General features: G+C 60.1%; 102 protein-coding genes and 3 pseudogenes (2 of these 105 cut by a window edge). 51 read left to right on the top strand and 54 right to left on the bottom strand.

The window, feature by feature from the left end:
* The 3 genes in view from AB7933_RS11880 to AB7933_RS11890 are tightly spaced (at most 1 nt apart) and all read right to left on the bottom strand, a layout consistent with a single transcriptional unit that may run on beyond the window.
* On the bottom strand, window positions 1-178 hold the 5' end (the start) of the coding sequence (locus AB7933_RS11880; protein WP_024074431.1) for a glycosyltransferase family 2 protein. It extends 734 nt beyond the left edge of the window; only the first 178 of its 912 coding nucleotides appear in the window; the start codon lies at window positions 176-178; the stop codon falls past the left edge of the window.
* A 1-nt stretch (window position 179) separates the two neighbouring features.
* Window positions 180-1,640: a mannose-1-phosphate guanylyltransferase/mannose-6-phosphate isomerase gene (locus AB7933_RS11885; RefSeq protein ID WP_024074432.1), complete on the bottom strand. Its 1,461-nt coding sequence runs from the start codon at window positions 1,638-1,640 to the stop codon at window positions 180-182.
* The gene (locus tag AB7933_RS11890; protein ID WP_024074433.1) at window positions 1,640-3,079 is read right to left on the bottom strand and encodes an undecaprenyl-phosphate glucose phosphotransferase; all 1,440 of its coding nucleotides are present in this window, start codon (window positions 3,077-3,079) and stop codon (window positions 1,640-1,642) included. The genes AB7933_RS11885 and AB7933_RS11890 overlap by 1 nt, the downstream gene beginning before the upstream one ends.
* A gap of 663 nt (window positions 3,080-3,742) precedes the next feature.
* Here AB7933_RS11890 and AB7933_RS11895 point away from each other — a divergent pair.
* Complete coding sequence (locus tag AB7933_RS11895) at window positions 3,743-4,372, top strand: LysE family translocator (protein WP_024074434.1); 630 nt, start codon at window positions 3,743-3,745, stop codon at window positions 4,370-4,372.
* A 93-nt stretch (window positions 4,373-4,465) separates the two neighbouring features.
* On the opposite strand, the gene inhA is transcribed toward AB7933_RS11895, so the two are convergent.
* Entirely contained in the window at window positions 4,466-5,146 is a 681-nt protein-coding gene (gene inhA, locus AB7933_RS11900; RefSeq protein ID WP_024074435.1) for an isonitrile hydratase, read from the bottom strand.
* Between the two features lie 90 nt (window positions 5,147-5,236).
* On the opposite strand from inhA, the gene AB7933_RS11905 reads away from it, so the two are divergent.
* Window positions 5,237-6,205, top strand: coding sequence for a GlxA family transcriptional regulator (locus AB7933_RS11905; protein ID WP_041160887.1), 969 nt, complete (start codon window positions 5,237-5,239; stop codon window positions 6,203-6,205).
* Here the strand turns inward: AB7933_RS11905 and AB7933_RS11910 are convergent.
* From AB7933_RS11910 to AB7933_RS11920, 3 genes and pseudogenes are all read right to left on the bottom strand, one after another.
* Window positions 6,202-6,333 (bottom strand): annotated as a pseudogene (locus tag AB7933_RS11910) (alpha/beta hydrolase); the annotation flags it as partial. The gene AB7933_RS11905 and the pseudogene AB7933_RS11910 sit on opposite strands and share 4 nt — an antisense overlap.
* 372 nt (window positions 6,334-6,705) lie before the next feature.
* Complete coding sequence (locus tag AB7933_RS11915) at window positions 6,706-8,532, bottom strand: glycoside hydrolase family 15 protein (RefSeq protein ID WP_024074438.1); 1,827 nt, start codon at window positions 8,530-8,532, stop codon at window positions 6,706-6,708.
* Window positions 8,525-9,325, bottom strand: coding sequence for a glucose 1-dehydrogenase (locus AB7933_RS11920; RefSeq protein ID WP_024074439.1), 801 nt, complete (start codon window positions 9,323-9,325; stop codon window positions 8,525-8,527). Before AB7933_RS11920 ends, AB7933_RS11915 begins: the two co-directional genes overlap by 8 nt.
* Before the next feature lie 157 nt (window positions 9,326-9,482).
* Here AB7933_RS11920 and AB7933_RS11925 point away from each other — a divergent pair, with 157 nt between their 5' ends.
* The 5 genes from AB7933_RS11925 to AB7933_RS11945 all read left to right on the top strand — a co-directional run bounded on the left by AB7933_RS11925 (window position 9,483) and on the right by AB7933_RS11945 (window position 15,614).
* A complete protein-coding gene (locus AB7933_RS11925) occupies window positions 9,483-10,232 on the top strand; it encodes an AraC family transcriptional regulator (protein WP_024074440.1) in 750 nt (249 codons plus the stop codon).
* Window positions 10,233-10,339: 107 nt separating this feature from the next.
* Entirely contained in the window at window positions 10,340-11,791 is a 1,452-nt protein-coding gene (locus tag AB7933_RS11930) for an efflux transporter outer membrane subunit (protein ID WP_024074441.1), read from the top strand.
* Window positions 11,788-12,915 carry an HlyD family secretion protein gene (locus AB7933_RS11935; protein ID WP_024074442.1) on the top strand — a complete coding sequence of 376 codons (1,128 nt, stop codon included), beginning with the start codon at window positions 11,788-11,790 and terminating at the stop codon, window positions 12,913-12,915. Before AB7933_RS11930 ends, AB7933_RS11935 begins: the two co-directional genes overlap by 4 nt.
* The gene (locus AB7933_RS11940) at window positions 12,905-14,425 is read left to right on the top strand and encodes an MDR family MFS transporter (protein ID WP_024074443.1); all 1,521 of its coding nucleotides are present in this window, start codon (window positions 12,905-12,907) and stop codon (window positions 14,423-14,425) included. Before AB7933_RS11935 ends, AB7933_RS11940 begins: the two co-directional genes overlap by 11 nt.
* Before the next feature lie 154 nt (window positions 14,426-14,579).
* Window positions 14,580-15,614: an alpha/beta hydrolase family protein gene (locus AB7933_RS11945; RefSeq protein WP_051448915.1), complete on the top strand. Its 1,035-nt coding sequence runs from the start codon at window positions 14,580-14,582 to the stop codon at window positions 15,612-15,614.
* Between the two features lie 63 nt (window positions 15,615-15,677).
* Here the strand turns inward: AB7933_RS11945 and AB7933_RS11950 are convergent, their stop codons facing one another.
* A complete protein-coding gene (locus AB7933_RS11950; protein ID WP_024074445.1) occupies window positions 15,678-16,211 on the bottom strand; it encodes an NADPH-dependent FMN reductase in 534 nt (177 codons plus the stop codon).
* A 259-nt stretch (window positions 16,212-16,470) separates the two neighbouring features.
* Complete coding sequence (locus AB7933_RS11955; RefSeq protein WP_024074446.1) at window positions 16,471-17,433, bottom strand: GlxA family transcriptional regulator; 963 nt, start codon at window positions 17,431-17,433, stop codon at window positions 16,471-16,473.
* Window positions 17,434-17,528: 95 nt separating this feature from the next.
* On the opposite strand from AB7933_RS11955, the gene AB7933_RS11960 reads away from it, so the two are divergent.
* The 4 genes from AB7933_RS11960 (at window position 17,529) to AB7933_RS11975 (ending at window position 21,098) form a co-directional block, all read left to right on the top strand.
* Window positions 17,529-17,966: a tautomerase family protein gene (locus AB7933_RS11960; RefSeq protein WP_024074447.1), complete on the top strand. Its 438-nt coding sequence runs from the start codon at window positions 17,529-17,531 to the stop codon at window positions 17,964-17,966.
* A gap of 1,055 nt (window positions 17,967-19,021) precedes the next feature.
* Window positions 19,022-19,582: a hypothetical protein gene (locus AB7933_RS11965; RefSeq protein ID WP_051448876.1), complete on the top strand. Its 561-nt coding sequence runs from the start codon at window positions 19,022-19,024 to the stop codon at window positions 19,580-19,582.
* Between the two features lie 603 nt (window positions 19,583-20,185).
* Window positions 20,186-20,548: a hypothetical protein gene (locus AB7933_RS11970; RefSeq protein ID WP_024074450.1), complete on the top strand. Its 363-nt coding sequence runs from the start codon at window positions 20,186-20,188 to the stop codon at window positions 20,546-20,548.
* Between the two features lies 1 nt (window position 20,549).
* A complete protein-coding gene (locus tag AB7933_RS11975; protein ID WP_024074451.1) occupies window positions 20,550-21,098 on the top strand; it encodes a hypothetical protein in 549 nt (182 codons plus the stop codon).
* A 32-nt stretch (window positions 21,099-21,130) separates the two neighbouring features.
* Here AB7933_RS11975 and AB7933_RS11980 read toward each other — a convergent pair whose 3' ends face one another.
* On the bottom strand, window positions 21,131-22,282 hold the full coding sequence (locus AB7933_RS11980; RefSeq protein ID WP_024074452.1) for an MFS transporter: 1,152 nt from the start codon (window positions 22,280-22,282) through the stop codon (window positions 21,131-21,133).
* Between the two features lie 360 nt (window positions 22,283-22,642).
* Here AB7933_RS11980 and AB7933_RS11985 point away from each other — a divergent pair, with 360 nt between their 5' ends.
* The 5 genes from AB7933_RS11985 (at window position 22,643) to AB7933_RS12005 (ending at window position 29,727) form a co-directional block, all read left to right on the top strand.
* A complete protein-coding gene (locus AB7933_RS11985) occupies window positions 22,643-23,635 on the top strand; it encodes a DeoR family transcriptional regulator (protein WP_024074453.1) in 993 nt (330 codons plus the stop codon).
* Window positions 23,636-23,929: 294 nt separating this feature from the next.
* Complete coding sequence (gene tssI, locus AB7933_RS11990) at window positions 23,930-25,948, top strand: type VI secretion system tip protein TssI/VgrG (protein WP_024074454.1); 2,019 nt, start codon at window positions 23,930-23,932, stop codon at window positions 25,946-25,948.
* A complete protein-coding gene (locus tag AB7933_RS11995; RefSeq protein ID WP_024074455.1) occupies window positions 25,948-26,784 on the top strand; it encodes a DUF4123 domain-containing protein in 837 nt (278 codons plus the stop codon). Before tssI ends, AB7933_RS11995 begins: the two co-directional genes overlap by 1 nt.
* On the top strand, window positions 26,777-27,556 hold the full coding sequence (locus AB7933_RS12000; RefSeq protein ID WP_024074456.1) for a hypothetical protein: 780 nt from the start codon (window positions 26,777-26,779) through the stop codon (window positions 27,554-27,556). The genes AB7933_RS11995 and AB7933_RS12000 overlap by 8 nt, the downstream gene beginning before the upstream one ends.
* A 14-nt stretch (window positions 27,557-27,570) precedes the next feature.
* Complete coding sequence (locus AB7933_RS12005) at window positions 27,571-29,727, top strand: lipase family protein (protein ID WP_024074457.1); 2,157 nt, start codon at window positions 27,571-27,573, stop codon at window positions 29,725-29,727.
* 8 nt (window positions 29,728-29,735) lie between these two features.
* Here AB7933_RS12005 and codA read toward each other — a convergent pair whose 3' ends face one another.
* The 6 genes from codA to AB7933_RS12035 all read right to left on the bottom strand — a co-directional run bounded on the left by codA (window position 29,736) and on the right by AB7933_RS12035 (window position 36,049).
* The gene (codA, locus tag AB7933_RS12010) at window positions 29,736-30,971 is read right to left on the bottom strand and encodes a cytosine deaminase (RefSeq protein WP_024074458.1); all 1,236 of its coding nucleotides are present in this window, start codon (window positions 30,969-30,971) and stop codon (window positions 29,736-29,738) included.
* 26 nt (window positions 30,972-30,997) lie between these two features.
* Window positions 30,998-32,203 carry a PucR family transcriptional regulator gene (locus tag AB7933_RS12015; protein WP_024074459.1) on the bottom strand — a complete coding sequence of 402 codons (1,206 nt, stop codon included), beginning with the start codon at window positions 32,201-32,203 and terminating at the stop codon, window positions 30,998-31,000.
* Window positions 32,200-33,468: a cytosine permease gene (gene codB, locus AB7933_RS12020; protein WP_024074460.1), complete on the bottom strand. Its 1,269-nt coding sequence runs from the start codon at window positions 33,466-33,468 to the stop codon at window positions 32,200-32,202. The genes AB7933_RS12015 and codB overlap by 4 nt, the downstream gene beginning before the upstream one ends.
* Before the next feature lie 192 nt (window positions 33,469-33,660).
* Entirely contained in the window at window positions 33,661-34,284 is a 624-nt protein-coding gene (locus tag AB7933_RS12025; protein WP_024074461.1) for an NUDIX hydrolase, read from the bottom strand.
* 206 nt (window positions 34,285-34,490) lie between these two features.
* The gene (queD, locus tag AB7933_RS12030) at window positions 34,491-34,847 is read right to left on the bottom strand and encodes a 6-carboxytetrahydropterin synthase QueD (RefSeq protein ID WP_024074462.1); all 357 of its coding nucleotides are present in this window, start codon (window positions 34,845-34,847) and stop codon (window positions 34,491-34,493) included.
* Between the two features lie 122 nt (window positions 34,848-34,969).
* A complete protein-coding gene (locus tag AB7933_RS12035; protein ID WP_024074463.1) occupies window positions 34,970-36,049 on the bottom strand; it encodes a hypothetical protein in 1,080 nt (359 codons plus the stop codon).
* Window positions 36,050-36,259: 210 nt separating this feature from the next.
* Between AB7933_RS12035 and AB7933_RS12040 the strand changes: the two genes are divergently transcribed.
* Genes AB7933_RS12040 through AB7933_RS12055 form a run of 4 tightly spaced genes read left to right on the top strand, consistent with a single transcriptional unit; the run spans window position 36,260 to window position 38,857 of the window.
* Window positions 36,260-36,562, top strand: a complete 303-nt coding sequence (locus tag AB7933_RS12040; protein WP_024074464.1) for a PepSY domain-containing protein — start codon at window positions 36,260-36,262, stop codon at window positions 36,560-36,562.
* On the top strand, window positions 36,562-36,873 hold the full coding sequence (locus tag AB7933_RS12045; protein ID WP_024074465.1) for a PepSY domain-containing protein: 312 nt from the start codon (window positions 36,562-36,564) through the stop codon (window positions 36,871-36,873). Before AB7933_RS12040 ends, AB7933_RS12045 begins: the two co-directional genes overlap by 1 nt.
* On the top strand, window positions 36,873-37,541 hold the full coding sequence (locus AB7933_RS12050) for a response regulator transcription factor (RefSeq protein WP_024074466.1): 669 nt from the start codon (window positions 36,873-36,875) through the stop codon (window positions 37,539-37,541). Before AB7933_RS12045 ends, AB7933_RS12050 begins: the two co-directional genes overlap by 1 nt.
* Window positions 37,538-38,857, top strand: coding sequence for a sensor histidine kinase (locus tag AB7933_RS12055; protein ID WP_024074467.1), 1,320 nt, complete (start codon window positions 37,538-37,540; stop codon window positions 38,855-38,857). The genes AB7933_RS12050 and AB7933_RS12055 overlap by 4 nt, the downstream gene beginning before the upstream one ends.
* Before the next feature lie 362 nt (window positions 38,858-39,219).
* Here AB7933_RS12055 and AB7933_RS12060 read toward each other — a convergent pair whose 3' ends face one another.
* Window positions 39,220-39,975: a methyl-accepting chemotaxis protein gene (locus tag AB7933_RS12060; RefSeq protein ID WP_370531116.1), complete on the bottom strand. Its 756-nt coding sequence runs from the start codon at window positions 39,973-39,975 to the stop codon at window positions 39,220-39,222.
* A 102-nt stretch (window positions 39,976-40,077) separates the two neighbouring features.
* Window positions 40,078-41,367: pseudogene (locus AB7933_RS12065) on the bottom strand (HAMP domain-containing protein); the annotation flags it as partial.
* 240 nt (window positions 41,368-41,607) lie between these two features.
* Between AB7933_RS12065 and AB7933_RS12070 the strand changes: the two are divergent.
* The 3 genes and pseudogenes from AB7933_RS12070 (at window position 41,608) to AB7933_RS12080 (ending at window position 44,769) form a co-directional block, all read left to right on the top strand.
* Window positions 41,608-42,927, top strand: a complete 1,320-nt coding sequence (locus AB7933_RS12070; RefSeq protein ID WP_162163605.1) for a Na+/H+ antiporter family protein — start codon at window positions 41,608-41,610, stop codon at window positions 42,925-42,927.
* 162 nt (window positions 42,928-43,089) lie between these two features.
* Window positions 43,090-43,911, top strand: a pseudogene (locus AB7933_RS12075) (cache domain-containing protein); the annotation flags it as partial.
* A gap of 102 nt (window positions 43,912-44,013) precedes the next feature.
* A complete protein-coding gene (locus tag AB7933_RS12080; protein ID WP_370531117.1) occupies window positions 44,014-44,769 on the top strand; it encodes a methyl-accepting chemotaxis protein in 756 nt (251 codons plus the stop codon).
* A 4-nt stretch (window positions 44,770-44,773) separates the two neighbouring features.
* On the opposite strand, the gene yegQ is transcribed toward AB7933_RS12080, so the two are convergent.
* Window positions 44,774-46,096, bottom strand: a complete 1,323-nt coding sequence (yegQ, locus tag AB7933_RS12085; protein WP_024074471.1) for a tRNA 5-hydroxyuridine modification protein YegQ — start codon at window positions 46,094-46,096, stop codon at window positions 44,774-44,776.
* Between the two features lie 160 nt (window positions 46,097-46,256).
* On the opposite strand from yegQ, the gene AB7933_RS12090 reads away from it, so the two are divergent.
* Window positions 46,257-47,324 carry an AI-2E family transporter gene (locus AB7933_RS12090; RefSeq protein WP_024074472.1) on the top strand — a complete coding sequence of 356 codons (1,068 nt, stop codon included), beginning with the start codon at window positions 46,257-46,259 and terminating at the stop codon, window positions 47,322-47,324.
* A 3-nt stretch (window positions 47,325-47,327) separates the two neighbouring features.
* Here the strand turns inward: AB7933_RS12090 and AB7933_RS12095 are convergent, their stop codons facing one another.
* The 3 genes from AB7933_RS12095 to AB7933_RS12105 all read right to left on the bottom strand — a co-directional run bounded on the left by AB7933_RS12095 (window position 47,328) and on the right by AB7933_RS12105 (window position 48,404).
* Window positions 47,328-47,510, bottom strand: a complete 183-nt coding sequence (locus AB7933_RS12095) for a hypothetical protein (RefSeq protein ID WP_024074473.1) — start codon at window positions 47,508-47,510, stop codon at window positions 47,328-47,330.
* A gap of 91 nt (window positions 47,511-47,601) precedes the next feature.
* A complete protein-coding gene (locus AB7933_RS12100; protein ID WP_024074474.1) occupies window positions 47,602-47,796 on the bottom strand; it encodes a hypothetical protein in 195 nt (64 codons plus the stop codon).
* Between the two features lie 233 nt (window positions 47,797-48,029).
* Window positions 48,030-48,404, bottom strand: coding sequence for a hypothetical protein (locus AB7933_RS12105; protein ID WP_041160888.1), 375 nt, complete (start codon window positions 48,402-48,404; stop codon window positions 48,030-48,032).
* Window positions 48,405-48,560: 156 nt separating this feature from the next.
* Between AB7933_RS12105 and AB7933_RS12110 the strand changes: the two genes are divergently transcribed.
* Entirely contained in the window at window positions 48,561-49,379 is an 819-nt protein-coding gene (locus AB7933_RS12110) for a shikimate 5-dehydrogenase (protein WP_024074476.1), read from the top strand.
* Between the two features lie 120 nt (window positions 49,380-49,499).
* Here AB7933_RS12110 and AB7933_RS12115 read toward each other — a convergent pair whose 3' ends face one another.
* Window positions 49,500-50,150, bottom strand: a complete 651-nt coding sequence (locus tag AB7933_RS12115; protein ID WP_024074477.1) for a YceH family protein — start codon at window positions 50,148-50,150, stop codon at window positions 49,500-49,502.
* Window positions 50,151-50,355: 205 nt separating this feature from the next.
* Here AB7933_RS12115 and AB7933_RS12120 point away from each other — a divergent pair, with 205 nt between their 5' ends.
* Window positions 50,356-50,865, top strand: a complete 510-nt coding sequence (locus AB7933_RS12120; protein WP_024074478.1) for a DUF1993 domain-containing protein — start codon at window positions 50,356-50,358, stop codon at window positions 50,863-50,865.
* A gap of 120 nt (window positions 50,866-50,985) precedes the next feature.
* On the top strand, window positions 50,986-52,011 hold the full coding sequence (locus AB7933_RS12125; RefSeq protein ID WP_024074122.1) for an IS110 family transposase: 1,026 nt from the start codon (window positions 50,986-50,988) through the stop codon (window positions 52,009-52,011).
* A 274-nt stretch (window positions 52,012-52,285) separates the two neighbouring features.
* Here AB7933_RS12125 and sstT read toward each other — a convergent pair whose 3' ends face one another.
* Window positions 52,286-53,506, bottom strand: a complete 1,221-nt coding sequence (sstT, locus tag AB7933_RS12130; protein ID WP_024074479.1) for a serine/threonine transporter SstT — start codon at window positions 53,504-53,506, stop codon at window positions 52,286-52,288.
* A 239-nt stretch (window positions 53,507-53,745) separates the two neighbouring features.
* On the opposite strand from sstT, the gene AB7933_RS12135 reads away from it, so the two are divergent.
* The gene (locus AB7933_RS12135; RefSeq protein WP_024074480.1) at window positions 53,746-54,903 is read left to right on the top strand and encodes an MFS transporter; all 1,158 of its coding nucleotides are present in this window, start codon (window positions 53,746-53,748) and stop codon (window positions 54,901-54,903) included.
* Window positions 54,904-54,907: 4 nt separating this feature from the next.
* On the opposite strand, the gene nhaR is transcribed toward AB7933_RS12135, so the two are convergent.
* Window positions 54,908-55,810 carry a transcriptional activator NhaR gene (gene nhaR, locus AB7933_RS12140; RefSeq protein WP_024074481.1) on the bottom strand — a complete coding sequence of 301 codons (903 nt, stop codon included), beginning with the start codon at window positions 55,808-55,810 and terminating at the stop codon, window positions 54,908-54,910.
* A 134-nt stretch (window positions 55,811-55,944) separates the two neighbouring features.
* Between nhaR and AB7933_RS12145 the strand changes: the two genes are divergently transcribed.
* The 4 genes from AB7933_RS12145 to mnmH all read left to right on the top strand — a co-directional run bounded on the left by AB7933_RS12145 (window position 55,945) and on the right by mnmH (window position 59,207).
* A complete protein-coding gene (locus AB7933_RS12145) occupies window positions 55,945-56,196 on the top strand; it encodes a hypothetical protein (protein ID WP_024074482.1) in 252 nt (83 codons plus the stop codon).
* Window positions 56,197-56,225: 29 nt separating this feature from the next.
* Entirely contained in the window at window positions 56,226-56,975 is a 750-nt protein-coding gene (locus AB7933_RS12150; RefSeq protein WP_024074483.1) for a TerC family protein, read from the top strand.
* Window positions 56,976-57,069: 94 nt separating this feature from the next.
* On the top strand, window positions 57,070-58,104 hold the full coding sequence (gene selD, locus AB7933_RS12155; RefSeq protein ID WP_024074484.1) for a selenide, water dikinase SelD: 1,035 nt from the start codon (window positions 57,070-57,072) through the stop codon (window positions 58,102-58,104).
* Window positions 58,104-59,207, top strand: coding sequence for a tRNA 2-selenouridine(34) synthase MnmH (gene mnmH, locus AB7933_RS12160; RefSeq protein WP_024074485.1), 1,104 nt, complete (start codon window positions 58,104-58,106; stop codon window positions 59,205-59,207). Before selD ends, mnmH begins: the two co-directional genes overlap by 1 nt.
* A 64-nt stretch (window positions 59,208-59,271) precedes the next feature.
* Here the strand turns inward: mnmH and AB7933_RS12165 are convergent, their stop codons facing one another.
* Together AB7933_RS12165 and AB7933_RS12170 are read right to left on the bottom strand one after the other, a co-directional pair.
* Window positions 59,272-60,327: a permease gene (locus AB7933_RS12165; RefSeq protein ID WP_024074486.1), complete on the bottom strand. Its 1,056-nt coding sequence runs from the start codon at window positions 60,325-60,327 to the stop codon at window positions 59,272-59,274.
* 103 nt (window positions 60,328-60,430) lie between these two features.
* Window positions 60,431-61,132 (bottom strand): hypothetical protein, encoded by a 702-nt coding sequence (locus AB7933_RS12170; RefSeq protein ID WP_024074487.1) that lies wholly within the window; start codon window positions 61,130-61,132, stop codon window positions 60,431-60,433.
* Between the two features lie 254 nt (window positions 61,133-61,386).
* On the opposite strand from AB7933_RS12170, the gene AB7933_RS12175 reads away from it, so the two are divergent.
* The 3 genes from AB7933_RS12175 to hemB all read left to right on the top strand — a co-directional run bounded on the left by AB7933_RS12175 (window position 61,387) and on the right by hemB (window position 64,021).
* Window positions 61,387-62,085: a glutathione S-transferase N-terminal domain-containing protein gene (locus AB7933_RS12175; RefSeq protein WP_024074488.1), complete on the top strand. Its 699-nt coding sequence runs from the start codon at window positions 61,387-61,389 to the stop codon at window positions 62,083-62,085.
* A gap of 2 nt (window positions 62,086-62,087) precedes the next feature.
* Window positions 62,088-62,930, top strand: coding sequence for a PhzF family phenazine biosynthesis protein (locus tag AB7933_RS12180; protein ID WP_024074489.1), 843 nt, complete (start codon window positions 62,088-62,090; stop codon window positions 62,928-62,930).
* 116 nt (window positions 62,931-63,046) lie between these two features.
* Window positions 63,047-64,021 (top strand): porphobilinogen synthase, encoded by a 975-nt coding sequence (hemB, locus tag AB7933_RS12185; protein ID WP_024074490.1) that lies wholly within the window; start codon window positions 63,047-63,049, stop codon window positions 64,019-64,021.
* A gap of 199 nt (window positions 64,022-64,220) precedes the next feature.
* Here the strand turns inward: hemB and AB7933_RS12190 are convergent, their stop codons facing one another.
* The 8 genes from AB7933_RS12190 to AB7933_RS12225 form a co-directional block, all read right to left on the bottom strand.
* Complete coding sequence (locus AB7933_RS12190) at window positions 64,221-64,580, bottom strand: hypothetical protein (RefSeq protein ID WP_024074491.1); 360 nt, start codon at window positions 64,578-64,580, stop codon at window positions 64,221-64,223.
* A gap of 293 nt (window positions 64,581-64,873) precedes the next feature.
* Complete coding sequence (locus tag AB7933_RS12195; RefSeq protein WP_024074492.1) at window positions 64,874-65,182, bottom strand: contact-dependent growth inhibition system immunity protein; 309 nt, start codon at window positions 65,180-65,182, stop codon at window positions 64,874-64,876.
* Between the two features lie 221 nt (window positions 65,183-65,403).
* A complete protein-coding gene (locus tag AB7933_RS12200; RefSeq protein ID WP_024074493.1) occupies window positions 65,404-65,817 on the bottom strand; it encodes a hypothetical protein in 414 nt (137 codons plus the stop codon).
* A gap of 46 nt (window positions 65,818-65,863) precedes the next feature.
* Complete coding sequence (locus AB7933_RS12205) at window positions 65,864-66,244, bottom strand: hypothetical protein (RefSeq protein WP_024074494.1); 381 nt, start codon at window positions 66,242-66,244, stop codon at window positions 65,864-65,866.
* Between the two features lie 142 nt (window positions 66,245-66,386).
* The gene (locus AB7933_RS12210) at window positions 66,387-66,734 is read right to left on the bottom strand and encodes a hypothetical protein (RefSeq protein ID WP_041160889.1); all 348 of its coding nucleotides are present in this window, start codon (window positions 66,732-66,734) and stop codon (window positions 66,387-66,389) included.
* 490 nt (window positions 66,735-67,224) lie between these two features.
* Complete coding sequence (locus tag AB7933_RS12215) at window positions 67,225-67,623, bottom strand: hypothetical protein (protein ID WP_227496858.1); 399 nt, start codon at window positions 67,621-67,623, stop codon at window positions 67,225-67,227.
* A gap of 25 nt (window positions 67,624-67,648) precedes the next feature.
* Window positions 67,649-72,445 (bottom strand): RHS repeat-associated core domain-containing protein, encoded by a 4,797-nt coding sequence (locus AB7933_RS12220; RefSeq protein WP_375156345.1) that lies wholly within the window; start codon window positions 72,443-72,445, stop codon window positions 67,649-67,651.
* A 226-nt stretch (window positions 72,446-72,671) separates the two neighbouring features.
* Complete coding sequence (locus tag AB7933_RS12225; protein WP_024074498.1) at window positions 72,672-73,286, bottom strand: LysE family translocator; 615 nt, start codon at window positions 73,284-73,286, stop codon at window positions 72,672-72,674.
* A gap of 144 nt (window positions 73,287-73,430) precedes the next feature.
* On the opposite strand from AB7933_RS12225, the gene AB7933_RS12230 reads away from it, so the two are divergent.
* Window positions 73,431-74,516: a DUF1615 domain-containing protein gene (locus AB7933_RS12230; RefSeq protein WP_024074499.1), complete on the top strand. Its 1,086-nt coding sequence runs from the start codon at window positions 73,431-73,433 to the stop codon at window positions 74,514-74,516.
* 130 nt (window positions 74,517-74,646) lie between these two features.
* Here AB7933_RS12230 and AB7933_RS12235 read toward each other — a convergent pair whose 3' ends face one another.
* Window positions 74,647-75,513: a DUF4349 domain-containing protein gene (locus tag AB7933_RS12235; RefSeq protein ID WP_024074500.1), complete on the bottom strand. Its 867-nt coding sequence runs from the start codon at window positions 75,511-75,513 to the stop codon at window positions 74,647-74,649.
* Between the two features lie 157 nt (window positions 75,514-75,670).
* Here AB7933_RS12235 and AB7933_RS12240 point away from each other — a divergent pair, with 157 nt between their 5' ends.
* Window positions 75,671-76,093 (top strand): PaaI family thioesterase, encoded by a 423-nt coding sequence (locus tag AB7933_RS12240; RefSeq protein ID WP_024074501.1) that lies wholly within the window; start codon window positions 75,671-75,673, stop codon window positions 76,091-76,093.
* Window positions 76,094-76,275: 182 nt separating this feature from the next.
* Here the strand turns inward: AB7933_RS12240 and AB7933_RS12245 are convergent, their stop codons facing one another.
* Genes AB7933_RS12245 through AB7933_RS12255 form a run of 3 tightly spaced genes read right to left on the bottom strand, consistent with a single transcriptional unit; the run spans window position 76,276 to window position 78,858 of the window.
* Window positions 76,276-77,457, bottom strand: a complete 1,182-nt coding sequence (locus AB7933_RS12245) for an acetyl-CoA C-acetyltransferase (protein ID WP_024074502.1) — start codon at window positions 77,455-77,457, stop codon at window positions 76,276-76,278.
* 11 nt (window positions 77,458-77,468) lie between these two features.
* A complete protein-coding gene (locus AB7933_RS12250) occupies window positions 77,469-78,128 on the bottom strand; it encodes a CoA transferase subunit B (protein WP_024074503.1) in 660 nt (219 codons plus the stop codon).
* A gap of 31 nt (window positions 78,129-78,159) precedes the next feature.
* Window positions 78,160-78,858, bottom strand: coding sequence for a CoA transferase subunit A (locus AB7933_RS12255; RefSeq protein WP_010566044.1), 699 nt, complete (start codon window positions 78,856-78,858; stop codon window positions 78,160-78,162).
* 132 nt (window positions 78,859-78,990) lie between these two features.
* On the opposite strand from AB7933_RS12255, the gene AB7933_RS12260 reads away from it, so the two are divergent.
* Window positions 78,991-79,890, top strand: a complete 900-nt coding sequence (locus AB7933_RS12260; protein ID WP_024074504.1) for a LysR family transcriptional regulator — start codon at window positions 78,991-78,993, stop codon at window positions 79,888-79,890.
* Window positions 79,891-79,990: 100 nt separating this feature from the next.
* On the opposite strand, the gene AB7933_RS12265 is transcribed toward AB7933_RS12260, so the two are convergent.
* The 6 genes from AB7933_RS12265 to AB7933_RS12290 all read right to left on the bottom strand — a co-directional run bounded on the left by AB7933_RS12265 (window position 79,991) and on the right by AB7933_RS12290 (window position 87,827).
* A complete protein-coding gene (locus AB7933_RS12265) occupies window positions 79,991-80,320 on the bottom strand; it encodes a hypothetical protein (protein WP_024074505.1) in 330 nt (109 codons plus the stop codon).
* A 559-nt stretch (window positions 80,321-80,879) separates the two neighbouring features.
* Window positions 80,880-81,728 carry an NAD-dependent protein deacetylase gene (locus AB7933_RS12270; protein WP_024074506.1) on the bottom strand — a complete coding sequence of 283 codons (849 nt, stop codon included), beginning with the start codon at window positions 81,726-81,728 and terminating at the stop codon, window positions 80,880-80,882.
* Between the two features lie 8 nt (window positions 81,729-81,736).
* Window positions 81,737-82,177, bottom strand: a complete 441-nt coding sequence (locus tag AB7933_RS12275; RefSeq protein ID WP_024074507.1) for a CBS domain-containing protein — start codon at window positions 82,175-82,177, stop codon at window positions 81,737-81,739.
* Between the two features lie 129 nt (window positions 82,178-82,306).
* Window positions 82,307-84,256, bottom strand: coding sequence for a DNA topoisomerase III (locus AB7933_RS12280; protein ID WP_024074508.1), 1,950 nt, complete (start codon window positions 84,254-84,256; stop codon window positions 82,307-82,309).
* A gap of 162 nt (window positions 84,257-84,418) precedes the next feature.
* Entirely contained in the window at window positions 84,419-86,041 is a 1,623-nt protein-coding gene (locus AB7933_RS12285) for an MFS transporter (protein ID WP_024074509.1), read from the bottom strand.
* Between the two features lie 115 nt (window positions 86,042-86,156).
* Window positions 86,157-87,827, bottom strand: a complete 1,671-nt coding sequence (locus AB7933_RS12290; RefSeq protein WP_024074510.1) for a GMC family oxidoreductase — start codon at window positions 87,825-87,827, stop codon at window positions 86,157-86,159.
* Window positions 87,828-88,014: 187 nt separating this feature from the next.
* Here AB7933_RS12290 and AB7933_RS12295 point away from each other — a divergent pair, with 187 nt between their 5' ends.
* Window positions 88,015-88,908 carry a LysR family transcriptional regulator gene (locus tag AB7933_RS12295; protein ID WP_024074511.1) on the top strand — a complete coding sequence of 298 codons (894 nt, stop codon included), beginning with the start codon at window positions 88,015-88,017 and terminating at the stop codon, window positions 88,906-88,908.
* A 491-nt stretch (window positions 88,909-89,399) separates the two neighbouring features.
* Here the strand turns inward: AB7933_RS12295 and AB7933_RS12300 are convergent, their stop codons facing one another.
* From AB7933_RS12300 to AB7933_RS12310, 3 genes are read right to left on the bottom strand one after another with little or no spacing between them, the layout of a single operon-like run.
* Complete coding sequence (locus AB7933_RS12300; protein WP_024074512.1) at window positions 89,400-90,497, bottom strand: DNA alkylation repair protein; 1,098 nt, start codon at window positions 90,495-90,497, stop codon at window positions 89,400-89,402.
* Window positions 90,498-90,515: 18 nt separating this feature from the next.
* Window positions 90,516-91,862 carry a glutamine synthetase family protein gene (locus tag AB7933_RS12305; RefSeq protein ID WP_024074513.1) on the bottom strand — a complete coding sequence of 449 codons (1,347 nt, stop codon included), beginning with the start codon at window positions 91,860-91,862 and terminating at the stop codon, window positions 90,516-90,518.
* 11 nt (window positions 91,863-91,873) lie between these two features.
* Window positions 91,874-92,431 carry a helix-turn-helix domain-containing protein gene (locus tag AB7933_RS12310; protein WP_041160891.1) on the bottom strand — a complete coding sequence of 186 codons (558 nt, stop codon included), beginning with the start codon at window positions 92,429-92,431 and terminating at the stop codon, window positions 91,874-91,876.
* 188 nt (window positions 92,432-92,619) lie between these two features.
* On the opposite strand from AB7933_RS12310, the gene AB7933_RS12315 reads away from it, so the two are divergent.
* The gene (locus tag AB7933_RS12315; RefSeq protein ID WP_024074515.1) at window positions 92,620-92,928 is read left to right on the top strand and encodes an RcnB family protein; all 309 of its coding nucleotides are present in this window, start codon (window positions 92,620-92,622) and stop codon (window positions 92,926-92,928) included.
* An 87-nt stretch (window positions 92,929-93,015) separates the two neighbouring features.
* Window positions 93,016-94,209, top strand: coding sequence for an MFS transporter (locus tag AB7933_RS12320; protein ID WP_024074516.1), 1,194 nt, complete (start codon window positions 93,016-93,018; stop codon window positions 94,207-94,209).
* Here the strand turns inward: AB7933_RS12320 and AB7933_RS12325 are convergent.
* The 5 genes from AB7933_RS12325 to AB7933_RS12345 form a co-directional block, all read right to left on the bottom strand.
* On the bottom strand, window positions 94,172-94,444 hold the full coding sequence (locus AB7933_RS12325; protein WP_024074517.1) for a DUF1652 domain-containing protein: 273 nt from the start codon (window positions 94,442-94,444) through the stop codon (window positions 94,172-94,174). The two genes, AB7933_RS12320 and AB7933_RS12325, sit on opposite strands and share 38 nt — an antisense overlap.
* A gap of 131 nt (window positions 94,445-94,575) precedes the next feature.
* Entirely contained in the window at window positions 94,576-96,072 is a 1,497-nt protein-coding gene (locus AB7933_RS12330) for a PAS domain S-box protein (RefSeq protein ID WP_024074518.1), read from the bottom strand.
* A gap of 302 nt (window positions 96,073-96,374) precedes the next feature.
* Window positions 96,375-97,544, bottom strand: a complete 1,170-nt coding sequence (locus AB7933_RS12335; RefSeq protein WP_172831351.1) for a hypothetical protein — start codon at window positions 97,542-97,544, stop codon at window positions 96,375-96,377.
* 14 nt (window positions 97,545-97,558) lie between these two features.
* Window positions 97,559-98,446, bottom strand: a complete 888-nt coding sequence (locus AB7933_RS12340; protein WP_024074520.1) for a nitrilase family protein — start codon at window positions 98,444-98,446, stop codon at window positions 97,559-97,561.
* Between the two features lie 115 nt (window positions 98,447-98,561).
* Window positions 98,562-100,511, bottom strand: coding sequence for a flavin monoamine oxidase family protein (locus AB7933_RS12345; protein ID WP_024074521.1), 1,950 nt, complete (start codon window positions 100,509-100,511; stop codon window positions 98,562-98,564).
* Between the two features lie 425 nt (window positions 100,512-100,936).
* Between AB7933_RS12345 and AB7933_RS12350 the strand changes: the two genes are divergently transcribed.
* The 7 genes from AB7933_RS12350 to AB7933_RS12380 all read left to right on the top strand — a co-directional run bounded on the left by AB7933_RS12350 (window position 100,937) and on the right by AB7933_RS12380 (window position 109,137).
* Window positions 100,937-101,188 carry a hypothetical protein gene (locus tag AB7933_RS12350; protein ID WP_024074522.1) on the top strand — a complete coding sequence of 84 codons (252 nt, stop codon included), beginning with the start codon at window positions 100,937-100,939 and terminating at the stop codon, window positions 101,186-101,188.
* Window positions 101,189-101,572: 384 nt separating this feature from the next.
* Window positions 101,573-101,917: an FKBP-type peptidyl-prolyl cis-trans isomerase gene (locus AB7933_RS12355; protein ID WP_024074523.1), complete on the top strand. Its 345-nt coding sequence runs from the start codon at window positions 101,573-101,575 to the stop codon at window positions 101,915-101,917.
* 6 nt (window positions 101,918-101,923) lie between these two features.
* Window positions 101,924-102,529 (top strand): GNAT family N-acetyltransferase, encoded by a 606-nt coding sequence (locus AB7933_RS12360; RefSeq protein WP_024074524.1) that lies wholly within the window; start codon window positions 101,924-101,926, stop codon window positions 102,527-102,529.
* Between the two features lie 781 nt (window positions 102,530-103,310).
* Window positions 103,311-104,027 (top strand): MgtC/SapB family protein, encoded by a 717-nt coding sequence (locus tag AB7933_RS12365; RefSeq protein ID WP_024074525.1) that lies wholly within the window; start codon window positions 103,311-103,313, stop codon window positions 104,025-104,027.
* Window positions 104,028-104,331: 304 nt separating this feature from the next.
* Entirely contained in the window at window positions 104,332-104,958 is a 627-nt protein-coding gene (locus AB7933_RS12370; RefSeq protein ID WP_024074526.1) for a response regulator transcription factor, read from the top strand.
* A gap of 1 nt (window position 104,959) precedes the next feature.
* Window positions 104,960-108,577: a transporter substrate-binding domain-containing protein gene (locus tag AB7933_RS12375; RefSeq protein ID WP_024074527.1), complete on the top strand. Its 3,618-nt coding sequence runs from the start codon at window positions 104,960-104,962 to the stop codon at window positions 108,575-108,577.
* A 137-nt stretch (window positions 108,578-108,714) separates the two neighbouring features.
* Window positions 108,715-109,137, top strand: a complete 423-nt coding sequence (locus AB7933_RS12380) for a hypothetical protein (RefSeq protein ID WP_024074528.1) — start codon at window positions 108,715-108,717, stop codon at window positions 109,135-109,137.
* Here the strand turns inward: AB7933_RS12380 and dkgB are convergent.
* A complete protein-coding gene (dkgB, locus tag AB7933_RS12385; protein WP_024074529.1) occupies window positions 109,134-109,952 on the bottom strand; it encodes a 2,5-didehydrogluconate reductase DkgB in 819 nt (272 codons plus the stop codon). The genes AB7933_RS12380 and dkgB overlap by 4 nt on opposite strands.
* A gap of 256 nt (window positions 109,953-110,208) precedes the next feature.
* On the opposite strand from dkgB, the gene AB7933_RS12390 reads away from it, so the two are divergent.
* The 3 genes from AB7933_RS12390 to AB7933_RS12400 all read left to right on the top strand — a co-directional run.
* Window positions 110,209-110,847 (top strand): TetR family transcriptional regulator C-terminal domain-containing protein, encoded by a 639-nt coding sequence (locus tag AB7933_RS12390; RefSeq protein WP_024074530.1) that lies wholly within the window; start codon window positions 110,209-110,211, stop codon window positions 110,845-110,847.
* Window positions 110,848-110,993: 146 nt separating this feature from the next.
* On the top strand, window positions 110,994-111,785 hold the full coding sequence (locus AB7933_RS12395) for an enoyl-CoA hydratase/isomerase family protein (protein WP_024074531.1): 792 nt from the start codon (window positions 110,994-110,996) through the stop codon (window positions 111,783-111,785).
* Window positions 111,786-111,808: 23 nt separating this feature from the next.
* Window positions 111,809-112,785: the 5' portion of an acyl-CoA dehydrogenase family protein gene (locus AB7933_RS12400; RefSeq protein WP_024074532.1), read on the top strand. The gene runs 184 nt beyond the window's last position; only the first 977 of its 1,161 coding nucleotides appear in the window; the start codon lies at window positions 111,809-111,811; the stop codon falls past the right edge of the window.

Raw genomic sequence — 112,785 nt, forward strand, 5'->3', positions numbered from 1 at the left:
CGTCGATCACCTCGACCCGCGCGCCAAACGCCTGAAAGCGCGCCGCGGTGTCATCGCTGGAGGCACTGTCCACCACCAGCATCTCGTCCGGTTGCAGGGTTTGCATCGTCAGGGCGGGCAACAGGCGCGCCAAATGACTGGAGGCGTTGCGGGTCGGGATGATCAATGCGGTGCGCATATCATTTGTTCACGTCGAGGGGCGCGCGCCCGTAGATGTCATCGAAGCGCACGATATCGTCCTCCCCCAGGTACTCGCCGCTCTGCACCTCGATCATCACCAGGTCGATGATGCCCGGGTTGCTCAAACGGTGTTTGTGCCCGGCCGGGATGTAGGTCGACTCGTTGGCGTTGATCAAGAACTCGCGCTCGCCATTGGTGATCTGTGCCGCGCCGCTGACCACCACCCAGTGCTCGCTGCGGTGGTGGTGCATCTGCAACGACAACGATGCCAGGGGCTTGACCACGATGCGCTTGATCTTGAAGCGGGGGCTTTCCTCCAGAACGGTATAGGTGCCCCACGGCCGCGTCACGGTACGGTGCAAGCTGTACGCCGGGTGGTTCTGGCGCTTGAGTTCGGCGACGATGTAGCGCACATCCTGGCTGCGATGGGCGTCTGCGATCAGCAGCGCGTCGGGGGTGTCGACGATGATCAGGTCGCGCACGCCCACCGCGCCCAATACACGCTTGGGCGAGTCGATGTAGCAGTTGTGCACGTCGTGCAGGATCGCTTCGCCATTGACCTGGTTGCCCTGGGCGTCATTGGGGGTGAGTTGGCGCAGGGCTTCCCAGGAGCCGATGTCGCTCCAGCCGATGTCGCAAGGCACCACGGCCACGTGCTGGGATTTCTCCATCAGTGCCACGTCGATGGAAATGTCCGGTGCGCTGCCGAAGGCATCGGCGTCCAGCTCTCGCTGGCGCGAGGTTTTATTCTGCAGGCTTTGGCTATGCGCCAGCGCAGCGCTGGCCGCTTCCAGGACGTCGGGAGCATAGGTCGTCAGTTCGTTGATCAGGGTGCTGGCCTTGAAGCAGAACATCCCGGCGTTCCACAGGTGCTTGCCACCGTCGAGGTAGGCCTGGGCCGTGGCCAGGTCGGGTTTCTCGACAAAGCGTTTGACGCGATACCCGGCACTCAAGGCCTCGCCTTGCTCGATGTAGCCAAAGCCCGTCTCGGGGCGATCGGGCTGGATACCGAAGGTCACCAGGTAGCCGGCTTCAGCCAGCTCGCGGGCCTGGCTCACGGCGGCGGCGAACGCGGTTTCATTGAGGATCAAGTGGTCGGCGGGCATGACCAGCAACGGCGCGTCGTCGCCGAAATGCTCCTGTACATGCAGTGCCGCCACGGCAATCGCGGCGGCCGTGTTGCGACCGAACGGCTCCAGCAACAGGTCCAGGGGCAGGTGCGCCTTGTTCACCAGCCGGTAGTCATCGAGGGTGCGAAACAGCAGATCGCGGTTGGTGACCGTGAGTACGCTCTGCACGCCGGGCAGGCGGCTGGCGCGCTGGAAGGTTTTCTGCAACAGGCTCTGGCCATCGCGCATGCGCATGAAGGGTTTGGGCATGTTCTGCCGCGACACCGGCCACAGCCGCGTGCCCGAACCACCGGAAATGATGCAGGGAATTAATCCGTCGAGGGGATTCATCAATAGACTTCCTTGGTGGAAAGGACGGCCGGGACCGTCATGAAGACGATGTACAAGTCAAACCACACCGACCACTTGGAGATGTACTCCAGGTCGTACTCGACACGTTTCTGGATCTTGAACAGCGTGTCGGTCTCACCGCGGTAGCCGTTGATCTGCGCCCAGCCGGTGATTCCAGGCTTGACCCGGTGCCGCGAGCTGTATTCGCTCACCGCCACTTCGAAGGGAATACCGGCGGCCTTGGTGGCCGTGGCGTGGGGGCGCGGGCCAACGATCGACATGTTGCCCAGCAGTACGTTGAACAACTGCGGCAGCTCGTCGATGCTGGTCTTGCGGATAATGCGTCCGACCCGGGTGATACGTGGGTCGTGACGGGTGGTCTGGCGTTCGGCGGTGAAGTCGCTCTGGTCGGTGTACATCGAGCGGAACTTGAATACGCGGATTTCGTTGTCGTTGTAGCCAAATCGATTCTGGCGAAACAGCACCGGGCCCCTGGAGTCGAGCTTGATCGCAATCGCGGTTGCCAGCATCAACGGTGACAGCACCACCAGCGCCAGGCTTGCCAACAGGCAGTCTTCCAGGCGCTTGATCACCGGCGACCAACCGCGCAGTGGCAACTGCGAGGTGTTGAACATCAGGATGCCACCCACTTCGCTGATGCGGCTGTGGCCATAGCGCAAGGCGGCCATGTCGGGCACTAGCATCACGTTCACCGACATCTGGCGCAGGCGATTGACCAGCCCATGGATACGCTGTTCGGCCGCCCAGGGCAGGCAAATCATGACCTGGTTGACCTGCTCGGCGCGGATCAGCTTTTCCAGCTCGCGGGTGTTGCCCAGCAAGGGCAGGTTGCTCAACGATTTGGGAATGCGCTCGGTACGGTCATCGATAAAGCCGATCAGGCCCGAGCGGATATCGCCGTTGCGTTGCAGGTGATCGGCGACGTGCACGGCGGTATCGGTGAAACCCAGGATCACCGTGCGTTGCAGGTACATGCCGTGGCGCATCAGCTGGCGGTACAGGCGCAGCATGAGCAGGCGCTCAAGGCAGAACAGCCCCAGGCTGGTGATGTACCAATACACCAGGTTGCGCGGGGTCAGTTGCGGGAAAAACTGCAGGATCTGGTACATGAACAGCAGGATGCAAAACGCTGCCGACCAGGCCTTTATCTTGGTGCGCAAGCGCAGTCGATTGCTGAACAGTTCCTCGGAATAAATACCGAGAGCCTGGAACAGAATAATGGTCAGGATCGCGAAAAACAGCAGCAGGCCGAGAAAGTGGGAGCGCAGTTCAGGGGCCATCGGGTCGATGAAAAATACCAGCACCAACGGCGGCAGGATAGCCGTCAGGCCATGGATCGATTTGACGAAAACAACAAAAAATTCAACAAAACCCGCACGTGTTAAAAACAAGCTGTCGACGGACGACGTCTCTGGCATAAAACATCCCTCATTGCACTCCAGACTTCTCTGTTCGGTTCTTTATTCAATAAGGCGGCGGGCCACTTTATTGAGGGAACGTCGAACGACGGCAACTCTGGATAAAACGCAACCGCCCATTCATATGAGTGGAATGTGCGGGGTGGTGACTAAAGGAGTGGTCCCTTTGTGTGCTATGTCAACGAATTGACGATGTTGCGGAAGTGTTGTGATAGACGCTTTAGGCGATATTCTTTTGGCATTTTATTGACGATCCTTGTCCAGGCACTCGGTCATGGCGTGTGTTTTTGAGTGTAGGAACAAATGTGAGATTTTTCCTGTTTAACGCGAGAACCTTTTCCAAAGAGAGGTAGGAAAAGGGGACAAGTTTGGGTTGATCAGGAGCACAAAGTGCCCAACCGCCGGGCTTTCGTTGGTTCGGAAGTTGTCTGCGGAACTTACGCTTAAATGATGCGGTTCATCCAGGAAGTTGTCCTGGGAAGCGGTGCCCACTGTTTGATAATAGTGTTTGGCGAACAGGTGAGTGCCCGGCAGTGTGAGCGTCCGAACGTTATTCATGCTGTAGTCGATGACCCGTACGTGCGGGATTGTATCCAGCACAATTTTTTGTTTGCGTCAGGTTCGCTGCTTAATCTACGGGCTTTCCCGGTGGATGGGCCGAGCATGATAGATCTCGCAACCTTGGCGGTTTTTTCCGGTGCTGTTGTGCTGTTGCTGTTATCGCCGGGGCCGAACATGGCGTTCGTCATCAGCCACGGCATGACCCATGGCTGGCGCGGTGGCGCGGCCTCGGCCCTGGGCATCGGCGTAGCGGACCTGCTGCTGACGGCATTGACGGCCATGGGCGTGACGGCCTTGGTCGCGAGTTGGCCACCGTCATTCGACTTGATTCGCTATGCCGGCGTGATTTACCTGCTGTGGCTGGTATCCAAGACCTTGCAGGCAAAGCCCCGTGGGGCAGCTACCCAGGTCGAACGCGTGCGGTTGGGCCGTGTATGCGTACAGGCCATGCTCAACAGTTTGCTCAACCCCAAGGCGCTGTTGTTTTTCGTGGTGTTCCTGCCGCAGTTCGTGCGCCCCGAAGCAGGCCCGATCGCGACGCAACTGTGGGTGCTGGGCGGCGTGCTGACCTTCATCGCCGCCGTGTTTCACCTGGTGCTGGGGGTGTTTGGCGGTGCGGCCAGCCGGTTTTTCAGCGGCCGCCCCGGCACCGCCACCCTGCAGAAGTGGGGCCTGGCCACGGTGCTGACGGTGTTGGCCGTGCGCCTGGCGCTGATGGCCCGACCGACGTGATGGCTTTTTGAAAAAAGCACGCTCCCCCTGCTCATCGCTGCTGGCGATCAACCGAGGCCCCTACACAACCCCCATTGGTCGCGAGCCGCGTTGTCAACCCAATCGCGCTGCCGCCCGCGCCACAATCTCAGCGCGGGTCTTGCGCGATTCGGCCGTACGCTTGTTGGCTTCTTCCAGCACAGCGGTGGGCGCCGTGTCTGGGCGGCCGGCATTGAACGGTGGCGCCGGGGCGTATTCGATCTGCAACTGCACCAATTGTGCCGCCGCTTCGCTGTACAACTCCGCTGCCAGGGTCAGGGCGAAGTCGATGCCGGCGGTGATGCCGCCGCCGGTGAACAGGTTGCCATCGCGCACCACGCGCTCCTGTACCGGGATCGCGCCAAGAGGGGCGAGCAGGTCGTGGTAGGCCCAGTGCGTCGTCGCCTTGCGCCCGCGCAACAGGCCCGCCGCGCCGAGCACCAGCGAACCGGTGCACACCGACGTCACGTAGCGCGCGGTCCGGGCCTGGGCCTTGAGGAAGTCCAGGGTTTGCGGATCTTCCATCAACGGGCCCACACCGGAACCGCCGGGCACGCAGAGCACATCCAGGTTCGGGCAGTCGGCGTAGGTCATGGTCGGGGTAAAGACCAGCCCGGTGCTGGACGTGACCGGAGCCAGGTCTTTCCAGACCAGGTGCAACTGCACATCCGGCAACGAGCCCAATACGTCGTACGGGCCGGTAAGGTCCAGTTGCTGGATGCCGGGGAACAACACAAAGCCGATCTGCAAAGTCATGAATGACGCTCCGATAAAGGGGTGGACGGCTTCACTCTAGAGGCCTAGGCTTTGGCGCATACGCCATTGAGCCCACGAATCACGCCAATCATGCCCAGACTTGTTCACGTACTCGCCTTCGACAATGCACAAGTGCTCGATGTCACCGGGCCGCTGCAAGTGTTCGCCTCGGCCAATGACCTGGCGCGCCAGCGCGGTTTGCCGCTGCCCTATGCCGTCACGGTGATCGCCGATCAGGCACAACCGGTGATGACCTCCGCTGGCCTGGCGCTGGTGGCCGAGCCGTTGCCTGCGGTTGACCAGCCTTGCGACACCCTGCTGATCGCCGGCGGCTGGGGCGTGTACGGCGCCGCCGAAGACCCGGCGCTGGTGGATTGGGTGCGGGAAAAATCCCGGCATACCCGGCGCATGGCTTCGGTGTGTACCGGTGCGTTTCTGCTGGCCGCCAGCGGTTTGCTCGACGGCTGCCGCGTGGCCACCCACTGGACGCGTTGTGACGAGCTGGCGCGCAAGTTCCCCGCGCTTCAGGTAGAGGCCAACCCGATCTTTATCCAGCAAGGCACGCTGTGGACCTCGGCCGGCGTGACGGCCGGTATCGACCTGTGCCTGGCGCTGGTGGAAGAAGACCTGGGCCGCGCCGTCGCCCTGGAAGTGGCGCGGCATTTGGTGGTGTTTCTCAAGCGCCCCGGCGGCCAATCGCAATTCAGCGTGACTTTGTCGTTGCAAAAGGGCGACAGCCGCTTTGCCGAATTGCACGCCTGGATCGCCGAGAACCTGACTCTCGACCTGACCCTCGCGACCCTGGCCGCCCAAGCCGGCATGAGTGAGCGCAGTTTCGTGCGCCACTACCGTGCCGAAACCGGGCAAACCCCGGCGCGTGCCGTCGAGTTGATCCGTGTTGAGACTGCCCGCCGGCAACTGGCGGACAGTACGGCATCGATCAAGCGCATCGCCGTGCAGTGCGGCTTTGGCTGTGAAGAGACGCTGCGCCGCAGCTTCCTTCGGGCCTTGGCGGTGACGCCACAGGCCTATCGCGAACGTTTTTCGCCAGTGGCCTAGGCAAGCAATTCCAACAGCGCTTCAAGGGTCGCGTGTGGCGCTTCCTGGGGGATATTGTGGCCCACACCGGCCAGCACCTGCCGGCGATAGACACCGCTGAAGTGCGCCACGTCGTCGTCCTTCAGGGGGATCGCCAGCCCATCCATGAGTTCCAGCAGCTCCTGCCGGTATCTACACAACTTTTCAGCCCCTGACACATCTTCCTGTGGCGAGCGGGCTCGTCCCGCGTTGGGCTGCGTAGCAGCCCCAAAACCAGGCACCGCGGTGTGTCAGTTAAAAACACATCGCCTGTAATGGGGCCGCTTCGCGCCCCAACGCGGGACGAGCCCGCTCGCCACAACAGCCTCATCTGCCGGGCATTCAGCGTTGAGCCAGCGTTGTTTAGAACCCTATGGAGTGATAGGGGAAGCCGTGCAGCAGGGGGACCGGCTCACTGTCAGTGGGGCCGTGGGCGACAAGCGCCACTCCTGCGCCAACACCCCCAGCACACACAGGCGACCTCAGGGCTGCCACACCGTCTTCTCTCCACTCAACTTGCGATCCAGGAATGTCGCCGCGCTGATCAACGCCAAGTGGCTCAACGCCTGGGGGGTGTTGCCCAAATGCCGTGCCTGGCTGTCGAACTCTTCGGCGTACAACCCCAGCGGGTTGGCATAACGCAGCAACTGTTCGAATTCCAGGTGGGCCTTTTCCACCTGGCCGGCGCGGGCCAGGCATTCGACGTACCAGAACGAGCAGGCGGCAAATGCGCCTTCGGTGCCTTGCAGGCCGTCGATCTGGCTGTCGTCGTTGCGATAGCGGTACACCATGCCGTCGCGTACCAGGCTGTCCTGGATCGCTTCCAGCGTCGACAGCCAACGCGGATCGGTGGCGGCAACAAAGCGCACCAGCGGCATCAGCAGCATCGAACCGTCCAGCGCGGTGCTGCCGATATGCTGCACAAAATGCCCGCGCTCTTCGTTCCAGAAGTTGCTCCAGATGTCGGCGTAGATCGCCTGGCGTGTCTCGTCCCAGCGCGCGAACGGGGCCGGCAGGGAACGCTTGGAGGCCAGGCGGATCGCGCGGTCCAGGGCTACCCAGCACATCAGCCGCGAATGCAGGAAGTGATGCTGCTCGCCGCGCATTTCCCAAATGCCCACGTCTTTCTGGTTCCAGACTTCACAGACCTGATCGGCCACTTCCACCGTGTGTTTCCAGCCTTCGTGGGAGATGGCTTCGCCGTATTTGTTGACCAGGTACACCGCGTCCATCAACTCGCCGTAGATGTCCAACTGCACCTGGTCGAAGGCTTCATTGCCGATGCGCACCGGGGTCGCGCCGCCATGGCCGCTGAAGTGATCAAGGGTGGCCTCGGGCAGCTCCTGGCGGCCGTCGATGCCGTAGAGGATATTGATTTTGGTCGGTTGGCCACAGCAGTCGCTGACCCGGCCTTTGAGCCAGCGCATGTAGGCGTTCGCTTCATCGATGAAACCCAGGCGCATAAAGGCGTAGACCGTGAACGAGGCGTCGCGGATCCACGTGTAGCGGTAGTCCCAGTTACGCTCGCCGCCGCGGGTTTCCGGCAGGCCGAAGGTGGTGGCGGCGATGATTGCGCCGTGTTTGCGCGAGGTCAGGAGCTTGAGTGCCAGCGCCGAGCGGTTGACCATTTCGCGCCAGCGTCCGCGGTAATTCGATTGGGCGATCCAGCCGCGCCAGAAGCTCAGGGTACGTTGCAGGTACAGGTCGGTGCAGGCGTTGGTGACCCGGGGGTCGTCCTCGCCACCGAGGATGAATTCGGCGCTTTCTTCCTGGCCGAGGGTAAACGTCGCCACGGCGGCCTGGTTATCCAGTTGCAGCGCATGGCTGCCCGCCAGGCGCAGCCCAGGCTGGCCATCAGCGGTGAACAGCACGGCGTTTTCATCGGCGCTGGCGTGAGTTAGCGCCCGCGCATAGTCATGGCGCACAGCGCAGCGCAGATGAATCGTTGCCGTTCCGCTGACCACTCGCACCCGGCGAATCAACAGGGGCAGGTCGTCGACGGCTTCACTGACACACAGCAGGTCGGTCACTTCCACTACCGCCTCGTCGCTGAGCCAGCGGGTTTGCAGCACGTTGGTATCGGGCAGGTAGATCTGCTCGCGGCGGGCCTCGGGCAGGTTCGGGGTGAGTTGAAAAATGCCGGCCTCGGGGGTGTCGAGCAGCGAGCAGAAAATCGATGGGCTGTCGAATTCAGGCCAACAGAAAAAGTCGATGCTGCCCTTGTCGTTCACCAGGGCGGCGCTGCGCATGTCGCCGATAATGCCGTGGGCATCGATGGCGCTTTGGGGCTCTTTGTTCAAATCAACCATTGCCACGAAACTCCGGATAAAGGCTCATCCCGCCATCAATGAAAAGGGTACTGCCCACCACATAGTCCGAGGCGTCGCTGGCCAGCCAGACCACCGCATTGGCCACGTCTTCCACGTCGCCCACACGCCCATACGGAATCAACTTGAGCAGCTCTTTTTCCGCCGCGCCCTCAGTGGCCGCCTGGTTGATCGCCGTGCGAATCGCTCCTGGGGCAATGCCGTTGATGCGGATGCGTTGCTCGCTGACTTCCTGGGCGAGGGTGCGCATCAGCATCTCCACGCCGCCCTTGGACGCGGCGTAGTTCACATGCCCGGCCCAGGGGATCAACTGGTGCACCGAACTCATGTGGATGATCTTGCCCGCCGCTCGCGACACACCATCACGCACGCCCTGGCGCTGGAAAATTCGCACGGCGGCGCGGGCGCAGAGGAACTGGCCGGTGAGGTTGACGCCGATCACCGTGTTCCAGTCGTCGAGGCTCATGTCGACCAGGTTCGCGTCTTTTTGCAGGCCGGAATTGGCCACCAGAATGTCCAGGTGGCCAAAGGCTTCGAGGCTCTTCGCGAACAGGCGTTCCACGTCGGCCTCCTTGGACACATCGCCACCGATGGCAATCGCCCGGCCGCCGTCGGCATTGATCTGTGCGGCGAGGGCCTCGGCGGGTGCCGCCTGGGCGTTGTAGTTGAGCACCACGGCCGCACCGGCAGCGGCCAGGGCCTTGGCTGCACCGGCACCGATGCCGGAGCTGGCGCCGGTGACCAGGGCCACTTGTTGCTGCAATGAAATCTGCATCGACCATCCACCGTATTGTCAGAGTCCTTTCAGCTGACTGGCGGCGCGGCGCGGAAGTTCACCGGATGTCTTGAGCGCGACGACAGCTGTCTCTTTCAATCGTTTTCGCCAGCGTGCTTTTCGCTAGACTCAGGGCCTGTTGACGCGAGACCCGCCCATGACTGCCCAATCGTCTCCCAGGCCGTGGCTTGAAGCCTATGCCGACAATTACCACAACGATGAGGTGGTGCACGCCCATTGCCATGCCGAAGCCCAACTGATTCATGGCGTCTCCGGGGTCATGCTGGTCAGCACCGCGCAAGGCAGCTGGCTGGTGCCTTCCGGGCACGCGCTGTGGGTGCCGGCGGGGACGGCCCATGAGATTCGCATGGCCGGTGACGTGCATATGCGCACACTGTTCCTGGCGCCGGATGCCGAGCCCGAATTGGGCCGAGTGTGCCAGGTGATTGAAGTGTCGGCGCTGCTGCGCGAACTGATCGTCGCCGCCACCTTGATCGCCGGGCAGAACAGCCCGCGCATGCAGGCGATGATCGAGCTGATCCGCATGGAGCTGCTCACGGCGCCCGTGGTCGCGATGCATGTGCCGGTGCCCGCCGAAGCGCGGTTGGCGCGGTTGTGCACGCACTTTATCCGCAACCCTTCCGATGACAGCAGCCTGCAAGCCTGGGCCGACATCCTGAACATGAGTACACGGACCTTGAGCCGGATTTTCCAGCGCGAACTGGGCATGAGCTTTGGCGAATGGCGCAAGCGCGCGCGGCTGGCCCTGAGCCTGAAATTGCTGGCCCAGGGCGTCTCCATTCTGGAGGTGGCGCTGGAGCATGGCTATCAAAGCCCGAGCGCCTTCAGTGCGATGTTTCGGCGAGCGATGGGCTACCCGCCGAGTCATTTCCGCCCGGGGGCCTGATTCGCTCATCCCGGTGTCTGTCCGGCGACGACACATGGCCTGGGCGCGCGCGAAACCCGTGGGGCGACTGCCTATGCTGCAAGGCCCTTTCTTGAACGAGCCTTGTGATGCCCAGCTCTGTGATTGTCGCCTTACACCGCACACCGCTCGCGGTTGTGTTGAGTGCGTTGGTCGCGTGCGGCCACGTGCCGTCGACCCAGGTCACCGCGCAGCCCGCGCCACGCTTGTCGGTGGAAACCAGTGACGCGCTGCCCGACCATTGGTGGCAGTTGTACCGCGACCCGCAATTGGATGCCCTGGTGGAAAAGGCACTGCGTGAGAACAAAGACCTGGAGGCAGCCGGTGCCCATGTCGATGCATTGCTCGCGCAGTTGCAGCAATTTGAAGGTGAACGCCGTGCCTCGACGACGTTGTCCTATGGCCTGGACTATGGGCGCAGTCGTGATGACCAGACCCTGGCCAAGGCCTCTGGCCAGTCAGCGGATGGACAGTGGAGCCATACCCCGCAATTTTCCCTGAGCTACACCCTGGACCTGTGGGGCGCGGTGCGCTATCGCATTGCCGCCGCCCGCGCCGATGCCCAGGTGGCACGGGCGATGGAAGATGAGTGGCGCGTGACCGTGGCGGCGCAGACCGCCAGGGCCTATGCCCAGGCGTGTGTCTACACGCAACAGGCGCAGGTGCAACGCCATTCGGTGCAATTGCTGGAGCAGAGCGTCGACATCACCCAGCGCTTGCGCCACGCCGGTGCCGCCACCGAACTGGACGTCGCGCGCCTCCAGGGCTTGCTGGAGGAAACCCGCGCGCCCTTGCCCATGTTCACTGCCCGGCGCCAGAGCGCGTTGTATGAACTGGCCGCGCTCAGCGGCCAAACCCCGGAAAAGGTGATCGCCTTGCGCTGTGCCCAGGCGCCGCAATTGCAGGCACCGTTGCCAGTGGGCGAGGGCTGGGCGCTGGTGCAACGGCGCGCCGATATCCGTCGCGCCGAAGCGCGGTTGCGTTCAGCCACAGCGTCCACGGGCGTTGCCCGCGCGCAGCTTTATCCGCGTATCACCTTTGGCGCCATGTTGGGCTCTTCGGCTGCCAGCCTGGGTAAGCTGGGCAATGCTGATGCTGTGGTGTACGGCATTGGGCCCTTGCTGTCCTGGCAGTTTCCCGACCGGCAGATCGCCCATGCGCGTATCAGCCAACGCCAGGCCGAGACCCACCAGGCCCTCGCGCAATTCGATGCCACGGTGCTGGGCGCGCTCAAGCAAGTCGAGCAAGCCTTGGCCCTGTACCAGGGCGAACAGCAGCGTCGCCAGGCCGTTGCCGACGCTCTCGATAACAGCCGTCGCGCCTTCGACCTGGCCCGGCGTGGCTTCCAGGCCGGTGGGCTGGATGCCCTGCAACTGCTCGACAGCGAACGCAACCGGGTCAGCCTCGAGGCGCGCCTGGCCCAGGTCGACCTGCAATTGATCAACCGTCAGATCGATGTGTTCCAGGCCCTGGGTGGCGGCTGGCAGCGTGACGATCCAGCGTCTTCCCTCACTGTTAATACCCTTGGAGCTCGCCCATGAACCAGGCAATTGAAGTCCTTCCTCCTACGTTGATGCAGCGTCATCGCCGGGCACTGGTCAGCGCTGTTTCAGTCGCTGCTTTGCTGGGCGTCGTAGGGGCTGGCGCCTGGTGGTGGAACCTGGGCCGGTACTTGGAGGAAACCGATGATGCCTATGTGCGCGCCGACTGGGTGGCAGTCAGCCCGCGGGTGGCCGGTTATGTCAGCGAGGTGCTGGTCGACGACAACCAGGCGGTCAAGGCCGGAGATGTGCTGGTGCGTATCGATGCACGGGATTACACCGAGCGCCTGCACAGTGCCGAGGCGCAGTTGCAGCAAGCACATGCGGCGGTCACCGCGCAGCAGGCACGCCTGGACACCTTGGACGCACAATTGAGCGAACAACAGCAACGCATCGTTCAAGCACGTGCAGCCCTCGACAGCGGTGAGGCTGAAGCGCGACGGGCGCATTTGGACTACCAGCGCTATCGCAACTTGGTGGCACAACAGGTGGCCAGCGCGCAGCACCTGGAAACCGTGAGCGCCAGCCAGGCCCAAGCCCTGGCGGCGCTGGCCCAGGCGCGTGCCCAGGTCGCGCGCCAGCAGGCGCAGGCGCAGGTTATCCAGGCGCGTCGACAGCAAGCCCAGGCCCAGTTGCTCGAGCGCCAGGCGCATATTGGCGAAGCCCAGGCCCGCCTGGCCCTGGCCCGCAATGCCTTGGCCGATACCGCCATCCGTGCGCCCTTTGATGGCGTGGTCGGGCAACGCAAGGTGCGGCGCCAGCAATACGCAACGCCGGGTCTGCCGCTGTTGGCCGTGGTACCGGTGACCCAGGCTTATGTGATCGCCAATTTCAAGGAGACCCAGTTGCAGCACATGGCACCGGGGCAGGCGGTGGAGATTGCGGTGGACAGCTTCAGTGGCCAGCACTGGCAGGGTGAAGTCCACAGCATCGCCCCCGGTTCCGGCGCCGTGTTTGCGCTGTTGCCGCCAGACAACGCCACGGGCAATTTCACCAAGATCGTCCAGCGTTTTCCGGTGAGGATCCGCCTGGTGCAGCGGGGCGGCGCGAGCCCGCCGATCCTGCCGGGCATGTCGGTGATCGCCACGGTCGATACCCGTGGGGAGCGTGCCCATGGAGGCTGAGGCGCATTCGTCCCAGGTCTCGCTGCGTGCCTGGGTGGCCGTGATCGGCGGGCTGTTTGGTTGTTTCATGGCCGGCATGAACGTGCATGTCACCAGCGCCGCGCTGCCGGAAATCGAAGGCGCCCTGGGGGCGACGTTCGAGGAAGGCTCGTGGATTTCCACCGCGTACCTGGTGGCGGAAATCATCATGATCCCCCTCACGGCCTGGCTGGTGCAGGTGTTCTCGCTGCGCCGCGTGATGCTGGTGGGCTCGGGCCTGTTCCTGGTGGCGTCGGTCGCCTGTTCGCTGGCGCCAAACCTGCAAACCATGATCGTGATCCGCGTGGTGCAGGGCGCGGCCGGGGCGGTGCTGATTCCGTTGTCGTTCCAACTGATCATCACCGAGTTGCCGGCCAGCAAGGTGCCGCTGGGCATGGCGCTGTTCAGCTTGGCCAATAGCGTGGCCCAGGCGGCCGGTCCTTCCATGGGCGGGTGGCTGACGGACATGTATTCCTGGCGCTGGATTTTCTACCTTCAACTCTTCCCCGGTATCGCGTTGCTGGCGGCGGTGGCCTGGTCCATCGATCGTCAGCCCATGCAACTGAAGCTGTTGCGCCAGGGCGATTGGTGGGGAATCGCCTGCATGGTGCTGGGCCTCGGTGCGCTGCAAATCGTGCTGGAGGAGGGGGGGCGCAAAGATTGGTTCGGCTCGCCGTTCATCGTGTGGATGACGTTGTTGGCGGTGGTGGGGTTGATCGGCTTTGTTGCCCGTCAGTTAGGAGGGCGGCACGGGTTTATCAACTTGCGGTTGCTGGGGCATTACAACTTCGGGGTGGCCAGTGTGGCGATGTTCATTTTCGGCGCCAGCACCTTCGGCCTGGTGTTCCTGGTGCCCAATTACCTGTCGCAACTGCAGGGCTACAACGCGCGGGAAATCGGGGTAAGCCTGATTCTCTACGGGCTGGTGCAACTGGTGATGGCGCCGTTCTTGCCACGGCTGATGAAGTGGCTGAGCGCCAAGCTGCTGGTCGCTTCGGGCTTCGCCATCATGGCGTTGGGCTGCTGGATGGGCGCCCATCTATCGACCGACAGTGCCAGCAATGTGATCGTGCCGTCGATCGTCGTGCGCGGCATCGGCCAGCCGCTGATCATGGTGGCCTTGTCAGTACTCGCCGTGCAGGGGTTGGCGAAGGCGGAGGCGGGCTCGGCGTCGGCGGTGTTTTCGATGCTGCGCAACCTGGGTGGTGCCGTCGGCACGGCGCTGCTGGCGCAACTGGTGGTGGTGCGTGAGCGGGTGCATGCGGCACGCATCAATGAGTCAGTCACGGTGTTCGACCCGGCCTTGCAGCAACGCTTGCCCGGTGAGGGTGTGTTGCAGGCGCAATTACCGGACCAGCAATGGGCCTTGCAGATATTGGATCAGGGCATTCATCACCAGGCGTTCCTGATGGCCTACAGCGATGCGTTCTACCTGGCATGTGTGGCCTTGACGCTGTGTGCCGTGGCGGCGTTAATGTTGCGGCGCGGTTGAATCTCGACCCCAGTGAAGGCCCTCAAGAAAGTGATGCTTTTCGATCTTAAAAATCAATAGGTTGCGCGTTATTTAATGCATGCACTGCTTAAGGGAGTGGCACTGCGATTCGAGCCTGTTAGCCGAAACGCTTGAAAGGAAAAAAGTAGTGACGATGCACAAAGTAATCTGGATGAAGCGTTACCGCGCAAGGTTGATTTTTGTCATCTGTCTCATCGTGGCTATCGCTTTGGTGGTTCTCGCGCGGCTTGACACTTATGGTCTGGATCGCAGGGCCAGCGAACCTTTTGCATTCGACGCAAATGGACTGCGCCTGGCCGGCACGCTCTGGCTTCCTGACCACGCAGCGACAGCGGCAGTCGTTCTGGTTCACGGAGATGGCCCCCAGGATCGCACGTCGCAGCAAGGTTACGATCCCCTCATCAATGCGCTTCTCGATGCAGGTATCGCGGTTGCTTCGTGGGATAAACCAGGCATTGGGGCGTCGCAGGGGAATTGGCTCAGCCAGTCCATGGCTGATCGCTACGTGAACGCGCGCAGCGCGTTGTCCGCCTTGCGCAGTAAGCTGCAAGGAATCCCTGTCGGTGCGCTTGGGTTTTCTCAAGCCGGCTGGGTACTGCCCCGATTTGCGTCGGGTGAGGCGGACTTTCTTGTGCTTGTCGGAGGTGCGGTATCCTGGCAACGGCAAGGTGATTATTACACTCGGACGCGGTTGCAACGCACAGGGATGTCCGAGCGTGACATTGACACAACGATGGCTGAGATGGCCGCCGCCGATGACCGCTTGTTTGCCTCTTCGCAGGTGCCGTCGGCTGCTCTTCTGGACGGTATAAGCCCAGAGCGCTGGGCTTTTGTACGGCGAAATGTGCACGAAGATGCGACCAGCGCCTTGAAAAAACTCGATATACCGCTCCTTGCGTTGTGGGGGGCGGACGATCTGAATGTCGATCCCGAAGCCAACCCAGCCCTCTATCGAAAGACAGTTGGGGGCAACCATCCAGCCAACCGGATTGAAGTCATACCGGATGCAACTCATGGGCTACTGAGGGCGGCGTCTTACAACACCCAACTCACCAGCGAATGGTCCTGGTTCACCACGATGAGGTTCCTGATGGAAAGTCGTCATGCCTACGCACCAGGCGCCCTTGAAACGATAAACGAGTGGGTTCATGCAAGATCCGGCCAGTAGATGCGCTGGCTGCTAGCAGTTCGACTGCATGCGGCCAACCACTCGGCAAGCGATGCAGGAGCATCAAGGGTTTTGATTGTCGAGGTGCCGTTTAAACGCGTCGAGCGCAGTAACAATCAGAGGGCCTATCACCGGGTCGGTGGTGATGCCCTCGGCGCTCAACTCGCTGGACAGGAGGTTAACCGACATCGACGCCTCCTCGATGACGCGGGCGGACATCGTATCCAGGACCAGCCGCAATGCGGCTTGCGCATGACTGGCTCTGGGTGAAGCGTTGAAAAGCGCGACAGGCTTGCCTGGGAACTCTTCACTGCTCACGAGCCAATCGAGCATGTTTTTGAATGCGCCGGGAATACCTCGAGCGTACTCGGGGCATGAAAACAACAGCCCATCCGCTTGCCCGATAATTGAGCGTAACTCGATGATTGTCTCGGGGGGATCCTCGAGCAGATCCGGGTTGAAGTGAGGCAATTTACCGATACCGTCGTACTGTGCGACCGATACCCCTTCGGGGCATAGACGCTCCGCTGCTTGTAGCAAAATTGAGTTGGAGGAGGCCTGACGCAGACTTCCCGAGACAGCAAGCAAACGCACCATTTCAGCACCGTTCGTGGTTCATCAATCGGTGAAGTTTCGCACGAGCCGAACCACATGCACCATTGCGGCATAGCCATGCGGCAATGGACATCTTCTTCCCGCTTGCGGCTACGAACGAATGTGTTTACAGGATGAAAATCTATTCGTTGGATTCAGGGAGAGGGTTGGTCGGATGTATAGGTGCACCCGTCATCGCACCGAGCGCATAAGCAGGGACAGCAAAGCCCGCTTGGCTGACGCTGGCGTGCAAGTCTGCGGGCTACTGGCGCAGTTGTTTTGGGGAGGCGTTCAACAGGCGGCGCATAAGTCGCCGTAGGGCCGTGGCATCCTGGTATCCCACCTGTTCGGCGATAGATTCAACGGAATATCTGCTGGTTTCCAGCAGCACACGGGCCCGGTTGAGTTGCACACGCTGGATCAAATATTGGGTTGAAAGGCCGGTAGCTTTTCGAAGGTGTCGGGACAGCGTTCGCTCAGACATGCCGGCGTACGCTGCAAGGCTCGGGACACTGGGCGGATGGGGCAGGCATGTTTCGATGTAGGCGGTGAGGTTAGCGACCAGTGTATTGCCCTGGGCCATGATTGCTGGGTTGATGAAGGGGGTCTGTAGCTGTCGGCCGGCGAGCAGAAGCGCTTTGCCCACATAGTCGGCGAGCTCCGGCGACAAGCGTCTACGCAGCAGGTGCAGCATCAGGTCAGTTTGCGCGAAGGCCGCGCCTGCGGTCGTCAAGGGTGGGTCGCAGAGCACCATGACGTTGGGGTCGACAATGCAGTCAGACGCGATGCTCGACAGCCAAGGGGCGAGCCACCAGGAGGTCGTTACCTGTCGACCATCGAGTAATCCTGCGGCATGCAGGAGAAAGACCGCCGAGCACGACGCTGCAATCTCCCTGCCTTTATCCGCATGAGCCTTCAGCGCCGGCAGTATCTGACGCACCCAGTCTTCCTCAAGACGCTGCAGCAGCGTGTCGAAGTCGCTGATGCCAAGGCCTGGAATGACCCAGCAGGAGTTGTCCTCGACGTCTGTTGTCAGTTCGTCAACCAACAGGTGCATGCCGTGCCCTAGCGCAACCAGCCCCGACTGCGGCCCACAAACTCGCCAGCGTGGCACGGCAAGGCCGTGCCGTTGCGCAAGTGTTGCGGCGGTGCCGAGGATGTCCAGGGTCGCTGCGACGCTTGAAGCGAACGCCCCAGGAAAGATGAGAATAGTGAAATCGTACATTGTCCGATTGTGCCCGAAAACAGACGAATCGGTCACTTATGCGCTGAAGAGATAACTGGCCCAATGGCGTTTCCAGTTAACAATGAGGTTTCGCCATGCCAAACATTCTGATCAAAGTGCCTACCGGAGCTTTCAATCAACCACAGCGCCAACAGCTGCTTCGAAGCGTGAGCGATGTGGCAATGGTTAACGAGCATATGGGCGATGCCCCTCAACAGCGTGCGTTGTGCTGGGTGCTCATCGAGGAAGTTCAGGCTGATGAATGGCTGTGTGGGGGCGTTGCTCCTCATGCCCGGTTTGTCCCATGCATGGTCGTCGTCAAGGTACCTGCCGGCGTTCTGGATGCGCCGATGCGCCAGCGCTACGTGCGTGAACTGCATGGCGCACTACAATCGAGCCAGGCAGTGGGGGATCAGCGCCAGTTGCTGAGCTCAATACAGATCCAGGAGGTTGTTGACGGAACCTGGGGGGCGAATGGTGATATTTGGCATTTGGCCGACTTCACCCGTGCAGCCGGATACGGGCATCTATAGGCCCTCCAGACAGCTTACATCTGAACCTCCATGTCTTCTTCCGTGCCCCTGTCTTCAGTTGAAATGTCGTCACCGTCACCGGCGGCGTCAGCCCCGAGGCATCCGAAAGTGCCTCACTTCGAGGCTGGAAAACATCTACGGAGGCGGGGGCGATTCACTGGGCGAGCCACGTACTTTCTTCGTACGGGCCAGTGTCGGGTTCTGACTCTGGGAGGAAGGAGAAAAGTCGCAGCACCACGCTGTGTTTTTTTTCGCGTATCGATCCGATCTCCTACCGATCAGTCGGCGATTTGATGCCGACTGGAGGAACTGAATCAGACATGTCCGCCACACAGAGGTTGCCTGCATTCCCTTATTGGAAGCCGGTGAACCCTGTAATACAGCCGGACTGGAGATTCAAAAAAATGGCGGTATCAGCCCTCGATAAATCCGTGTCTCATTCGCCCCCTAATTCGTCGTCCTCCAAAGCCGAGACCAAGGTCAAGGACACTGTCACCTCCCAGGGTGATGGGCAAAAAGGCGCACGTATCGCATTCAACCCGGGCGGCGACAAACCTGGCAAATTGTTTGCCAACAAAGAGCTTGCCCAGCACCGAGAAAGTGGGAGCGGGGCGCAGGGTGAAAGTCGACAGACACCGGCGTCTGGGACCCTCAGCCAAATCACGCAAAAAATGAAGGGCTGGTGCGGTGGGCAGCGACCGCCCAAGCCGGTCCCGTGCAAGCCCGACCCTTGCTACAGCAAACCACCGAAGCCGCCCAAGCCGGTCCCCTGCAAGCCCGACCCTTGCTACAGCAAGCCGCCGGAGCGACCTACGCCGTGCAAGCCTGACCCTTGCTACGGCAAACCACCGAAGCCGCCCAAGCCGGTCCCCTGCAAGCCCGATCCTTGCTACAGCAAGCCACCAGAGCGACCTACGCCCTGCAAGCCTGACCCTTGCTACAGCAAGCCACCAGAGCGGCCTACGCCGTGCAAGCCCGACCCTTGCTACAGCAAGCCGCCGGTGCGCCCCACGCCCTGCAAGCCTGATCCTTGCTACGGCCACAAGCCCGACCCTGTGTACTCACAGAAGAGCAACGACGATCTGGCACGCCAGCTGTTGAACAACTTCGATGCCTTCAAGGATCCGAAAACGCCGTGGTTCGTCACCACGCAGGGTCTTTCGGACATGGCCAACAAGCCGTTGACCGGTAACCCCGCCCAGGATCAGAACATCCGCCTGGCGCGTGAGCTGTTAAGGCGCCCGGAAGTGGTGAACGCATTGGATCGACACAGCTCCACCGGCGCGCTGGATGGCCTGATCGACCGGCAAAAAATTCAGATGACCCTCAGCAGCCAAAGTCCTTTGAAATACCAGGATGACTCGCGGTTGGCGCAAGAGATGCTCGAGCATTTCGAGGGATTGAAGGACCCGGCCAACCCGGGCTTCATCAGCATCGACAAGTTGCACGGGCTCGCCTCGTGGCCGACGAGCGATCCGGTTCATGGACGCCTGGCCTGGATTGCGCAGGAAGTCCTCAAGCGCTCCGAGGTGAAGGAAAACATGGACGGTGGGGATTACTGGGGCAAGGACGGCTGGATTCACTGGGACACATTGCGCCAGATGTCCCGCGGATAAACGTGCACCGCAGAGTAATTCATTGAGCGGGAGAATCGCCACGAACCCCTCGTGGCGCATTCCCTTGGGGGGCCCTATGACTTCGACTTCGTTCAACGCTGGTCAGTCTGGATACCGACAGTCTGCCAGCGATCAAACCCATGCGGAGGCTCAAGAGCCCACTTGCGACAAAGCCCCCGCGCAAATACTCCATGCTTATGAGACCCAGCGCATGAAGGACTTTGCCGGTCAGCGCAGGTTCCAGGCGCCAGTGGCTGACGATTTTGCCCGAGGCATGCTTGCGCCCGGCCAGGAACTTGGAAGGGACGCTCAACCCCTGGCGTCGCTTCGTGGTGTCATGGTCTCGGTGATGATTGGGCTGAGGTCCATGTGCAGTGGGCAAAAGGCCGAAAACAACCGCGCGGCGCCTCCTCACGACCGCGACTGATCGGCCATCGTGGTGCGTGCGTTTACATGCTGTCATCGCTATTCGCTCGTCCCCCGGAACTATTGCGATCGCCCAGCCACACATCGGTGGCTTGACTGGTATCCATCCGCGGATCTCGGCCACCTTGGCAGTGGGCGCCAGACAAGCTCGGATCTGGAAAAAGTTGGAGATAATGCATGAAAATTGATGGTGCAATACCTCTCGGGCGGCCAGCGGCCATGGGAGGGGCAGAGGTGCAACCGGTTTTGCCGGCGCCCGTTGTTCACACGCCGTGCGAGGAACCCAGTCTCGCACCGGATGCGCGGCCACGGCGTCCGGTGCTGTTGCGTGGGGCCTTGTCGGCGTTGCGCTACCAGGCATTACAAAATCCACCGGCTGCGCGCGCGAATACGGTCCCACCCGGTCCTCACTCCACCGATAGCCAGTTGGCGGGCGAGCTGGAGAAAAACTTTGGTGAATTGCACTCGTTTTTCAAGGAAGGGCGCCTGACGCAGTCGTCCTTGCATCGCATCGCTGCTGAAGCGTTGAGGGGAGAGTAATGTGCGGGACCGCATGATCCTGATGGTCAGGGAAATTCTCAAGCGTCCGCCTCTTAACGACGCAATCATCGATTGCGAGGGGTACATCACTCGCGACAGCTTGAGGGTGGCTGCTGCAACGCTGCTGGGCAACAGTACGCCAGGGGCCTTCAGCCAGGATCCTTTCCAGGGGCAGGGCAATGCCCTGGTTGTCGAGGCCCTGCAAGGTCATTTCACACAATTGAAAGACCCGACCAAGGATCGCAAGTTTTTTTTTGAAGCGCTTGAGTACGTGGAAATTGCGCTGCTCAAAACCGTGATGAATGACCCCGATGCCATTGATTCACTGGGCCTGCCCATACTGGAGCCTTGCACTGGCCTGCCCAGGAAGAAGTACAGCGAACATTGCGTGTACATGGCGAAAAATATTATCGAGCGCCCGGGGTTACTGCGTTCGCTGGAGCGTGCCAACCACACGCGCCTGTTTGGTTGGCCCCGGTATGAGGGTTGGCTCAGCAATAAGAGTCTTGAACGCTGGCTTGAACAGTACAAGGCGCATAAGGCCAGGTAGCCCTCGATCCGGGCTTATTGCCTCGAGTGGCCTTATACCTTGAGGATCTTGCCACTGATGGCCACACCCGCCAGCAGCAGCGCGATCAACACAAAGGCGGTGCTCAGGCTACTGCCGTGGGCGATAAAGCCGATCATCGCCGGGCCTGCGAGTATGCCGGCATAGCCGAGGGTGGTGATGGCTGGCACGGCGATATGTTCAGGCATGACGGTCTGCTTGCCGACCGCGGTATACAGCACCGGCACGATATTCGAGCAGCCGGCGCCCACCAGGGCGTACCCCAGCAGGGCGGTTTCCCACGCAGGGAGCAGGGTGGCCAGTAACATGCCCGTGGTGGCCAGCGCACCACCGATCATGATGACGCGGGTGGCGCCCAGACGCCGCACGATCGCATCACCGGTCAGGCGTCCGGCCGTCATGGTCAAGGCAAAGGCCGCATAACCCAGGCCGGCATAGGCTTCGTCCAGGCCGCGTTCGGCGCTGAGGAACACCGCGCTCCAGTCGAGCACGGCCCCTTCGGCCAGAAACACGATAAAGCACAGGCAGCCGATAAACAGCACGACGCCGTGCGGCACCGCAAAGGCCGGCCCCGAGCTTTCACTGCCATAGGGCAAGAAGTGTGGCCCGGCCTTGAGCAGTGCTGCCGCCATGATGACGATCACTACCAGGGTCGCCTGCAAGGGCGACAAGCCCAGCCCCAGCATCCCTGCAACGCCCGCAGCGCCGACGATGCCTCCCAGGCTGAACAAACCATGGAAGCCCGACATCATGGTTTTGCCGCTGGCGCGCTCAACGATCACCGCTTGCAGGTTGACCGTGGAATCCACCGTGCCCAGGCCTGCGCCAAACAGGAACAGCCCGGCGATCAACAAGGGGATCGAACTGACGGTGGCCAGCATCGGCAGGGCCAGGCAGATCAGGATCGTCCCGGCGGTCAGTACGCGTCGGCAACCGTAGCGCGAGGCCAGCGCGCCCGCCACGGGCATGGCAATGATCGAACCCACCCCCAGGCACAGCAGCAACAGGCCAAGCGTGCCTTCATTCAACTGCGCGCGCGCCTTGGCATACGGTACCAACGGCGCCCAGGCGGCGATGCCGAAGCCAGCGATAAAAAAAGCGATACGGGTCGACATTTGTTCCAGCCGACCGGGAACCACGGGCGCTGGGGTGGGGATGGCAGTCATGAAAAATCCTTGGTCTTGCGTTCAATGAACGATGTCCGGCGCGACATCCTTGCATATCAAGCCGTATCGAGCGAGTCAGGGTTCCCCTGGTTTCAGGTTTGCTGCCCAGGCGGTGAATTCTTTTTTTACAAACACGGAACGCTGTGGACCTGATTTGCCACACAGAGCCTGTCGAGTTTGTAGGAGGTGGCCTGGAAGATGTGTAATTCCTGTGAGAATGGATGAACCCCAGCTTTCTTGTGGTGGATGACCACCTTCCAGCCCACCTCCCACAGCTCGACCATTCTGTAATACGCTGCTGCCCCGGTGAGTAGGCAACTGGATGGACGAGCTGATGAAAGTTCTCAGGCAGGCGGCAGCATGACCCTGTTCTACGATGCACGCGGCAATATCTATGGGGTAGTCAACCCCGCCTTTTTGCGCAGCCGGGGTGTGGGTGTGCCCGATAGCGCCGCCCTCGCGGCGAGTAACCGGGAGGCATGGACGGCATCGGCCATCGCTTCCGAATGCGGTTGGGGTTCATTGCCGCGTCCGGCCGACGCCAAGGCCCATCGCTGTGATGGGCTGCTGGTCGGGCCGTTTCAGGCTGAGCCGCCGTTCGATCTGTTGATCGTCAATACCGATGGCTCCCTCGCCGAGCGCAGTGGCAACGGCTTGACCATCTTTGCGCAGGCGTTGACCGACCAGGGGTTGATGACCCAGGGCTGTGAACTGCGGGTGCATCACGACAAATCGGATGCCGCGTCGCCGGTGGCTACGTCGGTCGAGCCCGCACGGTATGGGCAGGTCGATGGGTTCTGGCTGGCCTTGGGGCAGCCTGAGTTCGGGCCCTTGGCCGTGGGGGCGGTGGGCGTCGAGCCCGTGCGGGTGGAGGCGCATGGGTTCAGCCGGGTGGACACGTTGGTGGCAATCAATCCGCACTGGGCCTGCAGTCAGTTTGTGCGGGTCGGCAACCCTCATTGCGTCACACTGGTCGACCAGGTTTCGGCATTGCCGGACAACCCTTCGATGCACCAGCCCGCATTGTTCCTCGCCCTGCAAGCCGTTGCCTTCGCACCACCTGTCGGTAGCGGCCAACCCTGTGCCGCCGGCATTAACCTGCAATGGGCGGCGCGTGATCACGGCAACCGGGTGTTGGCGCGAGTCTTCGAACGGGGCGAGGGACCTACGGCGTCGTCGGGCACCAGCGCCAGCGCTGTGGCATGCGCGGCGTGGCGGGCCGGTTGGGTTGAGGGCGGTGAAGTGGCCGTGGTCATGCCGGGCGGCACGGCGCCAGTGCGTTTGCAAACGCAGGCCGAACGCTTGCTCGGCGTCAGCCTGTTTGGGACGGCGCGACCACTCCCCGCAGCGTAGGCGAACCGTTGTCGGCTTTAATTGATGTGGGCTAGTTCTTTAGCGGTTAGTTATTTAGATGTAAGCCTGTGTCGTACTTTTCTTATTGTTGATCACTGGTTGAGTGGCTGTATTTAATATTTAGCAAAAGACACTTCCATCCTCATCGTACGAATATTCTGTTTTATTTCTGACCGGCCGAATTTCCGACGGAGACGCTAAGCTTTCGGGCGTTCAGGCGCTTTTTCTCTGCAACTCGATCGATGTTGCGAGAGAGAGTATTTCAGTCAGAAAGTGGATGGCGGGTAACAACGGATGGTTAATGCGTTTGTTTCGTCACGTTTCAAATTAATAGTTCCAGGCATAAATACAGACTTTCAAGTACTGGCTTTCAACGGCAGCGAGGCCGTCGATCAGCCGTACTTCATTGAGGTGCAACTCGTCAGCGAAAACCCTTCCCTTGACCTGGAGCGTTTGCTTCACCAACTTGCCTATCTGGACTTCGGCGAGGCCGATCAAGGCCTGCATGGGCAGGTCTACGCCATTGGCCGGGCTGATCCGGGTGTTCGGCTCACCCGCTACCACCTCACCCTGGCACCGCGCCTGGCCAGCCTGGCCTACCGGCGCGACCAACGCATCTTCCAGCAGCGCAGTGTGCCGCAGATCATCATGGCCGTCCTCGAGCACCATGGCATCCTGGCCGACGCCTATGCCTTTGAGCTCGGCCCGGTGGTCTATCCGCCGCGCACATTCTGCGTGCAATACGCGGAAACCGACCTGCACTTCATCCAGCGCCTATGTGAAGAAGAGGGGATTCACTACCATTTCCGCCACAGCGTGAACAACCACCTGCTGGTATTCGGGGATGACCAGACGGTGTTTCGACGCTTACCACAGCAGCGTTACTGCGCCTCGCCTGATCCGACGACCGAGGCGCGGGGCGTCCAGCGTTTCGACAGACGCCTGGAAACCCGCAGCCGGCAAACGGTGCGCCGCGATCATGACTTCGAACACCCAGCGTTGCGCCTGCAGGACCAGGCCGGCACGGTGTCTGCGCAACCTCTGGAAGACTATGACTACCCCGCTGGTTTCACTGGCCATGCGCGGGGTGTGCAATTGGCGCGTCGAGGCCTGGAGCGCCATCAGAGCGACCGTCATCGGGCATCGGGCCAGAGCGATCAACCCGTATTGCGCAGCGGTCATTTCCTCGACCTGCGTGACCATCCGGACCCGGTCTGCAATGACTTGTGGTTGCTCACCTCGGTGCGTCACGAAGGTTATCAACCGCAAGTACTTGAAGAGGCGGTATTTGCGCCAGGGGCCTTCCAGGGCTATCGCAACCGCTTCACCGCGACGCCCTGGCGCGCGGTGTATCGTCCGCCCCTCAAACATGCCAAGCCAACCATCAAGGGCAGCCAGACCGCTACGGTGACCGGGCCTGCGGGGGAGGAGGTGCATTGCGATGCCTATGGCCGGGTCAAGGTGCGCTTTCATTGGGATCGCCTGGACCCGACGGATGATAAAAGCAGCGCCTGGGTGCGCGTGGCCACCGGTTGGGCCGGTGCCGGGTTTGGCGCCATGATGATTCCCCGGGTCGGCATGGAGGTGCTGGTGACCTTTCTTGAAGGCGACCCCGACCAGCCGCTGATCAACGGCTGCCTGCCCAATGCGCTACGCCTGCCGGCCTATTCGTTACCGCAGCACAAGACCCGTAGTGTGCTGCGTACCTGCAGTTCCCCGGGAGGCGCAGGCGGCAACGAGCTGCATCTGGAAGACCGGTGCGGCGAGGAGCTTATTTACCTGCGCGCCCAACGTGACCTGGAACAACAGGTCGGCCATGACAGCCGGCTGGAGGTGGCCGGGGAGCGACGCGAGATCATCCACGGGTTAAGTACGGTCCGCCTGGATAACGAGGAGCATCGTCACATCACCGGTGATCGCAAGGTGGTGTTGCAGGCGAACGACCACCTTGACGTACAGGGCGAGAGCCGGACCTATGTGAAGCAGACCCTGGTGGTCGAAGCCGGACAACAGGTGCATATCAAGGCCGGTGCCAACCTGGTGATCGATGCGGGCGCACAACTGAGCCTCAAGGCTGGCGGAGAGCACCTGGTGCTGCAGGCAGGAGGGATTTTCAGCAGTCGGCCCATCAGCCTTGGCGGCTCACCGTCCGAAACCCGTGCTGCGAATGCCTCGCCTGTTACCGGCAGCCTGAAAGTCGCCGCCGTGCAAGGCGTCATCATGGACCTGGCGCGGCAACTGGGCGCGGACTTCTGCCCCCTGTGCGAACGCTGCCGTGAAGGCCAATGCGACATGACCGGGAGGGCGGCTTGATGCCGATGCTTCCCAACCGCTGGATGGCCCGACAACAACAGGCAGGACGCCGGATATGCCTGATGCTCGATGGTTACAGCGCGGCCCGCCAGCCCATGTTGGCGGCCCGCGACCTGTCGCACTATCGCTGTCTCTACAGCGAGACCGTCGCGGCAGAACTGGCGAACACGGGGCCCGTACTCCTGCTGCTGGGGCCGATGAGCGAGCCCGCATTGGTCGACCTGTTGCAACACCCCGAAGCCAACTGGGGGTGGCTGGGCAGCCTGCCTGACGACGATTTGACCGGTGTGACAGCGCATTGGCGCGAGCGGCTGATGGTCGGGCCCAAAGGGGAGCAGGCGCTCTACCGTCTTCACGATAATCGCACCCTGGCCCGTGCCCTGGCCTACCTGCCCACAGCGCTGTGGCCGGAATTCCTCGGGCCACTGATCAGCGTGTGCTACTGGCACGAAGGAGGTTGGCGCCATGGCGAAAACCCTGCCCCCGGCCACTATCCGGTGCCTGTGCCGGCGCCATGGCTGAACACCCCGAACCCTCAGGCCGACGCCATCCTGCACGCCAATATCCTGCGATACCTGCTGGCCGAACACAGTGAAGACCTTGCCGCACTGGTCGAGTTTCAAGACCCCAGGGCGTGGCTGAGCCAAGTGCTGGAGCAGGCTCGCGCCTGGCAATGGCACGCGCCGGAGCAGCTGGAATTCCTGGTGGTTCGACGGCTGAAGGAGGCGACTCGCAACCGTGTGATCTGTTGGCAGCCGCGAGCGGGTGAGGCGCCAGGGGAGCATTTTGAACGGCTGGTGGAGCAATGGCGTGGGGAGGAGCGCAACCATGAGTAGATGGATAGGCGGTGCGTTGTTAGTTGTTGCCCTGGTGTGGCTCCCTGGGTGTACGGGGAAGAGAGGTGAGCATTTTACGCTGGAGGTGGATATGCCGGCGGAGTTCAAAGTCAAAACGGCGGCCAACTACCATCCCGCCCCTGGTGAGACTTGCACGTTGCCGCAGCGCCGGGGCAGGCGTCCTGAGCGCAAGGTGTTTTTTACTGAATACAAACCCGTGGCCAGTCGGGTGAGTTATGAGCTGCCGCTGACTGAAACAGTAGACGGCTGCCCGCTGGTCGTGAGTAGTGTGGTGTTTGATTTTTATGCGAAGTGGGGCAAGCGGGATACGGATGTTGGGGGGGATATTGCAGGTATCTCCATTCGAGATCGCCGGGAAGTTGACGTGCCTATGAAGCTTGACGCGGATGTTCTGGAGTTGTCGAGGCAATGCCAGTGGCACTTCCGGACTGTGGGGCCTCACCATGCGATCAGGAAAATTCTGTTATGCAATGCTCTGGATGCGGTGGGCCGGCCACAAAAAAAATCAGCTGCTGCTGTTGCGCAACGAGATCAGTTATCAGGCAAGACACTTAGGCTCGTATTGACTGTTACTGACGAAGAGTTACCTGCTTTTGATGATAGATGGATAAGTGTTCCTGGAGGGTGGAGGCGTTGCAAAGGTAAGAGTGTCGAAGATTTGTCTGCCTATTGCAGCGGCAATACAACGGACTTTAAACCTATAAAAATGCCGGATGGGCGCATCTGTGACGTCTATCCAACGTGCATGTAACAAGGAGAGTATTGATGAAGCTGGACGCATGGAAGCAACCTTTTTTCAATGACAAGATGCTGGCTTGCTCAATGCGAGGACATTGGGTGAGTTTTTGTCTGGTAGATGAAGCGGGTAGTGGGAAGGCATACGGCGGCCTTTCATTCACGGCCTACGACAGTACAGGGTGCCAATACGAAGGCAGATTGGACGGTGAGGGATTCGCAAAACTGCAGGACTTCTACTGTGGTCCGGTGATTCTCCTGTTAGATGAACGATATTCTGGAACAGAAGAACCCTACGCTCGGCTGAGCAAGCGCCTGACCTATAAGCTGCCTATCACTGAACTTCAAACTCGGGCCGAGCAATCACACTTTTCCAACGCTGATGGTCGGCGCATTGATGGCAATCCAGCGCGGCAACAAGCGGATAGGTTTTATCAGGTTGAAGTGAGTGACTTGGTTCGTCATATCGCTCATTTACCGGCGGTGGTGCCTACGGCCTGCCGCCCACAGCCCCACGCGCTGAAAATGATGGCTGATCTGGGATTTGGTCCGCCTCAGCCGACGCTGTCGGGTATCGTACTGTTCCCCAATCAACATAGTGTATTGGAGGTTCGGCCATTGCGGGCCTTGCGTCCGCTGCTTTCCATCGATGACCGGTTTTGTGCCTTGAACCTTTACCAGTTGGCGCTGATGTCTGCGCTGAGTTATTGCGATTTTGGTCAACACCCTGCTGAACGGCCAGTTGATCAAGTCAAGTTCCCGTTCGATCCCTCTGTTGGAAATCTATTTGCCGACAAGTTGTCTGGGTACCGAGAAGCCTGGCGAATTGATCCCGAACAGGCACAGCGTTTTTATCCTGTTTATGAGGATGTGCCTTACTCCAAGCGCTTCGAGATCTTGCCCTTTGATCCTGAGTTGTATCCACAAAACCGTCCGGAACTGAAGGACGATCAGGAACACCCGGCACGCATGCACTTTTTTGATGATGAGGCGTTTGGTACTGACACCCAGGCTTTTATCACGCATCACGATGAGGTGATCTTGATCGCTGTGCGAGGTACCTACAGTCATACCGATGTATTACGTGACGCCAACGCCCATCAGGTTGTTTTCGCCGACGGTGTAGGCAAGGTGCACGAGGGGTTTTATCTGGCTTACCGGGCAATGCGTGATTTTGTATTGCGCTATCTCGACCAGTTTTACGAAGGACAACGAATCGTTATATGTGGTCACAGCCTGGGCGGCGCTATCGCGTTGCTGCTTTCGGAAGGACTACGCCGTGTGCCGGAGGTCAACTACGATGTCCTCCTCTACACCTACGGCGCCCCCCGCGCCGCCGATTCCAAATTCACCGACGGTGCCTCAGCCCTGGTCCACCACCGGATCGTCAACCATAACGATCCCGTCCCCAGTGTTCCCGCGCCCTGGATGAACACTACCGCCAAACTCTGGATCCCCGGCGCCGTGACGTTATTCAGTGCCCCTACGCCCGGGGGCCTGTTGTTCGCCGCTGGCCTGGTGCGGGTTGGTGGCAATCCCTACCAACATCATGGCGAACAGCAGCACTTCATGCCGATCACATTGGAGGATGGCACGCAGGCGTCGGTGTTGTGGAAACCCGGTTGTGAGTCCATCCAGGAGGCCGCCTGCAATCGTGCGTTGCAACTGCACGGCGATATGCCCGACCGCGACAACTTGCTCAAACAGCTGTTCCAGGCCGACCAGCATTTCATGACCGCCAGCTACATCCCCGCCGCCTGGGCCACGTTGCGCCGCTGGCAGCACACCCTGGAGAGCCAGGGGCCTTTGGTCACACCGAGGGAATACGCGTTGCTCGACCATGCGCTGGAGACCATGCGCCAACAATTGCGCGACAAGAACCGCGAGCTTGAGCAGCGGCGTCCGCCGAACCAGCGTGGCCAGGCCCATGAGCACAATCAGGCTCTCAATGCCGAAATCGACCGCTTGAACACCAGCCGCGAGCGGCTGCACAGCCTGCGCTGGCGCCGTCTCGAGGTCCGTGACGTGTATGGCAGTCATAGTCACTCCGCCAGCCTGCAACCGAGTCTCAAGCGTTGGTTCAGCCACCGGGAAAACCGTGAGCGTTCGCCGGTAGCGAGTGTCCCGTCCCCCGTTCATGGTGACCGGGGGAGGGTGCACTCGCTGGATATCGACTCGATCGTTTAGCCCACTCTTTACAGGAACTCGACCTGCGCCGGCCGCCGCTTCATCAACACCTTGCCATGGCGGATCGAATACAGCGGCAGGCCCTGGCTGCGAATCACCTCATAATCGCTGTCGGCTGATAGGATCAACAGGTTGGCCGGCCGCCCAGGCTCCAGGCCGTAGCGCTCGCCCAGGGCCATGGCTTTGGCGCTGTTGTCGGTGACCAGGTCCAGGGCGCTTTGCAGGTTACGGTAGCCGAGCATATGGCAAATGTGCAGGCCGGCTTCCAGCACGCGCAGGATGTTGCCGTTGCCCAACGGGTACCAGGGATCGACGATGGAGTCCTGGCCGAAGCACACGTTCATGCCGGCTTCGAGCAGTTCGTTGACGCGGGTGACGCCGCGGCGTTTCGGAAAACTGTCGAAGCGGCCTTGCAGGTGAATGCTTTCGGTGGGGCAGGAGACGAAGCTGATCCCGGAATGCCCCAGCAGGCGAAACAGTTTGGCGCAGTAGGCGTTGTCATAGGAACCCATGGCCGTGGTGTGGCTGGCAGTGACGCGGGCACCCATGTCACGGCTGCGGGCTTCCTCGGCGAGGACTTCAAGGAAGCGCGAGTGTGGGTCGTCGGTTTCGTCGCAGTGCACGTCCACCAGGCAGCCGGTACGTTCGGCCAGGTCCATGAGGAACTTCACCGAACTCACCCCTTGGTCACGGGTGTATTCGAAGTGCGGGATGCCACCGATCACGTCGGCGCCCAGGCGAATGGCTTCTTCCATCAGTTCGCGACCATTGCGGTAGGACTCGATGCCCTCCTGGGGAAAGGCGACGATTTGCAGGTCGATCAGGTGCGTGCTTTCTTCGCGCACTTGCAGCATGGCCTTGAGCGCCGTGAGGTCCGGGTCGGTGACGTCGACATGGGTGCGAACATGCTGGATGCCATGGGCGGCGAGGGCCTGGATGGTTTTCTTGGCGCGCGTGCGGGTGTCTTCCTCGGTGATGGTGGCCTTGCGCTCGCCCCAGCACTCGATGCCTTCGAACAGGGTGCCGCTCATGTTCCAGCGCGGCTCTCCGGCAGTCAGGGTGGCGTCGAGGTGAATATGCGGTTCGACGAACGGTGGCGTCACCAGGTTACCGGCAGCGTCCAGGTCGTCGGGCCCTGCAGTTGGCGACCCCGTTTGCGCAGTGATACTGGCGATCCGGCCATGTTCCAGGTGCAGATCATGCAGGCCTTCACGGTGGCGCAGGCGGGCGTTGATGATGTGCATGGGCAAGTTCCTCTTGGCTAAAACAATCAGGCAGACAGCCGCCAGATCATCAGGGCGATACCGATGTCCAGGCGGTCGTATGAATTATCCAGCGTCAGCCCGCACAGGGCTTCGATGCGCTGGACACGGTGCGTCAGGGTATTACGGTGAACGGCCAGGCGCTGGGCGGCGGCCACAAGGTTACCATTCTCATGAAACCAGGCTTCCAGGGTCGGCATCAGGCTTGGGCCATGATGCCGGTCATGGCGCAGTAACGGGCCCAGGCGCTCATTGAGAAACTGATCGAGCAGCGCGCGATCACGAACACCGCTGAGCAGTTTCAGCACGCCCAGTTCGTCGTACACGCACAGCCCGGCGCGCTCGCTGAAGCGTCGCGCGGCGGTCAACGCCTGGCGTGCTTCCTCCTGTGCCAGGGCCAGGCGCGCAGGCGGGTGGGCGGCGGCGCTCAGGCCGATAAACACTTTCAGGGGCGCCAGGCGCAGGTTCAATGGCTTCAACCAACTGGCCAACTGCTCGCGGTTGGCCAAGGCGGCAACGGCATCCGCGGCCGGCAGCAACAACGTCCATTGCCCGGCCCTCCCGAGGACGGGTATCGACGCCGAATACTGACGCAAGCGCCGAGTAATGCTTTCGTGTTGCCGAGCCAACTGCGCTTCCATGTGCCCGGCATCGCCCTGGGTAAACAACGCGTCGCTGCCCTCCAGCTGTAATTGCACCACTTGCCAATGCCCTGCCAGCGACAGGCCCAGTTGGGCGGCGCGGTGCAGCAGGAGGTCCAGGGATTGAAAGTCGCCGGCCAGCAAGCGTTCCAGCACATCGTGCCGCGAACGCCCCAGTTGTTCGGACTGGATCAGCGCCGAGCCGATCGCCTGGGTCACCAACACCATTTTCAACGAGTAGGGCTGCTCGATCAGGGGCAGGCCAGCGGCTTCGGCGGCGTCCAGCAAGCGCTGGGGGATCACCTGAATATAGGCGGGGCCGGTCAGGATCACCAACCCGGCCACTTGGCGCTGACAGGCTTCGTCCAGCAGTTGCAGGAGGTTGGCCTCATCCCGGGGGTGGTTGATACCGGTGACGAACACCAGTTCACCGCCGAGCACCCATTCGGCGATCCCAGTGTTTTCGGCCACATACGGCCAGCGCACCACGTTATCCAGGCCGGCCGAGCCGGCGCGCAGGCGCATGGACTCCAGGCCCGGCAGGGCCAGCACATCGGCAAGGGTCAGGCTCATGCCTGGGCGTCAGCCAATGGCGTGCGCACACGCAGGACGGCGGTGAGCACCACGTAGGTCAGCGACGCCGCCACAATCCCCACCAGCGGCGCGACCCAGGGTGAGTTGAATGCCAGCAACGTACCCACGGCGTACGCCACCAGGCCCGGCCAGTTGAACGCGGGCAGGCGCGCCTCTGCCAGGCGCGGGTACTGGCCGCGATAGCGATAGAAGAAGTCCGCCATGATCACGCCGCCGATGGGCGGGATCACCGTGCCCAGCAGGATCAGGTAAGGCACCAGCAGGTCGTACATGCCCAGCAGGGCGAGCAGGGTGCCGATCACCGCCCCGGCGAGGGTCACGGTCTTGCGACGTCGGGTGCGCAGCAGGTTGCAACCGGCGACGGCGAAGTTATAGATGGTGTTGTCCTGGGTGCTCCAGATGTTGAGCAACAGCATGGCCATCGCCGCCATGGCAAAACCTTGCAGCAGCAAGACTTCCACCACATCCGGTTGCTGATAGACGATGGCCCCATAGGCGCCGATCAATACCATCAGGCCATTGCCGACAAAGAAGCCGATCAGGCTGGCCAGTACCGCGACCTTGGCCGAGCGGGAAAACCGTGTCCAGTTGGTGGCCTGGGTCGCGCCGCTGACAAAGGTGCCGAACACCAGGGTGATCGCCGTGGACAAGTCCAGCGTACCGCTCGGCACCACCGCCAGCAGGCCGTCCAGCCCGCCGACCTTGACGGTCGCCACCCACATCGACAGAAACAGCAGAATGCCCATGGCCGGCACCGCGATGTACGACAGAATCTCCAACCCTCGATAGCCCACATAGGCCGTGGCGCAGAACACCAGGCCAAACAGCACCATCAGCGCCAGCACACTGCCCTGGCTCAGCTCGAAGTATTTGCCCAGCACCACGGCGGCCGTGGCGGTGCCCCAGGCATACCAGCCGATCTGGGTGAAACCGAGGATCAAGTCACTGAGCTTGCTGCCCACTTCGCCAAAACAGAAGCGTCCCATCAGCACTGAATTCAGCCCACTCTTGAAGGCGATGTAACCCAGGCCGGCGGCGTAGATGCCCAACAGCAGGTTACCCAAGGCCACGACGCCGAGCATGTCGATGAAACTGAAGGCCACCCCCAGCTTGCCGCCGGCAAACATGGTTGCGGTAAAAAACGTGAAACCCAGCAGCACCATGGCGGTCGACGCCAGCCCCTTGCGCGCATGCATGGGGACTTCGCTGAGGGGGTAATCGTTGCCTGGATCTTGCTGCGTCATGTGCCTTGCTCCCTGAATGAGTGACGCAGGCCTATTGCACCGCGCGTGCCACATTCGCCGCAGTGAAGGACGCACGGCGGGCGTTGTGCAGTGTGCACAGTATTTATAGCCAATCAGGGGGGCGCGCGCGGGCAGGAGTGTTCTGTGTGCCCAATCGGGCACGAAAGCGGTGCAGCGGTGATACAAATTGGATCAGTCGAACAGGGTCTGGGTGGTCTCGCCGCGATGAAAGGCAAACGCCGCTTCCAGATCACTTTCAATGGTGCGGCCACGGGACAGTGGCGGCAGGTTGTCCAGGGCGAAAAAACCCACCTCGGTGGTTTCAAAACCCGCCGCGGGTGCCAGTTGGTCGACCCGCTCACACAGGAAATACAGCTTGTAGAAGTCCCGCACATCCGGCCGGTACAACCCCTTGGCCTTGTGCGTCACGCTGTACAGCGCGCGTGCGGTCACGGTCAGCCCGGCTTCCTCGCGAATTTCCTTGATGATGTTTTCTGCCGCCGACAAGCCGATATCGGCGTAGCCCCCTGGCAGGGCCCAGCAACCGTCGGTCAACTCGCGCACCAGCAGGATCTTGTCACCCTCGATCACCGCGCCGCGCACATCGATCATCGGCGTGGAATAGCGCTGGGCAAAATCGCTCACCAACCCGGTGATGCGCTCCAGCGGCACATTGCCCAGTTGCGCGAGCATGCTATGGGCAATTTCGGCAATTTCTTCCAGACGCTCGCGCTCGAAATCGTCGGTGCAAAAATGCAGCCCGGTGGAAGCCAGTGCCTGTAAGCGTTTGGCCTGGGCCAGCCAGATGTTTTCCATACGAACCTCGTGGGTGACTGAACAGGGGCAGGTCCAAGCCTGTAATACCGGGCATAAAAAAACACCGCAAGGGTGATGCGGGTCAATCAAGGGATAGAGCGGGTCACCGCTAACCTGTGGCGAAGGCGCAAACGCCCTCGCCACAGTGACCGTGTTCTTCCTTGGCTGACTGGCATTACCGCCAGGGTGTTTTGTACCGCATGGGTTTATTCACCGCGATAGATGCAGCCGCTGGTGCAGGTCTCATGGAGGCGAATGGCGCTGAGCTCCGGCAGCAGGGGTTTGAGTTCGGCCCAGATCCACTTGGCCAGTACTTCGCTGGTCGGGTTTTCGAGGCCCGGGATGTCGTTCAGGTAGTTGTGGTCGAGGCGTTCGTAGAGCGGCTTGAAAATCGCCTTGATCTCCGAGAAGTCGCGAATCCAGCCTGTATGAGGGTCCAGGTCGCCGCTCAGGTGGATCGCCACCTTGAACGAATGCCCATGCAGGCGCCCGCACTTATGGCCTTCCGGTACATGGGGCAGGCGGTGGGCGGACTCGAATGTAAATTCCTTGAAGATTTCCACAGTATTTTTCGGCTCGGTCAGGTTTCTGGCAGGCGGCGAGTTTAACAGCTACATCACACGTCGCGCATACCGTCCCTCTGCAGGCGCGAACAGGCTCGCTCCTCCAGGAGAAAGGCGTTGGGTCAAAGGGCTTGCAAGCGCTCGCCTAATCCACCGTTATCGGCCAATGCCAGAAACTCATCGCCCAATCGCTGGCTCTCGCTCATCGCGGTCTGCCAGTACCGGTTACGACTCGGGTCATCCCCCATGAAGCGCTTGAAATCGCTGCGATCCGGCAGTTTGCCGTGGGGCAGGCGGGCCAGGTAGTCCTTGGACGGCGCCAGCAGCAACACATCCTGCAAGCCTTGTGGGTTGCTGCGCCGCCACGGCAGGCCCTTGTCGAACCAGCCGGGGATGACCCGGTCGGTGAAGTGCGGGTACAGCACGATGTCGTCGCCGTGGTAGGGCAGGTCCAGGTGATAGTCCAGCAGGCCGCCGTCGCGGTAGGTGCCGGCACCCGCTCCGGGCAGGTCGCGCACGCCTTGCATCACCATGGGGATCGAGCCGGAGGCCAGCAGCGCCTGGCGCAGGTTGCCCAGGTCCAGGGTGAGGAAGCGCGACGGAAAATCCTTCAACGGATGCACTGGCGGCGCCTGGCGGGGGTCGTGGACGATCAGTCGTTCGAAATGCCGCGACAGCCGCGCGCGGCCACGCAGGTTGTCGGCAATCACCGACGACAGGCCGAGGCCAAGACGCCCGCGATGGTCATCGGCGAGCAGGCCGTGGCTCTTGACGACCATGATGTTCAATCGATAGTTGGGGGTGTCCAGCACCTGGGCATCACGTCCGGCCAGCAGGTCATCGAGCATGCGCTGGCAGCTCTGGCTGACGTCGGCCATGGTGACGCCCTTGGCAAAGCGTTGTTCGTTGTACAGTCGGCCGAGGTCGAGCAAGCCTTGCACCGGGTCGGGCAGGCAGGCACTGGCAAAGCGCCAGGAGCCGATCGACGCGCCGATCAGCGCGCGTTCCCGGGGCGCGCGGGGCAGCCAGTCGCCGAACAGGGCCAGGTCCAGGCCCTGGATGCCCAAGGCTTTAGGGCCGCCGGCCGCGCCGGGGAGGGTGCCGACGTCGGCCGGCTGCAGGCCCTGTTCGCGAATGCGGGTGAACGCACGTTTACCGGCCTTGAGCGTCAGGGCGGGAAACTTGATATGGATGGCTGTCATACCGGTCTCTGTTGAGGCAAGTTCAGGGGCGAGGTTGCTCGCGAAAACGTCAACGATAACGCGTGAATCCTGGATACACACGATGCTGGCGAAATCTTTGTGACCGCGTTTGCGCATACTCGTAATTGCCATGGTGGCAATTCAGTTTCAGTTAAGTTGCAGCCGTTACCGTGACCGGCGTAGGAAAACATCGTGTAACGGAGACTTATCATGAAGCGCCTCACAGCTCTGGTCGCCGCCGCTATCATCACGTCCACGGCGACCCAGGCTGGAGCCGTGGACCCTGACAAGCCACTGACCGTGCCCGCCACTGTTACAATTGTCGCCTTTGATCAACTGGACGCCACCGCCCTGGCCCTGCATCCCGGCTCAACGCTGTTGGACACCGATCTGGATGAGGCCTATGGCAAGTACATCTATGAAGTCGAACTGGAAGATGCCCACGGTATCGAATGGGACGTTGAATTGGACGCGCTCACCGGGCAAGTTCTCAAGAATCATCAGGATACGTAATGAAGGTATATCGACGTGCCACGGGTTTGGCGGTGCTGGTGCTCCTGGCATTCTGCTCAAGCCTGTCGGCCCGTGACCTCAACCAGGATGAAGCCTTGGCGCTACGCCAGCAGGGCGTGATCCTGCCGCTGGAGCAACTGTTGCAGCAGGCCATGGCGCGGCACCCCGGCTCGCGGTTGCTGGAGGCGGAACTTGAGAAAAAACATGGCCAGTACGCGTATGAAGTGGAACTGGTGACCACCGAAGGCGTGGTGCGCGAGATTAAGCTCGACGCCACGACCGGTGCGCTGATCAAAGACGAGGAAGACTGATGCGCCTGCTGCTGGTGGAAGACAACGTACCCCTGGCCGATGAACTGCTGGCTGGGCTGCAATGCCAGGGCTATGCGGTCGATTGGCTGGCGGATGGGCGCGACGCGGTGTATCAGGGTCGCAGCGAGCCCTATGACCTGATCATCCTCGACCTTGGCCTGCCTGGCTTGCCGGGGCTGGAAGTGCTGGCGCAATGGCGCGCAGCCGCGCTGGCCACCCCGGTGCTGGTGCTCACCGCCCGGGATTCCTGGGCCGAGCGCATCGAGGGGCTCAAGGCCGGCGCCGACGATTACCTGAGCAAACCCTTTCACCCTGAAGAACTGCACCTGCGCATCCAGGCGTTGTTGCGCCGTTCCCATGGCCAGGCCAACCAGCCCACCCTGCAAGCTGCCGGCCTGCATCTGGACGAGGGCCGCCAGTGTGTGTTGCGCGACGGCGAGGAAATCCAGCTGACCGCCGCCGAATTCCGCCTGTTGCGTTATTTCATGCTGCACCCGGAACAGATCCTGTCGAAAAGCCATCTGGCCGAGCATCTTTATGACGGCGAGACCGAGCGCGACTCCAATGTGCTGGAAGTGCACGTCAACCATCTGCGCCGCAAGCTGGGCCGCAGCGTGATCGAAACCCGGCGCGGCCAGGGCTACCGGTTTGGCGCCAGCCCTGCATGAAGTCGATCCAGCGACGCCTGAGCCTGGGGCTGATCAGCGTGATGGTGATCGTCGGCGTGGTACTCGCGCAAACCAGCCTGTGGTTGTTCGAGGCCGGTTTGCAGCGTTACCTGGAAGCTGGCTTGCGTAACGACAGCGAGAACCTGCTGGTGGCGCTGGTGCGTGGGCCCAACGGCGTGCAGTTGGATGAGCACCGCCTGTCGCCGGCGTATCAGAGGCCGTTCTCCGGGCATTATTTTCGTATCGATTTTGCCGACATTCACTGGCGCTCCCGCTCACTGTGGGACCAGGAACTGCCCCGGCTCCCCGAGACCGGGCTCAAGGGCAACCTGCAACTGGGGCCGGAGGGCCAGCAGCTGCTGGTACTACGCTCGGACTACAAGCGCTTTGGCCAAGCGATTTCGATCAGCGTGGCCCAGGACTACACACCGGTGCGCGAAAGCTTCCGACTGATGCGCCAAATCGGCCTGGTGCTGGGGCTGGCGGCGCTGCTGCTGGTGCTGATCCTGCAACGAGTCACCGTGCGCCGGGCGTTGCGCCCCCTGGAAACCGCGCGCAACCAGATCGCCCAATTGCAACAGGGCCAGCGTTCCCAGCTCGACACCCAGGTGCCGCTGGAACTGGAGCCGCTGGTGGCGCAGATCAACCACCTGCTGGCTCACACTGAAGACAGCCTCAAGCGCTCGCGCAACGCCCTGGGCAACCTGGGGCATGCACTGAAAACCCCGCTGGCGGTGCTGCTGAGTGCGGCCTCCAGCGAGGCGCTCAAGGACCACCCCGAGTTGCGCAAATTGCTTCGTGACCAGTTGGAGCAGGTGCAGCAACGCCTCAATCGTGAACTCAACCGTGCGCGCCTGGCCGGCGAAACCCTGCCGGGCGCCTTGTTTGATTGTGAAAAAGAACTGCCCGGCCTGCTGGCCACGTTGAACATGATCCACGGCGACCACCTGGACCTGAGCCACCACGTCGCCCCGGGCCTGCAACTGCCGTGGGATCGCGAAGACCTGCTGGAGCTGCTCGGCAACCTGCTGGACAACGCCTGCAAATGGGCAGATGCCGAAGTGCGCGTCAGCGTCAGCGAGACGCCACACAGCTACCTGCTGACGGTGGAGGATGACGGCCCTGGCATTCCCGAGACCCAGCGCGACGAAGTGTTCAGCCGTGGTACACGTCTCGATGAGCAGACGGACGGCCATGGCCTGGGCCTCGGGATCGTGCGGGATATCGTCGAGGTGTGGGGCGGGGTGTTGCAGTTGCAGGAGAGCGAGTTGGGCGGCTTGAAGGCGTTGATCGAATTACCCAAGCGCCATGGCTGACACACCGTAGATAAAAATGTGGGAGCGGGCTTGTTGTGGCGAGCAGGCTTGTTGTGGTGAGCAGGCTTGTTGTGGCGAGCGGGCTTGTTGTGGCGAGCGGGCTTGTTGTGGCGAGCGGGCTTGTCCCGCGTTGGGCTGCGAAGCGGCCCCAAAACCTGGCGATTTAATATGCCTGGATAAACGCGGTGGCTTTATTGGGGCTGCCTTCGCAGCCCAACGCGGGACAAGCCCGCTCGCCACAAGGCCACTCATCACAACAAGCCCACTTACCAGCCCACTCACCCTAGAGGTCACAGTCGGCTGTGCGACAGCGCCACGTCGACGAGGGTGTGGGGCCTCTCACATTGGACTGCCTTCGACCCTCAGACGCGGAACTGGTCCATCAACCCCTGCTGCTGGTTGGCCAGGCTGTTCAACGCCTGGCTGACCCGCGCCGATTCATTGGCTTGCTCCGACAGCGACTCGGTGACATCGCGGATCGTTGCCACATTGCTATTGATCTCTTCGGCCACCGCACTTTGCTCTTCGGCGGCGCTGGCGATTTGCAGGTTCATGTCGCTGATCACCGTCACCGCGTCGCCGATCTGGCGCAGTGCGGTGACCGCTTCGCCCACTTGTTCGACGCTGCCCTGGGCCTGGCGATAGCTGTTGCCCATGGCGCCGACCACGTCGGTGGTGCCGCTTTGCAGCTGTTCGATCACCAGGCGGGTTTCTTCCACTGACTCCTGGGTCCGTCGCGCCAGGTTGCGCACTTCGTCAGCCACTACGGCAAAGCCACGGCCTGCCTCACCGGCGCGGGCAGCTTCGATGGCAGCGTTAAGGGCCAGCAGGTTGGTTTGCTCGGCAATGCCGCGAATCACTTCCAGCACCGAACCAATCTGCTCGCTGTTGGCCGCCAGGCCTTCGACCTGGGTCATGGCCGTGCTCATGTCCGCAGCGAGGAGCCCGATGTTGGTGGTGGTGCGGTCGATTACCGTCAGACCGTCGCGGGTTGCCTGGTCGGCATCCCGCGCCGCTTGGGCCGCCTGGGCCGCGCTGCGGGCGACGTCCTGGGCGGTGGCGCTCATTTCATGGGAGGCGGTGGCCACCTGGTCGACCTGGCGGTATTGCTGTTCCATGCCGGCGCTGGTTTGGCTGGCAATCGCGGCGGATTGGTCGGCGGTGCCACGGGCGTCCTGCACCGAGCGTTTGACCTCGGCAATGATCGGTTGCAGCTTGTCGAGGAAGCGGTTGAACCAGCCGGCCAGTTGGCCCAGTTCGTCTGGCTTGTCATAAGCCAGGCGACGGGTCAGGTCGCCTTCGCCGCTGGCGATGTCTTCGAGCATGTGCGCCACACCGAGGATCGGTCGGGTCACGCTGCGCGCCATCAGCCACACCAGGATCAGGCCGATCACGGCGGCCAGCAGGCCCAGGCCCAGTTCCAGCAGGGTGCCGCGGGTGTTATCGGCATCCATCTGCGCCTTCAGTGCTTCTGCCGGCCCCACCAGGACTTTTTCCGGCACATCCAGCAACACTCCCCACGACTTGCCACCGGGAATCGGCGCGAACGGCGCCAGGACCTTCAGTCGATGGTCGGTGCGCAGGCTGCTGATTTGCGTACTGCCGGCCAGGGCGCTGGTCAGTTGTGCGCCGTTGGCGCTGTCGACCTGCTCAAGGCGCTGGCTGAGCTTGCTGGCGTCCGGGCTATAGCCGGCAAGCAGGCCGGTGGGGCTGAGGATGCTGACCTGGGTCTGCCCGTCATACAGCTTCTCGCTGGCCCGTTGGCTGATGCTCTGCAGGCTGTTGAGGTTGATGTCCACCGACAACGAGGCGATGACTTTGCCGTTGACCATCAGCGGGAAGACGATGCTGGTCATCAGCACGTTCTGCCCGTCGATCCGATAAAAATAGGGTTCGATCACGCACGGCTTGAGGGTGGTGCGTGGGCAGGTGAACCAGGCGTTGGCTTTTTCACCGCTTGGGCCGACGGATGTGTCGGTCATGTCGCTTTCGGGCAGCGGCATCGACGTCAGTTTGCCCGGCGTCGGTTGCGACCAGTACAGGGCGAACCGGCCCTTGTCGTTGCTGCCCAGCTCTGCCTGGTTGGCGAACAGTTCGTCCTTGCCGTCCAGCGCATTGGCTTCGAACACCAGGGACAGGCCCAACAGGTCCGGGTTGGCCTGCAGTGCAGCCTTGACCTGGCGGGTCAGGTCTTCGCGGGTGTCGAAAGCGTCGAGGAAGCGTTTCTCGGCCTGTTCGCGCAGGAACAGCACCTGGCGGGAAAAACCGTGGCCGTACTGGTAGGCGTCCATGAACTGCTGGCGAATGCCCAGCGCCTGCACATCGCCTTGCGCCTCGATACGCGCCTGGGCGGCTTCATCGAGCATCTGCATGCTCGAAACCTTGACCTGTTCGGAGCTGTGCTCCATGCGATACAGCGACAGACCTACCAGCAGGGTCACGATCCCCAACAGGCAAAGGCCGGCGAGCAGGGTGATTTTCCATTGAATGGAGAGCTGTCTGAGGGACATCGCGGAGCATCCTTAACCTGAAAACACAAAGAACCCCTGTATCGACCGCTGCAAGTTTTTCTTTATTCAAACGTTCAATTTAAATCTAGCAGCGGCGTCGTTTTTTGACATGCGGCCCCGCCTGCTGCAAAGTGCGCGCCCTCTAATAAGACCTCCTTGAAGCCTGCATGCTGGCCGCCATTACCGTGGCCGCACGCGTGGGCATGCCTGTTTTTATGTTTCTGTCTTGAGGTAACCATGATTAACGCAGTCATCGCCGCGGTCGGCACCATGCTGGTGCTCAGCCTGTCCCGCGTGCATGTGGTCATTGCCATCATTGTCGGCGCCCTGGTGGGTGGCCTGACTGGCGGCCTGGGCATCGAGGCCACTCTCCAGGCCTTCAATGGTGGGCTGGGCGGTGGCGCGACCGTGGCGTTGTCCTACGCATTGCTCGGCGCTTTTGCGGTGGCCATTGCCAAGTCCGGCCTGGCCCATGCCCTGGCGGACAAGGCGTTGATGTTGGTGGACCGCCAGGAAGCCACGGGCGGCAGTCATGTCAAATGGGTGTTGATCGGCCTGTTGTGGGGGGTAGCAATTGCTTCGCAGAACATCTTGCCCATCCATATCGCTTTTATCCCACTGCTGGTGCCACCGCTGCTCTACGTGTTGACCAAGCTGCAACTGGATCGCCGCCTGATCGCCTGTGTGATGACCTTCGGCCTGATCACGCCGTACATGTTCCTGCCGGTAGGGTTCGGCAATATCTTCCTCAACCAGATCCTGCTGGCCAACGTGGCCAAGAGCGGCGTGGACATCAGCCAGGTCAATGTCACCCATGCCATGGGGCTGCCGGCGTTAGGCATGGTGGTTGGCCTGCTGGTGGCGGTGTTTATCAGCTATCGCAAGAAACGCGTGTATGACCTGGAGAAAATCGAGCGGGTCGAGCAAGTGGCGGTGCAGTACAACCCGCTGACCCTGCTGGTGGCGGGTGTGGCGATTGCCTCGGCGTTCATTATTCAGCTGTGGCTGGATTCGATGATCATCGGCGCCCTGGCGGGGTTCCTGATTTTCTCGGTGTCGGGCATCGTGCGCTGGCGCGAGACCGACGATTTGTTCACCGAAGGCATGAAGATGATGGCCATGATCGGCTTCATCATGATTGCCTCGTCGGGTTTTGCCGAAGTGCTCAAGGCCACCGGCGACGTGCGCTCCCTGGTGGAAGCCTCGGCGGCGTTTATCGGGCATAGCCGTGGGGTTGGGGCGTTGTTGATGTTGCTGGTGGGCCTTCTGGTGACCATGGGGATCGGTTCGTCGTTCTCCACCGTGCCGATCCTGGCGGCGATTTTCGTGCCGCTGTGCGTGCAATTGGGCTTCAGCCCGCTGGCCATAGTATGCATCGTCGGCACGGCCGGCGCCCTCGGCGATGCCGGCTCGCCTGCTTCGGACTCCACCCTGGGCCCGACTTCCGGCCTGAATATCGACGGCCAGCACCACCATATCTGGGACACCGTGGTGCCGACATTTCTGCATTACAACATCCCGCTGCTGGCGTTTGGCTGGCTGGCCGCCATGATCCTCTGACCGGCATGTTGCACCGCCCTGGCTCGCGAAGAACGTCAACGATAACGCGGCAAACCTGACACCCTGCGGTGCTCAGGTTTTTCGTGAGCACGCTCGCTCCTACAGATATTTCTCAATTGGCCGCTAACCTCTTTAAGTCGCCACTAATAAGAGAGAAAAGCCATGCGTCTGAGTTTGAAGGCCAAAGTCCTGTCCCTCGCCGTCGTGCCGGTGCTCTTGTTTGCCCTGGTGATCAGCCTTACCACCGTGTCGATCCTCCAGGGGCAAGCGCGTAACGAGGTGGATGAAACCCGCCAGCGCCTGCTCAACGACGCCAAGGCCACCCTGAAAAGTTATGTAGAAGTGGCCATGACCACCATCAAGCCGCTCTACGACGCGGCGGCCCCCGGCGATACGGCGGCGCGCGCCGAGGTGGTCAAGCTGCTGTCCAGCACCAGCTACGGCAAGGACGGTTACTTCTTTGGCTACGACTCCGAGACCATCCGCCTGTTCAAGGGCAACAGCCCGGACGGCGTGGGCAAGAGCTTCAAGGACAACCGTGACCCCAACGGCGTCTACGTCAACCGTGACCTGGTCAAGGTCGGCAAGGATGGCACCCACTACCTGCAATACAGTTCGACCCAACCGGGCCAGACCGAACTGGTACCCAAGATGGGCTACACCGAATACCTGCCCAAATGGGACATGGTGATCGGCACGTCGGTCAACCTGGACGGCATTGAAGCCCAGGTGGCGGTGGTCGAGGCCAAGGTGGAAAAACGCATGGAAGGCGTATTGCTGAGCATCCTCGGCGTGGCCGTGGTGGTTTTGCTGGTGATCGCCGCCGTGGGCGTGGTGCTGGCCAATACCATCCTGCGTCCACTGCACCTGATGAAAGCCAACCTCGACGACATCGCCGCCGGCGAAGGCGACCTGACCCGCCGCCTGGCCATCACCAGCCAGGATGAACTGGGCGACCTGGCTGGGGCGTTCAATCGGTTTGTCGACAAGATCCACGGCCTGGTGCGCCAGATCACCGAAATGACCGCGCAACTCACCGGCCTGGTCAGCCAGGTGTCCGAGCAGGCCCAGCGTTCAGAACAGGCCATGGAGCGCCAGCGCCACGAGACCGACCAGGTGGCCACGGCGATCAACCAGATGTCTTCCGCTGCGCAAGAAGTGGCGCGCAGTGCCCAAGGTGCCTCCGTGGCCGCGCAACAGACCGACGCCGAAGGCCAGGCCGCCAAGCGCGTGGTGGACGGCAGCATCGCGCAAATCCATGCGCTGGTGAACGATATCCGCAGCAGCGGCGTGTCCCTCGACAGCTTGAAGCAGGATGTATCGTCGATTGTCAGCGTACTGAGCGTCATCCGCTCGATTGCCGAGCAGACCAACCTGTTGGCCCTCAATGCCGCCATTGAAGCCGCCCGGGCCGGGGAGGCCGGGCGGGGTTTCGCCGTAGTCGCCGACGAGGTGCGCGCGCTGGCCAGCCGTACCCAGACCAGCACTCAGGAAATCCAGGGCATGATCGACCGCCTGCAAAAAGGCACCGAGGCCGCTGTCGATGCCATGCGCCGCTCCAGCGATGCCGGTGACGGCACTTCGGCCCAGGCCAACGAAGCCGGGGCGTCACTCGACACCATGGCGCAGTTGATCGGCACCATCAATTCGATGAACGCGCAGATCGCCAGCGCCGCTGAAGAGCAAACGGCAGTGGCCGAAGAGATCAATCGCAGCGTGCATCAGATTGCCGTGGCTGTGGACAGCGTGGCCGATGAAACCCAATTGGGCGCCCAGACGTCGCGTAGCCTGGCTGATCTGGGCCAGCGCCTGGGGCAATTGGTCGGTCAGTTCAGGATCTGAGCGGCTACACGATGTCGCGCATCAACAGGCCGTAGCGCAAATCCATCTCGGCTGGCAGGGGGACATACACTGTGTGTCCATCCCCCGGCGCCACCTCGATAGCCTCGCCCTTGGCGTTATGCAACGTGGCCAGGTCGAAGTGAAAGTTGCCGGCAGGGGTCATCAGTTCCAAGTGATTGCCCACCGCAAAGCGGTTTTTCACCTTGACCTCGGCCAACTCGCCACGGCGCTCGCCGGTCAACTCCCCGACAAACTGCTGGCGTTCGGAAACCGAGCTGCCGTTCTGGTAGTTCTGGTATTCGTCGTGGACATGACGGCGCAGGAAACCTTCGGTGTAGCCGCGCTGGGCGAGGGACTCCAGGTTGGTCATCAGGCTACGGTCGAATTCACGCCCGGCCACCGCATCGTCGATGGCCTGGCGGTACACCTGGGTGGTGCGCGCGCAGTAGAAGTGGGACTTGGTGCGGCCTTCGATCTTCAGTGAGTGCACGCCCATATGGGTCAGTCGCTCCACGTGCTGTACGGCGCGCAGGTCCTTGGCGTTCATGATGTAGGTGCCGTGTTCGTCCTCGAAGGCGGGCATGTGTTCGTCGGGGCGATTGGCTTCTTGCAACAGGAATACCTGGTCGGTCGGTGCGCCGATACCCAGGGTTGGCTCGGGCTGATATTCCTGGACGATATCGCCGGTGGCATTTTCCACTGCGGGCGTGGCCTGGTATTTCCAGCGGCACGCGTTGGTGCAGGTGCCCTGGTTGGCGTCGCGCTTGTTCATATAACCCGAGAGCAGGCAACGCCCGGAATAGGCCATGCACAACGCACCGTGCACAAACACCTCCAGCTCCATGGCCGGCACTTGCTGGCGGATCTCGCCGATTTCTTCCAGGGACAACTCCCGCGACAGGATCACGCGGCAGATGCCCTGCTGTTGCCAGAACTCCACGCTGGCCCAGTTCACGGTGTTGGCCTGCACCGACAGGTGGATCGGCATCATCGGGAAATGCCGGCGCACCAGCATGATCAGCCCCGGGTCGGACATGATCAGCGCATCCGGGCCCATGGCGATCACCGGGGCGAGGTCCTTGAGGAAAGTCTTGAGCTTGGCGTTGTGCGGCGCGATGTTCACCACCACGTAGAAACGCTTGCCCAGCACGTGGGCTTCCTGGATGCCCAGGGCCAGGTTGGCGTGGTCGAATTCATTGTTGCGCACTCGCAGGCTGTAGCGCGGCTGGCCGGCATAGACCGCATCGGCGCCGTAGGCGAAGGCGTAGCGCATGTTTTTCAGGGTGCCAGCGGGGGCGAGCAGTTCGGGAGCGAGGATAGGCGGCATGGTCGGCACTTGGGGCAAAAGTGCGGCAGGGTAGTGCAAGCCGGCGAAGGCTTTATTGATCTGGGTCTACGCTTGCAACAAAGATGGCACTCGCAGGGGGCGCAGTGGACTAAGCATCAGGGCGCACACACGCGCCCTGCTTTTTTGACATGGATCGGACATGAACGCGACCAACCTGCAATTCAAAACCCTGTTGCTCTTACTGGTCCTGGTGACCATGGCCTTTATCTGGATTCTGTTGCCGTTCTACGGCGCGGTGTTCTGGGCGGTCATCCTCGGTATCATCTTTGCGCCCTTGCAGCGCCGGCTGCAGTTCAAATTTGGCTGGAATCGCAACCTCACGTCCCTGACGACTCTCACGGCCTGCCTGATCATCGCGATCCTGCCGGTGATCATCACCAGCGCGTTGTTGGTGCAGGAAGGGGCCACGCTGTACAAGAACATCGAGAGCGGCAAGTTGGACGTGGCCGGTTACATAGAACAGTTCAAGAACGTCCTGCCACCGTACTTCCAGCACCTGCTGGATCGCTTCGGCATGGGCAACCTGGAGGGCTTGCGCGAGAAAATCGTCAAGAGCGCGATGCAGGGCAGCCAATTCTTTGCCACCCAGGCGTTCAGCTTTGGCCAGGGCACGTTTGATTTCCTGGTGAGCTTTTTCATCATGCTGTACCTGCTGTTCTTCCTGCTGCGCGACGGCCCGGAGTTGGTGCGCAAGGTGCGTACCGCAGTGCCCTTGGCCGAACCGCAAAAGCGTCGCCTGCAACTCAAGTTCAACCGCGTGGTGCGTGCCACGGTCAAGGGCAACGTCCTGGTGGCCGTGACCCAAGGAGCGCTGGGCGGTTTGATTTTCTGGTTCCTGGATATCCCCAGTGCGTTGCTCTGGGCGGTATTGATGGCATTTCTATCGCTGCTGCCGGCCGTGGGCGCGGGGATCGTATGGGCACCGGTTGCCGTGTATTTCCTGCTCAGCGGGGCGATCTGGCAGGGTGTGGTGCTGGGCTTGTTCGGCGTCTTTGTGATCGGCCTGGTGGATAACGTGCTGCGCCCGATCCTGGTGGGCAAGGACACCAAGATGCCCGATTACCTGATTCTGATCTCGACCCTGGGCGGCTTGTCAGTATTTGGCCTCAACGGGTTTGTGATCGGGCCGCTGGTAGCGGCATTGTTCATGTCCAGTTGGGCGCTATTTGTCGAAAGCAAGCCACGGGTCAAGCTGCCACTGCCCTGATTCTCAGGCGTGGAGCCGGACATGGGTCGCGTGTTGCAGTTGTTTTTCTGCGGCCGACAACGAGGTGAGCGGGCCGCTGATGGGCTCGCCATCACGGACCACATACCAGCAGGCAAGCAAGCCGGCCTTGCGAAGGGGCGCGGGGACGGCGCTACCGATAACGGACATGATCTGAACAGTGGGCATAAATACCTCCAATCGCTATGGAGGTCACCTTACGGGGTGCAGGCGTGCAGGAAAAATCACCTGGCTCGATAGTCGACATCAACGCCAGGCGTCAATCCACCACTTGATCGAGCATGCTCACGACTTCCTGCTCGCTGAGCAGGCCCTTGCGTACCAGGTTTTCCGTAAGCAATGCCAGGAACTTCGCGCTGCGGTGGCCTTCGAGGTGCTTGAGTTCAGTCAGGGCGCTATAGACCCTGCTGGACGTACAGAGGCCGGCGGTGCGGTGCGGGTTTTGTGTGGGCATGGTCAGTCGTCCTTGTTGTTTTGGGGTGGACTGGTTTAAGAGTGAGGGGGTGTCGTGACGTAAACATGACAGCGCGAGCCCCGGTCGGGCAAGTAGACTTTCGATCTGAATGATGTGGGATTGCTGCTTGGCCGTTGTCTTCAAAGCGACATTGGCCTCCCGAATCCAGCCTTTTTCGCCCGAAAAAAAGCCCCGCGTGTGGGCGAGGCCTGTTCAGGTGTGTCAATTCAAGCTTACCAGCCGCGGCCATAGTAGCCATGGGGCGGGCCGTAGTAACCGCGGGGAGGGCCGTAGTAGCCGCGTGGCGGGCCGTAATAGACGGGCGCCGGACGGTAGTAAACCTGTTGCTGCACATACACCGGTGGCGGCGGGGCGTAGTAGACCGGCGGCGGAGCGGCATACACCGGCTGCGGCTGGACGTACACCGGCTGCTGCACATAGACCTCACGCGGCTGGCTGGCAACGACGGAGCCGACGACGGCGGCACCGACAAGAGCACCCAAAACGGCCGGGCCACCCCAACCACCACCGTGGGCTGAGGCTTGGCCTGCCATAGCGAGTGCGCCGATAAGCAGGGCGATCTTGGGGAGTTTACGCATCATGGTCATTCCTCGGTTAGCCCCTGCGCTTGTGGTCTGCAATCAATAGACTCAAGGATTGTCGCGGGGATACTTTTAAGACAACGTATTTCTGAAAAACAGCACAGCCACTAGGTAAAGGTTGTGTAAGGTCTGTACCCATTTGCTTACTTAAAGGAGCTTGCGATGCAGATGCACCCCAACAAGGACACCCAATTGTGCATGTCACTGTCGGCGCGCCCTGGGAATTTTGGCCTGCGTTTTCATAACCATCTGTACGAGCAGTTGGGTTTGAACTTCTACTATAAAGCCTTCAGCAGCCAGGATTTGCCCGGTGCGATCGGCGGTATTCGCGCCTTGGGCATTCGCGGTTGCGGGGTGTCCATGCCGTTCAAGGAAGCCGCCATTGCCTTAGTGGACGAACTGGATGATTCGGTTCAAGCCATTGACTCCCTGAACACTATCGTCAACACCGACGGCCACCTCAAGGCCTACAACACCGACTACATCGCTATCGAACAACTGCTGAAAAAACACGTGGTGCCACAGGATTCGACCTTTGCCCTGCGTGGCAGCGGCGGCATGGCCAAGGCCGTGGCCAGTGCCTTGCGTGACGGTGGCTATGCCCATGGCGTGATCGTGGCGCGCAATGAGGCGGCGGGGCGGGCATTGGCGCAGAATCTTGGGTACGAATGGCGGGCTGAACTGGGTGATTTGCGCCCACGGATGCTGATTAACGTAACGCCGATCGGCATGACCGGCGGGGCCGAGGCGGACGCGTTGGCGTTTGAGGCGGATGCCGTTGATAAAGCCGAGACAGTGTTCGATGTGGTGGCGATCCCCGCCGAAACGCCGTTGATTGTGCGAGGGCGGGCCAAGGGCAAGCGGGTGATTACTGGCCTGGAAGTGATTGCGATCCAGGCGCTGGAGCAGTTCGTCCTGTACACCGGCATTCGACCGACTCAGGAACAGTTCGAAAAGGCCGTGGTGTTTGCCCGAAGCTGAAGAACGCTGGTGATCAAATGTGGGAGGGGGTTTGCCCCCGATGACGGTGTATCAGGCAATGAATGTATTGACCGAACCACCGCTATCGGGGGCAAACCCCCTCCCACATTTTTGACCGTGTCAGGCCTGTTCCAGCTGTGCCAGGCGCTCTTCCAGCGCCGCAATCCGTGCTTCAAGCTCTTCAATACGATCCAGCGAGACCGCGCCGGCAGAGCGCTCCACCGGGCTCCCCCGCGCCGCGATAATCGCCTCGATATCCGCCGGGTCCCCCAGCGCATGGGTATAGCGATCTTCCCGCTGTCCGGCCTGACGTGGCACCAGCAGCGCCAATCCGCGTGCGATCAGGCGCTCCAACTGGTGCACCACTTGCTCGGCATCTTCGAAATCATGCATGCGCCCGCTGCGGGTCAGCAGTTCATTGACCGTCTGCGGTCCGCGTAAAAACAGCAGCCCGGTCAGGATCACCTGGGCCGGCACCAGCTCCAGCGCCTTGTCTACCCGATGCTCCCAGCGGTCGGCGCGACTGCCCATCACCAATCGGGTAAAGCCCTGGCCTTCGAGTGCGCGCAGGCTCTGGCCGACCTGGCCTGGGCTGAGGTTCATGGCGGGTTCGCGGCTGGTCTTCTGGTTGCAGGCCAGGACCAGGGCGTTGAGGGTCAGGGGATAGGTTTCGGGGTTGGTCGCCTGTTTTTCGATCAGGCAGCCCAGGATGCGGATTTCCGTGCTGTTCAGGCGCGGCTCAGGAGTGTCGGTGTCGTGCTCGGCGGTCATCGCGCTTTCCCTATGCAGTGAATGGGGGCGTTCTCAATGGGTTTCCCTACCCCGTTGTCGCCTTAAAGCAGACCAGGCCCGGCGCGGCGGGGAATCTAATTGAGAACGCCCCCGCCTAGCCTAAGCCGGAAAAAATAAAAGACAAGCGCTCGGCATGGCTATAATCGCCGCTGGTTCCAACCCTGCCATTACCGATGAGACTGTCATGACTATTTCCCTGTACGCCGCCTCCGTCCCAGTCTTCAAGCAAATGCTCAACGCCCTGAGCGATGTGCTGAACAAAGCCGAAGCCCACGCCACCGCCAAGAACATCGAGCCCAACGCCCTGCTGCAAGCGCGCCTGTTCCCGGACATGTTCCCACTGGTGCGCCAGGTGCAGATCGCGGTCGACTTCGCCAAAGGTGTTTCCGCACGCCTGGCCGAGATTGAAGTGCCGAAGTACGAAGACAGCGAAGTGACCTTCGCCGACCTGCAAGCGCTGATCGCCAAGGTCCTGGCGTTTGTCGACACCATCAAGCCTGAGCAGATCGACGGCAAGGAAGGCATCGAAATCATCACCCGCCCAGGCACCCCGAAAGAGAAACGCTTCACGGGCCAGTCCTACCTGCTGACCTACGGCCTGCCGCAGTTCTTCTTCCACGTCACTACTGCTTACGCATTGTTGCGTCACAACGGTGTGGAAGTGGGCAAGCGCGACTACATGGGCGCTTTCTAAGCCTATAAAAAAGCCCGGGGGCGTTCTTCAATGAACGGCCCCGGGCTAATGAGATGGTCACCCCCACACCCTGCGAGGGCTACGCTTTCGCAGGGTGTTTTGTTTTTGGAGGCCATCATCATGAGCGAGTCAGCACTGATCGGGATCGATCTCGGCAAACATAATTTCCACCTTCTGGGCCAAGACAAATCGGGCCGCGAGGTGTTTCGCAAAAAGCTCTCGCGAGCGCAGATGATGCGGTTCTTCGGCAACTTGCCGAGCTGCGTCGTGGTAACGGAAGCCTGTGCCGGCTCTCACTTCATCGCCCGTCAGCTTGCGGCGATGGGGCATACGACCAAGTTGATTTCACCGCAGTTTGTCCGCCCTTTCGTCAAGGGCAACAAAAATGACTTTATCGACGCAGAGGCCATTTGCGAGGCGGCTTCCCGTCCGTCCATGCGCTTCGTTACGCCTAAAACCGAGTCTCAGCAAACCCTGTCTGTCCTGCATCGCATGCGCGAGTCGTTGGTGCATGACCGCACCAAGACAGCCAATCAGATGCACGGTTTCCTGCTGGAATTTGGCATCAGCCTGCCCAAAGGCTCAGCCATCATGAAGCGTTTGGCAGCTGTTTTGGCCGAGCATGAGCTGCCTGTGCGGCTGACAGTGCTGTTGCAACGCCTGCACGATCACTTCGTTTACCTGGATGAACAGATCAAGGAACTGGACAAACAACTGGCTTGCCAGCTGGCCGACGATGATCTGGGGAGCCGTTTGCTTAGCATGCCGTGTGTCGGTCCGATCACCGCCAGCCTTCTGGCTGTAGAAATGGGCGATGGCAAGCAATACCGATGCAGTCGCGATTTTGCGGCTTCAGTGGGCTTGGTGCCGCGACAGTACAGCACGGGCGGCAAAGCCAATTTGTTGGGGATCAGCAAGCGGGGTGACAAGCACCTGCGGCAACTGCTGGTGCAATGCTCCAGGGTTTACATGCAGAGGCTGGATCATCAGAAGGGGGCTTTGGCCGACTGGGTGCGAGCGCTGCTGCGCCGACGACACTCGAATGTGGTGGCCTGTGCCCTGGCCAACAAACTGGCGCGTATCGCTTGGGCGATAGCGGCTCACCATGCGCAATATGAAGCAGGGCCAGACGCCTTGAACGCCTGACCCTGCGGTTGTTGCAGTACCACAATTCACCCTTCAGGTTTTGCGATAGCTGAACAACGGATGACGTGAACGGCCTACCGGCCTGGCGAAGATCCTGACATAAAAATCGGCTTCAGAAGCCGACGGGCTTTTAAGGATCGTCAGGCGCGACTCTCATCGTGGCGCTGGGGCAAGCCCCAAACAGACGCCGGATAGATTTAAGCAAGCCAACCACATCGCCCGTTAATCAGTATTGCAAAAATGGGGGGGACCATAGATTTTTTACGCCTGGAGTTCAAACAGGCAGTTCTTCCTTGCCCAGGCACGCGGCCGCGGTAAACAACACATCCGTGGACGAGTTAAGTGCAGTCTCCGCCGAATCCTGCAACACACCGATGATGAAACCGACCGCCACCACCTGCATGGCAATTTCGCTGGGAATGCCGAACAGGCTGCACGCCAGGGGAATCAGCAGCAGTGAACCACCGGCCACCCCCGAGGCTCCGCAGGCACAGACTGCCGCGACGACGCTGAGCAGTACGGCGGTGGGCAGGTCGACGGCAATCCCGAGGGTGTGCACGGCAGCCAGGGTCAATACGGTGATGGTGATCGCGGCGCCGGCCATATTGATGGTGGCGCCCAGGGGGATCGACACCGAGTAGGTGTCTTCATGCAGGCCCAGGCGTTTGCTCAACGCCAGGTTCACCGGAATATTCGCCGCCGAGCTGCGGGTGAAGAAGGCGGTGATGCCACTTTCGCGCAGGCACATCAGCACCAGTGGGTACGGGTTGCGGCGCAGCTTCCAGAACACGATGGCCGGGTTGATCACCAAGGCCACGAACAGCATGCAGCCGATCAACACCACCAACAGGTGCGCATAGCCGAGCAGGGCGCTGAAACCGGAAGTGGCCAAGGTCGAGGCCACCAGGCCGAAGATACCCAGCGGCGCAAAGCGGATCACCACGCGCACAATCAAGGTGACGCCGTTGGACAGGTCGTCGAGTACGGTGCGGGTGGTTTCGCCGGCATGGCGAATCGCGATCCCCATGCCGATGGCCCAGGCCAGGATGCCGATGAAGTTGGCATTCATCAGGGCACTGATCGGGTTATCCACCACGCTGAGCAGCAGGCTTTGCAGCACCTCGCCGATGCCGCCGGGGGCGCTCACCATGGCGTCATGGGTGGCCAGTACGAGGAACGAGGGAAACAGGGTGCTGGCGATCACCGCAACGACTGCCGCGGCAAAGGTGCCCAGCAGGTACAGGAACAGGATCGGCTTGATGTGGGTTTCCTGGCCGTGTTTATGGTTGGCGATCGACGCCATGACCAGCACAAACACCAGGATCGGCGCGACGGCCTTGAGCGCAGTGACAAACACTTTGCCGATAAACCCGGTGGCCTTGGCGGCGTCGGGCAACAGCAGGGCCAGCAGGATACCGGCGATCAAGCCGATGACGATTTGCGTGACCAGGCTGACACGCGCAAGTCGTTGAAAGAGGGAAGGGGCAGCAGTCATAAAGTTGTCTCTGTTTTTTTAATGGGTGCAGCAGGGCGGGCGGAAAGGGCTGTAGGAAACAGGTCGCGAAGTCTAGCATGCTGCACGAACTGTCCCGGCCAATGCGGCAATGCGTCACCGGCCGGGCGCCGGTCTTAGCCAAGTCCGGACATGTTCTGTTAAGATTCTTGCCTCTCATCTTTCCTCTCCGTCAGCGAGCCCCCAGGGCAGTCGTTGATGTCGTCGTTTCTGGAGTTTTCATGCTGTTTCCGATCCTGCTGCTGTCGGCCGCCGGCTTTACCGTGCTGACCACGGAATTCATCATCGTCGGCCTGCTGCCGTCGATTGCCCGCGACCTGAATGTCAGCGTGTCCCAGGCTGGGTTACTGGTGACCCTGTTCGCGTTCACCGTGGCGGCGTTCGGCCCGTTTCTCACGGCCTACTTCGCCCGATTCCAGCGCAAACGCCTGTTCATCACGATCCTGGTCATGTTCGCCGTGGCCAATAGCGTGGCCGCGCTGGCGCCGAATATCTGGGTCATGTCCCTGGCCCGCTTGATCCCGGCCTTGGGGTTGCCGGTGTTCTGGGCCCTGGCCAGTGAAACCGCGGTGGATATCGTCGGCCCCGAATTCGCCGGGCGCGCCATTGAGAAGATCGGCTTCGGGATTGTCTGCGCCACGGTGTTTGGCATCCCGGTCGGCACGCTGATTTCCGATATGTTCGGCTGGCGTACGGCGTTTGCCCTGCTTGCGGCCATCGCGCTGGCCAAGGCCTTGCTGCTGTACATCTACCTGCCCGTCACGAACGCCAAGAACGAGCAGGTCACCTTGCGCTCACAGTTCAAGATCCTGCGCAGCCCGCTGATGCAGGGGCATATCCTGCTGTCGATCCTGGTGTTCAGCGGCATGTTCACCGCCTACACCTACTTGGCGGACATCCTCGAGCGCCTGGCCGGGTTCGACGGTACGCTGGTGGGCTGGTGCCTGATGGGGTTCGGCGCGGTCGGCCTGATCGGCAACTCCCTCGGCGGGCGCGCGGTGGATCGTCACCCGTTGATCGCCTCCATGGTGTTTTGCGGGTTTATGATCGCTGGCATGGTGGCCGTGGTGCCCGCCATTCATTCGACAATCGGGCTGGCGGCGGCGATGGCGGTGTGGGGCGTGACCCAGGCGGCGATGTTCCTGGTCAGCCATGTCCGCCTGATGAAGGCCGCGCCCCATGCGCCGGCGTTTGCCGCGTCGCTGAATATCGCCGGGGCCAACCTGGGTATCGGCCTGGGGGCCATGGTCGGTGGGCATGTCATCGACACCTTGGGCCTGGGCAGCCTGGGCTTTGCCGCCTCCGGGTTTATCCTGGTGTCGATCCTGCTGGCGCTGTGGCTGATGACGGCCAAGCAACCCGCTGCCTCCAACGCCTGAGCTGTCAGGGCAGGGCGGTGAACAATTCTCGCCGCGCACCCTCGGTAATCGCCACGATGCCGGGGTGCTTGACCTTGCGCTCCACCGAGATCGCGTAGAACGACTCGCTCACCGCATCAGTCTGGCCGATCAGCGCCACGCCGTACTGGCGCACGACCTCATCGGCGATCACGCTGGGGGCGATAAAGATGCCGCTGCCGGATTGGCCGAATGCCTGCATCAACGCGCTGTCGTCGAACTCGCCGATGATCTTTGGCTGGATCTTCTGCTCGGCAAACCAGCGCTGCAAGCGGCTGCGCACTACCGTCTCCGCCCCCGGAATCAAGAGCGGCGCGCCATGCAAGCATTGTGGGAAATCGCCGCCATGCCGGTCAGCCAGTGCCTGGGTGGCGAAGAAACTGATGCCACATTCCCCCAGTTTCTGGCTGTAACCCTTGATGTCCAAGTGCGTTGGCATAGGGCTATCGGAAATGACCAGGTCCAGGCGCTGGATCGCCAGGTCGGCCAATAAACGTTCGAGTTTATCTTCACGGCAGGTGATGCGGATCGGTTCGCTTAGCTCCATGGTCGGTGCGATCAGCCGGTAGACGATGGACTTGGGCACCACATCCGCTACCCCGACCCGGAACACAATCTGCTGTTCATTGGGTTGCGCGCGCAGCATCGCTTCCAGTTCATTGCCCGTCTGGAACATCTGCTCGGCATAGGGCAGGGCCTGGCGACCCGCTTCGGTCAGCTCCAACTGGCGGCCTACCCGTTGAAACAATGCGACACCAAAGGTTTGTTCCAGCAGGCTGATCTGCCCGCTGATGGTCTGCGGCGTGAGGTTCAGTTGCTCGCAGGCGCGCACGATGCTGCCGGTCTTGGCTACCACCCAAAAGTAATGCAGTTGTCGGTAATTGAGCATGGCACCCTACACTTCGTAAAAATCGAAGTATACGCGAGAAAAATACGAATTTTCCTGAACTGTTCGCCTGCATAGAATGCCTCGCTATCGCGGGGCCACTATTTGGACCCAATGGTTCTAACGAGGAAGACATCATGAAACTCAACTCCCTGGGCGCTGCATCGCTGCTTGCGCTTTCATTGGTGGTGGTCAGCGGCTGTGATCAAGTCGAAAAAAGCGCGCAGCAAGTGATGGGCAAGGCCACCGAGCAGGCCAAACAAGTCATCGATGAAACCCACAAGGCCGCCGAACAGGCCTTGAGCGAGGCGACCCAGGGCCTGATCAGCCCGGAAAAAAAGGATGACCAGCCAGAAAACGCGCCGCAATCGGACAGTAAAGAAGCTTAACTCCCCCCGAACAACGTCAGGACTGACCTATGGATTACCTTTTACAACTGGCCGCCAGCCCCACCGCCTGGGTCGCCCTGGCCACCTTGATCGTCATGGAAATCGTGCTGGGCATCGATAACCTGATCTTTATCTCGATCCTCACCAACAAATTGCCGGAGAAGCACCGGGCCAAGGCTCGTCGCATCGGCATCAGCATGGCGCTGGTGCTGCGCCTGGGCCTGCTGAGTACCATCGCGTTCATCGTGCAGTTGACCGCCCCGGTGTTCGAGATATTCGGCCAGGCGTTTTCGTGGAAAGACATGATCCTGATCGCCGGCGGCCTGTTCCTGGTATGGAAGGCGACGACCGAAATCCATCACAGCATGGACCCGGAGCCGGAAGAGAAGGCCAGCACCGGCAATGTCGTGGCCATCGGTTTTGCCGCCGCCATCGGGCAGATCCTGTTGCTTGACCTGGTATTTTCCATCGACAGCATCATCACTGCCGTGGGCATGACCGAGCACTTGCCGATCATGATCATTGCCGTGGTGACATCGGTCATCGTGATGCTGGTGGCGGCTGAACCGCTGGCCAAGTTCATCAACGACAACCCGACTGTGGTGATGCTGGCCCTGGGCTTCCTGATCATGATCGGCATGACGCTGATCGCCGAAGGTTTCGGTGCCCATGTGCCAAAAGGCTATGTATATGCGGCGATGGCGTTCTCGGCGGCAATCGAATGCTTGAACATCGCGCGGCGTAACCGGCACAAGCGTTTGCTCGCTGCCCGTCAGTAACGGCTGGAACAAACAGGCCGGCTGCGCTCATCCGAGCCCAGCCGGCCTTTTGCTGTCTGCTAGAATCGGCCCACTTGATAGCTTGAGGTCCACCATGAACGAGCCGATTCGACTTACCCAGTACAGCCACGGTGCGGGTTGCGGCTGCAAGATTTCCCCCCAGGTGCTGGAAGTGATCCTGGCCGGCAGCGGAGCACAGAACCTTGACCCCAAGCTGTGGGTGGGCAACGCCTCGCGCGATGATGCGGCGGTGTATGCCATCGATGATGAGCGTGGAGTCGTCTCCACCACGGATTTTTTCATGCCGATTGTCGATGATCCCTTCGATTTCGGTCGCATTGCCGCCACGAATGCCATCAGCGATATCTACGCCATGGGCGGCGACCCGCTGATGGCCATCGCCATTCTCGGCTGGCCGGTCAACGTGCTGGCCCCGGAGATCGCCCGCGAAGTCATCCGAGGCGGGCGCTCGGTGTGTGACGAAGCCGGCATTCCGTTGGCGGGTGGGCACTCCATCGATGCGCCGGAGCCGATCTTCGGCCTGGCCGTGACCGGCATCGTGCAAAAGCGCCATATGAAGCGCAACGACACGGCCACTGCTGGGTGCCAGCTGTACCTGACCAAGCCTCTGGGCATCGGTATCCTCACCACTGCCGAAAAGAAGGGCAAATTGCGTGAGGCGGATATCGGCCTGGCCCGTGACTGGATGTGCACCCTCAACAAGCCTGGCAGTCGCTTCGGCAAGTTGGCCGGCGTGACCGCGATGACCGATGTCACCGGTTTCGGCCTGCTGGGGCATCTGGTGGAAATGGCTGACGGCAGTGGCCTGACTGCGCGCATCGAGTACGAAAAGGTCCCACGCCTGCCTGGCGTGGAGTACTACCTTGACCAAGGCTGCGTCCCTGGCGGCACCTTGCGCAACTTCGACAGCTACGCCAGCAAGCTCGGGCGCCTGCAGGAACTGCACAAGCGCGTGCTGTGCGACCCCCAAACCAGCGGTGGCCTGCTGATCGCTGTCAGCCCCGACGGTGATGCCGAGTTTCACGCGGTCGCGGCTGAACTGGGCCTGGCTCTTGAGCCGATTGGCCAGTTGGTGGAGCGACAGACCAACGCGGTAGAGGTGTCTTGATGGCCACTGACATCACCGATTACCGCGATATCTTCCTCAACGACCGACCCATGATGGATACCCGCGCGCCGATCGAATTCAGCAAAGGCGCGTTTCCCGGGGTGATCAACCTGCCGTTGATGACCGACGACGAGCGCCAGCGCGTCGGCACCTGCTACAAGCAACAGGGCCAGCAGGCGGCAATCGTGCTGGGCCATGAACTGGTGTCGGGGGCGATCAAGGCCGAACGCATCGAACAGTGGGCACGATTTGCCCAGGCCCATCCCGACGGTTACCTGTACTGCTTTCGTGGCGGGCTGCGCTCGCAGATTGTGCAGCAATGGTTGAAAACCGAGGCCGGTATTGAGTACCCCCGTGTCGGCGGCGGCTACAAAGCGATGCGCTCCTTTCTGCTCGACACCGTCGAGCGCGCCACCGCCGAGTGTGATTTCGTGCTGCTGGGGGGCATGACCGGCGCGGGCAAAACCGAGGTCCTGGGCCAGTTGCGCAATGCCTTGGACCTGGAAGGCCACGCCAACCACCGGGGTTCCAGCTTCGGCAAGCGGGCCACGGCGCAGCCGTCCAATATCGACTTTGAAAACCGTCTGGCGGTAGACCTGCTGAAAAAGCGCGCGGCGGGCATCGAGCAGTTCGTCGTCGAGGATGAAAGCCGCATGATCGGCAGTTGCGCACTGCCGTTGCCCTTGCACAAAGGCATGCAGTCCTTTCCGATGGTGTGGTTGGAGGACAGTATCGAAGGGCGCGTCGAGCGAATCCTCAACGATTACGTCGTCGATCTGAGCGCGGAATTTATCGAGGTGTTTGGCGAGCAGGGCCAGGCGCTGTTTGCCGAGCGCTTGACCCAGGGCCTGGCCAATATCTACAAGCGCCTGGGGGGCGAGCGCTTCCAGCGATTGCAGGTGATTCTGCAGGAGGCCCTGGCGGAACAGGCACGCACCGGCGTCGTGGATTTGCATCGGCTGTGGATCGAAGGTTTGCTGTGCGAGTACTACGATCCGATGTACGCCTTCCAGCGTGAAAAGAAAGGCGCACGGATCGAGTTCTCCGGCGAGCAGGGCGCGGTGCTGGCGTACTTGCGCGAGCGTAGCGCCCGGCGCGGTTGACAGGTGGGTTCAGGTGCCTCATCGCGGGCTTGCTCGCGATAGGGCCGTCAGCCTCAACGAAGCGTTAGAGGATCACGGCACCGATCAATCCGCACACCACGCCCACCAGCATGGTCAAGCCGGCCACCGTCACCAGCACCCGCGCATCGAAATCCTTGCGCAGCATCAACAGCGACGGCAGGCTCACGCTCGGCAAGGTCATCAGCAAGGCCACGGCGGGGCCGGTGCCCATGCCCAGGGTCATCATGGTTTGTACGATGGGGATCTCTGCCGCTGTAGGAATCACAAACAGCGTGCCGACAATCGCCAGCGGTACCAGCCACACCAGGCTGTTGGCCATGGCGCCGTCCACATGGGGAAACAGCCAGACCCGCGCTGCACCGAGCACCAGCACCGCCAGGATATAGATCGGTATCGTGCTCCAGAAGAGCTGCCACAGGGTACGCAGCCAGCGGCTCAGGAACGGTTGCGACTCCGTGCTGCTGGCTTCGGCTACAGCCTCCAATGCCGCTTCCGGCACCTGTTCCGGCCGGGCGATGCGCTGTGCCACCATCGACACCCCCACCACCAGCACAATCCCCGCCACCAGCCGCAACGCCGTAAACCCCCAGCCCAGCACAAACCCCATGAACACCAGCGTGGCTGGGTTCAGCACCGGGTTGGCGATCCAGAATGCCAGCGCGGCGCCCACCGATACCCGCTGGCGGCGCATGCCTGCCGCGACCGGTGCCGCGCAGCAACTGCACATCATCCCCGGCAAGGCGAACAGCCCGCCGCGCAAGGTCGAACCCAGCCCGGCGCGGCCGAACAGGCGCAACAGCCAATCGCGAGGGATCAGGACTTGCAGCAAGGAACCAAGGATCACCGCCAACACAGCGGCTTTCCAGATCGCCAGGAAATACACCTGGGCATAGGCCAGCGCCGCGGCCAGCGGCGAGCTTTGCTGGTCATTGAGAATCGAGGCGCCGATGCTGTGGTTATCGGCGGCCACAAATGCCTTGAGGTAATAAGGCGACCACTTCACGTAGTAGAGGCCCACGCAGGCCACCAGCAGGAATAACGTTGGTTTCCACCAGAATGACCAGCCTCGGTTGGGCTGGGTGGAGGTGAGGTTGGGCATGGAAAGGTTCCGCAGGCGAGTCAAGAACGCAGCATCATACGCCCTTGCCTTCGATCATACCCACGCTCCTGCGTGCGCAAGGCTCAAGCCGAAACGCTGCGCTTCAGAGATCGGCACTGGCCTGGGTCGCCTGTGGGCAAGTTTCGTCGCCGTTATTCAGCCCTTGCTTGTAGTTACGGCTCAGCAACGAGGCCTTGCCGTTGTGCCAGGTCAGCGTCAACACATACAGCGTGTCGTAGTCGCTGCCGGACCAGTCATTGGTGATGGTGTGCTTTTCGCCCACCGCTTCACTGGCCACCTTGTTGATCAACTCCGGCAGGTAACCGTGGGACCAGGCGGTGTAGATGATGGCGTTGTGGTACTTGTCTTCCACCAGTTCGTCGGCGAGGGCGCTGGTGTCATTGGCCGAAAACTTGATGTTCACCGGCAGGCCGAGCTTGATCGCGCTGGGGCTGATGGTCATCAGGGGGCGAATGTAGCTGTACGAGTTATCTTTCTCGCCTTCTTCGATATTGCGCGTGGGGTTGGCGGCAAACACGAAGTTGGCCTTGCCGAATTTTTCCGGCAATACGGTGGCCAGGTTCATCGCACGGTTCAGGCCCTGGCAATTGAGCTGGCCCAGGCCGCCGGCGGGTTTTTCGCCGTGGCGCAGGAAAACCAGGGTTTGCACGCCATCCACCGGTTGGGCGCGGCTTTCGCGAGCGTCGAGGGCGGCGACCATGGCGGCGCTGACCAGCAGCAGCGGCAGCGTAATGTAGGAATAGCGTTTCAGTCGTTGTACATGGCGCAGAGGCTTGATCTTCATTGTAGGTTCGAGTCTTCATGCGTCAGGTTAAGGCGGACAAGCCTGGCCCCAGTCACGCCGATAGCGTCCTGCGGTGTGTTCCCTGTCGATACAGCGAGGTGCCTCCATTTACCGTTCGGGCGCATGTAAGAGTGCGCTTGGGCACTTTGGTTCGCCCGTGCGGGACATTAGCCCGCCAATGTTGCGCAATGATGACTTATGCACGACGGCAGGCGGGTGGCTATCATGGTGACTTTCTGCCTTGGGGTTTCCCGATGAATTCGCTCGCTGCCTTCCCGATCAACAGCAAATGGCCCGCCCAGCACCCTGAGCGCCTGCAGCTGTACTCGCTGCCCACGCCTAATGGAGTCAAGGTCTCGATCATGCTCGAAGAGCTGGGCCTGCCCTATGAAGCGCACAAGGTCAGTTTCGACACCCAGGACCAGCTGTCGCCCGAGTTCATGTCCCTGAACCCCAACAACAAGATTCCCGCGATCATCGACCCCAATGGCCCCAGCGGCCAGCCGTTGGCGCTGTTCGAGTCCGGCGCGATCTTGATTTACCTGGCGGAAAAGACCAGCCAACTGCTCTCGGAAGATCCGGCCACCCGCTACGAAACCCTTCAGTGGCTGATGTTTCAGATGGCCGGCATCGGTCCGATGTTCGGCCAGGTGGGGTTCTTCAACAAATTCGCCGGTAAGGCCTACGAAGACAAACGCCCGCGCGACCGCTACGTCGCCGAATCCCGACGCTTGTTGGCGGTGCTGGAGAAACGCTTGCTGGGGCGTACCTGGATCATGGGCGACGACTACAGCATCGCCGACATCGCCACTTTCCCGTGGATTCGCAACCTGATCGGCTTCTACGAAGCGGGCGATCTGGTCGGCATTGCCGACTTCCCCAATGTACTGCGCGCGCTGGACGGTTTTGTTGCCCGGCCAGCCGTGATCCGTGGCTTGAACATTCCGAGCTGAGCATGCCGACTTTCGATTTCAAACAACTGGATGTATTTAGCCGCGAGTCGCTCAAAGGTAATCCGCTGGCCGTGGTGCTGGGCGCCGATAGCCTCAGCGACCAGCAAATGGCCGACTTTGCCCGATGGACCAATCTCAGTGAGACCACATTTTTGCTGACACCCCGTGATCCACGGGCCGACTACCGCGTACGAATTTTCACTACCTTGAAGGAGCTGCCATTCGCCGGGCACCCCACATTGGGCAGTTGCCATGCATGGCTCCAAGCCGGAGGTATCCCCAAGGGCGAGGAGATCATCCAGGAATGTGAAATCGGCCTGGTGCGTGTCCGCCGTCAAGGGGATGAACTGGCGTTTATTGCGCCGCCGTTATTGCGCGACGGCCCGGTGGAAGCGCCATTGGTCGAGCGCGTGCGCCTGGCCTTGGGCCTGGAGCCGCAAGCGATTGTGCGCAGCCAATGGGTTGATAACGGGGCCGATTGGCTGGCGATAATGTTGGCCGATCGCAATCAAGTCCTGGGCTTGCAGCCAGACTATTCGCAACTGCTCGGTTTGGCCGTGGGTGTCATAGCCCCTTGCAACCCAGCCCACGATGACGTGGAGGCGCACTTTGAAGTGCGTGCCTTTGTCGCAGGCGATGGCGCCCAGGAAGACCCGGCCACCGGCAGCTTGAATGCCGGCATTGCGCAGTGGCTACTGAGCGAGGGGCTGGCGCCGGAGCGTTATGTGGTCAGCCAGGGCACGGCCATAGGGCGTGCGGGGCGCATTCACATCGAGCGCCAGGGCGATGAAATCTGGGTCGGTGGGGCAGTGGCGGTATGCATCGAAGGGCGTCTACAGCTCTAGATCAATGAATTATTACGAGCCTGGCAATACACTGTTGGCCCCTGGGCATTTGTGCTGCCGGGGCCAAGGGGCATAAGCTTTCGCCCCAAAGTTTTCAGTCTTCAGTCAGGAAAGCCATGACCAGCCAGTTCCCCCAAGCCCGCCCACGCCGCCTGCGCCGCTCCCCGGAGCTGCGCAGTTTGTTCCAGGAAACCGAGTTCACCCTCAACGACCTGGTATTGCCGATCTTCGTCGAAGAAGAAATCGACGACTTCGTGCCGATCACCAGCATGCCGGGGGTGTTGCGTATTCCCGAGAAGAAGCTGGCCCATGAGGTCGAGCGCTATGCCCGTGCGGGGATCAAGTCGGTGATGACCTTTGGCGTGTCCCACCACCTGGACGCCAGTGGCAGTGACACCTGGAAGGAACGCGGGCTGGTCTCGCGCATGTCCTCGATCATCAAGGACGCTGTGCCGGAAATGATCGTGATGTCCGACACCTGCTTCTGTGAATACACCGACCACGGCCACTGCGGCGTAATGCACGGTGCCCACGTCGACAACGACGCGACTCTGGTCAACCTGGGCAAGCAAGCCGTTGCCGCCGCCCGCGCCGGAGCCGATGTGATTGCACCGTCGGCGGCGATGGACGGCCAGGTCCAGGCGATTCGCCGCGCCCTGGATGACGCCGGGTTCACCCATATCCCGATCATGGCCTACTCCACCAAATTCGCCTCGGCCCTCTACGGCCCGTTCCGCGAAGCCGGTGGCAGCGCGCTCAAGGGCGACCGCAAGAGCTACCAGATGAACCCGATGAACCGCCGCGAAGCTGTGCGCGAATCGCTGCTCGACGAACAGGAAGGCGCGGACGCGCTGATGGTCAAACCGGCCGGTGCCTACCTCGACATCATCCGCGACATCCGCGAAGCCTCGCGCCTGCCGGTGGCGGCGTATCAGGTCAGCGGCGAATACGCGATGATCAAGTTCGGTGCCCAGGCGGGGGCGATTGATGAGGATCGGGTGGTGCGTGAAACCCTCGGCTCGATCAAACGCGCGGGTGCGGATTTGATCTTCACCTACTTCGCGATGGACTTGGCGTTGGCCGGTATCTGAGAACAGTGCAAACCCTGTGGCGAGCGAGCTTGCTCGCGTTGGGCTGCGTAGCAGCCCTAAACCCCTGATTTACCTTAAATACTTCATCTCCCTGACTAACTGCATTCTGTGGCATTTGAATTTTGTGATTGGGTGAATGAGATTTTCTTCAATCGTTGGTCTGAATTTTATTTGTTTATTTCGGCTGTATAATTAGTTTTTATTTGTTGTTCATAGCTTCTGCATTGTATTTGTCAAGGCAGTCAAGCAAGACTTTCATGAATTGCCTTTTGTCAGTTATTTCGTCGTTGAAATAAGTATCAAAAAGATAAAATACGGACTCGAAGTTTTCGTCTGTATTTAAGAAGTGTCGGATGGTGTTGATGTGCCACTCCCTTTCATCTTTCTTAGATTTGATGAATTCAGGTTTGGTAAGTGTGTCAAATAGTTCGGTGAGTTCTTTGTCATTGTTTATATTTTTTGATGCAATGAAGATCTCTCTTTCGGAGTCGTCAAGGTTTTCGATGTTGTAGGTGAATAAAAGGCTGCGGAGGATTGAAAGTTTAGGGGGACGTTTCATATCAGTAGTCCGTATAAGCGGTGATTGGGTTTCCGTCTGAGTCTAGTATTACTGTTGCTTTTCGTTGTTTTCCATATTCAAATCTGTCTTTTTTATAGCCCTCTCCGATTTTTTTCCCATGTTCGTGGGGTCGCGAGATGTTTCGAAGTTGGTACGTCTATATGTTGTATCGGCACAAAAAAATTTGCCTATAAATAGTACTGCCCCCTTTCTGATAACTATCTGGTCGTAAGCTTATCAAGCTTTACCTGTCGCTCCGCACGTGTCAGTTTCGGTGAGGCGGGTTCTCAATTTTATTCCCCGAGTAAGTGATTTTCGAGTTTTCGGAGTACGTGATCCAGCCATAGTGGTCCTGAAGCCCATTGATTTGGATAATAATAGTAACAATACTGCTCATGTAACAGATTTTCCTGGAGTTCTGACTCGTTTGTGTAAGAAGTAATTAGGTCTAAAATTTGATTTCTTACAGTCAATACTACATCGGTAGGCGACTCGAGTAGAAAGCTATCAATGACCTCGTCAGCAGAGGCATGATTTTCTGTCCAGTCCTGATTAAAGTAGGCGCCAAAAAAATGTTGAAGTTCTGTTAAGGTTTTGTTCATTTTTATATTGCGAGACAAAGGGGAGGCAGAGGGATGGATTTATTTGATTGAGAACAGTGAATTTGAATTTAAGCCTATTAATAGTTTTGTCCCCATTTTTCTGTTCCCTTTCTGGTCTTGCATGACTGGGGTCGCTTCGCCGTCCAGTGCGAGCAAAGCCTGCTCGCCACAGGTCGCAGGCATGATCTGAAAAATTGTTCTTTCGACTTATTTAAAAAGGTTTAATTGAGTTTTTCATAGTCTTTCGCGCCTATTGAGGCTAGCCAAGTCTTGAAAAAATCAATTTGTACTTGCGGATCGTTTGTTAGGTTGTTGTCTTCATAGTCAAATAAATGAACTATATTGTCTTGATCTGCGTGTTTGCCTAGTGTCATCTCGTATGCGACGAGTCCCGCGCTCATTTGAGAAGCCATTCTTGAAGGCATGACGTTTATCTTTGCGCCCTTGCACAAAAATGTCATGTGTGGGAATTCCGCTCTGACTTTTGCCAAGCACACGTATATGTCTTTTCCTTGATAAAGTTTTCTGAAGTTATTGGATTCTGAAAACCACATCAGCCTATTTACGGGGTCATATTTTACGGTTGTTTCGATTTTTATATTATTACGTATGACTTGAATTTTTTGGTATTCCATTTTTTATTTCTGCTGAGCCTTCTCGGGTGAGTGATTTATGGTTTGTCTAAATTGATTTAGCCCATTTGTTACGATAAAGAATTTGCTCGTTAACATCGTTAGTCAGTTCGTTTTCTTCATAATCGAATATGCGGACCAGCTTGGCCTCTGGATCGCCCATTTCAACTTCGTATGCCACGATTCCACTTGACATTTGGGATGCCATTGCGGACGGGTAGACATTTATTTTAGAACCTTTGCACAGGAAAGTTATGTCGCTGAACTCTTTTCTTAATAAACCAAAACAGATGAAAATATCTGTATCGGTATATGTTCTTTTGGCACCATTGCTAAATGTTATGGAGAGGGAGGGTATGCTTCTGTCATATTCAATGGTGGCCATTTCTCTAAGAGAATTATTAATTATGGCTATTTCTATGCTTTTCATTTTTTATTGTCTATTTGGATTGATTGGCGAATAGCCTTTATGTGTGCCGTTATCGTAAAGTGGGGGGGCATATAAGGTATCTTTAGTGTTTATCCGTTCGAGACAAAGGGCGGTGGATTTGTTTAATTGCTGCTTTTTGCGATTACTGAGTGTTACGGTATTGCCTCAATCGACCGAGCAGCGTTCTCATGAACATTTGCTGATTAATTACAGGTTCACTGAAATAAGTTGCCATTGTTTTGAATATTGAGTCGAAGTTGTCTCCGATGGATAAGTAGTGTTCGATCGAGTCAATGAACCACTCTTGCTCCTGTTTAGTGTATGACAGGAATTCCGGTTTGGTCAGTTCGTCAATTAGTTCAATAAGCTCTTTTTCAGTGTTTATATTTTTTGACGAAATAAGATTTTCTCTTTTTAAATCATCCGTATTTTCAATATCATAAGTGAACAGTAGTCCGCGAATTATTGACATGTTTGGTTTGTTTTTCATTTTTATTACTCGGTGTAAGCCGTTTTTGGATTTCCGTTTTGTCCAATATTGCTCGAGCTTTGCGTTGTTGACTATATTTAGTTTCGTCGCTGGAATACCCTTCGCCAATAATTTTTCCCATGTCTCCGTTTCTTCTGAAGATCAGCTGTGCTCGATATATCGAGTTCAATTGATCCCTGTGACTAGGGACAAAGGGACGGATTTATTTGACTGAAAGCAGTGAGTTTTAACTTAAGCCTATTAATAGTTCTGTTCCCATTTTCCCGCATTTTTTCAAGGCCAGGCGAAACTCCGTGGTGACCCATCTCTTGAGGCAAGCGAGTTCCTGTGGCGAGCGAGCTTGCCTCGCGTTGGGCTGCGTAGCAGCCCCATAACCGACACCGCTGAACTACTTGAAACCCCGCATTGCCCTGACTGGTGCCGCTTCGCGGCCCAACGCGAGCAAGCTCGCTCGCCACAGCGTTTTGGGTTGTCAGGGAAAGTGGTGGTGTTACCACGTTGACTGGTCTTCGAGGCTGGCTTTTTGCAGGTCGTCTTTCCATACCTCATTGGCTAGCCGGTAGATATCGGCGAAGAAGCCTCTAGGGTCGGCGATTTCCGTTTCGTCCCAAGCCATAGTTATGTGTTCGTCGTAATCACTTTCGAATTCTCTCGCAAAGTCAAAGTCGGGTTTGTCTAGCACACTCCTGAGTGCAGACATCAACACGAAGCGATGCCTGTAGGAGAGATACATAAGATCCTTAAGAATATAAGAAATTATAATTATTTCTCTGTCTTTTTCATTGTTAGGGTTGTACTGTCGTAATTCTTTTTCGACCGTGTTCTCAAGGTCGTATATCGATAAAGCTCCTAATATATGAGAGATGTTAGGGGCGTAGGGAGTATTCATGAATGGGCACTTCAGCATCGTCTGCTCACTTAGGGAATGCGGTAAATGGTCGAGTTGGATTGTTTCTATCAAATCTGACCTCTGCTCTGTCCATGTTTTCAATGTACTTAGGATCGTTTACGTCTCGGCGGTTAGGTTTGTAGCCGCGTCCGGCTCCGGGTAGCTCGACTATAACCACGGGGTTACCTCCTCCATCAAGACCTGTAGGAAATGGTGAATTGCCTTGCATCCTGCCCATGGCTTTATTTATAGCGTGAAGCTGCATTCCCCAGGTTTTAAATTGGGAGCTGGAATTGATAGTTTCTCTTTTTCCAGTGGTTGGACTTGTTCCATCAATAGATCGTTGCTTTAAAGCGTTGTCTGGTATCTCCGGGCCATGCTTTTCAACCGAGTGCATATCGTATTTCTGTTCCCAACCCAGTACTTTTTGTTTTGCATTTGCCTCTTTCAGTTCATCTATTCTCGCCTGTCGTTGAGTGCGCGTCAGTTGAGGTAGAGCTGGCGCGCCTTCATTAACGCTAGACTTCGGAAGGATAGGAGGAGCGCCAGGCTTGCATTCGTCACCAGGGCAGGTGCTTAAACCTAGTGGATCCACCCACCCCGTAGGATTGGGCACATACTGGTACCCATTGATCCCACCCGCCAACTTCACCGGATCCGGTGTCAGGTAACGACCAACATCCGGATTGTAGTAGCGATGGCGGTTGTAGTGCAGCCCGCTTTCCTGATCGAAGTACTGGCCCTGGAAACGCAGTGGGTTGTCGACTGTTCCGATGTCGAGCCGGGTGATTTCGCCGTAGGCGCGGTAGTGCGCGGACCAGACGATTTCGCCCTCGGGATTGGTGAGTTCCTGCGGTGTGCCGAGGTGGTCGAGTTGGTAGTGGTAGGGCTTCGTTTCTTTTGGGCCGAAGCCTTCCAATAGCGCCAGTGGGCGAAAGCTGTCCGGTTCGTAGAGGTAGCTGCGATGCTTTTCGGCGTGGTGTTCGGCGATGAGCTTGTCGCCTTGCCAGAAAAACTCGGTGGTGATGTTGTCGACGGTTTTGCTGATTCGTCGCCCAAACGGATCGTAGCGATAGCTCGCGGTTTGGCCGTCGGGCTGGGTAATGCCGATCAGCCGATGCTGGCAGTCGTAGCGATACTCGGTGACGAGTTGATGGTCTTTGCCGCGGCGTTCGCGGATCAGGTTGCCGAAGGCGTCGTAGTCGTAGTGGCGGTCGCCCTGGATCATCAGGCGGTTGCCGGCGACGATGTCGGGGCCGGGGCGGTCTTGCATGAGCAGGTTGCCGGCCGGGTCGTGGGCGAAGCGTTCGTGCGGGTCTTGCGTGTGGTCGGCGCGGGTGAGGCGGGCGAGGGGGTCGTAGTGGTAGTGGTAGTGGTGTTCGCCTTTGCGGCTGTCGACTAAACGGGTGAGGTTGCCGCTTTTGTCGTAGTCGTAGTGGCGTTGGTAGAGGGGGGTGTCCTGCTGCGCGACGGTGTGGGCGTGCAGGCGGTGTTGTTCGTCGTAGTGGTAGTGGCTGAGGAGCTGGCCCTGTTGGCGTTGGCTTTCGCGGCCGGCGTTGAACAGATGGGAAGTGAGCATTTCTCCATTCAATTCAACCGTGGCGAGGTGGCCACCTTTGTCGTGGTTGAAGGTGAGGCGGTTGTTATCGGGTAAACGCAGGTGTTTCAGCTGACCGCACGCGTCGTAGCCATAGCGCAAGGTGCCCCAGCCTTGGTGTTCGGCGGTGAGACGGTTTTGGCTATCGTATTCGTAGGCTAACGCCCAGTGACCGTCGTCGACGCTGAGGAGGTTGCCTTGGCGGTCGTAGGTATATTCAACAAGGTTACCGTCGGGGAGGGTTTTTCGTACAAGGCGTCCGGCGTGGTCTCGCTCATAACGAGTAACGAGCTGACTGCCATCGTCGCCGTGTTCGGTCTTTTCCTGCAGGTTGCCGTTGAGGTCGTAGGCGTAAGCGGTACGCTGCCCATCAAACCCGACTTCCTGCTGGATCAGGCCGTTGGGGTGGTAGTCGAGCCGGTAGGTCTCGCCAACCTCGTTTTCGATCTCGGTCAGCAGTAACCGGGCGTTGTCGTAGCGGTAGTGGACCTGGGTGCCATCGGCATTGATACGGCGGCTGATCAGGTGCAGGCCGTCGGCGTATTCGTAGCGGGTGACTCGTCCGAGTTCATCGCGTTCGGCGGTGATTTTTCCGTAGGGGTTGTAGCTGTATTCGCGCGTGGCGCCGTCCGCTTGGGTTAGCCTGACTAAGCGCCCGGCGGCATCCCATTGATACTGGATCAGCGCGCCATGCTCATCCTCGCGGGCAATCTGTCGACCCAAGTCGTCATAGCGATAGCGCCGCACACCGCCATTGGGCCGCGTCTGCTCCAGCAGTTGCCCGCGCTCATTCCACACCAGCCGCTGGCAGCTGTGATCCGGGTACCAAACCCCAACCAGTTGTCCGTATTGGTCGTAGCTGTAGTCGGTGACATGGCCGTCGGGATCGGTCTTACGCGTAATGTCGCCTTGGTCATTACGCTCGTACTTCCAGACCGCCAGACCCCGCCTTACAACCCGTACGAAGCCATTGTCATGCTCGTAGGACGTCGGCTCGTCATCCCCCGGAAACAGCGCGACCAAGCGCCCGGCTTCATCGTACTGATACGCCGTCACCGCCCCCAACGGGTCCTGCTCGACCGTCAGCCGACCTTTGTCATCGTAGGATTTGAAGTGCTGCGCACCGTCCGGATCAATCCGCTGCACCAGCCGCGCCCGGTGGTCATGGACATACACTTCCTGACTGCCATCGGCGTTGTGCACCGTGACGCGCCCGTCGTCACTCCACACATAGCGCGTGTCCATCTGCGAAAAGCTGGCCCAATGCCGGACACATCGCGCCGCCTTGCCAGACCGTTCCCACGCCCAGAAGAAACTCGCCCCACCGGCCAAGCCACGCTCAAGAATCACGTGCTGCTCGTCGTACCGATACGCCTCGCTTTCGCCGACGGCATTGGTCGCCGAGACCAGCCGTCCAGCGTCGTCATAGGCGTAGGCAACAACGTGCTGCTCCGTCACCCAGACGTAGGGTTCATGCCCCTTGGCGCGCTGAACCTGGTAGTCCACCGCCACAATGCGGCCCCGTTCATAGCGCAAAAACAGCGACCGGCCCGCGCCGTTATCCAACCGCTCAATGCGCCCCAATACGTCGCGGAAAATTCGCAGGCGGTTGTCATACGCGTCACTGATCGAGACCAATACACCGTCGCGAAAGTGATAAAACCGCGCCGCCTGGGCCAGCACCAGTTCATCCGGCGAAGCGCCCAGATAGATCGCCGCTTCAGCCAGGCTGTTGGTGATCGCGGGGCGAGCCGCGGTGGGCAGCGGGAGCTCAGTCGTGCGGTTTTCATGGTCAATCCAGACGACCGAATCGCCCACCACGGAAAGCCTGTGCGCCAGCGCGTGACTCCAGCCAAACCCCAACCCGCAATCCACTTCCACCGCACTGGTGCGGTACAACCGGGTCCACTCGAACGGCAAGATCCCGTCCAGCGTGCCATCGGTGAGGGTGAGCAGCTCCTCGCCGGTAACCATCGACACCGGGCAGCCGTTGGTTACGGTTTTATCCGAAGACGCGGCAGCATCCCCCGCAGGGTTTTTCCCCGAAACAGGCGCATCATCCACGTGCTCTTGCCGGACCAATACCGTTTGCTGGCTCTTGTTTCGAACTGCCGGCACCGAGTTTGAAACCAGGTTCTCACCCGCCTTCAGCGGTGCAACAGGTACAGACTTCGAGATCATCGAGCCGCCGAGCAACAACGGTTTCGCCGCTGCCACATGGGGCTCCAACGTCGGTCCTGCAACCTGCTTGGCGAGCAACTGCAGCAGCTCCCGCGCCCGTCCGGACTTGACCTGGCTCAGCACCTGGGAGCCCAGGCGCACCGCAACCCCCATCCCGGCCGTCACCCGAATCAGCAGCAGGTTGATCAGCACCTCACCGGTGATCTCGCCCCACAGTTCATGCATTTGCGGGGGCGGCAGCAGGCGCATCCAACTGACCATCGCCGACACATAGATGAACAGCAGCGGCTCATCGCTGAGCATCAGCAGGCCATGGGCGATCTTGTCGTTGCCCAGCTTCAACAGCTCATCGAGCTCGGCCTGGGAGAGGTATTGCAGCAGCTTTTCGCTGTTGGGCTTGATGTCTTTCAGCAGCTCATACAGCTGCGTAATGTTGTCCCACAGGCTGTAGAGCGCTTTGCCGATACCACTTAGGAACGCAGTCTCCAGCAGCCTGCGCCGGTCCAGTGGGCTGGCGTCCGTATAGCCTTGCCACTGAGCTTGGAAAGCGCCGGCCCACTCTTCACGCAGGCGCGCTTCCAGCTCGGCGATCACCGACTGATAAGACGCATACAGCGCCTTGACGTGATCCTTGGAAACGTTGGGATAGAAGGTGATTTGGTACTGCTGGTTGCGATCGCACTCGGTGATTTCGAGGATGCCGCTCGCGCCGATGGTTTTGTGGATCGGTTCACCCAGCGGGCCGCCGTTTGGATCAACGCGTTGCAGCACCACCGGTGTATTGCCGATGGGGACGAAGCGCGTGCTCTGGAACATATGCACCAGCGTCAGCGTGCCATCGGCCCGGCATGTGGCGACGGTGCTGCTCGGATAGAGGGAACGGGTCGTCGGTGCGACCAGCGCCACCTCATCCCCTACCTTGAATACCTGCTCGACATCGAGTGCCGAAAAGCTCCAGAAGCTCGCCGCCCAGGTGTCAAAGGTGTTGAGGCATTCACGAAAGTCGCGGAAGACGCCTTCAACGTCGACCGTCTTCACGTCCATTGGGGTCAGGACTAACCTGCCAATGGCCGGGTTCAAGCGGCAGCCCCCGCCATCGGGGCCTCAATAAAAAACGCCATCTGCAATCCCTCGCACTGTGTATTCAGGCGAGGGACTTTGCAGATGTTCTCAGGGAAGGGGAGTAGAGGTTATCCGGCGATTGGGTGGGACGTTTCGTCTTCTTTCGGCCCAGCTCGAAAGGGCTTGGCGGCCCGGCGAATGTAAGCTTTCAACGCTGCGCAAATGCCAGGTTCAGCCCCAACCCCGCAAACGCCGCCGCAAAACTGCGCCGCAACCAGTTCTGCACCCGTGGCGACTCGACCACCGTACGGCGGAACCCGTTGGCCAGCAGGCCATAGACCACAAACACCGCAAAGGTCATCGCCATGAACACGCCGCTCAGCACCAGCATTTGCAGGGCGGGCGCGGTGCTGCCTGGGGTGACGAACTGGGGCAGGAAGGCCAGGAAGAAAATGGTCAGCTTGGGGTTGAGAATATTCAGCAGGAAACCGCGGACCATCAAACTGTGTGCAGTCGCGACCGTTGGCGCGTCGTTCATGGCGAAGGCCGAGCGATCCCGCCAGGTGGCATACGCCAGGTACAACAGGTAGGCGACGCCGGCGTACTTCAACGCTTCGAAGGCCAGCGCACTGGTGTGCAGCAGCGCGGACAGGCCAAGCACCGACGCCAGCAAGTGGGGAAGGATGCCCGCCGTGCAGCCCAGGGCGGCGAAGACGCTGGCGCGCTTGCCGGCCGTGAGGCCTGTGGACACGGTGAAGATCACGCCGGTGCCGGGAATCAGCACGACAATCAGGCAGGTGACGAAAAAGTTCAGGCTAAGCATGGCATTCAAACTCCGTGTAGGAATGGTCGTTGATAGATCCTGTCACGTTCGGCCTGGGAGGGCGAGAGGGGCGATTGGCGAACCCGCGTTAGACTTACCGGTCGAACCCCGCAATGCCTGACCATTGTCTTTCAAGGAAGCCCCATGTCCGTACGCTGCCTGATCCTGTGCCTCACCCCCTTGCTGGTGCTGGCCGGCTGCTCTACATTGCGGGCCCCGCAACAGCCGGAGCGCAGCGAGGCTGAGGTGAAAGCGCAGATCGTGCGACTGCTGCCCTCAACGGTGGCGGACCGGAATGGGTGGGCCCAAGACATTTACACGGCCTTCGACACCCAGAATATCTACCCCAGTACTGAAAATATCTGCGCTGTGTTGGCGGTGACCGAGCAAGAGTCCACCTACCAGGTCGACCCGGCAGTACCCGGCATGGGCAAGATCGCCCAGGATGAAATCCTGCGCCGTGCCGGTAAGGTCCATGTGCCGGCATTTGTCGTACGCAGTGCGCTGCAATTGCGTTCACCCACCGGCAAGTCCTACGCCGATCGCTTGAACGCCGCGCGCACGGAGAAAGACCTCAGCGGTATTTTCGACGATTTCATCAGCATGGTGCCTTTGGGCAACACGCTGTTTGGCGGTTTCAACCCAGTGCACACTGCTGGGCCCATGCAGGTCAGCATCGATTTTGCGCAAAAACACGCGCGGGGTTATCCCTACACGGTGGAGGGGACGATTCGCCGCGAGGTCTTTACCCGGCGTGGCGGCCTGTATTTCGGTATCGCCCATTTACTGGGGTATCCGGTGAGCTACGAGCAGCCGCTGTACCGCTTCGCCGACTTCAATGCGGGTTGGTACGCCAGCCGTAATGCGGCGTTCCAGGCTGCTGTCAGCCGTGTCTCGGGTAAAGAACTGGCGCTGGATGGCGACCTGATCAACTACGGTTCCTTGTTGCCCGGCACCACCGAACTGGCGGTGCGCTCATTGGGCGCGAAGCTGGACATGCGCAACCCCAGCATCCGTAGCCAACTGGAGCAGGGTGAGCAGCTGGATTTTGAAGAAACAACCCTCTACACACGGGTGTTTGCCCTGGCCGACAAAGCTGCTGGCAAGCCGCTGCCCCGGGCGATCCTGCCGGGCATTGTGCTCAAGAGCCCGAAGATCACCCGTAACCTGACCACGGCGTGGTTTGCCAAGCGCGTGGATGAGCGGTATCAGCGTTGTATGAAGCGCTGACACCGAATCACTGTGGCGAGCGGGCTTGCTCTGGCCAGTAGGCTTGCTCTGGTCAGTAGGCTTGTCGTGGCGAGCGGGCTTGCCCCGCGTCGGGCTGCGAAGCAGCCCCAATAAAGCAGAATGCGGTGTATCAGGTATCTTTTGGCTCCTGATTCCGGGGCTGCTTCGCGGCCCGACGCGGGGCAAGCCCGCTCGCCACAGCAAGCCTGTGCGACACAACGAATCTGCGCCATAGCCACACCCACAACCACACCACCGGAAACGCCAGGATCACGAACGGCAGCACGTAGCTGGCGCGCTCCAGGGCGTCTGCGGTGCCGTCCACCAGGTTCGTGCCCAGGTTGCTGAACATCCGGCTGAAGCGTGACGCTTGATTCGCGCCGTCGGAGGAGCGGAAGTTCAGCGTTACGCGGTTGGTATCGAGGCGATGTTGCTGGCCGGCAGCGACCTGGGCCAATGCCTGCAACTCGTTTTCGATGCCCGCTTGCTCCTTGCTCAAGGCGATCAGGTCGCTGACGGTGATGTCTTTGCGCTTGGCCAGTTCGTCGAGGCGTTGCTGCTGGGCTTGCAGCCGATCCTGGCGACGGCGCACATCGGCGACCGCATCGGCCAGGTCTTCGGCGCGAGTGATGCGCTGCCCGAGTTTGCCGCCTTCGGCAGCCAGGGTGACCATCGGTTCCACGCCGCCAGGCGCGATGCGCAGGATGATCTCGCCGCCATTACCGTCTTCGGTGATGCCGAGGATATTGCAGGCGCCAAACCGCGCGGACTCGCAGGCTTCGCGAGTGGCCTGCATGCGTGGTGCGAGCAAGGCGCCAGGCAGGGCCAGGGTCAACTCATGTTCATAGGCCAGTTGCGCGCCGGCCCGGCCTTGTTCGCCGCTGATCACCGTGGCGCGGGAGTGGTCCTTGGGCGAACAGCCGGCCAGGGCGAGGCCGGCGAACAAGATCATCAGAGGCATGCGGAGCGGGTGGGAGTTGCCGTCCAGGTGGCGCATTGCGATTCCTTGAGGTGTGCAGGAGACATTGGCGGCGATTAAAGCGGGTCTGGCCAATTAACGCAAAGCATCCCAGGGGATTTGCAGCGCTGATGGTGATGGCCGTCGTTTCGGACCCGGCGTACACCTCAAGCCTTATTCCAGGGACGTACTCGCCATGATCGCTCACGCTGTGCCCGAAGGTTTTGTCTCGCTGCCCCGAAGCAGTCCGCTTCTTGACTTGTTGGGCCCGGCGTATTGCCGGGGAGAGGGCCTGCAACTGGAGATCGGCTTGCGTGCCGACAACCGTCACGCCAATGGACGCGGCACGGTGCATGGCGGGGTGTTGGCGACGCTGGCGGATATCGGCATGGGGTATGCCATGGCGTTTTCCAGTGAGCCGCCGTTGCCGTTGATTACGGCAAGCATGACGGTTGATTACCTGGGAGCGGTGCAGGTGGGGGAGTGGATTACCGTGCGCTTGGAGCATCACAAGCGGGGGCGGCAGATGGCGTTTGCCACCGTGGGTTTGCGGGTGGGGGAGAAGGTAGTCGCACGGGCTAATGCGGTGTTTGCCGTGCCTCAATCTGACAGGCAATGAAGAGCTGATGTGGGAGGGGGCTTGCCCCCGATGAGGGTGGGTCAGTTAATACATCTGTAGCTGACCCGCTTCTATCGGGAGCAAGCCCCCTTCCACAGTAGGACTGTGTTTTTTCAGGGAAGCCGCGTAAAGAAAAGGCCTGGCTTTTCGTGGAGCCGGGCCTTTTCAGTGTTGCTCTTTTATCAGCTGCGTTCGAGTGCCAGGGCCACGCCTTGGCCGCCACCGATGCACAGCGTCGCCAGGCCTTTCTTGGCGTCGCGCTTGATCATTTCATGCAGCAGGGTCACCAGTACGCGGCAGCCTGAAGCACCGATCGGGTGGCCGATGGCGATGGCGCCGCCGTTGACGTTGACCTTGTCGGCGTCCCATTCCAGCTCTTTGCCCACCGCCAGGGATTGTGCGGCGAAGGCCTCGTTGGCTTCGATCAGGTCCAGGTCGCCCAGTTTCCAGCCGGCCTTGTCCAGGCAACGACGGGTCGCCGAGACCGGGCCGATGCCCATGATTGCCGGGTCGACGCCAGCATTGGCGTAGCTGGCGATACGGGCCAGCACCGGCAGGCCCAGGGCCTTGGCTTTGTCCGCGCTCATCAGCAGCACCGCAGCAGCGCCGTCGTTGAGGCTGGAGGCGTTGCCGGCGGTGACACTGCCGTCTTTCTTGAACGCCGGCTTGAGCTTGGCCAGGGATTCGGCGGTGGTGCCGGCGCGCGGCTGTTCATCCACTGCAAAGGCAATCGGGTCGCCCTTGCGCTGGGGAATCAGGATCGGCGTGATCTCATCGGCAAAGCGCCCGGCTTCAATGGCGGCCGCGGCTTTTTGCTGGGACGCGGCGGCGAAGGCGTCCTGGGCTTCACGGCTGATACCGTATTTGTCCACCAGGTTTTCGGCGGTGATGCCCATGTGGTAGTCATTGAACGCATCCCACAAGCCATCGGTGATCATGCTGTCGATCATCTTGGCGTGGCCCATGCGCAAGCCGGTGCGCGCAGCAGGCAACACGTAGGGAGCAAGGCTCATGTTCTCCATGCCGCCAGCGATGATCACCTCGGCGTCCCCGCAGCGGATGGCCTGGGCGCCCAGGTGCAGGGCCTTGAGGCCCGAACCGCAGACCTTGTTCAGGGTCAGGGCGGGTACGGCATGGGGCAGGCCGGCCAGGATCGAGGCCTGGCGCGCCGGGTTCTGGCCTGAGCCGGCGGTGAGCACCTGGCCGAGGATCACTTCATCGACTTCGGCCGGGTCCAGGCCGGTCTGCTCCAGCAGGCGACGGATCACGGCAGCGCCCAGTTCCGGTGCCGGGATGCTGGCCAGCGAACCTTGAAAGCTGCCCACGGCGGTGCGGGTGGCAGCGACAATCACGACGTCTTGCATGGAATCAGTCCTCACTGGAAGTGCATTTCTGGAACGTTGTCCGGGACGATCAGTTTACCGGCGGTCTTGCTCACAATCTCTTCAACGCTGACGCCAGGTGCGCGTTCCTTGAGGACAAAAGCGCCATTTTCGATTTCCAGGTAGGCCAGGTCCGTCAGTACACGCTTGATGCAGTTCGCACCGGTCAGCGGCAGGCTGCATTGGCTGAGCAGCTTGGACTCACCGTCCTTGGACGCGTGGGTCATGATCACGATGATGTTTTCTGCGCCGGCCACCAGGTCCATGGCGCCGCCCATGCCTTTGACCAGCTTGCCGGGGATCATCCACGAGGCGATGTTGCCGTGGACGTCGACTTCAAACGCACCCAGCACGGTCAGGTCGACGTGGCCGCCGCGAATCATTGCAAAGGACTCGGCGGAGGAGAAGATCGAGGCGCCGATACGCGCGGTCACGGTTTGCTTGCCGGCGTTGATCATGTCGGCATCAATGGTTTCTTCGGTGGGAAACGGGCCCATGCCAAGCAGGCCGTTTTCCGATTGCAGCATCACTTCCATGCCTTCGGGGATGTAGTTGGCCACCAGGGTCGGAATGCCGATGCCGAGGTTGACGTAAAAACCATCCTGCATTTCGCGGGCGACGCGTTGAGCCATTTGTTCGCGGGTGAGAGCCATGGTGACTTCCTCTTATTGTTCTGGACGTGGATTATTTGCGGACGGTGCGCTGTTCGATGCGCTTCTCGAAGGTGCCGCAGATGATCCGGTCGACGTAGATGCCAGGGGTGTGGATCTGCGACGGTTCCAGCTCGCCCGGTTCAACGATTTCCTCGACTTCGACCACCGTGATCTTGCCGGCGGTGGCGGCCAGCGGGTTGAAGTTCTGGGCCGTGTGGCGGTAGATGACGTTGCCGAAGTGGTCGGCTTTCCATCCCTTGACGATGGCAAAATCACCGGTGATGGACTCTTCCATCAGGTAGGGGCGGCCATTGAATTCACGGGTTTCCTTGCCTTCGGCGACGGGCGTGCCGACACCGGTGGCAGTGAAGAACGCTGGGATGCCAGCACCGCCTGCGCGCATTTTTTCCGCCAGGGTGCCTTGGGGAGTCAGCACCACTTCGATTTCGCCGCTGAGCAATTGCTTCTCGAACAGCGCGTTTTCACCGACGTAGGAGGCGATCACTTTGCGGATCTGCTTTTCTTCCAGCAGCACGCCCAGGCCGAAACCGTCGACACCGCAGTTATTGGAAACCACGGTCAGGTCGCGGGTGCCTTTGCGCTTGATTTCGGCGATGAGGTTTTCCGGAATGCCGCACAGGCCAAAACCACCCGCGAGCACGGTCATGCCGTCTTCCAGGCCTGCCAGCGCTTCTTCATAGGACGCCACGCGTTTATCGAAACCTGCCATATGCACCTCTTTTATTGTTTGTGGTCCAGCCATTGAACGAAGTGTTGCGCCGACGGATTGATTTGTTAAGTTGTTTTTTAAGGTTGATTGATTTAAAAAACAGCATAGTCGAGCCGTCTACGGAGTAGCCTCATGACAGTTAAACAGATGCGTGCCTTTCTTGCCGTGGCCCAGAGCCTGAGTTTTGCCGCTGCCTGCGAACGCCTGCACCTCTCCCAATCGGCCTTGAGCCTGACCATCAAGGGCCTGGAAGAAGGGCTGGGCGGGCGCTTGTTCAGCCGTAATACACGCAATGTCGCGCTGACACCCGAGGGCGAATCCCTGCTGCCCCTGGCACGCCGGCTGATGGCTGACTGGGACAATGCCGAGGACGAACTGCGCCAGTTGTTCACCCTGCAGCGGGGGCGGGTAACGGTGGCCGCGATGCCGTCGTTCGCCGGTAACCTGTTGCCGCCGATCCTGAAGATATTCCGCGCACGTTACCCCCAGGTGAATGTGACGGTACACGACCTGATCAACGAACAGGTGCTGGAAATGGTGCGCGACCGCCAGGTGGAGCTGGGCGTGGCGTTTGAGCCGGCGGAAGGCTCGTCACTGCTCTTTACCCCGCTGTACCTGGACCGCTTCATTGCCGTGGTGCCTGGCGATTCACCGCTGGCGCAGTACGCCGAGATCGATTGGCAAACCCTGCTGGAGCAACCGTTTATTACCTTGCAGCGGCCCTCTACGGTACGGGTGATGCTCGAAGAACACCTGGGCGCTTTAAAACGCAAGCTACCGGTGGCATTGGAGAGCCACCAATTGGCAACCGTGGGCAAGATGGTTGCCAGCGGCTTGGGCGTCAGCGCGGTACCGGCGTTATGTGCGCAGCAGATGCGGGAGGCGGGAGCCCATTGCATTACCTTGACCGACCCGGTGATAGAGCGGCCGATTGGGGTGTTGACCAAGCCGGGGTATGAACTGTCAGCCGCCGCGCAGGCGTTGTTTGACATCTTTCGCGATGAGGCGGGGAAGGGCCGGTTCCCGCTGTGACGCTTGCGTCAGCGCCGGTTTATATGAATAAAAAATAATCGTGCGCATAAAAAAGTCCGCTCGGCTAACCGGGCGGACTTAATGTTGTAATGATTTTTTATCAGCAGTATTTATCAATCACTTTAACTTGCGATTGGCCCTTGATGTTCTGCCATTCGGTATTAAGTGTATGGAACACTTGCTCGATAAAGTTACGATCGGCAGCCGCTTTTTTACCGACATAACCCTGGCCGCGGCGGTACATCCGCAGGCGCGCCGCCAGTTCACGGTTATTGCGGTCGAACTCCGCTTCTTCGGTGTGGGGCGCCAGGCAGTCAATTTTGACTTCGCCCGATTTGCCAATCCACAGGATATGGTCGTCGAGTTTGTCTTTCTGCGCTGCGAACATCTCAGCCAATTCATCGATAGTTGGTTGGTTGTTCAGATTCATGTGTAAGCCCCTTGACCAGTTGGCGATCTATCAATTGATTCGTTGATACATATTTAAGTTGTCTCCGGTTCCGAAAACCGGGCGTCAGCGACTGTCTGCCGAATACGGGCAGGGTCTTGAACCTGATGCATGTAGTCTTGCTGATGAACTGCTACGCAATGGTTTCATAACGAAGACAAGCAGCGTTTGAGCTCCTTGTACCGATCCTTTCGGGCCGGTCAGCTTCATCAATCTGCCTTGTGGGCAGTGCACATCCGGAAAAAACAGCTCGGCGGTCAGACGAGCTTGTTCAAAACGCTTGTTGCCAACGCTCCCGATCCGGGAGACGTCTAGATCATGCAAGGACAAAAAGGTTACGTCAACGCTTATGTAGTGATTATTTTTGATCACTACATAAATCGCCGTGGGGACGGGAGGATGCAGGAGAAGGTGACTTGGGCGTCATTTTTTGTGCTGATTAGTCGCCGGCGCCAAGTGGCCATTCAGCGCTTGACCCTGGTGGGAGGGGGTAACTCGAATCGTCGCACCGCCCCCTTCGACGGGTTGATCTGTGGTGTCTTTAGGCTCCCAGCCGCTCGGCCAGCAAAGGCAACAACCGCTCACAAGAGGCTTCGATTTTCACCTGCAAGAGCTCATCGCCTCGGGTCTTGCCCAGGTTAATGGCGATCACCGGCTTGCCCTGTTCGACCATCGCCTTGCACAGGCGAAATGCCGAATAGGCCATCAGCGAAGAGCCTACCACCAGCAAGCCCTCGGCCTGCGCCACTGCGGCCATCGCCCTGGCCGCCGTGGCCGGCGCGACGTTCTCGCCAAAAAACACCACATCCGGCTTCAGTCGTTCGCCATCGCAATGGGGGCAGCGGGGTACCTGGAACTGCTCTTCGAAGGTCGGGTCAAGCAAGGTGTCGCCATCAGGCGCCTGGACGGCATGCACCTGCGCCAGGTAGGGATTGGCGATTTCCATTTGCCGCTGAACGCCATCGCGGGGGCTGCGTAGCTGGCAATCCAGGCACAGTACTCGATGCAGGCTGCCATGCAGTTCGATGACATCGTGGCTACCGGCCTGATCATGCAGGGTGTCGACGTTTTGCGTGATCAGGCCACTGATGCGCTGGCGTTGCTGCAGGGTCGCCAGCGCGCGGTGGGCGTTGTTCGGTTGGGCGATACGTACTCGCGGCCAACCCAGCATTGCCCGCGCCCAGTAACGGCGTCGCGCTTGCGGTGTGGCCAGGAACTCCTGGTACATCATCGGCGCCTTGCCCCGGCGTACGCCTTCGCTGTCACGGTAATCGGGTATCCCCGACGACGTACTGATCCCTGCACCGGTCAACACCAGAAAGCGCCGTTCGGCCAGGGCCCGGTGCAGGGTGTCGAGGTGATCCTCTTGATGTTCCAGCGTGTCGAGCATGGGGTCCCCTATTCGCCGCGGATGTATTGCTCCAGCTGTTTGATCAGGTCGGCCTGGTCGGCAATGGCTTCTTTTACCAAGTCACCGATGGAGAGCAGGCCCAGCAGTTTGCCGTCTTCGACCACCGGCAGGTGGCGCAGGTGACTGTCGGTCATGATGTTCATGCACTCATCGACCTTTTTATGGGTGTCGACGGTGATCACCGGAGAGCTCATCACCTCATGGACCTTTGTAGTGACCGACGACAGACCCTTGAGCATGATTTTGCGCGCGTAATCACGTTCGCTGATGATGCCTACCACCACGCCATCCTTAACGACCGGCAAGGCCCCGACGTTTTTCTCCGACATCCGGACCAGTGCTTCAAACACGGTGTGGTCGTGTTTGATGACATGGACTTCCTGGTTTTTCTGGTCCTTGGCTTTGAGCACTTGTGCAACGGTTTTCATGGCGACCACTCCGGTTTTTTTTAGTTAGTCTGGCTCCCCCTACAGAATCCTAGACGGCCCGCGCGGCGGCAAGGTCCAAAGCGGCGTTAAACCCGTCGAAAAACGTCATTCGCCGGTTTTTTTTACCTTTCATCCCGCATTCGCCGGCTTTTTGCCGCGCTTGGGGCTGCCGGCGGTCTTGCGGGGTGCGGCCTTGCGCTTCTTTTTCCACGGTGCGGCGCCTCGGCCCGCCGGGCTGGCCGGCCCCATGATGGTCATGCGCATGCCGTTGCAGCGCGCCACCTGCTTGCTCATCCAGGCCGCCTGTTTGGCGACGAATTCTTCCAGGCTCATCTCGCCGCTTTGCACCATGTCCAACGCCTGCTCCCAGATCGCGGTGGTGCCGGGGTCGGCGATGGCGCGGGGTACCGCGTCGATCAGGCTGAAGGCTGCCGGGGTTGCCGACAAGGCCTTGCCGTTCTTCACCAGGTAACCCCGGTCGAGCAACCCTTGGATAATGCCGGCGCGGGTGGCCTCGGTGCCGATGCCGGTGGTGTCCTTGAGTTTTTGCTTGAGCAGTGGGTCTTCCACCAGTTTCGCGACGTTTTTCATCGCCTTGATCAGGTCGCCTTCGGTGAAGGGTTTGGGCGGTTGGGTCCACAGGTCCTTCAGGTTGACCTTGGCCACTGCGTATTCCTGGCCTTGCACCAGTGTTGGCAAGGCCTGGGGGGCCGGGGCTTCGCGCCCCTTGGCCGGTGCGAGGGCTTCGGGCAAGGCCCGTTTCCACCCCGCTTCGATCACGACTTTGCCCACCGCGCGTAACGCCTGGCCCGCGCAGTCGAAATCCGCCTGGGTGCGATCGTATTCGTGGTTGGGCAGAAACTGCGCCAGGAAGCGCGCGCGAATAAGGGTGTAGACCGCGCGGTGCTTGCCGGTGAGTTGGCCAACGTCCTTGCCGGCCCCGGTGGGAATGATGCCGTGGTGGGCGCTGACCTTGGCATCATTCCAGGCTCGTGAGCGGCGCTGGGGGTCGATATGCGGCATCAACTCGTTCACTGCCGCATCCGCGCGGCCCAGCGCGGCGAGAATCTTCGGCGCTTCGCTGTGCTGGCTCAATGGCAGGTAGCCGCAGTCACTGCGCGGGTAGGTGATGACCTTGTAGGTTTCGTAGAGGGATTGGGCGATATCCAGGGTTTCCTGGGCGCCGAGCCCGAGCTTCTTCGAGCAGATTTCCTGCAGGGTGCCCAGGTCGAAGGGCAGGGGGGCCACTTCGCGCATGCGTTCGGTGCGCAACTTCACCAACTGTGCGCGGGCGGCCTGGGTCATGGCGTCGGCGGCGTCCCGGGCGAGTTGCGGGTTGAGGCAGCGGCCCTGGTCGTCACAGGCGTCCTCGGCGGCGCGCCATTGGGCGGTGAACGTCATGTGCTCATGACGCAGGTCGACATCGATCGCCCAGTACGCCACCGGCACGAAGTCGGCGATGCTGCGGTCGCGGTCCACCACCAGGCGCAACGTCGGGGTTTGCACGCGCCCCACTGGCAGCACGCCTTGGTAGCCGGATTGACGGCCGAGCAAGGTAAACAGGCGGCTCATGTTCATGCCGATCAGCCAGTCGGCGCGGGAGCGGCCCAACGCCGAGTGATACAGGCTGAAGGTCTCGGCACCGGGCTTGAGTGCGGCCAGGGCCTTGCGAATGGAGGCGTCGTCCAGCGCCGACAACCATAGCCGCTGGATCGGCCCGCGATAACGGCAATGTTCCACCAGCTCCCGGGCGATCATTTCGCCTTCACGGTCGGCGTCGGTGGCGATCACCAGTTCCTGGGCTTCCCCCAGCAGGCGCTTGACCGCCTTGAATTGGCTGGCGGTCTTGGGCTTGACCCGCATTTTCCATGTTTGCGGGACGATCGGCAGATCGGCGAGCACCCAGCGTTTGTACTTGGCGTCGTAGGCGTCGGGCGGGGCGGTTTCCAGCAGGTGGCCGATGCACCAGGTGACGGTGACTCCGCTGCCCAGCCAGCAACCGTCGCCACGGCGACTGGCGCCGAGCACGGCCGCGATATCCTTGGCCTGGGAGGGTTTTTCACAGAGGAACAGCCGCATGGTCAGCCCATTCGATACAGAGTTGAATGGGGAGCAGGATGGGCAAAAGACGGGAAATGATCAACCTTTATCTGGATGGATATACAGCTATTTGTGTGGCGCTGGAAAAAATGTGGGAGGGGCAGCCTCCCACAGGGGATCTCCTGTGTTCAGAAGATCGGTTTAGTTGTTATCGATATCCACATGCCGCGTTTCCTTGAGGCAGAACATCCCCACGATCAGGCTAACGCCAGTCACCGCTACCGGGTACCACAGGCCATAGAAGATATCGCCGGTGTACACCACCAGGGCAAACGACACGGTTGGCAGGAACCCACCAAACCAGCCGTTACCGATGTGGTAAGGCAGGGACATCGAGGTGTAGCGGATGCGCGTCGGGAACAGTTCCACCATCAGTGCCGCCAGCGGGCCGTAGCACATGGCTGCGATCAGGATCAGCGCGACGATCAGCACCACCACCATCACCTTGTTGACCTGGGCCACATCCGCCGAAGTCGGATAACCCGCCAGCGCCACCGCGCCACGCAGGGCGGCTTCGTCAAAACCATCGATACGCACTTCACCCACGCTCACTTGCACCGGGCTGCCGGCCGGGGCGGCGGCGCTGCTGTAGGGCAGGCCTTGCTTGACCAGGAAGGTCTTGACCTTGTCGCAGGGGCTGTCGAAACGCGCCTTGCCTACCGGGTCGAACTGGAAGGTGCAGGTGGCCGGGTCGGCCAGTACGGTGATTGGCGCCTGGTGGCTGGCCTGGTCCATCGCCGGGTTGGTGTAGTGCGCCAGGCTCTTGAAGATCGGGAAGTACAACGCGGTGGCCAGCAGCAGGCCGAGCATCAGCACCGGCTTGCGTCCAACCTTGTCCGAGAGCCAGCCAAAGAAGATAAAGAACGGCGCCCCGATCACGACGCTGATGATCAACAGCATGTTGGCCAGGGCCGGGTCCATCTTCAGGAACTGCGTGAGGAAGAACAGCACATAAAACTGCGCCGCGTAGAAGGTCACCGCTTGCCCGCCGTTGATGCTGAACAGCGCAATCAGCACCACCTTGAGGTTTTCCCATTTGCCGAAGGACTCACGGATCGGCGCCTTGCTCGCCTTGCCTTCCTCTTTCATCTTCAGGAAGGCGGGTGACTCATGCAGGCTCATGCGGATCCAGGTGGAAATGCCCAGCAGTACGATGGAAAACAGGAACGGAATGCGCCAGCCCCAGACTTCGAACTGGTCACCGGTGAAGTAACGGCATGCCAGCACCACCAGCAGCGAGAGCAGCAGGCCGAGGGTGGCAGTGGATTGAATCCAGCTGGTGTGGAGACCGCGTTTGCCGACCGGCGCATGTTCGGCGACATAGGTGGCCGCACCGCCATATTCACCACCCAGCGCCAGGCCTTGCAGCATGCGCAGCACGATCAGGATGATCGGCGCCGCGATGCCGATGCTGGCGTAAGTGGGCAACAGCCCGACGCAAAAGGTCGCGACGCCCATCAGGATGATGGTGACGAGAAAGGTGTATTTGCGTCCGATCATGTCGCCCAGGCGACCGAATACCAGGGCGCCGAACGGTCGTACGACAAAGCCGGCAGCAAAGGCCATCAGGGCAAAGATAAACGCCGTGGTGTCGTTGACCCCGGCAAAGAACTGTTTGCTGATCACCGCCGCCAGGGCGCCGTAGAGGAAGAAGTCATACCACTCGAACACCGTCCCCAGGGACGAGGCGAAAATGACTTTCCTTGATTCGCTGGCGGTACTCGGGCTGACCGCCGAGCCCAGGACTTGAGCATGTTCTGACATCGGGTATCCCTCACAGTGATTATTTATTGTTGTTCCACTGTCGGCGCCAACCTCGGCGCCGGTCTGTTTTCCGTTCCTCAGCAGGAGCGGACTTGCTCGCGAAAATCGTCAACGATTACGCGGGAAACCTGGCTGAACGTGGCGCCTTTGCATTTTTCTCGAGTTGGCTGCTGGCTCCTGCAGTATTCGGTGAAAGGATCAACTGCGCGGCTTTCTCGGCGATCATCAGCGTCGGTGAACAGGTATTGCCGGATGTAATGCGCGGCATGATCGAGGCATCGGCGATGCGCAGGCCGGGCACGCCATGCACGCGCAGTTGCGCGTCGACCACCGCGTCCTTGTCATCGCCCATGCGGCAGGTGCCCACGGGATGGAAGATAGTCGTTCCGATGCGCGCGGCGGCTTCGTGCAGTTGCTCTTCGGTTTGCAACGCATCGCCGGGCAGGTACTCCACGGGTTTGAACTGGCTGAGAGCCGGCGCCGCCACAATGCGCCGGGTCAGGCGAATGGCATCGGCAGCGACGCGCAAGTCTTCCGGATGGCTGAGGTAATTGGGCTGGATCAGCGGTGCATCCGCCGGGTTGGCTGAGCGAATATCGATGCGGCCACGGCTGTGCGGGCGCAGGTCGCAGACCGACGCGGTAAAGGCGGGGAAGGCATGCAGCGGCTCGCCAAAACGCTCCAGGGACAGCGGCTGTACATGGTATTCAAGGTTGGCCGAAGTCTGTTCCGGGCCGGAGCGGGCAAACGCACCGAGCTGGCTGGGCGCCATCGACAGCGGGCCGCTGCGGTCATACAGGTAGCGCAGGCCCATGCCCATCTTGCCCCACACGGTGCCGGCGATCTGGTTCAAGGTGCGGGCGTTTTCCAGCTTGTAGATCAGCCGCAGTTGCAAGTGGTCTTGCAGGTTGCCGCCGACACCCGGCAGTTCATGCACCACGTCAATGCCCAGCGGCTTGAGCACATGGGCGGGGCCGATTCCCGAGCGTTGCAGGATACCCGGCGAACCGACGGAGCCGGCGCATAGCACGATCTCCTTGCGGGCTTCCCAACTGACCTGCTGGCCGTGCTGGCGCCCGAGTACCTTGGAGGCGCGGCCGTTCTCCAGCAGCACACGGTCGACCTCCACCTCGGTCAGCACGGTCAGGTTAGGCCGTTGGCGGATCGGCTTGAGAAATGCCTTGGCCGCATTCCAGCGTACCCCGGCCTTCTGATTGACCTGAAAGTAGCCGCAGCCTTTGTTATCGCCTTGGTTGAAGTCGCTGATGTTGGCAATGCCGCTCTGCGCCGCGGCGTCGCGAAACGCATCCAGGATCGGCCACGACAATCGTTGTTGTTCTACCCGCCATTCGCCGCCATCGCTGTGGAATTCCGAGCCGCCGGCAAAATGGTTTTCGCTCTGCTTGAACAGCGGCAGCACGTCTTTCCAGGCCCAGCCGGCGTTGCCTGCCGCCGCCCAGCCGTCATAGTCCTGGGCCTGGCCGCGCATGTAGATCATGCCGTTGATGGAGGAACAGCCCCCCAGCACCTTGCCGCGTGGATAACTCAGGGCGCGGCCTTGCAGGCCCTCCTGGGCTTCGGTCTTGAAGCACCAGTCGGTGCGCGGGTTACCGATACAGAACAGGTAGCCGACGGGGATATGGATCCAGGGGTAATTGTCGCGACCACCGGCTTCGAGCAGCAGCACGCGGTGGGCGGGGTTGGCGGACAGTCGATTGGCCAGCAGGCAACCCGCGGGGCCGGCGCCTACTACCACGTAATCGTATTGCGCAGCTGCAATGGGCATCTGAGGTCTCGCTTGTTTTTCTTATTGGCTCCATCCTAGTTGTTAGTTTTCGTCTTAAAAATGTTAGTTTTTACCCAGCTGCTGTGCGTTTTTAAACAGCGCTGCCGGTAGGCGCCAGCCCCTTTGGCGAACGAGCTTGTTGTGGCGAGGCTTAAGTCATTATTTATGCCCAAGGGAGAAAGGCGACATGTTCGACTGGAATGACCTGCGGTATTTCCTGGAGTTGCAGCGCAGCGGCCGCCTGCTGACTGCCGCACAGCGCCTGAAAACTACCCACGCCACGGTGGCGCGGCATATCGAGGCCATCGAGAAAAGCCTGGGTACGGCGTTGTTTGTGCAGCACGCCCAGGGCTACGAGCTGACGCCTGCTGGCGAAGCCTTGCTCAAGCACGCCGAAGCCATGGAAAACGTCGCGCTGCTGGCCGAAGACGAACTCACCCACAGCGCCGCCCCGCTAGGCAAGATCCGCCTGGGCGTGGCCGAGGGCCTGGGCGTGATGTTCCTCGCCAGCCGCATGGGCGGGCTGTTCGAGCGCTACCCAGGGTTGGAAGTCGAGCTGGTGGCGGTGCCGCGCTTTGTCAGCATTCTCAACCGCGAAGCGGAAATCAGTATTCACCTCGAACGCCCCAGCGTCGACCAACTGGTAACGCGCAAGCTCACCGACTACCGCCTGGCCCTCTACGCCAGCCGCGCCTACCTGGCGCGCACGCCACCGATTGAAAAACGCGAAGACCTCGCGGCCCATTCATGGATCGATTACGTCGACGACCTGCTGTTCAGCCAGGAATTGAAGTTCCTTAGCAGTTTCTGCCGTAACCCCAAGGTGGTGTTCCACAGCACCAGCGTGATCGCCCAGCACCAGGCGGCACGCTCGGGGTTGGGGATTGCCGTGTTGCCGTGCTTCATGGCCGCCGGCGACCCCGACCTGGTGTCGTTGCTGCCGGGGGAGGGGATTCAGCGCAGCTACTGGATCAGCTCGCGCAGGGAGTTGCACAAGTCGGTGCGGCTGCGGGTGTTGTGGGATTACGTGGTGGAGTTGTGCGCGCGGGAGCAGCCGCTGCTGCTCGGCGAATCCAACTGAAGAAACCGGATCAACAATGTGGGAGGCTCCGCTAAATCTCCAACTTGGCGCTGTCGCGCAGCAAACTGGAACTCCTGTGGCGAGCGGGCTTGTTGTGGCTAGTAGGCTTGTTGTGGCGAGCGGGCTTGCCCTAATGCCGTCAGTTAAGCGTACATCGCCTTCTGTAGGAGCGAGCTTGCTCGCGAAAAACGTCAACGATAACGCGTGTTTCCTGAGTGAACGCGGCGCCTGTGAGTTCTTCGCGAGCAAGCTCGCTCCTACAAAAAAGCCTTAACTGAACGGCATTAGGGCTTGCCCCGCGTTGGGCTGCGAAGCAGCCCCAAGAGCAGCCGCCCCGGCAATATCTGATACACCGCATTCTGCTTTATTGGGGCTGCTTCGCAGCCCAACGCGGGGCAAGCCCGCTCGCCACAACAAGCCCGTTCGCCACAAAAATTCGGTCATGGGCAAGCCCCCCTCCCACTTTGATGGGTGGCGTTGGTTGAATCGAGTCAATCGCGCAATACGAATTCCGCACTGCCCAATCGCTCCCCATTCACCAGCACATGCACCTTATGCCTGCCAGGGTAGTGCTTGCGCGTGGTCAGTTCGCGGATGTGCTGCTCGCGGCTGATGCGTTGATGTTCACCCGCCGCCAGCGTGAAGGCCTTGAGCTTGAACACCTTGGCCGCGCTGTGGCCGGCGCTTTTGACATAGTCGATGGCGTAGTCCACCACCAGCTTTTGCGCGGTGGCGGCGGTGGACTCCAGGCTGAACGACAGGTTGATGCGCTCGCCCAGTTTGATGACCGCCGGGGAGACGTTCAAATGATGAATCTTCACCTCGGCCTTGGCCCCTGCGCCCATGATCGTCAGTGCCCGGGTGTTGCCTTGCTTGATCAGGCTGCGCAGTGCATGGCGGGCAATCCAGGCGGTGTGGGGGTTGTCGAGGTTCCAGCCTTCAATCAGGCTGAGCACCCAGTCCGGGTGGTCCTTGGTGATGTCGTTGAGATGGTTGGCCACGGACTTGCGCACGTAGAGGCTGCTGTCGGCCTTGAGGTTGTCTAGGATCGACGCGCACAGCTCGGGGTTGGCCTGCACTTCGGCCAGGCGAAACGACCAGGGCAGGCGTGGCCGCGAGCCCTCGCTGGCGAGGCGACGTACGTGTTCGTTGGTATCCCGCGACCACTGTTGCATCACCGCCAGGGTGCGGTGGAAATCGTGCAACAGGAAGTGCCGGATGGCGAATTCGGCCGAACCGAACGTGGTGAAGTATTTGAGCGCGGCCATGGAGCGCTTGAAGTCATCCCGGCCGTAACTCGCCACGTAGTGCGGCAGGAACAGGCTGACAAACCCGCTGTTCAGGCGCGGCGCCAAGGCGTAGAGCAATTTCAGGGTCTGCGGGTAATCCAGCGCGATTACCGCGTGCAGGCTCTCGCTGACCCGCGCCATGCGCTGCATCACCGACAACTCGGCCAACCCGGCCTTCGCATGCTTGAGGAAACCCTTGGCGTCGAACGCCGGATACACCGCGCTCATTTCGGTGGCGATGTGTTGCAGGCGTTCGACGTTGAAGATTTCCTTGAGGGCCGGGGCGCTTTGGTCGGTCATCGGTGATTCCTGTGGGGGTTAGAGAAACCAGCGGTACTCCCGCGCGTTGATCTCTTGCTGAAACGCCAAGTGATCCTGACGCTTGTTTTCGCAGTACACGTCGACAAATTCCGCCCCCAGCTTATCGCGTACCACGGGGTGATGTTGCATGGCGCGCACGGCGTCGAGCATTTCCAGGGGGAAGTCGGCGCCGCTGGTGCGGTCCTCGTTCAGCGGTGTGATGGGTTCGCGCTTGGCCTCCAGCCCATGTTCCAGCCCGGCCAGGATCGCCGCCAGCACCAGGTACGGGTTGGCATCGGCGCTGGCCAGGCGGTGTTCGATGCGCAGGTTGCGTGGGTCGGACTCGGGAATGCGCACGCACGCATCGCGGTCTTCAAAGCCCCAGCTCGCACGGGTTGCCGCGTTGACCGTACCGCCCAGGCGGCGAAAGGCGTTGTGGTTCGGTGAGAATATCGGCATGCAGTGCGGCAGTAACTCCAGGCAGCCGGCAACGGCATGGCGCAGGGGTTGCTGCTGGTGCGCCGCGAGCAAGTTATTGCCGGCGCCGTCATAGAGGCTGACATGCACATGCATGCCGCTGCCGGGAAATTGCAGGTAGGGCTTGGCCATGAAGCTGGCGCGGTAGCCATGCTTGAGCGCGACGCCACGGGTGCTGCGGCAGAACAGGGCGGCCCAGTCGGCGGCACGCAGGCCATCGTCCAAGTGGCCGAAGTTGATCTCGAACTGGCCAGGGCCGAGTTCGGCGGTGATCACCGTGATGTCGATGCCCTGGTCCTTGGCGGTTTGCGCCATATCGTCGAGCACTTGCGAGAAACGGGACAGCCGTTCGATATGCAGGTTGGGCTGGTCATCGGCGTCGTCGCTCAACGGGTCACGGGCATATTGCGGCAGGCCATTGTCGAGCTTGCGGTCGAACAGGTAGAACTCCAGCTCAAACGCGACCACCGGGTGAATGCCTTTGTGGTGCAGACGCTCCAGCACCTTGGCCAACACTTCCCGAGGCTCGAATTCGATGGGCGCCTCGGTGCCGTCCGAGGTGATCAGCATCTGCCCCAGGGGCTGGCTCTCCCAGCTCACTGGCTTGAGCGTGCCTGGCACCAGGCGGCGGTTGGCGTCGGGGTCGCCGTCGTTGAAGCAGTAGTCGCCGATCTTGAACAGCCCGCCCTGAGTTCCCAGCAGCACGGCATTTTGCGGCAGTTTCAATGGGCCGCCGGCGGCGACTTTTTCCAGCATCTCCACCGGGTAGCGCTTGCCGTAGAAATGCCCGGGGATGTCCAGGGCGATCAGGTCGACGTAACGCACGTCGGGATGGTTCTGGCGAAAGGTCCGTACTTCGGCCAGTAACGTGGAGGCATGGCTTTTCACGGGTGTTGCTCCTAGTTGTAGACCCACAGCACGCGGGCGGGCAGATCGGTCAGGTTGGCATAGCGACAATGGGCGTAACTGGCCAGGTGGAAGCTGTCGCCGGGGCCCAGGGTCACCGATTCGGCTTCGCCTTCCACCCACAGCGTCAACTCGCCTTCCAGTACAAAACCGGCCTGCTCGGCGCGGTCGCTCATGCTCTGTTCGCCGCTGTTGGCGCCGGGGGCCAGCAGGCTGTCGAGCATCGAGAACGCGCCGTTCATGCTGGGCGAGACGAGGATGTCGGTGATGCCGTTGGCGTAATACACCGTGCGCCGCTCATTCGGGCGGGTCACCCAGTCCACGGCCTTGGGTTTGGGCCGGCTGTAGAAGTAAGTGGTTGGCACATCGAGGGCGTGGCTGATGGCGGTCAGATCCGCCACGGTCGGGCGCGACAGGCCACGCTCAACCTGGGACAGGAAGCCCACCGAACGCTCGATTTTTCGCGCCAATTGGGCGAGGGTGAGCTTCTTGTGCTTACGCAGGTCGTGGATCAGCGCAGCCAGGGTGGCGAGTTCTTCTTGTTGGCTCATGAAATTTATGTCGAATAATTTCATGAAAAATTACAGGATTAATTTCACGCAGGCAATGCCCATGCAGTCGGAGCCGTGTTTGTTCGCCCTCGACGGCGCCAGGAGTTCGTGCTGCTCACTTCTGGCTGAATGATTCCCCGTGCCTGCGGTCGGAACCTGGGTACGCGTCATTCATTGAAGGAGCACCCATGAAGTCCAGAACACTCGCTGCTTGCCTGCTGGTCGCCGCCAGCCTGTCCACCGCCAGCTTTGTCGTGCAGGCTGGAGATACCCCGCAGGAAACTGTGCAGCCGTCCAACATCAACACCCGCGACTTGAAAGAGGGCGACCGCGCTCCGGATATCCTGATGCGCAAGGAGTCGGCCGTCAGCGACTGGAAAAAGCGCGGCCTCAAGCAACCCGAAGAAGACAGCCAGTGGGCACGGGTGGGTGACAAGTTCGTGCTGCTCAAAACCACCAACGGCACCATTCTCGAGATCACCCCAGTCAAGAAATAAGCCGGTGGCAGCACCTGCTTTTTTCGAGATTCCTGGGTTAAGGTAACCGGCTGAAATGGTCGCGTTACCTTTAAGGAAAAGAGCAGGATGCTTGCCACAATAAGAAACTACCCCCGCACCGTGAACCTGCTGCTGTCGGCTACCTTGATGCTGACGCTGGCCAAAGCCATCACCTTCCCCTACCTCGTGATCTACCTGACCAGCCACTTTGCACTGGACATCAGCCAGGTCGGCCTGGTCATCGGCAGTTCGCTGATTGTCGGTTCGCTGCTCAGCGTCTATGGCGGGTTTCTGGTCGATCGCATCAACAGCTATCGGCTGTTGCTCGGGTTGAGCGTGCTATTTGCGCTGGGCTTTGTCGGCACGGTACTCGCGCAGAATATCTGGACGTTCTACAGCTGCCTGATCCTGATCAACCTTGCTTATGCGGTGATCGACATTGCCGTCAAGGCCGGTTTCGCCAGCCTGTTGCCGGAAGAGGCGCGCAGTGAAGTGTTTTCCATCAAGTACACCCTGACCAATATCGGCTATGCGGTGGGGCCGTGGTTTGGCGCGATGGTGGCCAAGCTGGATATCAGCCTGCCGTTCATTCTGTCGGCCCTGTTGGGGGTGGGGTTTTTCCTGCTGTACTGGCGCTGGGGTGATCGCTCACTGGCTACCGCCGATGCGATGCAAAAACCGGTGTCATTCCTGGCCGTTGGCGGCGTGCTGCTGCGCGACCATCGCCTGGTGTGTTTCACCCTGGGCGGCCTGCTCAGTGCGGTGGTGTTCGGCCAGTTCACCGCGTACCTGTCGCAGTACCTGGTGACCACCACCACGGCGGAATATACCTACACCGTGATCAGCGCCGTACTCACCACCAATGCCGTGCTGGTGATTGCCTTGCAATATGTGATCGGCCGACGTATTTCCCACCGTCACCTGAGCCGCTGGCTGATCTTCGGCCTGAGCATGTTCATGCTGGGCTTGATCGGTTTCGCGCTGTCCACCAGCGTGTGGTGGTGGGTGCTGGCGATGGCGGTGTTCACCATTGGGGAAATCATCGTGTTCCCGGCCGAGTATATGTTTATCGATCGGATTGCCCCGGACCACCTGCGGGGCATGTACTACGGTGCGCAGAACCTGTCGAACCTCGGTGCCGCCCTGGGGCCGGTATTGTGTGGGCTGGTGCTGGCCAGCCTGCCGGCACACTACATGTTCTACATGCTCGGTGCGTTTATCGTCGCGGGCGGGGTGTTCTATTTCATTGGTTCGTCGTTGAAGGCAAGTCATCGATCATGAGCTTGCCCATGTTGTTGCTTTGCAGTTCGTAGCGCAGCTCTTCGACCATCTTTTCCACTTCTTGTGGGGTCTGCAGCCGATTGGTGTTGATGCCGGTCACGACCAGGTCGACCCGACCGGTTTGAGCGTCGTAGACCTTGAGGGTCAGCGATGCGTCCCGGCACAGTGTGAATTCGCAGGTCAGCGGCGCCAGGCCTTCTTCGATGCAATTTCGCAGTTGAGAGAGGGTGAACATGTGGGTTCCTTCAAGGGGGTCGTTTTGCGACTGCACAGGTTCAAAGACCTGTGCTCACCCTGGAAGGTTAAGGACTGCAACGACACGCGATAAGGCGAATTCGCACTAGCCTCACTAGTGCATTTGCACTTTTAGCGCTTGTTCTTGACCCGCATTTCTCCGGCAAACAACCCGCGTTCACGGGCCCAGACGATGGCTGCACTACGGCTGTGCACCCCCAGCTTGGAGTACACCGTCGCCACATGGTTACGCACGGTATTCGGCGCCAGTTTAAGGCGTGAGGCGATCTCCTTGTCGGCCAGGCCTTCGCAGATCAATCCGAGCACATCGCGCTCGCGGGCAGTGAGGTCGGTGAAGGTAACGTTTGGCAGGTTGGGGCTGTTGACGCTCTTGGCATTGGCCAGTTTTTCGATCAGGGTCTGGCTGAACCAGGAAGCGTCCTGCATCACTTCTTCGATGGCCGCCACCAGTTCCAGCTCCGAGCGTTTACGTTCGGTGATGTTCATCAACACCATCAGGTAGCAGGGCACGTCCTGGATGATCACGGTGTCGGCGGAGACTACGCAGTCGATCACCTCATCGCCTTTCTTGCGCACCTTCAGGTCCAGCCCATCGAGGTTGCCGGCTTTTTCCAAGGTAGTGAACAGCTGCGCGCAGGCCTGGGCGCTGTCGATAAAGTCGATGTCTTCGATGGCCTTGCCGATCAACTCTTCACTGATGTAGCCCGTGATGTTCATGAACGCCTCGTTGATATCCACCACCTGGCGGTTGGCGGCGCTGCATACCAGGGTGGGCACCGGGGTCAGTCGAAACGACTTGGCGAAGCGTTCTTCACTCTGGCGCAGGGCGATTTCCGCCTTGCGTCGTGGCTCCAGGTCGGTGAAGGAAAACAGCATGCAGTCTTCCTCATTCATGTCCAACGGCTGGCCAGCGACGATCACCAACTTGCTGCCGCCTTCGGGCAGGCGCAGTTCGGCTTGCATCTGCGGGATGGTCGCCCCTTCGCTCAGGCGTTGGATGGCCAGGTCCTTGCGCTCGGCCTGTTCCAGCACATCCAGTTCATACACCGAGCGGCCGATCACCTGGTCGCGGTTGTAGCCGGTCATCTCCAGGAACCCCTGATTGACCTTGATATAGCGCAGGTCGCTCAGGCGGCAGATTACGGCGGGCGCCGGGTTGGCGTTGAAGGTTTTCTCGAAGCGTTGTTCGGCGCTGGCCCATTCGGTGGCATCGCTGAGGATCAGCACCAGCAACTCCGGCTCCCCGCGCGCGTCGGTCAGCACCAGGCTGCGCAGGCGGTGCACCCAACTGCGGTGGTCGTCGTCGAGGGGCGTGACTTCCACCACCACATCACTGAACTCTTCACCGGCTGCCACACGGCTCAGCGGGTAGCTGTCCAGCGGCAGCGGGTGGTTGTTGCGATAACGCAGGGCGAAGCGCTTGGCGTACTGCTCGGTGTTGGCGCCCAGCGCCAGGACGTCGCTGACACCGTGCATGGTCAGCGCGGCTTCATTGGCCCAGAGGATGGTCTGGTCGACCTCGGCCAGTATCACACCGTCGGACAGACCGGAAATGATCTGCTGCAGTTGGCGGCGGTTGGTTTCTTTGGCTAAGACGTCCTGGCTCATGGTTTCTCCGTGGTTGGCGATCCGTGTCCCGGGCGGGGGAGGGGCGCATGGGAAGTACGACACTCGGGCTTAAAGATAGTGCAGATCAATTGCCCGTCACGGAGTGCGAATGCACTAGAGGGGGTGGTGCATTTTTGCGAGGACGACGTGCACGCTGTTCGCCAGGCTCAAATGATCAATTGCGCGGAAAGGATCGAGCAGGACCTTCGGCAATGTGGTCGGTAAAGGTCTGTCGGTTGCTGACAGGGGGGATCTACGCCATTTCAGGGGAGGGGGGTGTAGAACCCCCTCACCACTCAAGCTTATGTGATTAATTTACCGATCAGAGGCACAACCAATAGCGTACTGATCGCCATTGAAATTACATTGCCGATATAGGGGTGAAAGTGTCCAGGTAACCGCTGGGTGATAGCACACGCCAACGGCGGTGCGATTAACGCACCCAGTGTTGCACTTAAGGCAATCACGGCGCCGCTACCGCCGTGGGTCAATACTGCTGCAGGCACCACCGAGACCAGTGGAACGTAAGTCGGATACCAGCCTTGCTTGATCCATTGATGCCTCCATATCACTACACCCAGCGCTGACGTCAGAGCCTGCGCGGCGACCATGTGCAACACCAGTCCCGATCCGTACGCCGGGCTCATGGGGTTCAGGGCATAGGCCAGCAACACTCCCGCCAACAGACCAAGACTGGCAAGTTCATTCCCAAAGAATGGTGCTTCGGAGAAGTCTGCTAGTACTCGGCGCAGACTCCATACGACACCATAAGTGGGTGGACTGGTCGGCAATGGTTTGGTTGGGGCGACGTAATCCGAGCGCACTATTGAGGGGGCTCGGCGAAGCAGCATGAACGCGATGACGCTGCCCACCGCCATGCCCAGCACATTACCGATGACCACCGGCAAGCCGAGTGGCACGCATACAAAGTTGACGATCAACAAGCACATCGGCGTAACCAGCAATGCCCCAAGCACCGCGGCGTTGAGTGTGACCTTCCAGCCACCGCCAAACATCAGCACCATCGCTGCCGGCAACGAAACGAATGCTGCAAACGTCGGTTGCCATGTTTCTGCCGTGATGCTCCAACCCCATAGCAGATTGCTCAACAGCAGCCCTAACAGGGAGCTGGTCACAAGCCAAGGCCACAATCCAGTGCCATAGGAAATGGGAAAACCCTGCCAGGCTTTATTGCGCTTGCTCGCCCACCAAGCCAGGTAAGCACCGCCTAATAGACCAAGTGAAGCAAGTTCATGCTTGTAGAAGGCAACCTCGCTGATATCTCCCAGCACCCAGCGCAGCCAGGCTGCTGGATGCGGCAAGCTGACGACCATCTCATCGTATCCAGGCCATGACCCCCGATAACTGAATACAACCCATATCACCAACAGAATGCTGGTCAACGCGAGGCTAAGGACTGTTATATCCGTCCACGAACGGGGGCGAGCTGTCTTGGTAAATGAAGTTTCCATGACGTCCCCTCTGATCAGCGCGGCAGGGCTGGGTGTCGGGAATACCCGAGCATCTGATCGTATAAGTCATTGCGCCGGTCCCGTTGCAGGTCATTGAGGCTGTTCCATATAGGGGCGCTACGGGCACTCGTGAGGTCAATGTCGGCAAACAGAATTTCCTGCCGATTGGCCGAAGCTACGGCGCCAATCGGCCAACCGTTGGTTCCAGCAATCAACGAGCATCCGAGGTAACGAGCATCCCGTTCTTCACCGATGCGGCTGGCTGCGGCGATAAACACGTTGTTTACATGGGCTGCAGTCATGGTCAGGTACGACGCCATGCATTTGCCTGCCTCGTCAAAAAGCGGTGGTGGCGTCCACACCCAGTTGTTCAGGCTGCAAATGATATCGGCGCCCTGTTGGCTGAGAATTCGCGGCACCTCCGGGAACCAGATATCCCAACAAATCAGCAGACCGATTCGGCCGATCGGGGTTTCAAATACCGGAAAGCCTGTATCGCCAGGAGTGAACCAAAGCTTTTCCAGGTTCCACAAATGTGCTTTCCGATATTTGCCTATGAATCCGTCGGGTCCCAACAGCACGGCAGTGTTGAACAACTGCACCCCTTCAATCTCACTCAGGCCTGCCACCAGATAAACCTGATGCCTGCATGCAAAATCAATCCACGCCCGCACGCTTGGCCCGTCCGGTATCGCTTCAGCGTGATCGAATGCGTCTTTGCGACTGCAGAAAAAATACCCGCAGTTGGAGAGTTCGGGCAGAACGATCAGGTTGGCGCCACCGTTCACTGCTTCGTTTGCTAGTTCGAGGCTCTGACGCAGGTTTTCGGCTCTATTGAAAACGCCGACTTGCGGAGCAAATTGAATAACAGCAACGCGGGTAGGGCTTGTCGGTTCTTGCATGGGGGTGACCTCTTATTATGCAACCGGGATGGTTGAATGTTTATAAGAAGTGATGAAGTGTTTAAATGGAAGTCAGATGATTCCTGTCGTGATGTAGTCTGATTCTGTTGAGTCTTTAATTTTTATTTATATACTCGGGGTAATCTTGCATAGTGAAATCGCCGTTGAAGTTTGCGTGGGTTTTGTTGCAAATATTTATCACTGTGTCTATAGCGCCTCTGAAGCATGGCTCTGTCCAGCCCGCGTCAACGGAAAATGACTCGCCGCAAAGATACAGTCCCGACGTGTATGAAAAGTCCCTGTTGTATTTCATAAGGCTGACAGCGTCATAATACGTGCCCGCACGATAGAGTTTTGCGCAACCCAAGGAGTGCTTGTCTTTCATCCAGCGTTGAACAAGTGCTTGTTTGTGCCCTATGTAGGGAGATATTCGTTCTTTTATGTTTGTTGATTTCAGGAGGATTCTGTCAAGTTCTTTTATGCATTTTTCGACGAGTTCGTTGTCGCTGAATGAAGACAATTTTGTGGCGTCATCTTCCCATGTGTAGCTGAGAAGTATGCAATCATAGGTGCTGTTTTCGTTGTAGCGGTAAGTGTATACGTCATGTATGAAACTGTCGGTAACTATCGCTTGTGGGATGTTTTTGTTATTTGATAGGAACGTTTTTTTGAGGGGGGCGTAGACCTTGCAACTGGTCTCCCAGTGCGCGGTTTTGTACGCTGCAATAATTTCAAATGGAAGCATGTCCTGATTGAAGTTTTCAAGAAGAATCTGCGTCTCTATTATCCATGAAGGTAGCGTCATTACCACTGAGTCGAAGTCGATAAAATATGAGTTTGTGATTTTTGATTGAATGGGATGCCAGGTGTAGTGAACTCGGATTTGCCCGTTTTTTAGTTTTTCCAGTTTCGTTACTGAACTGCTGGTGAGTAATCCGGATTCTCGTTTTATCAAGTGTTCGTATAGAGACTCCTGGGTTTCGGTCGGTTTTATAAATAGTAAAGACTCTGCCAAAGATGCAAGGCCTATATAATGTGGCTTATTGAATTTTAGTCCTTTTGAGTCGACAACTTCAGGAGCATTCAAATAGGGGGACGGTATAGGCGTGCCATCGGGATTTACACGCCCATGAATTAATTGGAGATGACTGCTGAATCCGAATATGGCTGTGCGTATCGGATAAAGAGAACATATGTCATAGAATGCTCCCCAGCTACCGTCACCGATTCCGATAGAGTAAAAAATTGCTGATTCTTCTGCCGTCATTCCCATACCTCCAAAATTACCAGGATCGTTAGCGTTCCAAGCGTTAATCGTTGGTGTTTTGACAAGGTCGCGAAATGTAATGCCTTCGTATCTCTTTACGATAGCTGCCCAATAGTCTTCCCACTTGTCAGTGCCGTAGTAGTGGGCGATTGTTGATGTCATGTGCTCGGCGAATGCCGTCCATTTTGCGAAGACAACCCCTAAGGTCTTGCCTGGGGGTGGTGTTCTTCCATCCGTGTTTTTCCAGATCAGCATTATGGGTTGATCGTTGTCATCTATGCATCCTTCTTGGAGGTAGATTCCAGTTGATCGGACCCATGGACTACCAGGGTTCGGGAAATTTGAGTGGGCCAGTTCGAACTCATTTGCGTAATACGCCATAAGCGAGCGCCCATCTTTTGGTTGTTCATTTGATTTGTTGAAGAAAGGCATTCTCATTGCACCCATTTCAAATGGGGGTCTGCCAAGGGTGTTGGTGTTGTTGCTTCCAAGTGCCGTAAGGTGTCTTCCGCCAATACGCGTTGATTTTTCAATCAGGGTGATATGGGTGAACCCGCACCTGTGTAATTCTCGTGCGGTTGTTAGGCCTGTAATTCCTGCGCCTATCACACAGATTTTATGACGGGGCTCTGTTGCTTGTGCCACTCCGTTTTTTTGTTCTAATAGAGTGCGGTAGTCAAAACACAGATCTGGCGGGTTTGGAAAGGTTGCCGTCCACTTACTTTTGGAAGAGCGTTTTTTTCTATGGAGTTTTGTGGCGATGTCTGCAGGGTAATTGAAGTCTGATCCGATAGTCATTTTGGTATTGTCCATTAATAATTGATTGGCTTTTTACAGCGTGAACGTGATTTTGCGGGGCGGGAATAGGCAGGTTGTAATTTTTGGCTAAGGAAGGTCGCGTTGTTTTGTAGGTGAAAACTACTTGATCTGAAAGTCTCGGTCGGGAAGCAAAGCCATGAGTGGGATTTACACCTTGTTATGAGGGGCTGGACCAACATGCCATTCAATTAAGGGTAGTTGGCGTGACATGCTCCTGATAGTAAGCCTCCTTGCCACAACGGAATGTGTTCGACACGTTATTATCAATTAACGTAGTCGCTCACGACGCTACGTATCTGAAAACCAACTGGTATGGACCTGTGAACTCTGACAGTAGGCAAGCCCTTACACCCACCGTAGGCTGGTGCATGTGTCCACCGCATAGATGAGTAAGGAGCCTGGCCATGACAAAAAATGAGTTTAGCGTTCATCTTGAGGAAAAAATGGCTGCTGCCCGTAAGCGAATCTCGCCCAAGATGACCAAGTCAGACCGCATGGATTCGGGCAGGGTGGCGTTTTTGACCGCGTTGAAACATGTGGTCGATGGGGCCGGCAGTCCAGAGGACCTGGGGACCCTCGATGCCGTCAATGATGTACTGCAGGACCTGGGGGTGCTGGCAAAGTCGAAGACCTTTTTGGCCATGCTCGAGCCTTGAGGAGGGGAGTGCCTGGTGTCGTGAAGGGCGCATTGCCACGCTATCTGTCTAACACCGAATAACCTCTGTCGCTCTCCATGTTGATGCCTCTTTCATCAACATGGAGCCAGTGCCATGAGCACGTTCAACCCATCGACCCGCGTCTTCGTTCAGTGAAGTCGAGGGTTACCTGAGCGCGATCGGCCCACAGTTGTTCGAGCAGGCTGCATCGCTGTTGCCGAAGCAGCCCGCCCGCGTGGGGCCGCTGCATTTACAGCGCGTGAATGTATCCACGGGAGACCTTGCTGGTGCATCGTTCGCGCAGTGGCCGGCTGGCGATCAGCCTTGCCAAACGCGTTTGATTCTGGGAAAACCCCAGCCTTTGCGCATTCAACGAGAGCCTCCATGAGCGACGACACCCTCCAAGTCACCGATATCCGCCCAGGCACCGGCAAGGCCGTGGTCAAGGGCGCGCTGATCACCACCCAATACACTGGCACCCTGGTCGATGGCACGGTGTTCGATTCGTCCTTGGCGCGCGGCAAGCCGTTCCAGTGCGTGATTGGCACCGGGCGGGTGATCAAGGGCTGGGACCAGGGCCTGATGGGCATGCAGGTGGGGGGCGTGCGCCAGTTGTTCGTGCCGGCGCACCTGGCCTACGGCGAGCGCTCGATGGGCGCGCATATCAAACCCCATAGCGATTTGCGCTTTGAGATTGAATTGCTGGAAGTACTGACGCGCGATGATTGAAAGGCCATGAACTGGGACGTTGATCCACAGGCGTTACCGGGTTGCTCCATCGAGGGCATTCGGGTGGTTGAATTGCGGGGCCGCGATGAGGCTGAACTGCAACGGTTTTTTGCGCAGGCGCCGGATTACTTCCTGGCGGTCAACGGTGAACCGGCCACGCCCAACGAGGCCCGCGAGGAACTGCAGGGCCAGTTGCCGCCAGGCTGGCGCTGCCGCCGGATGTACTGGCTGGGCTACCGTGATGGGCAAGGCCAACTCGTCGCCGTGGTCAATATCGCCGCGGACCTGCTCGCGTTGGGCGTGTGGCATATCGGCTTGCTGCTGGTGGACTCGCGCCTGCACGGCACAGGGCTGGCGCAGCGGCTGCATGTGGATCTTGAGGCATGGGCGGTGACACAGGGCGCCGAGTGGCTACGGCTGACCGTGGTACTTGGCAATGCCAAGGCTGAGCGCTTCTGGCCCAAGCTGGGGTACGTGACGGTGCGGACTCGGGAGGGGATCAGGATGGGGCGCCAGGTGAACCGCGTGGCGATCCAGGTGAAGGCGCTGGCCGGTGGGCAGGTCGATGATTACTTGAGGCGCGTGGCGCGGGACCGGGCCGATGCGCAGTAGCCATGGTTGTCCACTCTTCCATTGTGGGAGCGGGCTTTGGGGAGGGTTGAAAATCGCTTCCTGAACCCGTCCTGAAGAATATTCTTATTCCCCATGCGGAAAATTTCCTACGGTTTACTCTCCTGTAATCGGCGCGTAAGCTTCGCGCGTTTTCATCAATAGCGGAGACCCTCAGTGGGTACTTGTTCGAGTGACAGTTGTCAGCCGGTCTCGGTAACCGGCCCATACTTGGCAAGGTAACGCGCATTTTCCAGATGCCGTTGTCTCGCCACCTAGCGAGAAGCGGCATCCCGGCAGTAGCCAGTCCTGGCGCCTGCCTGATCCCTCTCATCGACGCTGACCTGCACCTGAGTTGACTCGGGGTGCTACGGACGCGCCTGCCTGTTACGGCAGGCGGGCCCCGCCGGCTATGCCTGTCTGACAGGCGTGGCGCGGATGGGCAGTACCTGCATGACGGTTTTTTCCTCAAGCAGGAGTCACACCATGAACCTCACTCTGTTGAAAGCGTTTTTCGCCGGCTTCCTGCGAGACCCGGCATATCGCCCGGCACTTCCGTCGCCTGGCATTACAGGCGCTGCCGTCGCTGTACGTTGTGTTCCTGCCGCTGATTCTGCTGGCGTATAGGGGCCTGGCCCCGGCAGTAAAGGGGGGCCGCATCCGTAAGTTTGGCTGGCAGTAACACGCTGTATCGACCACCCCTGGCCCTTGTGGGGGACGGCTGACGGGCCTTCACCGGGAGCAGCGGTGGTTTCAATTTGCTCAGGCATTCATGGAGTTTTTTATGCAGGCAATCAACAACATCAACCTCAATTCCCTGATCGATACCCTGGTCAGCCTCACCGCCGCGTTTATCCTCGGTGGGCTGATCGGCTTCGAGCGCCAATATCGCCAGCGTACGGCGGGTTTACGCACCAATGTGCTGGTGGCGGTGGGCGCAGCGATATTTGTCGACATGGCCAACCGCCTGGGCGGCGCGGAGGGCGCGGTGCGAGTGGTCGCGTACGTGGTATCGGGTATCGGCTTTCTGGGTGCCGGCGTGATCATGCGCGAAGAAGGCAATGTGCGCGGGCTCAACACCGCCGCCACGCTTTGGGCCTCGGCGGCGGTGGGGGCATGTGCCGGCGCCGACCTGATCCTCGAAGCGCTGCTGGGGACGCTGTTTGTACTGGCGGCCAACACGTTGCTGCGCCCGATCGTGAACAACATCAACCGCCAGCCGTTGGACGTGGTGTCGGCGGAGGTGACCAATATCCTCTATGTCATTGCGCGGCGTAGCCAGCAGCAGGCAGTCATGGTTTTGCTGGAGGCCGAATTGGCGCGCTGCAACTACCCGGCCAGCGACGTCGACGTCCGGCCGTTCGGCAGCGACGAAGTGGAAATCGAGGCCACGCTGGTGGCCACCTCGGTAGACGGCGACGAGCTGGATGCCCTGGTTGCGCGCATTTCCACCTCGACGCTGGTGGTACAGGCCTTCTGGAGCCCGAGTACCACTGACTGACCCCCCGCCAGGCATAGCCAGGCCCACGGGGCTATGCTTTTTTGTGAGGAAAAGTCCTACATTCAGTCAGGAGTATCCCTTCAAATAATACGCCACCTCATTGCTAAGGTTGCGCGCTTGCGGCTGGCCGGCGGCAAAGGTACGGCTTTATAGGGTCAAGGTGTTTTTCAATTGAAGGGACCAGGCACTGCCTGGCTGGCGTCCTGAGGGGAAAGGCAGTACCGCTTGTCGGAACTGTCATTTCTCACAGGTACCCGAGTCCCGTGTGATGTGTCAGCGTACTTTGTCCTCCCAGGGGAGTTATATGAGTAAAGCGTTAATTGTCGATGATCATCCATTTATCCGGGCCACGGTCCGGTATCTGTTGAAGCAGGAAGGCTTTACTGAGATCGATGAGGCGGGCAACGGTGCAGATGCTGTGCAGAAGGCCAGGGAAGGGCGCCCGGATCTGGTGATCCTCGACCTGGCAATGCCGAAGCTGGGCGGGCTGGAGGTGATCGCTCGGATCAAGGCGCTTGGCCTGCCGTGCAAGATCCTTGTGCTGACCTCCTACCTGGCGGTGTTTTTTTCCACCCGCTGCATGCGCGCCGGGGCCATGGGGTTTGTCGCCAAGACCGGCGAGCTGGACGAACTGCAGAAGGCTATCAAGGCGGTGATGTCCAACTACAGCTGCTTCCCCAGCTTGCCCACCAGTTCGGTACGGCGCGATGATTTGCAATCTACCGAGCAAGCCATGGTGGAGGCGCTCTCGGATCGTGAGTTGACGGTGTTGCAGAAACTGGCCCTGGGCCTGGGCAACAAGGAAATCGCCGAAGACATGCTGCTGAGCCACAAGACCATAAGCACCTACAAGACGCGTCTCAAGGAGAAACTGCGTATGTCATCGGTGGTGCATCTGTCCAAATTTGCCCAGCGCAATCATCTGATTTGAAATGATCGCCTCCGCGTTTGCCCGACTCGCGGCCATTCTGTTGGCGGCCCTTTTGCCCCTGTTCGCGGTGGCCCTGGATGAAGCGCACCCGTTGCGGCTGCTGGGCCACTCCCACCTTGAAAACCCCGGCGTTGAGCTGGACGAAGCCGATTGGCGCTGGCTGCGCGAGCGGCGCAGCGTGTTGATGGGCGTCTCCGCGCCGGACTACGCGCCGTTCGACCTGAGCAACAATAATGACGAGCTTGAGGGGATTACCGCCGATTATGCGGCGCTGGTGGCCCAGGCGCTGAATATCACCGTCGAGGTACGGCGCTATGACACGCGCGATGAGGTGATCGAAGCCCTTAAGCAAGGCCAGGTGGATTTCCTCGGTTCGGCCAATGGTTACGAGGCCGCAGACCCGCAACTGGTGCTGTCGCGCTCCTATGCCAATGATCAGCCGACCCTGGTCACGCGTACCGGGGACAGCCAGGCCCTGAGTGCCGACCTGGCCGGCAAGCGCGTGGCCATGCTCTATCACTACATGCAGCCCGCCGCCGTGCAGGCGTTTTACCCTCGGGCCCACCTGCAGCTGTTTGCCTCGACCTTCGAAGCCATTGGCGCCGTAGCCTTCGAGCAAGCGGATGTGTACCTGGGCGATGCCATCAGCACCCGGTATCTGATCAGCAAGAACCACCTCAACAATGTGCGCATGGCGGATTTTTCCGCCCTGGAGGTCAACCCGTTCGCGTTTGCCGTGGCCAGGGGCGATGATCGATTGCTGCGCATCCTCAATGCGGCACTGGCGACCATCCCCGTCAACACGCAACTGGAGATCCTGCGCCGCTGGAGTGCGGGCAGCAGTGGTTTCCTGGAGGCCGACCGGCTGCGCCTGAGCCGGGGTGAGCAACGCTGGCTGGAGAAACATCCCCGAGTGAAAGTCGCGGTGCTCGACAAGTTCCTGCCCCTGTCGTTTTTCAATGCCAAGGGCGAATTCGAGGGGTTGAGCGCCGAAGTGCTGTCGCGGATCAGCCTGCGCACCGGCTTGAAATTCGATGTGGTGAAAGGCAGTTCGCTGCCTCGCCAGATCGACGCGGCCAGCATGGGCGACGTGGATATGATCGCGGTGATCACCCCCAGCAATGAGCGCGCCGAAAAGGTCCGTTTTACCCGACCTTACCTGACCAATCCCTATGTGCTGGTCAGCCGTCTTGATGGAAAAAGCCCGCTCACCCTGGAGGACATGGCTGGAAAACGCCTGGCCTTTATCGGAGGCAATACGCTGGGCGAGCGTATTGCCCGCGACTTCCCGCGCGTCGAGTTCGTCGACACCGAGAACCCTGAACAAGCCATGGCGATGGTGGCCAGCGGCGCCGCCGACGCGACCGTGCTGTCATTGATCAGCGCGCGCTACATGATCGCGCGCTATTACCGCGACCGCCTGCGGGTGACCAGCACGGTCGGCGCCGAACCGGCACGCATCACCTTTGGCGTGAACCGTAGCCAGTTGGAGCTGTACTCGATCCTCGACAAGGCGTTGTTGAGCATCACGCCCGAGGAAATGGACGAACTGACCAACCATTGGCGCAGTGAAGTGATCATCGAAGACAGCTATTGGCTGCGCCATCGCAATGCAATCATCCAGGGGTTCGGGCTGGCCGCATTGTTGTTGCTGGTCACCCTGGGCTGGGCCATGTACCTGCGCAATCTGATTCGCAAGCGGGTCCAGGCCGAACGGGCGTTGAGCGACCAGATGCGCTTTATGAGTGTATTGATCGACGGTACGCCCCATCCGATTTATGTGCGCGATCGCCAGGGGCGGTTGATGGCCTGCAATAACGCCTACCTCGAGGTATTCGGCTTCAAGCTGGAAGACGTGATCGGCAAGACCGTGGTGGAAACCGATACGGGTAACCGGCCGCAAGCCCAGTCCTATCATGACGATTACCTGCGGCTGATGGCGCGGGGCGAGCCGCAGATTCATGACCGCATACTCCGGGTGCCCAGTGGTGAGGTCCTGACCATTTATCAATGGATGTTGCCGTATCGTGATGGCGACGACCATGTGGTGGGCATGATCGCCGGCTGGGTGGACGTGAGCGAACGCCAGCGCCTGCTCGGCCAGTTGCAGGAAGCCAAGGACGAAGCCGACGCCGCCAACCGCGCCAAGACCACCTTCCTGGCAACGATGAGCCATGAGATCCGCACGCCGATGAACGCAGTGATCGGCATGATCGAGCTGGCTCTGAAAAACGCTGAGCAGGGCCGGGCCGACCGTGATGCGCTGGAGGTGGCGTCGGTGGCGTCGCGCGGCATGTTGGAGTTGATTGGCGACATTCTCGATATTGCCCGCATCGAGTCCGGCCATCTGTCCCTGGACCAGGCACCGGCCAACCTGCATGAGTTGCTGGCGTCGGTGGCGCGGGTGTTCGAAGGGCTGGCGCGAGCCAAGGGCCTGGCGTTGAAAGTGGAGCTCGATCCGGCGCTCGATCGCCCGGTGCTGATCGACCCGCTGCGCTTCAAGCAGGTGGTGTCGAACCTGTTGAGCAATGCCATCAAGTTCACCGCCCAAGGCCAGGTGCAGCTCGGCGCTCAAGGGCTGTTAGCGGGCGAGCAACTGACCCTCAAACTCTGGGTGCAGGACACCGGTATCGGTATCAGTGCCGAAGACCAGCAGCGCTTGTTCAACCCGTTTATCCAAGGTAGCAACACTGAGCAATCGGCGCGCAGCGGGTCTGGCCTGGGGTTGGTGATCAGCCGTAACTTGTGCGAAATGATGGGGGGGCAATTGCACTTGACCAGCGTGCTGGGGCAGGGCACACGGGTGGATGTGAGCCTGCCACTGGTCACCACCGACGCCATGCCGGCCCCGGGGTTGGCACCCGCCGCGCACCTGCCGCCGGCGTGTGCCTTGAGCATCCTGGTGGTGGATGACTACCCGGCCAATCGCGTGCTGCTGACTCGGCAATTGAGTTTCCTCGGGCATCGCATTACCACGGCGGAAGACGGCGTACAGGGGCTTGCGCTGTGGCAGACCGGTCACTTCGACGGAGTGATCACCGATTGCAATATGCCCCTGAAGGACGGTTACACTTTGGCGCGGGATATTCGTGCGCAAGAGCGTGAGCGTGGGTTGGTGCCGTGCCTGCTGCTGGGGTTTACCGCCAATGCCCAGCCTGAGGAGGTCGAGCGTTGTCGCCAGGCGGGCATGGACGGATGCCTGTTCAAGCCCACCGGCCTGGAAGATCTGCGCGCGGCGTTGGCCGTGCGCAGCGCCAGCTTTTCCCCGCCGGAGGCTGAACCCCTGTTTGATCTGAGCGCGCTGATCGCCTTGACGGGCGATGATCACGCCGCCCTGAAAGAGCTATTGATACCGTTAATCGAGAGTTTGGAAACCGATCGTGCACGGTTGTCGTCCCTGCAGCACCAGGCTGACTTTTCCGGGCTGCACGACCTTGCGCACCGCGCCAAGGGTGGCGCGCGGATGGTCAAGGCACAGGCGCTGATCGAGGTCTGCGAGACGCTGGAGAGGGTGTGTGAGCAGCGCGATCACACTGCACTGGAGGCGGCGACGCAAGCGGTCGGGGAAGCGATCGGTGATTTGCATCAGCATCTGAGCCGTTATTGCAATCAGCCTTGACTGGGGTTGAGTGCCACTCGGTGGGTTTGGGAGAAATCCTACGTGAAGAGGGAATATGCCTGATTTTGTCTTCGGGATATGTCTGGAAAATGGGCGGCGCTCACTGACGAGCACTGACTGCCTCCCAGGGGTTCGCCATGCCGAATAAAGCACTGACTATCCTGATTGCCGATGAACAGCACCTGCAACGCCTATACATCGAAAAAATGCTCAATCAGCTGGGGTACCACCGGATCGTTCCGGTGCAGACCTTCGAAGAAGTCAAGATTCTCACCGCCATTCCGGCCGAGCCCTTTGATGTGCTGATCATCAATGCGGGGCTGGCGGCCCATGCCAGCGAGCCGCAACCCCAGGTACGCCATGTGCTGGTCTACGACCACCAGGACCTGGGCCAACCGACCGGCGCCACACCGGCGGTGCTGGTTCGCCTGCCCGGCGTGCCGGACCCCATCAACCTTGAACATTTCATGGACATCATTGATCCACCCGAGGCCACTACGGGCCTTCGGGTATTGCCGTGGCTGCGGGAGTTGTCCCGCGTGCCGGTGGCTGGGGTCTAGTCCCACTTCGGTGCGATGCCCTTGGGGCTGGTCAGGCGATGGCCGCGCTCCAGCCCAGCAATCTGTGCCATGTCGGCATCGCTCAAGGTCAGCTCCAGGGCCTTGAGGTTGCTCTCCAGATTGGCGCGCTTGGTCGACGATGGGATCACTGCATAGCCGCTCTGCATGGCCCACGCCAGGGTTACTTGCGCCGGGGTCGCATGGTGGCGTTCGGCGATCTGCTGGATCACCGGGTCTTTCAGCACCTCGCCGTAGGCCAGGGTCATGTAGGAGGTGAGCGGGATACCCTGGGCTGTCGCGAACGCCACCACCTTGCGGTTTTGCAGGTAGGGGTGCAGTTCAATTTGATTGGTGGCGATGTTGTCGGCGCCGACCGCCGCGATGGCCTGCTTCATCAAGTCGATGGTGAAGTTGGAAATCCCGATCTGGCGTGTCAGGCCCAGGCGCTTGGCTTCCAGCAACTGGCCCATGAATTCGGCGACGGGTACCTGGTCTTCCGGCGATGGCCAGTGGATCAATGTCAGGTCCAGATAATCGGTCTTGAGCTTGCGCAGGCTCTCCTGGAGGCTCGGGATCAACTGGCCTTCGGCGAAATTGGCGATCCAGATCTTGCTGGTGAGGAACAGCTCTTCACGGGGGATGCCGCTGTTGGCGATCGCCTGGCCGACGTCGGCTTCGTTTTCGTAGATTTGCGCGGTGTCGATGGCGCGATAGCCCAGTTCAAGGCCGGTGCTGACCGAGTCGATCACCACCTGGCCTTGCAGGCGGAAGGTGCCGAGGCCGAAGGCGGGTACGGTGTGCGTGGGGATAGACATCAGTGACTCCTGAAGGGGGTAAACAATGGCGCCGAGTATCCGCCCGTCGTTCCTTCGGAAAAACCGTTGAATCCGAAAAGGAGTCTTGACTGCAAGTCACGAATGCAGCATTTCCGGTTGATGGGTGGGCAAGGGCGTGAGCCGTGGCCCTGGGCGACAAGCGTGGGCGGCGTTGCTGCGCACGCTGGATCGGCTGTCGCCGGGCTACCGCGACTGATGTAGAGTCGTGCGGCCGACTCAACCGAAGGATACCCCCATGACCCAGGAAACCCGTTTCTCCCGGATGGACCCGGAGTTGCGCAAGGCCCATCTGGTCCAGGCCACGCTCACCTGTCTCAAGCGCGATGGTTTCCAGGGCGCTTCGATCCGCAAGATCAGCGCCGAGGCCGGGGTATCGGTGGGGCTGATCAGCCATCACTACTCCGGCAAGGATGAGTTGGTGGCCGAGGCCTACCGCACCGTCACCGGCCAGGTCATGGACCTGCTGCGCGAGACCATGGCCAAGGCCCCGTCCAGCCCCCGTGAGCGGTTGTCGGCGTTGTTCCGTGGCTCGTTTTCCGCCGAGCTGCTCGACCCGCAATTGCTCGACGCCTGGCTGGTGTTCTGGGGCGCGGTCAAGACTGCGCCGGCCATCAACCTGGCCCACGAACATTCCTATGCCGAGTACCGCACCATCATGCGTTCAGCCCTGGCCGACATGGCCCGGGAGGAGGGGTGGGAGCCGTTCGACGCCGACCTTGCGGCCATCGGCCTGAGTGCCTTGCTTGACGGGCTGTGGCTGGAGTCGGGGCTCAACCCCGGCACCTTCACGCCGGAGCAGGGCATCCAGATCTGTGAAGCCTGGGTCGACGGCCTGCAAGGCGCCGGTCGCCAGCGCTACCTGCTCAAACCCTGAGTTTTCGCGCCGCCTGGATGCAATGTCCGGGTCGGTATTGGCCTTTGGAAAATTTTACAGCCTGCCAATTGCAACCTTGCTGAACACTCGTTTAGTATCGCCCCATGTCGCACCCCTCAAGCCAATTAAAATAATTCGAGGAAGCCATGACTGCCGACGCGCCCGTGCTCACCCAAGTACAAGCCGGCATTGCCTGGATCACCCTTAATCGGGGTCCCCAGCGCAATGCATTGGATATCCCCACGCTCAAATACCTGCAGGCCTTGCTCGACGGCTTCAACCGCGACCCGGCTGTGCGCGCGGTGGTATTGACCGGCAGCGGTCGCAGCTTCTGCGCCGGCGCCGACCTCGCCGAATGGGCCGAGGCAGATGCTCGTGGCGCCCTGGAAACCTACGGTTGGACCGAAACCGCTCACGCCCTGATGACCCGCCTGTACACCCTCGACAAACCTACGATTGCCGCGATCAACGGCACCGCCGTCGGCGCCGGCATGGACCTGACCCTGTGTTGCGACCTGCGCATCGCCGGCCAAGCGGCGCGCTTCAAGGCCGGTTACACCAGCATGGCCTACTCCCCGGACGCCGGTGCCAGCTGGCACTTGCCGCGCCTGATTGGCAACGAACAAGCCAAGCGGCTGCTGTTCCTCGACGAGCTGTGGAGCGCCGATCGCGCCCTGGGGGCAGGGCTGGTGGGCGAAGTGGTCGCTGACGATCAACTGCACGCCCGCACCCTCGATCTGGCGACGCGTCTGGCCAACGGCCCGACCCTCGCCTTCGCCCTGACCAAGACGTTGATCCGTGAGGGCGCCCACCGCAGCCTGCCCGAGCAACTCCAGGCAGAACGCGCGGCAGGCCTGTTGTGTGGGCGCAGTGTCGATGGTGCCGAAGCCTTGCGCGCCTCCCTGGAAAAACGCCCGGCGAACTTCTGCGGCCAATAACAAGACCCCGAACAGGTAGCGCCATGAATTTCCAACTCAGCCAAGAACAAGACATGTTGGTGGACGCGGTACGCAGTTTTGTTGCCAGGGAGTTATTGCCTCACGAGGAGGCGGTAGACCGTGCCGACGCGGTTCCCCCGGAACTCGCCGCGCAGATTCGCGACACCGCCATCGCCGCGGGTTTCTACGCGTTCAACATGCCGGAAGAGGTGGGGGGCGGTGGCCTGGATTACCTGTCCCAGGCGTTGATCGAGCGGGAGTTGTCCAAGGTCTCGTGGGCGCTGCATGTGTTTGTCGCGCGCCCGTCCAAGATCCTGATGGCTTGCACCGGCGCGCAGATTGGCGACTACCTGTTGCCATGCGTGCAAGGCAAGAAAATCGACTGCTTTGCCCTGACCGAACCGGGTGCCGGCTCGGATGCCAACGCCATCAGGACCCGCGCCGTGCGCAGTGGCGATGACTTCGTGATCAATGGCAGCAAGCACTTCATCAGCCATGCCGGCCATGCCGACTTCGCCATTGTGTTTGCCGTCACCGACACCTATGAACACAACGGTCGCCAGCGCAATGCGGTGACTTCGTTCCTGGTGGACCGGGGTACCCCAGGCATGACCATCCGCCGGGGCCCCAAGTGCGTGAGCAACCGTGGTTACCACACCTATGAAATGTTCTTCGACGACTGCCGGGTCCCGGCCTCCAAGGTGCTTGGCGACGTGGGCAAAGGCTGGGACGTGGCCAACGCCTGGCTCACCGCCGGCCGCGTAATGGTCGCCGCCAATTGCGTCGGCCAGGCCCAGCGCGCGCTGGATGTATCCCTGCAATGGGCGGCGGACCGCAAACAGTTTGGCCAGCCCATCGGCACCTATCAGGGGGTGAGTTTCAAGTTGGCCGACATGGCCACGCAGATTCGCGCTGCCGAATTGCTGACCCTGCACACCGCCTGGAAGATGGATCAGGGCAGCATGACCGACGGCGAGGCCGGCATGGCCAAGCTGTTTGC

This window comes from Pseudomonas gorinensis, assembly GCF_042015035.1.
Classification (GTDB): Bacteria; Pseudomonadota; Gammaproteobacteria; order Pseudomonadales; family Pseudomonadaceae; genus Aquipseudomonas; species Aquipseudomonas gorinensis.

What these genes read in the sequence shown, in the direction of transcription:
- AB7933_RS11885 (WP_024074432.1), bottom strand. Translation starts at nt 1,640, where the DNA reads ATGAATCCCCTCGACGGATTAATTCCCTGCATCATTTCCGGTGGTTCG.
- AB7933_RS11890 (WP_024074433.1), bottom strand. Translation starts at nt 3,079, where the DNA reads ATGCCAGAGACGTCGTCCGTCGACAGCTTGTTTTTAACACGTGCGGGT.
- AB7933_RS11895 (WP_024074434.1), top strand. Translation starts at nt 3,743, where the DNA reads ATGATAGATCTCGCAACCTTGGCGGTTTTTTCCGGTGCTGTTGTGCTG.
- inhA (WP_024074435.1), bottom strand. Translation starts at nt 5,146, where the DNA reads ATGACTTTGCAGATCGGCTTTGTGTTGTTCCCCGGCATCCAGCAACTG.
- AB7933_RS11905 (WP_041160887.1), top strand. Translation starts at nt 5,237, where the DNA reads ATGCCCAGACTTGTTCACGTACTCGCCTTCGACAATGCACAAGTGCTC.
- AB7933_RS11915 (WP_024074438.1), bottom strand. Translation starts at nt 8,532, where the DNA reads ATGGTTGATTTGAACAAAGAGCCCCAAAGCGCCATCGATGCCCACGGC.
- AB7933_RS11920 (WP_024074439.1), bottom strand. Translation starts at nt 9,325, where the DNA reads ATGCAGATTTCATTGCAGCAACAAGTGGCCCTGGTCACCGGCGCCAGC.
- AB7933_RS11925 (WP_024074440.1), top strand. Translation starts at nt 9,483, where the DNA reads ATGACTGCCCAATCGTCTCCCAGGCCGTGGCTTGAAGCCTATGCCGAC.
- AB7933_RS11930 (WP_024074441.1), top strand. Translation starts at nt 10,340, where the DNA reads ATGCCCAGCTCTGTGATTGTCGCCTTACACCGCACACCGCTCGCGGTT.
- AB7933_RS11935 (WP_024074442.1), top strand. Translation starts at nt 11,788, where the DNA reads ATGAACCAGGCAATTGAAGTCCTTCCTCCTACGTTGATGCAGCGTCAT.
- AB7933_RS11940 (WP_024074443.1), top strand. Translation starts at nt 12,905, where the DNA reads ATGGAGGCTGAGGCGCATTCGTCCCAGGTCTCGCTGCGTGCCTGGGTG.
- AB7933_RS11945 (WP_051448915.1), top strand. Translation starts at nt 14,580, where the DNA reads ATGCACAAAGTAATCTGGATGAAGCGTTACCGCGCAAGGTTGATTTTT.
- AB7933_RS11950 (WP_024074445.1), bottom strand. Translation starts at nt 16,211, where the DNA reads ATGGTGCGTTTGCTTGCTGTCTCGGGAAGTCTGCGTCAGGCCTCCTCC.
- AB7933_RS11955 (WP_024074446.1), bottom strand. Translation starts at nt 17,433, where the DNA reads ATGTACGATTTCACTATTCTCATCTTTCCTGGGGCGTTCGCTTCAAGC.
- AB7933_RS11960 (WP_024074447.1), top strand. Translation starts at nt 17,529, where the DNA reads ATGCCAAACATTCTGATCAAAGTGCCTACCGGAGCTTTCAATCAACCA.
- AB7933_RS11970 (WP_024074450.1), top strand. Translation starts at nt 20,186, where the DNA reads ATGAAAATTGATGGTGCAATACCTCTCGGGCGGCCAGCGGCCATGGGA.
- AB7933_RS11980 (WP_024074452.1), bottom strand. Translation starts at nt 22,282, where the DNA reads ATGACTGCCATCCCCACCCCAGCGCCCGTGGTTCCCGGTCGGCTGGAA.
- AB7933_RS11985 (WP_024074453.1), top strand. Translation starts at nt 22,643, where the DNA reads ATGACCCTGTTCTACGATGCACGCGGCAATATCTATGGGGTAGTCAAC.
- tssI (WP_024074454.1), top strand. Translation starts at nt 23,930, where the DNA reads ATGGTTAATGCGTTTGTTTCGTCACGTTTCAAATTAATAGTTCCAGGC.
- AB7933_RS11995 (WP_024074455.1), top strand. Translation starts at nt 25,948, where the DNA reads ATGCCGATGCTTCCCAACCGCTGGATGGCCCGACAACAACAGGCAGGA.
- AB7933_RS12000 (WP_024074456.1), top strand. Translation starts at nt 26,777, where the DNA reads ATGAGTAGATGGATAGGCGGTGCGTTGTTAGTTGTTGCCCTGGTGTGG.
- AB7933_RS12005 (WP_024074457.1), top strand. Translation starts at nt 27,571, where the DNA reads ATGAAGCTGGACGCATGGAAGCAACCTTTTTTCAATGACAAGATGCTG.
- codA (WP_024074458.1), bottom strand. Translation starts at nt 30,971, where the DNA reads ATGCACATCATCAACGCCCGCCTGCGCCACCGTGAAGGCCTGCATGAT.
- AB7933_RS12015 (WP_024074459.1), bottom strand. Translation starts at nt 32,203, where the DNA reads ATGAGCCTGACCCTTGCCGATGTGCTGGCCCTGCCGGGCCTGGAGTCC.
- codB (WP_024074460.1), bottom strand. Translation starts at nt 33,468, where the DNA reads ATGACGCAGCAAGATCCAGGCAACGATTACCCCCTCAGCGAAGTCCCC.
- AB7933_RS12025 (WP_024074461.1), bottom strand. Translation starts at nt 34,284, where the DNA reads ATGGAAAACATCTGGCTGGCCCAGGCCAAACGCTTACAGGCACTGGCT.
- AB7933_RS12035 (WP_024074463.1), bottom strand. Translation starts at nt 36,049, where the DNA reads ATGACAGCCATCCATATCAAGTTTCCCGCCCTGACGCTCAAGGCCGGT.
- AB7933_RS12040 (WP_024074464.1), top strand. Translation starts at nt 36,260, where the DNA reads ATGAAGCGCCTCACAGCTCTGGTCGCCGCCGCTATCATCACGTCCACG.
- AB7933_RS12045 (WP_024074465.1), top strand. Translation starts at nt 36,562, where the DNA reads ATGAAGGTATATCGACGTGCCACGGGTTTGGCGGTGCTGGTGCTCCTG.
- AB7933_RS12050 (WP_024074466.1), top strand. Translation starts at nt 36,873, where the DNA reads ATGCGCCTGCTGCTGGTGGAAGACAACGTACCCCTGGCCGATGAACTG.
- AB7933_RS12055 (WP_024074467.1), top strand. Translation starts at nt 37,538, where the DNA reads ATGAAGTCGATCCAGCGACGCCTGAGCCTGGGGCTGATCAGCGTGATG.
- AB7933_RS12060 (WP_370531116.1), bottom strand. Translation starts at nt 39,975, where the DNA reads ATGGAACAGCAATACCGCCAGGTCGACCAGGTGGCCACCGCCTCCCAT.
- AB7933_RS12080 (WP_370531117.1), top strand. Translation starts at nt 44,014, where the DNA reads ATGGAGCGCCAGCGCCACGAGACCGACCAGGTGGCCACGGCGATCAAC.
- yegQ (WP_024074471.1), bottom strand. Translation starts at nt 46,096, where the DNA reads ATGCCGCCTATCCTCGCTCCCGAACTGCTCGCCCCCGCTGGCACCCTG.
- AB7933_RS12090 (WP_024074472.1), top strand. Translation starts at nt 46,257, where the DNA reads ATGAACGCGACCAACCTGCAATTCAAAACCCTGTTGCTCTTACTGGTC.
- AB7933_RS12095 (WP_024074473.1), bottom strand. Translation starts at nt 47,510, where the DNA reads ATGCCCACTGTTCAGATCATGTCCGTTATCGGTAGCGCCGTCCCCGCG.
- AB7933_RS12100 (WP_024074474.1), bottom strand. Translation starts at nt 47,796, where the DNA reads ATGCCCACACAAAACCCGCACCGCACCGCCGGCCTCTGTACGTCCAGC.
- AB7933_RS12105 (WP_041160888.1), bottom strand. Translation starts at nt 48,404, where the DNA reads ATGACCATGATGCGTAAACTCCCCAAGATCGCCCTGCTTATCGGCGCA.
- AB7933_RS12110 (WP_024074476.1), top strand. Translation starts at nt 48,561, where the DNA reads ATGCAGATGCACCCCAACAAGGACACCCAATTGTGCATGTCACTGTCG.
- AB7933_RS12115 (WP_024074477.1), bottom strand. Translation starts at nt 50,150, where the DNA reads ATGACCGCCGAGCACGACACCGACACTCCTGAGCCGCGCCTGAACAGC.
- AB7933_RS12120 (WP_024074478.1), top strand. Translation starts at nt 50,356, where the DNA reads ATGACTATTTCCCTGTACGCCGCCTCCGTCCCAGTCTTCAAGCAAATG.
- AB7933_RS12125 (WP_024074122.1), top strand. Translation starts at nt 50,986, where the DNA reads ATGAGCGAGTCAGCACTGATCGGGATCGATCTCGGCAAACATAATTTC.
- sstT (WP_024074479.1), bottom strand. Translation starts at nt 53,506, where the DNA reads ATGACTGCTGCCCCTTCCCTCTTTCAACGACTTGCGCGTGTCAGCCTG.
- AB7933_RS12135 (WP_024074480.1), top strand. Translation starts at nt 53,746, where the DNA reads ATGCTGTTTCCGATCCTGCTGCTGTCGGCCGCCGGCTTTACCGTGCTG.
- nhaR (WP_024074481.1), bottom strand. Translation starts at nt 55,810, where the DNA reads ATGCTCAATTACCGACAACTGCATTACTTTTGGGTGGTAGCCAAGACC.
- AB7933_RS12145 (WP_024074482.1), top strand. Translation starts at nt 55,945, where the DNA reads ATGAAACTCAACTCCCTGGGCGCTGCATCGCTGCTTGCGCTTTCATTG.
- AB7933_RS12150 (WP_024074483.1), top strand. Translation starts at nt 56,226, where the DNA reads ATGGATTACCTTTTACAACTGGCCGCCAGCCCCACCGCCTGGGTCGCC.
- selD (WP_024074484.1), top strand. Translation starts at nt 57,070, where the DNA reads ATGAACGAGCCGATTCGACTTACCCAGTACAGCCACGGTGCGGGTTGC.
- mnmH (WP_024074485.1), top strand. Translation starts at nt 58,104, where the DNA reads ATGGCCACTGACATCACCGATTACCGCGATATCTTCCTCAACGACCGA.
- AB7933_RS12165 (WP_024074486.1), bottom strand. Translation starts at nt 60,327, where the DNA reads ATGCCCAACCTCACCTCCACCCAGCCCAACCGAGGCTGGTCATTCTGG.
- AB7933_RS12170 (WP_024074487.1), bottom strand. Translation starts at nt 61,132, where the DNA reads ATGAAGATCAAGCCTCTGCGCCATGTACAACGACTGAAACGCTATTCC.
- AB7933_RS12175 (WP_024074488.1), top strand. Translation starts at nt 61,387, where the DNA reads ATGAATTCGCTCGCTGCCTTCCCGATCAACAGCAAATGGCCCGCCCAG.
- AB7933_RS12180 (WP_024074489.1), top strand. Translation starts at nt 62,088, where the DNA reads ATGCCGACTTTCGATTTCAAACAACTGGATGTATTTAGCCGCGAGTCG.
- hemB (WP_024074490.1), top strand. Translation starts at nt 63,047, where the DNA reads ATGACCAGCCAGTTCCCCCAAGCCCGCCCACGCCGCCTGCGCCGCTCC.
- AB7933_RS12190 (WP_024074491.1), bottom strand. Translation starts at nt 64,580, where the DNA reads ATGAAACGTCCCCCTAAACTTTCAATCCTCCGCAGCCTTTTATTCACC.
- AB7933_RS12195 (WP_024074492.1), bottom strand. Translation starts at nt 65,182, where the DNA reads ATGAACAAAACCTTAACAGAACTTCAACATTTTTTTGGCGCCTACTTT.
- AB7933_RS12200 (WP_024074493.1), bottom strand. Translation starts at nt 65,817, where the DNA reads ATGGAATACCAAAAAATTCAAGTCATACGTAATAATATAAAAATCGAA.
- AB7933_RS12205 (WP_024074494.1), bottom strand. Translation starts at nt 66,244, where the DNA reads ATGAAAAGCATAGAAATAGCCATAATTAATAATTCTCTTAGAGAAATG.
- AB7933_RS12210 (WP_041160889.1), bottom strand. Translation starts at nt 66,734, where the DNA reads ATGAAAAACAAACCAAACATGTCAATAATTCGCGGACTACTGTTCACT.
- AB7933_RS12215 (WP_227496858.1), bottom strand. Translation starts at nt 67,623, where the DNA reads ATGAATACTCCCTACGCCCCTAACATCTCTCATATATTAGGAGCTTTA.
- AB7933_RS12220 (WP_375156345.1), bottom strand. Translation starts at nt 72,445, where the DNA reads ATGGACGTGAAGACGGTCGACGTTGAAGGCGTCTTCCGCGACTTTCGT.
- AB7933_RS12225 (WP_024074498.1), bottom strand. Translation starts at nt 73,286, where the DNA reads ATGCTTAGCCTGAACTTTTTCGTCACCTGCCTGATTGTCGTGCTGATT.
- AB7933_RS12230 (WP_024074499.1), top strand. Translation starts at nt 73,431, where the DNA reads ATGTCCGTACGCTGCCTGATCCTGTGCCTCACCCCCTTGCTGGTGCTG.
- AB7933_RS12235 (WP_024074500.1), bottom strand. Translation starts at nt 75,513, where the DNA reads ATGCGCCACCTGGACGGCAACTCCCACCCGCTCCGCATGCCTCTGATG.
- AB7933_RS12240 (WP_024074501.1), top strand. Translation starts at nt 75,671, where the DNA reads ATGATCGCTCACGCTGTGCCCGAAGGTTTTGTCTCGCTGCCCCGAAGC.
- AB7933_RS12245 (WP_024074502.1), bottom strand. Translation starts at nt 77,457, where the DNA reads ATGCAAGACGTCGTGATTGTCGCTGCCACCCGCACCGCCGTGGGCAGC.
- AB7933_RS12250 (WP_024074503.1), bottom strand. Translation starts at nt 78,128, where the DNA reads ATGGCTCTCACCCGCGAACAAATGGCTCAACGCGTCGCCCGCGAAATG.
- AB7933_RS12255 (WP_010566044.1), bottom strand. Translation starts at nt 78,858, where the DNA reads ATGGCAGGTTTCGATAAACGCGTGGCGTCCTATGAAGAAGCGCTGGCA.
- AB7933_RS12260 (WP_024074504.1), top strand. Translation starts at nt 78,991, where the DNA reads ATGACAGTTAAACAGATGCGTGCCTTTCTTGCCGTGGCCCAGAGCCTG.
- AB7933_RS12265 (WP_024074505.1), bottom strand. Translation starts at nt 80,320, where the DNA reads ATGAATCTGAACAACCAACCAACTATCGATGAATTGGCTGAGATGTTC.
- AB7933_RS12270 (WP_024074506.1), bottom strand. Translation starts at nt 81,728, where the DNA reads ATGCTCGACACGCTGGAACATCAAGAGGATCACCTCGACACCCTGCAC.
- AB7933_RS12275 (WP_024074507.1), bottom strand. Translation starts at nt 82,177, where the DNA reads ATGAAAACCGTTGCACAAGTGCTCAAAGCCAAGGACCAGAAAAACCAG.
- AB7933_RS12280 (WP_024074508.1), bottom strand. Translation starts at nt 84,256, where the DNA reads ATGCGGCTGTTCCTCTGTGAAAAACCCTCCCAGGCCAAGGATATCGCG.
- AB7933_RS12285 (WP_024074509.1), bottom strand. Translation starts at nt 86,041, where the DNA reads ATGTCAGAACATGCTCAAGTCCTGGGCTCGGCGGTCAGCCCGAGTACC.
- AB7933_RS12290 (WP_024074510.1), bottom strand. Translation starts at nt 87,827, where the DNA reads ATGCCCATTGCAGCTGCGCAATACGATTACGTGGTAGTAGGCGCCGGC.
- AB7933_RS12295 (WP_024074511.1), top strand. Translation starts at nt 88,015, where the DNA reads ATGTTCGACTGGAATGACCTGCGGTATTTCCTGGAGTTGCAGCGCAGC.
- AB7933_RS12300 (WP_024074512.1), bottom strand. Translation starts at nt 90,497, where the DNA reads ATGACCGACCAAAGCGCCCCGGCCCTCAAGGAAATCTTCAACGTCGAA.
- AB7933_RS12310 (WP_041160891.1), bottom strand. Translation starts at nt 92,431, where the DNA reads ATGAGCCAACAAGAAGAACTCGCCACCCTGGCTGCGCTGATCCACGAC.
- AB7933_RS12315 (WP_024074515.1), top strand. Translation starts at nt 92,620, where the DNA reads ATGAAGTCCAGAACACTCGCTGCTTGCCTGCTGGTCGCCGCCAGCCTG.
- AB7933_RS12320 (WP_024074516.1), top strand. Translation starts at nt 93,016, where the DNA reads ATGCTTGCCACAATAAGAAACTACCCCCGCACCGTGAACCTGCTGCTG.
- AB7933_RS12325 (WP_024074517.1), bottom strand. Translation starts at nt 94,444, where the DNA reads ATGTTCACCCTCTCTCAACTGCGAAATTGCATCGAAGAAGGCCTGGCG.
- AB7933_RS12330 (WP_024074518.1), bottom strand. Translation starts at nt 96,072, where the DNA reads ATGAGCCAGGACGTCTTAGCCAAAGAAACCAACCGCCGCCAACTGCAG.
- AB7933_RS12335 (WP_172831351.1), bottom strand. Translation starts at nt 97,544, where the DNA reads ATGGAAACTTCATTTACCAAGACAGCTCGCCCCCGTTCGTGGACGGAT.
- AB7933_RS12340 (WP_024074520.1), bottom strand. Translation starts at nt 98,446, where the DNA reads ATGCAAGAACCGACAAGCCCTACCCGCGTTGCTGTTATTCAATTTGCT.
- AB7933_RS12345 (WP_024074521.1), bottom strand. Translation starts at nt 100,511, where the DNA reads ATGACTATCGGATCAGACTTCAATTACCCTGCAGACATCGCCACAAAA.
- AB7933_RS12350 (WP_024074522.1), top strand. Translation starts at nt 100,937, where the DNA reads ATGACAAAAAATGAGTTTAGCGTTCATCTTGAGGAAAAAATGGCTGCT.
- AB7933_RS12355 (WP_024074523.1), top strand. Translation starts at nt 101,573, where the DNA reads ATGAGCGACGACACCCTCCAAGTCACCGATATCCGCCCAGGCACCGGC.
- AB7933_RS12360 (WP_024074524.1), top strand. Translation starts at nt 101,924, where the DNA reads ATGAACTGGGACGTTGATCCACAGGCGTTACCGGGTTGCTCCATCGAG.
- AB7933_RS12365 (WP_024074525.1), top strand. Translation starts at nt 103,311, where the DNA reads ATGCAGGCAATCAACAACATCAACCTCAATTCCCTGATCGATACCCTG.
- AB7933_RS12370 (WP_024074526.1), top strand. Translation starts at nt 104,332, where the DNA reads ATGAGTAAAGCGTTAATTGTCGATGATCATCCATTTATCCGGGCCACG.
- AB7933_RS12375 (WP_024074527.1), top strand. Translation starts at nt 104,960, where the DNA reads ATGATCGCCTCCGCGTTTGCCCGACTCGCGGCCATTCTGTTGGCGGCC.
- AB7933_RS12380 (WP_024074528.1), top strand. Translation starts at nt 108,715, where the DNA reads ATGCCGAATAAAGCACTGACTATCCTGATTGCCGATGAACAGCACCTG.
- dkgB (WP_024074529.1), bottom strand. Translation starts at nt 109,952, where the DNA reads ATGTCTATCCCCACGCACACCGTACCCGCCTTCGGCCTCGGCACCTTC.
- AB7933_RS12390 (WP_024074530.1), top strand. Translation starts at nt 110,209, where the DNA reads ATGACCCAGGAAACCCGTTTCTCCCGGATGGACCCGGAGTTGCGCAAG.
- AB7933_RS12395 (WP_024074531.1), top strand. Translation starts at nt 110,994, where the DNA reads ATGACTGCCGACGCGCCCGTGCTCACCCAAGTACAAGCCGGCATTGCC.